Annotated in this window: 108 protein-coding genes, 9 pseudogenes and 2 riboswitches; of the genes and pseudogenes, 48 read left to right on the forward strand and 69 right to left on the reverse strand. The window is 59.3% G+C overall.

Annotation, left to right across the window (positions count from 1 at the left end; translation table 11 throughout):
* Positions 1-165: 165 nt before the first annotated feature.
* The gene (locus tag SD70_RS00005) at positions 166-3,033 is read right to left on the reverse strand and encodes a DNA polymerase III subunit alpha (RefSeq protein WP_041044842.1); all 2,868 of its coding nucleotides are present in this window, start codon (positions 3,031-3,033) and stop codon (positions 166-168) included.
* A gap of 127 nt (positions 3,034-3,160) precedes the next feature.
* Between SD70_RS00005 and SD70_RS00010 the strand changes: the two genes are divergently transcribed.
* The 4 genes from SD70_RS00010 to SD70_RS00025 all read left to right on the forward strand — a co-directional run bounded on the left by SD70_RS00010 (position 3,161) and on the right by SD70_RS00025 (position 5,417).
* Positions 3,161-3,493, forward strand: a complete 333-nt coding sequence (locus tag SD70_RS00010) for a YtrH family sporulation protein (RefSeq protein WP_041044690.1) — start codon at positions 3,161-3,163, stop codon at positions 3,491-3,493.
* Complete coding sequence (locus SD70_RS00015) at positions 3,490-4,020, forward strand: hypothetical protein (protein WP_041044691.1); 531 nt, start codon at positions 3,490-3,492, stop codon at positions 4,018-4,020. Before SD70_RS00010 ends, SD70_RS00015 begins: the two co-directional genes overlap by 4 nt.
* 113 nt (positions 4,021-4,133) lie before the next feature.
* Positions 4,134-4,358, forward strand: a complete 225-nt coding sequence (locus SD70_RS00020) for a hypothetical protein (RefSeq protein ID WP_041044692.1) — start codon at positions 4,134-4,136, stop codon at positions 4,356-4,358.
* 741 nt (positions 4,359-5,099) lie between these two features.
* On the forward strand, positions 5,100-5,417 hold the full coding sequence (locus tag SD70_RS00025; protein WP_041044693.1) for a YtpI family protein: 318 nt from the start codon (positions 5,100-5,102) through the stop codon (positions 5,415-5,417).
* Here SD70_RS00025 and SD70_RS00030 read toward each other — a convergent pair.
* Positions 5,414-6,739, reverse strand: coding sequence for a DRTGG domain-containing protein (locus SD70_RS00030; protein WP_052486922.1), 1,326 nt, complete (start codon positions 6,737-6,739; stop codon positions 5,414-5,416). The two genes, SD70_RS00025 and SD70_RS00030, sit on opposite strands and share 4 nt — an antisense overlap.
* A gap of 198 nt (positions 6,740-6,937) precedes the next feature.
* Here SD70_RS00030 and SD70_RS00035 point away from each other — a divergent pair, with 198 nt between their 5' ends.
* The 3 genes from SD70_RS00035 to SD70_RS00045 all read left to right on the forward strand — a co-directional run bounded on the left by SD70_RS00035 (position 6,938) and on the right by SD70_RS00045 (position 9,212).
* Positions 6,938-7,627, forward strand: coding sequence for a hypothetical protein (locus tag SD70_RS00035; RefSeq protein ID WP_041044694.1), 690 nt, complete (start codon positions 6,938-6,940; stop codon positions 7,625-7,627).
* Between the two features lie 246 nt (positions 7,628-7,873).
* Positions 7,874-8,122 carry a hypothetical protein gene (locus SD70_RS00040; protein WP_041044695.1) on the forward strand — a complete coding sequence of 83 codons (249 nt, stop codon included), beginning with the start codon at positions 7,874-7,876 and terminating at the stop codon, positions 8,120-8,122.
* Positions 8,094-9,212 carry a L,D-transpeptidase gene (locus SD70_RS00045; protein ID WP_156157809.1) on the forward strand — a complete coding sequence of 373 codons (1,119 nt, stop codon included), beginning with the start codon at positions 8,094-8,096 and terminating at the stop codon, positions 9,210-9,212. The genes SD70_RS00040 and SD70_RS00045 overlap by 29 nt, the downstream gene beginning before the upstream one ends.
* Positions 9,213-9,265: 53 nt before the next feature.
* Here the strand turns inward: SD70_RS00045 and SD70_RS00050 are convergent, their stop codons facing one another.
* The 3 genes and pseudogenes from SD70_RS00050 to SD70_RS00060 all read right to left on the reverse strand — a co-directional run bounded on the left by SD70_RS00050 (position 9,266) and on the right by SD70_RS00060 (position 12,128).
* A complete protein-coding gene (locus SD70_RS00050; RefSeq protein ID WP_041044697.1) occupies positions 9,266-9,544 on the reverse strand; it encodes a hypothetical protein in 279 nt (92 codons plus the stop codon).
* Positions 9,545-9,652: 108 nt separating this feature from the next.
* A complete protein-coding gene (locus tag SD70_RS00055) occupies positions 9,653-10,741 on the reverse strand; it encodes an acyltransferase (RefSeq protein ID WP_041044698.1) in 1,089 nt (362 codons plus the stop codon).
* 376 nt (positions 10,742-11,117) lie between these two features.
* Positions 11,118-12,128, reverse strand: a pseudogene (locus SD70_RS00060) (acrylyl-CoA reductase family protein).
* Between the two features lie 201 nt (positions 12,129-12,329).
* Here SD70_RS00060 and SD70_RS32585 point away from each other — a divergent pair.
* Entirely contained in the window at positions 12,330-13,295 is a 966-nt protein-coding gene (locus SD70_RS32585; protein WP_052486881.1) for a hypothetical protein, read from the forward strand.
* 889 nt (positions 13,296-14,184) lie between these two features.
* On the opposite strand, the gene SD70_RS32590 is transcribed toward SD70_RS32585, so the two are convergent.
* The 3 genes from SD70_RS32590 to SD70_RS35605 all read right to left on the reverse strand — a co-directional run bounded on the left by SD70_RS32590 (position 14,185) and on the right by SD70_RS35605 (position 16,422).
* Positions 14,185-15,171: a transglycosylase domain-containing protein gene (locus SD70_RS32590; RefSeq protein WP_052486882.1), complete on the reverse strand. Its 987-nt coding sequence runs from the start codon at positions 15,169-15,171 to the stop codon at positions 14,185-14,187.
* Between the two features lie 17 nt (positions 15,172-15,188).
* Positions 15,189-16,145 (reverse strand): transglycosylase domain-containing protein, encoded by a 957-nt coding sequence (locus SD70_RS32595; RefSeq protein WP_052486883.1) that lies wholly within the window; start codon positions 16,143-16,145, stop codon positions 15,189-15,191.
* Between the two features lie 103 nt (positions 16,146-16,248).
* Positions 16,249-16,422, reverse strand: a complete 174-nt coding sequence (locus SD70_RS35605) for a hypothetical protein (RefSeq protein WP_156157810.1) — start codon at positions 16,420-16,422, stop codon at positions 16,249-16,251.
* 274 nt (positions 16,423-16,696) lie between these two features.
* Positions 16,697-16,864, reverse strand: a riboswitch (cyclic di-AMP (ydaO/yuaA leader).
* Between the two features lie 355 nt (positions 16,865-17,219).
* Between SD70_RS35605 and SD70_RS00075 the strand changes: the two genes are divergently transcribed.
* The 6 genes from SD70_RS00075 (at position 17,220) to SD70_RS00095 (ending at position 23,676) form a co-directional block, all read left to right on the forward strand.
* A complete protein-coding gene (locus tag SD70_RS00075; RefSeq protein ID WP_041044699.1) occupies positions 17,220-18,596 on the forward strand; it encodes a YheC/YheD family endospore coat-associated protein in 1,377 nt (458 codons plus the stop codon).
* Between the two features lie 9 nt (positions 18,597-18,605).
* A complete protein-coding gene (locus SD70_RS32600; RefSeq protein ID WP_052486884.1) occupies positions 18,606-19,073 on the forward strand; it encodes a hypothetical protein in 468 nt (155 codons plus the stop codon).
* Complete coding sequence (locus tag SD70_RS32605) at positions 19,061-19,891, forward strand: YheC/YheD family protein (RefSeq protein WP_052486885.1); 831 nt, start codon at positions 19,061-19,063, stop codon at positions 19,889-19,891. The genes SD70_RS32600 and SD70_RS32605 overlap by 13 nt, the downstream gene beginning before the upstream one ends.
* A gap of 121 nt (positions 19,892-20,012) precedes the next feature.
* Positions 20,013-21,380: a YheC/YheD family endospore coat-associated protein gene (locus SD70_RS00085; protein ID WP_041044700.1), complete on the forward strand. Its 1,368-nt coding sequence runs from the start codon at positions 20,013-20,015 to the stop codon at positions 21,378-21,380.
* Positions 21,380-22,558 (forward strand): YheC/YheD family endospore coat-associated protein, encoded by a 1,179-nt coding sequence (locus SD70_RS00090; protein WP_082053007.1) that lies wholly within the window; start codon positions 21,380-21,382, stop codon positions 22,556-22,558. Before SD70_RS00085 ends, SD70_RS00090 begins: the two co-directional genes overlap by 1 nt.
* A 5-nt stretch (positions 22,559-22,563) precedes the next feature.
* A complete protein-coding gene (locus tag SD70_RS00095; protein WP_231570961.1) occupies positions 22,564-23,676 on the forward strand; it encodes a YheC/YheD family endospore coat-associated protein in 1,113 nt (370 codons plus the stop codon).
* A 25-nt stretch (positions 23,677-23,701) separates the two neighbouring features.
* Here the strand turns inward: SD70_RS00095 and SD70_RS36675 are convergent, their stop codons facing one another.
* A complete protein-coding gene (locus SD70_RS36675; RefSeq protein ID WP_041044701.1) occupies positions 23,702-23,977 on the reverse strand; it encodes a hypothetical protein in 276 nt (91 codons plus the stop codon).
* A 58-nt stretch (positions 23,978-24,035) separates the two neighbouring features.
* Between SD70_RS36675 and SD70_RS00105 the strand changes: the two genes are divergently transcribed.
* Positions 24,036-24,464, forward strand: coding sequence for a YmaF family protein (locus SD70_RS00105; protein ID WP_052486886.1), 429 nt, complete (start codon positions 24,036-24,038; stop codon positions 24,462-24,464).
* Between the two features lie 10 nt (positions 24,465-24,474).
* On the opposite strand, the gene SD70_RS00110 is transcribed toward SD70_RS00105, so the two are convergent.
* Complete coding sequence (locus SD70_RS00110; protein ID WP_041044702.1) at positions 24,475-25,155, reverse strand: HAD family hydrolase; 681 nt, start codon at positions 25,153-25,155, stop codon at positions 24,475-24,477.
* An 88-nt stretch (positions 25,156-25,243) separates the two neighbouring features.
* On the opposite strand from SD70_RS00110, the gene SD70_RS00115 reads away from it, so the two are divergent.
* Positions 25,244-26,011 (forward strand): YdcF family protein, encoded by a 768-nt coding sequence (locus tag SD70_RS00115; RefSeq protein WP_231570962.1) that lies wholly within the window; start codon positions 25,244-25,246, stop codon positions 26,009-26,011.
* Between the two features lie 713 nt (positions 26,012-26,724).
* Here SD70_RS00115 and SD70_RS00125 read toward each other — a convergent pair.
* The gene (locus SD70_RS00125; RefSeq protein ID WP_052486887.1) at positions 26,725-27,297 is read right to left on the reverse strand and encodes a C40 family peptidase; all 573 of its coding nucleotides are present in this window, start codon (positions 27,295-27,297) and stop codon (positions 26,725-26,727) included.
* 151 nt (positions 27,298-27,448) lie between these two features.
* Here SD70_RS00125 and SD70_RS00130 point away from each other — a divergent pair, with 151 nt between their 5' ends.
* Positions 27,449-28,558 (forward strand): polysaccharide deacetylase family protein, encoded by a 1,110-nt coding sequence (locus SD70_RS00130; protein WP_041044704.1) that lies wholly within the window; start codon positions 27,449-27,451, stop codon positions 28,556-28,558.
* A 51-nt stretch (positions 28,559-28,609) separates the two neighbouring features.
* Here SD70_RS00130 and SD70_RS39055 read toward each other — a convergent pair whose 3' ends face one another.
* From SD70_RS39055 to SD70_RS00175, 9 genes are all read right to left on the reverse strand, one after another.
* Positions 28,610-29,299, reverse strand: a complete 690-nt coding sequence (locus SD70_RS39055) for a 3D domain-containing protein (RefSeq protein ID WP_041044705.1) — start codon at positions 29,297-29,299, stop codon at positions 28,610-28,612.
* Positions 29,300-29,307: 8 nt separating this feature from the next.
* Positions 29,308-29,504: riboswitch (cyclic di-AMP (ydaO/yuaA leader) on the reverse strand.
* A gap of 55 nt (positions 29,505-29,559) precedes the next feature.
* A complete protein-coding gene (locus SD70_RS00140) occupies positions 29,560-30,747 on the reverse strand; it encodes an anhydro-N-acetylmuramic acid kinase (RefSeq protein ID WP_041044706.1) in 1,188 nt (395 codons plus the stop codon).
* Positions 30,737-32,377: a beta-N-acetylhexosaminidase gene (gene nagZ, locus SD70_RS00145; protein WP_041044707.1), complete on the reverse strand. Its 1,641-nt coding sequence runs from the start codon at positions 32,375-32,377 to the stop codon at positions 30,737-30,739. Before nagZ ends, SD70_RS00140 begins: the two co-directional genes overlap by 11 nt.
* Before the next feature lie 7 nt (positions 32,378-32,384).
* Complete coding sequence (locus SD70_RS00150; RefSeq protein ID WP_041044850.1) at positions 32,385-33,557, reverse strand: exo-beta-N-acetylmuramidase NamZ family protein; 1,173 nt, start codon at positions 33,555-33,557, stop codon at positions 32,385-32,387.
* A gap of 650 nt (positions 33,558-34,207) precedes the next feature.
* Positions 34,208-34,858 carry a hypothetical protein gene (locus SD70_RS00155; protein WP_052486923.1) on the reverse strand — a complete coding sequence of 217 codons (651 nt, stop codon included), beginning with the start codon at positions 34,856-34,858 and terminating at the stop codon, positions 34,208-34,210.
* A 280-nt stretch (positions 34,859-35,138) separates the two neighbouring features.
* On the reverse strand, positions 35,139-36,248 hold the full coding sequence (locus SD70_RS00160) for an ABC transporter ATP-binding protein (protein ID WP_041044708.1): 1,110 nt from the start codon (positions 36,246-36,248) through the stop codon (positions 35,139-35,141).
* A 19-nt stretch (positions 36,249-36,267) separates the two neighbouring features.
* Complete coding sequence (locus SD70_RS00165) at positions 36,268-37,101, reverse strand: carbohydrate ABC transporter permease (protein ID WP_041044709.1); 834 nt, start codon at positions 37,099-37,101, stop codon at positions 36,268-36,270.
* 12 nt (positions 37,102-37,113) lie between these two features.
* On the reverse strand, positions 37,114-38,034 hold the full coding sequence (locus tag SD70_RS00170; protein ID WP_041044710.1) for a carbohydrate ABC transporter permease: 921 nt from the start codon (positions 38,032-38,034) through the stop codon (positions 37,114-37,116).
* Positions 38,035-38,125: 91 nt separating this feature from the next.
* Positions 38,126-39,535, reverse strand: a complete 1,410-nt coding sequence (locus tag SD70_RS00175) for an ABC transporter substrate-binding protein (protein WP_041044711.1) — start codon at positions 39,533-39,535, stop codon at positions 38,126-38,128.
* A gap of 188 nt (positions 39,536-39,723) precedes the next feature.
* On the opposite strand from SD70_RS00175, the gene SD70_RS00180 reads away from it, so the two are divergent.
* The 5 genes from SD70_RS00180 to SD70_RS00200 all read left to right on the forward strand — a co-directional run bounded on the left by SD70_RS00180 (position 39,724) and on the right by SD70_RS00200 (position 43,802).
* Positions 39,724-40,677, forward strand: a complete 954-nt coding sequence (locus SD70_RS00180; protein ID WP_197080886.1) for a BadF/BadG/BcrA/BcrD ATPase family protein — start codon at positions 39,724-39,726, stop codon at positions 40,675-40,677.
* 22 nt (positions 40,678-40,699) lie between these two features.
* The gene (gene murQ, locus SD70_RS00185) at positions 40,700-41,611 is read left to right on the forward strand and encodes an N-acetylmuramic acid 6-phosphate etherase (RefSeq protein WP_041044713.1); all 912 of its coding nucleotides are present in this window, start codon (positions 40,700-40,702) and stop codon (positions 41,609-41,611) included.
* 336 nt (positions 41,612-41,947) lie between these two features.
* Positions 41,948-42,529: a TetR/AcrR family transcriptional regulator gene (locus tag SD70_RS00190; RefSeq protein ID WP_041044714.1), complete on the forward strand. Its 582-nt coding sequence runs from the start codon at positions 41,948-41,950 to the stop codon at positions 42,527-42,529.
* 50 nt (positions 42,530-42,579) lie between these two features.
* A complete protein-coding gene (locus SD70_RS00195; RefSeq protein ID WP_041044715.1) occupies positions 42,580-43,014 on the forward strand; it encodes a DUF6526 family protein in 435 nt (144 codons plus the stop codon).
* 23 nt (positions 43,015-43,037) lie between these two features.
* Positions 43,038-43,802: an SGNH/GDSL hydrolase family protein gene (locus SD70_RS00200; RefSeq protein WP_041044716.1), complete on the forward strand. Its 765-nt coding sequence runs from the start codon at positions 43,038-43,040 to the stop codon at positions 43,800-43,802.
* A gap of 80 nt (positions 43,803-43,882) precedes the next feature.
* Here SD70_RS00200 and SD70_RS00205 read toward each other — a convergent pair whose 3' ends face one another.
* From SD70_RS00205 to SD70_RS00215, 3 genes are all read right to left on the reverse strand, one after another.
* The gene (locus tag SD70_RS00205) at positions 43,883-44,452 is read right to left on the reverse strand and encodes a manganese catalase family protein (protein ID WP_041044717.1); all 570 of its coding nucleotides are present in this window, start codon (positions 44,450-44,452) and stop codon (positions 43,883-43,885) included.
* Between the two features lie 161 nt (positions 44,453-44,613).
* Entirely contained in the window at positions 44,614-44,877 is a 264-nt protein-coding gene (locus SD70_RS00210; protein ID WP_041044718.1) for a spore coat protein CotJB, read from the reverse strand.
* 38 nt (positions 44,878-44,915) lie between these two features.
* A complete protein-coding gene (locus tag SD70_RS00215) occupies positions 44,916-45,149 on the reverse strand; it encodes a spore coat associated protein CotJA (RefSeq protein ID WP_231570963.1) in 234 nt (77 codons plus the stop codon).
* Positions 45,150-45,476: 327 nt separating this feature from the next.
* Here SD70_RS00215 and SD70_RS36680 point away from each other — a divergent pair, with 327 nt between their 5' ends.
* Positions 45,477-46,178: a C40 family peptidase gene (locus SD70_RS36680; protein ID WP_041044719.1), complete on the forward strand. Its 702-nt coding sequence runs from the start codon at positions 45,477-45,479 to the stop codon at positions 46,176-46,178.
* Between the two features lie 195 nt (positions 46,179-46,373).
* Here SD70_RS36680 and SD70_RS40075 read toward each other — a convergent pair whose 3' ends face one another.
* The 10 genes and pseudogenes from SD70_RS40075 to SD70_RS37390 form a co-directional block, all read right to left on the reverse strand.
* Positions 46,374-48,089 carry a diflavin oxidoreductase gene (locus SD70_RS40075; RefSeq protein WP_394297925.1) on the reverse strand — a complete coding sequence of 572 codons (1,716 nt, stop codon included), beginning with the start codon at positions 48,087-48,089 and terminating at the stop codon, positions 46,374-46,376.
* On the reverse strand, positions 47,984-49,552 hold the full coding sequence (locus SD70_RS40080) for a cytochrome P450 (RefSeq protein ID WP_394297921.1): 1,569 nt from the start codon (positions 49,550-49,552) through the stop codon (positions 47,984-47,986). The genes SD70_RS40075 and SD70_RS40080 overlap by 106 nt, the downstream gene beginning before the upstream one ends.
* Before the next feature lie 113 nt (positions 49,553-49,665).
* A complete protein-coding gene (locus tag SD70_RS00230; RefSeq protein WP_197080887.1) occupies positions 49,666-50,244 on the reverse strand; it encodes a TetR/AcrR family transcriptional regulator in 579 nt (192 codons plus the stop codon).
* Between the two features lie 160 nt (positions 50,245-50,404).
* The gene (gene ytvI, locus SD70_RS00235; protein ID WP_041044720.1) at positions 50,405-51,451 is read right to left on the reverse strand and encodes a sporulation integral membrane protein YtvI; all 1,047 of its coding nucleotides are present in this window, start codon (positions 51,449-51,451) and stop codon (positions 50,405-50,407) included.
* Positions 51,452-51,571: 120 nt separating this feature from the next.
* Positions 51,572-52,937: pseudogene (locus SD70_RS00240) on the reverse strand (hemolysin family protein).
* 42 nt (positions 52,938-52,979) lie between these two features.
* Complete coding sequence (gene yfkAB, locus SD70_RS00245; RefSeq protein ID WP_082053013.1) at positions 52,980-54,122, reverse strand: radical SAM/CxCxxxxC motif protein YfkAB; 1,143 nt, start codon at positions 54,120-54,122, stop codon at positions 52,980-52,982.
* Between the two features lie 186 nt (positions 54,123-54,308).
* The gene (locus SD70_RS00250) at positions 54,309-55,409 is read right to left on the reverse strand and encodes an HD-GYP domain-containing protein (protein WP_041044721.1); all 1,101 of its coding nucleotides are present in this window, start codon (positions 55,407-55,409) and stop codon (positions 54,309-54,311) included.
* A 206-nt stretch (positions 55,410-55,615) separates the two neighbouring features.
* Positions 55,616-56,437 (reverse strand): undecaprenyl-diphosphate phosphatase, encoded by an 822-nt coding sequence (locus tag SD70_RS00255; protein ID WP_041044722.1) that lies wholly within the window; start codon positions 56,435-56,437, stop codon positions 55,616-55,618.
* Between the two features lie 159 nt (positions 56,438-56,596).
* The gene (locus tag SD70_RS37385; protein WP_231570973.1) at positions 56,597-57,139 is read right to left on the reverse strand and encodes a 5'-nucleotidase C-terminal domain-containing protein; all 543 of its coding nucleotides are present in this window, start codon (positions 57,137-57,139) and stop codon (positions 56,597-56,599) included.
* Positions 57,140-57,255: 116 nt separating this feature from the next.
* A complete protein-coding gene (locus tag SD70_RS37390) occupies positions 57,256-58,017 on the reverse strand; it encodes a metallophosphoesterase (RefSeq protein ID WP_231570964.1) in 762 nt (253 codons plus the stop codon).
* Between the two features lie 221 nt (positions 58,018-58,238).
* Here SD70_RS37390 and SD70_RS39060 point away from each other — a divergent pair, with 221 nt between their 5' ends.
* Entirely contained in the window at positions 58,239-58,976 is a 738-nt protein-coding gene (locus SD70_RS39060; RefSeq protein WP_041044723.1) for a molybdenum cofactor biosynthesis protein, read from the forward strand.
* Between the two features lie 113 nt (positions 58,977-59,089).
* A complete protein-coding gene (locus SD70_RS00270) occupies positions 59,090-60,121 on the forward strand; it encodes an HD-GYP domain-containing protein (protein WP_041044724.1) in 1,032 nt (343 codons plus the stop codon).
* Positions 60,122-60,260: 139 nt separating this feature from the next.
* Here the strand turns inward: SD70_RS00270 and SD70_RS32610 are convergent, their stop codons facing one another.
* The gene (locus SD70_RS32610; RefSeq protein ID WP_052486889.1) at positions 60,261-60,653 is read right to left on the reverse strand and encodes a C40 family peptidase; all 393 of its coding nucleotides are present in this window, start codon (positions 60,651-60,653) and stop codon (positions 60,261-60,263) included.
* Here SD70_RS32610 and SD70_RS32615 point away from each other — a divergent pair.
* Positions 60,652-60,843, forward strand: coding sequence for a hypothetical protein (locus tag SD70_RS32615; protein ID WP_052486890.1), 192 nt, complete (start codon positions 60,652-60,654; stop codon positions 60,841-60,843). The genes SD70_RS32610 and SD70_RS32615 overlap by 2 nt on opposite strands.
* A 27-nt stretch (positions 60,844-60,870) precedes the next feature.
* Here SD70_RS32615 and SD70_RS32620 read toward each other — a convergent pair whose 3' ends face one another.
* Positions 60,871-61,443 (reverse strand): copper amine oxidase N-terminal domain-containing protein, encoded by a 573-nt coding sequence (locus tag SD70_RS32620; RefSeq protein WP_052486891.1) that lies wholly within the window; start codon positions 61,441-61,443, stop codon positions 60,871-60,873.
* Between the two features lie 105 nt (positions 61,444-61,548).
* On the opposite strand from SD70_RS32620, the gene SD70_RS32625 reads away from it, so the two are divergent.
* Positions 61,549-61,905 (forward strand): DUF308 domain-containing protein, encoded by a 357-nt coding sequence (locus tag SD70_RS32625; RefSeq protein ID WP_156157814.1) that lies wholly within the window; start codon positions 61,549-61,551, stop codon positions 61,903-61,905.
* Positions 61,906-62,018: 113 nt separating this feature from the next.
* Here SD70_RS32625 and SD70_RS00285 read toward each other — a convergent pair whose 3' ends face one another.
* The 12 genes and pseudogenes from SD70_RS00285 to SD70_RS35620 all read right to left on the reverse strand — a co-directional run bounded on the left by SD70_RS00285 (position 62,019) and on the right by SD70_RS35620 (position 73,089).
* A complete protein-coding gene (locus tag SD70_RS00285; protein WP_041044725.1) occupies positions 62,019-63,653 on the reverse strand; it encodes a putative polysaccharide biosynthesis protein in 1,635 nt (544 codons plus the stop codon).
* A gap of 94 nt (positions 63,654-63,747) precedes the next feature.
* A complete protein-coding gene (locus tag SD70_RS00290; RefSeq protein ID WP_041044726.1) occupies positions 63,748-64,470 on the reverse strand; it encodes a ThuA domain-containing protein in 723 nt (240 codons plus the stop codon).
* Positions 64,471-64,508: 38 nt separating this feature from the next.
* Positions 64,509-64,873: pseudogene (locus tag SD70_RS00295) on the reverse strand (DUF456 domain-containing protein).
* A 421-nt stretch (positions 64,874-65,294) separates the two neighbouring features.
* Positions 65,295-66,113: a Cof-type HAD-IIB family hydrolase gene (locus SD70_RS00300; protein ID WP_082053014.1), complete on the reverse strand. Its 819-nt coding sequence runs from the start codon at positions 66,111-66,113 to the stop codon at positions 65,295-65,297.
* A gap of 27 nt (positions 66,114-66,140) precedes the next feature.
* Entirely contained in the window at positions 66,141-68,021 is a 1,881-nt protein-coding gene (asnB, locus tag SD70_RS00305; RefSeq protein WP_041044727.1) for an asparagine synthase (glutamine-hydrolyzing), read from the reverse strand.
* 220 nt (positions 68,022-68,241) lie between these two features.
* Positions 68,242-69,362 (reverse strand): annotated as a pseudogene (locus tag SD70_RS40085) (penicillin-binding transpeptidase domain-containing protein).
* A complete protein-coding gene (locus SD70_RS40090; protein ID WP_394297922.1) occupies positions 69,284-69,796 on the reverse strand; it encodes a hypothetical protein in 513 nt (170 codons plus the stop codon). The pseudogene SD70_RS40085 and the gene SD70_RS40090 overlap by 79 nt, the downstream one beginning before the upstream one ends.
* A 76-nt stretch (positions 69,797-69,872) precedes the next feature.
* Positions 69,873-70,343, reverse strand: a pseudogene (locus SD70_RS40095) (penicillin-binding protein 2); the annotation flags it as partial.
* Between the two features lie 108 nt (positions 70,344-70,451).
* Positions 70,452-71,180 carry an HAD-IA family hydrolase gene (locus SD70_RS00315; protein ID WP_041044856.1) on the reverse strand — a complete coding sequence of 243 codons (729 nt, stop codon included), beginning with the start codon at positions 71,178-71,180 and terminating at the stop codon, positions 70,452-70,454.
* A 72-nt stretch (positions 71,181-71,252) separates the two neighbouring features.
* Complete coding sequence (locus tag SD70_RS00320) at positions 71,253-72,392, reverse strand: transglutaminase domain-containing protein (RefSeq protein WP_041044728.1); 1,140 nt, start codon at positions 72,390-72,392, stop codon at positions 71,253-71,255.
* Positions 72,393-72,419: 27 nt separating this feature from the next.
* On the reverse strand, positions 72,420-72,851 hold the full coding sequence (locus SD70_RS00325) for a hypothetical protein (RefSeq protein WP_041044729.1): 432 nt from the start codon (positions 72,849-72,851) through the stop codon (positions 72,420-72,422).
* 82 nt (positions 72,852-72,933) lie between these two features.
* Positions 72,934-73,089: a hypothetical protein gene (locus tag SD70_RS35620; protein WP_156157815.1), complete on the reverse strand. Its 156-nt coding sequence runs from the start codon at positions 73,087-73,089 to the stop codon at positions 72,934-72,936.
* 324 nt (positions 73,090-73,413) lie between these two features.
* Between SD70_RS35620 and SD70_RS00330 the strand changes: the two are divergent.
* Together SD70_RS00330 and SD70_RS00335 are read left to right on the forward strand one after the other, a co-directional pair.
* Positions 73,414-74,609, forward strand: a pseudogene (locus SD70_RS00330) (MFS transporter).
* A 104-nt stretch (positions 74,610-74,713) separates the two neighbouring features.
* Positions 74,714-75,076: a toprim domain-containing protein gene (locus SD70_RS00335; RefSeq protein ID WP_041044730.1), complete on the forward strand. Its 363-nt coding sequence runs from the start codon at positions 74,714-74,716 to the stop codon at positions 75,074-75,076.
* Positions 75,077-75,079: 3 nt separating this feature from the next.
* On the opposite strand, the gene SD70_RS00340 is transcribed toward SD70_RS00335, so the two are convergent.
* Positions 75,080-75,706, reverse strand: a complete 627-nt coding sequence (locus SD70_RS00340; protein ID WP_041044731.1) for an SCO family protein — start codon at positions 75,704-75,706, stop codon at positions 75,080-75,082.
* Positions 75,707-75,778: 72 nt separating this feature from the next.
* A complete protein-coding gene (gene cyoE, locus SD70_RS00345; protein WP_041044732.1) occupies positions 75,779-76,723 on the reverse strand; it encodes a heme o synthase in 945 nt (314 codons plus the stop codon).
* A 329-nt stretch (positions 76,724-77,052) separates the two neighbouring features.
* Between cyoE and gerQ the strand changes: the two genes are divergently transcribed.
* Positions 77,053-77,514, forward strand: a complete 462-nt coding sequence (gene gerQ, locus SD70_RS00350; RefSeq protein ID WP_041044733.1) for a spore coat protein GerQ — start codon at positions 77,053-77,055, stop codon at positions 77,512-77,514.
* Positions 77,515-78,205: 691 nt separating this feature from the next.
* Here gerQ and SD70_RS00355 read toward each other — a convergent pair.
* A complete protein-coding gene (locus SD70_RS00355) occupies positions 78,206-78,499 on the reverse strand; it encodes a hypothetical protein (RefSeq protein ID WP_041044734.1) in 294 nt (97 codons plus the stop codon).
* 98 nt (positions 78,500-78,597) lie between these two features.
* Here SD70_RS00355 and SD70_RS00360 point away from each other — a divergent pair, with 98 nt between their 5' ends.
* Entirely contained in the window at positions 78,598-79,581 is a 984-nt protein-coding gene (locus SD70_RS00360; protein WP_041044735.1) for a metal-dependent hydrolase, read from the forward strand.
* Positions 79,582-79,760: 179 nt separating this feature from the next.
* Here SD70_RS00360 and SD70_RS00365 read toward each other — a convergent pair whose 3' ends face one another.
* Positions 79,761-79,985: an alpha/beta-type small acid-soluble spore protein gene (locus SD70_RS00365; protein ID WP_041044736.1), complete on the reverse strand. Its 225-nt coding sequence runs from the start codon at positions 79,983-79,985 to the stop codon at positions 79,761-79,763.
* Positions 79,986-80,140: 155 nt separating this feature from the next.
* On the opposite strand from SD70_RS00365, the gene SD70_RS35625 reads away from it, so the two are divergent.
* Together SD70_RS35625 and bshA are read left to right on the forward strand one after the other, a co-directional pair.
* Positions 80,141-80,314: a DUF5325 family protein gene (locus tag SD70_RS35625; protein WP_156157816.1), complete on the forward strand. Its 174-nt coding sequence runs from the start codon at positions 80,141-80,143 to the stop codon at positions 80,312-80,314.
* Between the two features lie 161 nt (positions 80,315-80,475).
* Positions 80,476-81,660: an N-acetyl-alpha-D-glucosaminyl L-malate synthase BshA gene (bshA, locus tag SD70_RS00370; protein ID WP_156157817.1), complete on the forward strand. Its 1,185-nt coding sequence runs from the start codon at positions 80,476-80,478 to the stop codon at positions 81,658-81,660.
* Between the two features lie 239 nt (positions 81,661-81,899).
* On the opposite strand, the gene trpS is transcribed toward bshA, so the two are convergent.
* Positions 81,900-82,883: a tryptophan--tRNA ligase gene (gene trpS / locus SD70_RS00375; protein ID WP_041044737.1), complete on the reverse strand. Its 984-nt coding sequence runs from the start codon at positions 82,881-82,883 to the stop codon at positions 81,900-81,902.
* 523 nt (positions 82,884-83,406) lie between these two features.
* On the opposite strand from trpS, the gene SD70_RS00380 reads away from it, so the two are divergent.
* Genes SD70_RS00380 through SD70_RS00390 form a run of 3 tightly spaced genes read left to right on the forward strand, consistent with a single transcriptional unit; the run spans position 83,407 to position 86,562 of the window.
* Positions 83,407-84,531 carry a permease gene (locus SD70_RS00380; protein WP_394297923.1) on the forward strand — a complete coding sequence of 375 codons (1,125 nt, stop codon included), beginning with the start codon at positions 83,407-83,409 and terminating at the stop codon, positions 84,529-84,531.
* A 31-nt stretch (positions 84,532-84,562) separates the two neighbouring features.
* Complete coding sequence (locus SD70_RS00385; protein WP_041044738.1) at positions 84,563-85,561, forward strand: TIGR03943 family putative permease subunit; 999 nt, start codon at positions 84,563-84,565, stop codon at positions 85,559-85,561.
* 50 nt (positions 85,562-85,611) lie between these two features.
* Positions 85,612-86,562: an aldose 1-epimerase gene (locus SD70_RS00390; RefSeq protein ID WP_041044739.1), complete on the forward strand. Its 951-nt coding sequence runs from the start codon at positions 85,612-85,614 to the stop codon at positions 86,560-86,562.
* Positions 86,563-86,634: 72 nt separating this feature from the next.
* On the opposite strand, the gene SD70_RS00395 is transcribed toward SD70_RS00390, so the two are convergent.
* The 7 genes from SD70_RS00395 to SD70_RS00425 all read right to left on the reverse strand — a co-directional run bounded on the left by SD70_RS00395 (position 86,635) and on the right by SD70_RS00425 (position 95,238).
* Positions 86,635-87,633 carry an ABC transporter permease gene (locus SD70_RS00395; RefSeq protein WP_041044740.1) on the reverse strand — a complete coding sequence of 333 codons (999 nt, stop codon included), beginning with the start codon at positions 87,631-87,633 and terminating at the stop codon, positions 86,635-86,637.
* Positions 87,620-89,149, reverse strand: a complete 1,530-nt coding sequence (locus SD70_RS00400; protein WP_041044741.1) for a sugar ABC transporter ATP-binding protein — start codon at positions 89,147-89,149, stop codon at positions 87,620-87,622. Before SD70_RS00400 ends, SD70_RS00395 begins: the two co-directional genes overlap by 14 nt.
* Positions 89,150-89,249: 100 nt before the next feature.
* On the reverse strand, positions 89,250-90,347 hold the full coding sequence (locus tag SD70_RS00405; RefSeq protein ID WP_041044742.1) for a sugar ABC transporter substrate-binding protein: 1,098 nt from the start codon (positions 90,345-90,347) through the stop codon (positions 89,250-89,252).
* A gap of 244 nt (positions 90,348-90,591) precedes the next feature.
* On the reverse strand, positions 90,592-91,227 hold the full coding sequence (gene rnhA / locus SD70_RS00410; protein WP_041044743.1) for a ribonuclease H: 636 nt from the start codon (positions 91,225-91,227) through the stop codon (positions 90,592-90,594).
* Positions 91,228-91,543: 316 nt separating this feature from the next.
* On the reverse strand, positions 91,544-92,542 hold the full coding sequence (locus tag SD70_RS00415) for a cation diffusion facilitator family transporter (protein ID WP_041044744.1): 999 nt from the start codon (positions 92,540-92,542) through the stop codon (positions 91,544-91,546).
* Between the two features lie 171 nt (positions 92,543-92,713).
* Entirely contained in the window at positions 92,714-94,066 is a 1,353-nt protein-coding gene (locus tag SD70_RS00420) for a hypothetical protein (RefSeq protein WP_052486896.1), read from the reverse strand.
* Positions 94,067-94,734: 668 nt separating this feature from the next.
* On the reverse strand, positions 94,735-95,238 hold the full coding sequence (locus SD70_RS00425) for a hypothetical protein (RefSeq protein ID WP_041044859.1): 504 nt from the start codon (positions 95,236-95,238) through the stop codon (positions 94,735-94,737).
* A 166-nt stretch (positions 95,239-95,404) separates the two neighbouring features.
* Here SD70_RS00425 and SD70_RS00430 point away from each other — a divergent pair, with 166 nt between their 5' ends.
* Positions 95,405-95,644 carry an alpha/beta-type small acid-soluble spore protein gene (locus tag SD70_RS00430; protein WP_041044745.1) on the forward strand — a complete coding sequence of 80 codons (240 nt, stop codon included), beginning with the start codon at positions 95,405-95,407 and terminating at the stop codon, positions 95,642-95,644.
* An 88-nt stretch (positions 95,645-95,732) separates the two neighbouring features.
* Here SD70_RS00430 and SD70_RS00435 read toward each other — a convergent pair whose 3' ends face one another.
* The 4 genes from SD70_RS00435 to SD70_RS00450 form a co-directional block, all read right to left on the reverse strand.
* Positions 95,733-96,101 carry a hypothetical protein gene (locus tag SD70_RS00435; protein ID WP_041044746.1) on the reverse strand — a complete coding sequence of 123 codons (369 nt, stop codon included), beginning with the start codon at positions 96,099-96,101 and terminating at the stop codon, positions 95,733-95,735.
* A gap of 484 nt (positions 96,102-96,585) precedes the next feature.
* Positions 96,586-96,975: a VOC family protein gene (locus SD70_RS00440; protein ID WP_041044747.1), complete on the reverse strand. Its 390-nt coding sequence runs from the start codon at positions 96,973-96,975 to the stop codon at positions 96,586-96,588.
* A 24-nt stretch (positions 96,976-96,999) separates the two neighbouring features.
* Positions 97,000-97,299, reverse strand: a complete 300-nt coding sequence (locus SD70_RS00445) for a 50S ribosomal protein L32 (RefSeq protein WP_269432388.1) — start codon at positions 97,297-97,299, stop codon at positions 97,000-97,002.
* 10 nt (positions 97,300-97,309) lie between these two features.
* A complete protein-coding gene (locus tag SD70_RS00450) occupies positions 97,310-99,115 on the reverse strand; it encodes a M3 family oligoendopeptidase (RefSeq protein ID WP_041044860.1) in 1,806 nt (601 codons plus the stop codon).
* Positions 99,116-99,305: 190 nt separating this feature from the next.
* Between SD70_RS00450 and SD70_RS00455 the strand changes: the two genes are divergently transcribed.
* The 3 genes and pseudogenes from SD70_RS00455 (at position 99,306) to SD70_RS00460 (ending at position 100,928) form a co-directional block, all read left to right on the forward strand.
* Complete coding sequence (locus SD70_RS00455; RefSeq protein WP_041044749.1) at positions 99,306-99,491, forward strand: YycC family protein; 186 nt, start codon at positions 99,306-99,308, stop codon at positions 99,489-99,491.
* Between the two features lie 7 nt (positions 99,492-99,498).
* A pseudogene (locus tag SD70_RS37405) lies at positions 99,499-99,736 on the forward strand (hypothetical protein).
* 49 nt (positions 99,737-99,785) lie between these two features.
* A complete protein-coding gene (locus tag SD70_RS00460; RefSeq protein WP_041044750.1) occupies positions 99,786-100,928 on the forward strand; it encodes a GGDEF domain-containing protein in 1,143 nt (380 codons plus the stop codon).
* Between the two features lie 58 nt (positions 100,929-100,986).
* Here SD70_RS00460 and SD70_RS00465 read toward each other — a convergent pair whose 3' ends face one another.
* Positions 100,987-101,688, reverse strand: a complete 702-nt coding sequence (locus SD70_RS00465; protein WP_041044861.1) for a DUF2225 domain-containing protein — start codon at positions 101,686-101,688, stop codon at positions 100,987-100,989.
* A gap of 392 nt (positions 101,689-102,080) precedes the next feature.
* Between SD70_RS00465 and ylbJ the strand changes: the two genes are divergently transcribed.
* Entirely contained in the window at positions 102,081-103,364 is a 1,284-nt protein-coding gene (gene ylbJ / locus SD70_RS00470; RefSeq protein WP_041044751.1) for a sporulation integral membrane protein YlbJ, read from the forward strand.
* A 163-nt stretch (positions 103,365-103,527) separates the two neighbouring features.
* The gene (locus tag SD70_RS00475; protein WP_041044752.1) at positions 103,528-104,334 is read left to right on the forward strand and encodes an NAD kinase; all 807 of its coding nucleotides are present in this window, start codon (positions 103,528-103,530) and stop codon (positions 104,332-104,334) included.
* Positions 104,335-104,619: 285 nt separating this feature from the next.
* Here the strand turns inward: SD70_RS00475 and SD70_RS34385 are convergent, their stop codons facing one another.
* From SD70_RS34385 to SD70_RS00490, 3 genes are all read right to left on the reverse strand, one after another.
* Positions 104,620-105,570: a YutD family protein gene (locus SD70_RS34385; RefSeq protein ID WP_082053016.1), complete on the reverse strand. Its 951-nt coding sequence runs from the start codon at positions 105,568-105,570 to the stop codon at positions 104,620-104,622.
* A 24-nt stretch (positions 105,571-105,594) separates the two neighbouring features.
* The gene (lipA, locus tag SD70_RS00485; RefSeq protein ID WP_041044753.1) at positions 105,595-106,479 is read right to left on the reverse strand and encodes a lipoyl synthase; all 885 of its coding nucleotides are present in this window, start codon (positions 106,477-106,479) and stop codon (positions 105,595-105,597) included.
* A 75-nt stretch (positions 106,480-106,554) separates the two neighbouring features.
* The gene (locus tag SD70_RS00490; RefSeq protein ID WP_052486897.1) at positions 106,555-107,442 is read right to left on the reverse strand and encodes a TolB family protein; all 888 of its coding nucleotides are present in this window, start codon (positions 107,440-107,442) and stop codon (positions 106,555-106,557) included.
* Positions 107,443-107,690: 248 nt separating this feature from the next.
* Between SD70_RS00490 and larE the strand changes: the two are divergent.
* The 5 genes and pseudogenes from larE (at position 107,691) to SD70_RS32645 (ending at position 111,463) form a co-directional block, all read left to right on the forward strand.
* A pseudogene (gene larE, locus SD70_RS00495) lies at positions 107,691-108,567 on the forward strand (ATP-dependent sacrificial sulfur transferase LarE).
* The gene (gene larB / locus SD70_RS00500; RefSeq protein ID WP_231570965.1) at positions 108,564-109,436 is read left to right on the forward strand and encodes a nickel pincer cofactor biosynthesis protein LarB; all 873 of its coding nucleotides are present in this window, start codon (positions 108,564-108,566) and stop codon (positions 109,434-109,436) included. The pseudogene larE and the gene larB overlap by 4 nt, the downstream one beginning before the upstream one ends.
* A gap of 12 nt (positions 109,437-109,448) precedes the next feature.
* Entirely contained in the window at positions 109,449-110,606 is a 1,158-nt protein-coding gene (locus SD70_RS32635) for a LarC family nickel insertion protein (protein WP_052486898.1), read from the forward strand.
* A 310-nt stretch (positions 110,607-110,916) separates the two neighbouring features.
* Entirely contained in the window at positions 110,917-111,225 is a 309-nt protein-coding gene (locus tag SD70_RS32640; RefSeq protein WP_052486899.1) for a hypothetical protein, read from the forward strand.
* Complete coding sequence (locus SD70_RS32645; RefSeq protein ID WP_052486900.1) at positions 111,209-111,463, forward strand: hypothetical protein; 255 nt, start codon at positions 111,209-111,211, stop codon at positions 111,461-111,463. The genes SD70_RS32640 and SD70_RS32645 overlap by 17 nt, the downstream gene beginning before the upstream one ends.
* Before the next feature lie 517 nt (positions 111,464-111,980).
* On the opposite strand, the gene larC is transcribed toward SD70_RS32645, so the two are convergent.
* On the reverse strand, positions 111,981-112,469 hold the full coding sequence (gene larC, locus SD70_RS00515; protein WP_041044754.1) for a nickel insertion protein: 489 nt from the start codon (positions 112,467-112,469) through the stop codon (positions 111,981-111,983).
* A 220-nt stretch (positions 112,470-112,689) separates the two neighbouring features.
* On the opposite strand from larC, the pseudogene SD70_RS00520 reads away from it, so the two are divergent.
* Positions 112,690-113,690 (forward strand): annotated as a pseudogene (locus tag SD70_RS00520) (M23 family metallopeptidase).
* A gap of 52 nt (positions 113,691-113,742) precedes the next feature.
* Here the strand turns inward: SD70_RS00520 and yunB are convergent.
* The gene (yunB, locus tag SD70_RS00525) at positions 113,743-114,546 is read right to left on the reverse strand and encodes a sporulation protein YunB (RefSeq protein WP_082053017.1); all 804 of its coding nucleotides are present in this window, start codon (positions 114,544-114,546) and stop codon (positions 113,743-113,745) included.
* Between the last annotated feature and the right edge of the window lie 142 nt (positions 114,547-114,688).

A 114,688-nucleotide genomic window follows, 5' to 3' on the forward strand; every position in this document is an offset into this window, starting at 1 on the left:
GGAAGGCGATGTCCCAGTTCGTCGTCTCCTCGAAGCCGAGCAGCGACAGCTGGAGCTCGTCGCGGTCTTTTTGCCACTTGACGGCAGTCTCTACCGCATTAGTCGAGAACGGCGATTTTTTTGCGCCCGGTTGCCCGGCCAGCCCGTCCATCGCCCCGCACCCGATCAAATATACAGGCCAAGCAGTTCTTTCTCCGCCTCCAGCTTCTGCCCCGGCGATATATCCGGCATGTCGGGGAAGGCGATGTCCCAGTTCGTCGTCTCCTCGAAGCCGAGCAGCGACAGCTGGAGCTCGTCGCGGTCTTTTTGCCACTTGACGGCAGTCTCTACCGCATAGTCGAGAACGGCGATTTTTTGCGCCCGGTTGCCCGGCAGCCCGTCCATCGCCCCGCACCCGATCAAAGACTCGATGACGCGCTTGTTGCACACCCGCAGGTCGATGCGCCGGCAAAAATCGAACAAGCTCTCGAACGGCCCGTTCTCGCGCTCGCGCATTATCGCCTCGATCGCCTGCGTGCCGACGTTTTTGACGGCGGCTAGCCCGATCCGGATCGTCTGCCCTTCCTCGCCGCCCACCGGCGTGAACGTCACGCCGCTCGTGCCGACGTCGGGAGCCAGCACCGCTATGCCCATGCGGCGGCATTCGTCGACGTATTCCGCCACCTTGCGCTGGCTGCCCATGACCGCCGTCAGCATCGATGCCATAAACTCGACGGGAAAGTGCGCCTTCAAATACGCCATGCGGAAAGCGAGCACCGCGTAGGCGGTCGCATGCGCGCGCGGGAAGCCGTAGTCGGCAAAACGCACGATCATGTCGTACACGCGGTGCGCGTCTTCCTCCGCGTAGCCTTGCCCGAGCGCACCGGCGACGAAATGCGCCCGCTGCTCGTCGAGCACTTCGCGTTTCTTTTTCGAAACTGCGCGCCGCAGCAAATCCGCTTCGCCGAGCCGGAAGCCGGCCATCGCCGAGGCGATCTGCATAATTTGCTCCTGGTACACGATGATGCCGTACGTATCCCGCAAAATCGGCTCCAGCGACGGATGCGGATACGACACCTCGATGTCCCCGTGCTTGGACTGAATGAACTGCGGAATAAAATCCATCGGCCCCGGCCGGTACAGCGCCACTACCGAAATAATGTCTTCGAAGCCGCTCGGCCGCAAATCGCGCAGGACACGCCTGCAGCCGGCCGACTCGAGCTGGAACACGCCCGTCGTATCGCCTCGGCCGAGCAGCGCGTACGTCGCTTCGTCGCGGTCCATATCGAGCTCCTGCAGCTTCGGCGCCATGCCATGCCGCTGCTCGATCCACCCCAAGGTACGCTCAATGATCGAGAGCGTGCGCAACCCCAGAAAATCCATTTTCAAAAGCCCGATCGCTTCGAGATGCTCCATCGTGTACTGCGTGAGCGCCGTCTTCTCGGCGCCTTCCTGCAGCGGCACGTATTCGGTCAGCGGCTCGCGCGAAATGACGACGCCGGCCGCGTGCGTCGAGGCGTGGCGCGGCATGCCTTCGACTTTGCGGGCCATGTCGAGCAGCTCCGCCGTCTTCGGCTGTTTTGCGGCCAGCGCCTTCAGCTCGGAACTAGTCTGCAGCGCCTCTTCCAGCGTGATGCCGAGGGCATGCGGGATGAGCTTCGCAGCCCGGTCCACCTCGGCGTACGGCACGTTCAGCGCGCGCCCGACGTCGCGCACGGCGGCCCGCGCCGCCATCGTACCGAACGTAATGATTTGCGCCACGTGCTCGCTGCCGTATTTGCGCACGACGTAGTCGATCACCTCGTCGCGGCGCTCGTCGCTGAAGTCGATATCGATATCCGGCATCGACACCCGCTCCGGATTGAGGAACCGCTCGAACAGAAGCCGGTACCGCAGCGGATCGACATCCGTAATATGGAGCACGTACGCAACCAGGCTGCCCGCCGACGAGCCCCGTCCCGGTCCCGTGGCGATGCCTTGCTCATGCGCGAACCGGATGAAATCCCAAACGATGAGAAAATAGTCCGCATACCCCATTCGCTCGATGACATCGAGCTCGTACGCCAGCCGTTCCTCCGCCTTGCGCCGGAACTCGCCGTCCAGCCAATCGCCGCTGCCCCCGTAACGCCTCGCCAGTCCTTCCCGGCACAGCCGGCGCAAATACTGCCCGGCCGTCAGCCCGGCCGGCAGCGGCCGAAACTCCGGCAAAATCGAACGGCCGAACTCCAGCTCCAACGCGCACTTTTCCGCTATGCGCACCGAGTTGTCGAGCGCTTCCGGGACGTGGGCGAACAGGCTGCGCATCGCCTCGGCGTTTTTCAAGTACAATTGGCTCGTCTGCGGCTTCAGCTTGCGCTCGGGGTCGTCGATCGTCGTGCCGGTGCCGATGCACAGCAGCACGTCCTGCACCGCGGCATCGTCCTCGTGCACGTAATGCACATCGTTCGTCGCCACGAGCGGAATGCCGGTCTCGCGGCTCAGCTCGATCATCGCCTTCATGACCTTTTTTTGCTCCATCAGGCCGTGGTCCTGCAGCTCCAAGTAGAAATCGTCGCCGAAAATGTCCCGGTAACGCAATGCCGCCGCCCGCGCCTCCTCCTTCCGGTCGTGCAGCAAATGCTGCGACACCTCGCCGCCCAGGCAGGCGCTAAGGGCCACGAGCCCCTCGGCATGCCGGGCCAAATGCTCGCGGTCGATGCGCGGCTTGTAATGGAACCCTTGCAAATGGCCGATGGACACGAGCTTCATCAAGTTGCGGTACCCGGTTTCGTTTTTGGCGAGCAAAATCAAATGGTAAATCGGCTGCTCCTGGCGCGTTCCCCTGTCTTTGATCGAGCCGCTCGTATAGTACGCCTCGCAGCCGATAATCGGCTTCAGCCCATGCTGCAGGCAAGCTTTATAAAACGCCACCGCCCCGTACATGACGCCGTGGTCGGTCAGCGCGAGCGACGTCATGCCGAGCTCGGCGGCGCGCTTCACAAGCGCCTCTACCCGCGCTGCGCCGTCCAGCAAACTGTATTCGCTATGCACGTGCAAATGGACGAACGAACTCACCGTTCACCGCTCCCGTCGTCATGTTTTGAACAAGCTTCTCATATGATTGTAACACAAGGCGAACAATTTGCGAACAGTATGCGAACAAAATCGCCGGGAGCCGCTTGCGAGGAAAGGATGAGGCGCCATGGCAGAGCTTGTCAGCAAGTTAATCATCAACTTTTGCGTCGCCTTCGGCGTCGTGCTCGGCGGCGCGATGCTGGGGGGCGTTGCCGCCGTTTTGACGCTGCAGCCGCCTACCGCGCAAATGACCACGCTCGCCGAGAAAATGAAAATTTGGGCTGTAGTCGCTTCCGTCGGCGGTTCGATCGATCCGATCCGCTATATTGAAACGCAGTTTGCCGAAGGGCAAATTTCGCTCGCCACGCAACAAATTTTGTTTATCATCAGCGCGTTCACCGGCGCCCAGCTCGGCAATTCGCTGATCCAGATGATCTGCAAAGGCGGGACTGCGCCGTGAGAGTGCCGGTGCTGGAAAAATACGCGCGATTTTACCAGGCGGTCGGCATTTTCATCGCCGGAGGCATCGTCGGCGCCGCGATTTATATGGGCATTCATCAGCATTTGTTCAATACGCTCTGGCTGGAAAATTACGCATACAAGGAAAAAATCAAAGATCTGGAAGAGGATATGCGGACGCTGCGCAAGCTGCGCGACTCCCAGGGCATCGTAGCCAAGGTGAACGTGCATGTCGACGCCGGCGAAGGGCGCCAGCCGCTCGACACGGTGACGCAAAAGGAGCTCGAAGCGAAAATCCGCGCCGACCTGAAATTTCTGATCGGCAAAAAAAGCGAGGACATCCAGGACAACCCCGACGTGTACAAAAAGCTGCTGGCGAGCAAAATGTACTTCGGCGTGCAGGGCAAAGACTACCGCGTCGACGTGCAGGCGCTGTTTATTAGCGGCACGCAGCTGACGTACTGGGTGACGGCCAAGGACACCGCCAGAGCGCCGACGCTTTCGGGCAGCGACCAGCGGCAGCGCTAACGCGCGGACCGGCAGCCGTGTGCGGCCGCAGCGGCGGTAACGCCGCAAGGCGCCGGTGTGCCGGTGCGTCAGCGGTTCGCGCCGACGCTTAACCTTCTCGGAGCTGCCGCCATTTGATGCGGGTATTTCTGTCGGGTAAGTCACTTCATAACAGGAAAATATACCGCAAGGCGACATTCTTTGGAATAGAGCAGGAAGATTTGCCGGAAAAGCTCCCGCTAAAATGGCGAATCCTCGTTGAAAGCCGGGAAAATGGCGCAATTAGCGGGAAGTTTTCCAGCAAAACAGCAATAATCAGGCGGAAGAGCAACATTAGCGGAAGTCTTTCCGGTTATTGATAATCCCTTGTCTTCGAACAGCTCGTTTTGGAACATGGTCTGCTTAACATCAGCAGCCGGAAAAGCTGCTTAGCTTGATAAGGGAACGTCCCATTGCCCCGGTTAGCGGAAAAATGTTCCGTTATCCGCGTATTTCCCGGGCATTTCCCAAAAATAGCGGAACAGGAGTTCGTTATCTCCGCATTTTGGGCGAAATCGCTCTTGCGGCGGCCCGATAACGGAACAGCGTTCCGTTAAGATTGATTCGGTACCCCTCTACTCGTGCAATAACGGAAAAGCGTTCCGTTAAGGCAGCAGGAATCAAACTTCTGTTAAACCCCCGTTCCGCTCTTTTCACCAACCGGAATGTCTCGGGCAGCCCGAGAAATGCGGAGCGGGGAAGGCACGCTCAAGGTCGGGGAATTGCCCGAACAGGCGGGAATGCGGGCCTTGGGAGTGCAAATTTTGCGCAGCAAAACTCGCAGCGTAAGCATCAGCCTGTGAACCCGTGTTCCCTGCGCGCAGCCATACTTTCTTTCGCAACCTGAAAGGCCCCGCTAAAATGGCGCTTCCTCATTCAAATCCGTGGAAGCGGCGCAATTAGCGAAGGAGCCTACCAGCAAAATAGCAAAATCGGGGCCATGAATTCCCCGACAAACCGGCAGCAGTAATGCCCGCCTGGCGGCTCCGCCGCACCCGGCATTGCATTTTGCGGCGGGAATCGCTACAGTGGAAGAAAACCGACAAAAAGGATGTCCCGCTATGCAAACGTTGCAACTGTTTCTGTTCTCGTTCATCGTGCTGACCGTCGCCATGTCCGTCGGCCTCAGCGTCCGCGCCCGCCGCGAGAAAGACCCGGCAAAGCGCGGCGTCTGGAGCGCCCGCCTCAACATCTGCATGGGGATTATGCTCATCAGCATCGCCGTATCGCAGCTTTTCTTTTTTAACGATTCCAACATCCGGCGCGTATTCGGCACCGTCTGCGTGCTGCTCGGCCTGTTCAACCTATTCGCCGGCATCCGCAATTACGGCGCGTATTCGCGCATGCTCGACAAGCAGCGGACGAACAAAGAAGCCTAAGCCTGATCGATCACCTGCGCAGTCAGCATCGCCTTCGATACGAGCGTTCCGGCGTGGTAGATGGCCACGTCGATTTTGCCGAATTTGCGGCTCACTTCGATGACGGTCGGGCGAATTTCGATTTCGCTGTCGATCTGCACCGGTTTGATGAAATAGGTGGACATATTGTCCATGACGAGATCGCCCTTCTTGTGCTCTTGCACGACGCGATAGGCGGCCTGCGTCATGAGCGTCGTCAGCACGCCTTCCGACACGGTGCCGAGATGATTCGTCATTTGCGGCGAAATAACGCCCCGGTAATAAAGCGCTCCTTTGTCGTCGCGCGCTTCCTCAAGCCCGCTCCAGATCAGCTCCTCGAACGTTTCGCCGTTCTGCGGCTGCTTCTGGATGTACTGCAGCGCCTTCAGCACATCGGCGCGGTCGACGACGCCGAGCAGCTTGCGGCTCCCGTCCACGATCGGCAGCAGCTCGAGCCCTTCCCATACCATCATGTGCGCCGCCGAAGCGACGGACGTATGCGGCGTAACGGTGAGCGGGCTGCGCGTCATCAGCTTGTCAACCGTCTGTCCGGGTTCCGCGCCGACCATATCTTTCGGCGTGACGATGCCGATCACGCGGTTCCATTCGTCAACGACCGGGAAGCGGCTGTGGCCGCTTTCGTCGAGCAGCTTTTTCCACTCGGTCCACGTGCTCGTCGCCTTCAGCAAGTAAACGCCCGACGCCGGCACCATAATGTCTTCGATCAGCATTATCTTCTTCTTGATGAGCCGGTCGTAGATCGCGCGGTTGATCATCGACGCTACGGTAAACGTATCGTACGAGGAAGAGATGATCGGCAGCTCCAGCTTGTCGGCCAGCGCCTTTACCTCGTCGGACGTGTCGAAGCCGCCTGTAATAAGCACGCTGGCTCCATGCTCGAGTGCGCCGAGGTGCGCCTTGTACCGGTTGCCGACGATGAGCAAGCTTCCCGGCTCGATATAGCGCATCATCGCGTCTTGCTGCATCGCGCCGATGACGAATTTGTGCAGCATTTTGTGCAGGCCGTTCGCGCCGCCCAGCACTTCGCCGTCCACCATGTTGACGACCTCGGCGAACGTCAGCTTGTCGATGTTTTGCCGCTGCTTGCGCTCGACGCGGACTGTGCCGATGCGCTCCTTCGTGCTGACGAGCCCTAGCGTCTCCGCTTCCTTGATCGCGCGGTAGGCGGTGCCTTCGCTGACGCCGAGCGTTTGCGCGATTTTGCGCACGGAAATTTTGCTGCCGAGCTTGACGCCTTCGATATATTTTAAAATTTGCTCGTGTTTGGTCGTCACTTCCGTCATCGTCGGTTCCACTGTTCCACCCCAAAACTAAAAACTGTATTATTCTGTATCATATCACGTTTAAAAAACTTTAGAAAGCTTTGATTCCTTTCGGCCGCGATTTCTTTTACAATGAACGTTATAGTGCGCTGCAGTTCAATCACATTCGCCTTGGCGGTCGCTGAATGACGTCATGCGTTAACGCTCGGAGGAACAGCGATGAATTGGAATTTTATCATTTGCAACGTCCTCGACCTGGTGCAATGGTTCGCCATGCTGACCTTGTCGCTGACGTTGTTCCGACTTAAACCGGCGGGGTGGTGGCGGCACAACGCTCTGCTCTCGGTGGCGCTCAAAACCGTCACTTTGGCGCTGACGGCGACGCCCCTTCACTCCCATTTGTCCATTGTCCAATTAGTGCTCATAACGCTCGCCTTCTATTGGTTTTACCGGATCCGCTTCGATTACGCCTGCGTGATCGCCGTTACCGGCGGCATTATCGTGTTCATCTCGGTGCTGGCGGTCAATTACGCGCTGGCGCTCGCCGGCGGCCAGAGGTTGGCTGACGTTATGTTCAACAAGCTCGGCCTTCCTTTGTATTTCGCCTCGGCAGCGCTGCTGACGTCCTGGATCGTGCTGCTCGCCTGGATGCTCAAACGTTTTCGCCTCGGCTTCTCCTTCGTCTCCACCTCGTACCGTCAGACGAAGCCGGGCAGGCGGCTGTTCGGCATACCGCTGACGATGTTTCTGGCCATTACCATCATGCTGCCGCCCAGCGAAAAGCTTACGAACTTGCCGCTGCTGGTCGCCGGAATATGCGTCTGCCTGCTTATGCTGCTTCTCGCTTCGCTGCGGACGGAGCTTGCCGACGATGCCGGCACGCGGTTCGGCCCCAAGACGGGGGATTGAAGCGGCGAAATTGAATATGAAAGATCGATCGGGGGGTGCCTTAGGCACCCCTTTTCGTTTTGTCCGCCGCTCCCTTTCCTTCCATGAATCCCGCCATTCGCTCGCTTTCCGCCGCCCTTTGCACATAAGCAAACAAAAGTGCGGGCAGTTTCAATTACAATATTTCCGCCATGATCAATTCCTCGATTCAGGCTCATATACATAATATCGGGAAAATGTCGTTCACAAGATGCGGAGGAGCGACTTATGGATGAAAGCGGTCTCCTGAATAAAATTGCAGTCAAGGTTAACTATAATCCGCGGGAAATCTTTTCCAAGGATGACCCCTTTTACCTGGAAAAGTGTGTCTTGAAGCATCCTCGCAATCACATCGGCCTGCACTTTTTAGCGCAAAAATACGAACAGGAAGCCATAAAACTTCTTCATAGGTTGAAACACGTTCAAGACCATAGAACAAAAATGCAGCTTGCAAAAAAAACTGGAAGATGCCGTTGAATTGTCCTATTTGCTTTATAACACCTCTTTACATAGAGGATACCGCGGAGCTGAAGAAGATATTTCCAGAGTCAAAAAAATCAAGGAAAGCTGGTTGAAAACCCGCCACGCCGCTGCCGAAACGCCTCGACTGTTTACTAAAAACAAGCTCATCGTCCTGTTATCTGTTTTGGTACTGGGTTTGCTATTGCTGCTATTGCTGCTATTGCTTTCGAATTTCGAGGATCGCAGCGCGCCGGTCGCCGCAGCGGGAAGCGATCGTTCGCCGCAGGCCAATTTGAAAACGCCCCCTCCAGCCTCATCCTACAACGTGGATCCCGATTTTTTACCGGTCAATATGTTAAGAAATGCCGTATTTCGATACTATGCTAGGGAAGGGAAATTTCCTTCAACCCTGGAAGATTTGACAAAGCCTTTTCCGAGCAATGTGCTGAGCGCTGTTCCTGTTGAATTTTACAGCAACGAAACAAAGGTTCGAAGCGCTTATGACGGCTCCGGCGGCTGGGTCTATTCGCCTCCTCCCCCCGCCTCCATGCCCGTTTCGGAACAAAATGCCGCCGACATCGCGGAGCAAAGCTTGTACCCGAATCATCCCCGAGGTTGCGCTGCAACTTGCAAGTTTGAGCCTTTTGCGATCCTCATCGATAAACAGACTCATCTGTTAAAACTGGTGTCGGGCGATTTCCTTCTCTTCCAATATCCCGTCGCTTTGGGCAAAAATAATTCAACTCCTGCAGGCGATTTTCTTATCGCCAAAAAAGTCGCGAACCCCAATAGCCATGTGACGGATAAGAGCGTTTTTGGCGCAAGAGGAATGGAATTGTCCAATCCCAAATACGCCATACACGGAACAATCGACGATCGTTCGATCGGAACGAATATTACAGCCGGATGCATCCGAATGCATAACGACGATATTGAACAATTATTCGATGCCGTTTCGCTGTCCACCCCGGTTCACGTCCTTCCGTCCATTCCGGAAGACCGAAATCTCCGGCCCATTCATTCGCCAAACGTTTATCGCTCCGATAAATCCTTCTATTTGCCGAAAGAGACAGACCGGCACACCGTGTATAATTGGGCTTTTTAATCGGCAAAAAGGAGCCGGCTCCGCGTTTGGAGCCGACTCCTTTCGGCATGCGATTATTTGCGGAATTGCAGCTGCTTGCTCTTTCCTTGCAGCGTTTTTTCCAGCTGCCATTTCTTCATTCGGCCGATGCGGCCGAGCTCCTCGCGCGTCTCTTCGTCGACGCCGAGAATGGCGTGCAGGTGCGCCGCTACGACGAGCAGCGCAAAGCATATCCAGACGACTCCGAATATCGCCGGGGCCGTCAGCCCTTGTCCCAAATCGAGCCGGGGCACGGCGTAAAACAGCATCCCAAGCGCAACGCTCATATAAATGACGTTTTTCAGGCCCTTCACTTCACGTACACTCCCTTCGTCCTGTATGCCGCTCTGAAGCCGCCTTCTGGGCAGCGCTGCAGGCTCGTACAGTACCAAGGTATGCGTGCGGAGCGCCGATTATGATAGTTACACCGGGGCGCCTTTCGGCTTCGGCTTGCCGCGCAGCAGCGACGCAGCACGCTTGTAAGCAAGCGTAGCCAGCCAAGGCAAGAGCAGCGACATCATGAACGCCGCCAAGTAATACATATTGAAGCCGAGCAGCGAGCCGGGTTCGGCGACGCGAGCTTTCCACGTCGACAAAATCCACGGATGCATCAGGTACACGCCGAACGAAGCGATACCGAGCGACGTCAGCAGCGCCGCGGCGCTCGTCCAGCGGCGCTGCAGCCATAAAGCGAGTCCGATCAGAGCGAACGCGGCAGCGCAGCTGTACAGCATCCATAGGAGCTTATACCATGTATTTTCAAAAGTCGCGATATTGTATTGGCTTATGATGTACAGGCTGGCGTGGGCGGCGCCGATCGCCGCTCCGAGCGGCAGCAGCCAGGCCATATGGCGCTCGCAAAACGGGCGCACCCGATCATAGTAAATGCCCATCCAGCCGCCGAGCGTGAAGAAAAGGAAGTACGTGACGCACAACTCGGCGCTGTACGACACAGGCTGAACCCAATGTCCGTAAGCGTAAAAACCGCCCTGCACGAGCAGCCCCCACAGCGGCAGCGTGCGGCGGAACCAGGAGAAGCTGCGCGCCAGCCAAAGCAAGGGCGGAAACAGGACGTAAAACTGGATGATGATGATCATGAAGTACAGATGGTATTTGGCGTCGGCCCACGGCAGCAGGCTGAAAAATTTCGGCCAGTCGACGGCGACGTGCTGCGGCTGAAACAGCCACTGGTCGTACACGTAATAAAAAAACGACCAGAGCACGTAGGGCACGATCACGGAGCGAACGCGCTTGACGTAAAACGAGCCGAGTTTTTTCGGGCTCCAGTTGTCGATATAGACGTAAAACAGCACAAGTCCGCTGACAAGGACGAACAGCGGAACGGCGAAAATCCCCATTAAATTTATGAAGTAATAGAGCAGCTGCGTATGGGAATAGCCCATTTTCACAATGTCGGTGCCTTCCGACGTCGAATGGATGACGACGACGGCCAAGATGGCGAGCGCGCGGACGATGTCGAGCTCGCCGATTTTCGCTTTCGGTTTTCCCATGGTGCCGATTTGAACCTGCCTCTCCAGGCGTCTGCCGGCTTGTCTGCGGCGCGCCTTCCGGTAATCGTAATGATTATAGGGCGTCCTGCCCCGGTCATGCAACCGGTATTTGCGCGGCCCGACTTAGGCCTGGCGGGGCGGGCGCGCTTGACCGGCGGTGGGGCGGTGGGGCCGCACCGCCGGCCAGCGGCGGCTTGAGCGGCAGTGACGCCGGCAAGGCGCAGCCCGGTTGGCCTGTGGCGGTTGGGCTGTCGGTTGCAGCCCGACCGCCCAGCGTTGGTGGGGTGGCGGGGTGGCGGGGCAGCCCGGACGGCCAGGGGAGGCTTGGGCGGTGGTACCGCCCGGCAAGGCGCAGCCTAGGGCCAGCCGCGCACCGTCAGTCGTCCCCGCTCAGCCGGAGGAGCATGCGTCCCCGCGCTTCGCCCTGCAGCAGCGACCGGAACGCCTGCGGCAGCTCGTCAAGGCCGAGCTCGCGGTCCAGCAGCAGCTCGGAGCGCTGCGGCTTCCAGTCCGCGGCGAGAAGCTGCCACAGCTCGCGGCGCAGCGGCTGCGGGCAATAGACGGAGTCGATGCCGAGCAGACTGACGCCGCGCAGGATAAACGGGAACACGGTGGCGGCGAACTCCGCCCCGCCCGTGAGCCCGCTCAGCGCGACCGCTCCGCCGTAGCGGAGCGAGCCAAGCAAGGCCGGCAGCGCGGCCCCGCCGACGGGGTCGATGGCGCCGGCCCACAGCTGCTTGCGGAGCGGCTTGCTGTCCCCGGCCGGGGACAGCTCGTCGCGCGCAAGGACGGTGCCGGCGCCGAGCTGGCGCAGCCACGCGTGCGCGGCGGCTTTGCCCGTAACGGCGGCAACGGCGTAGCCTTGCGCCGAGGCAATCGCGACGGCGGCGCTGCCGACGCCGCCCGTCGCGCCGGTGACGAGCACCGGCGCGTCGCCGTCCGGGCGCAGCCGTGCGCTTCGAGGCGGTGCAGCGACAGCGCCGCCGTGAAGCCGGCGGTGCCGAGCAGGGCCGCCTCGCGCAAGGATAGCCCGGCGGGCAGCTGCACGAGCCAGTCGCCCGGGAGGCGGGCCAGCTCGGCGAAGCGCCGTAATGGCCGGTGCCGAGCTCGTAGCCGGTCGCCAGCACGCGGTCGCCCGCGCGGAAGCGGGCATCCCGCGAGGCGACGACCGTGCCGGCCAAATCGATGCCCGGCACCATCGGGTACGAACGGACGACGCGCCCGTTCGGGCTGGCCGCAAGGGCGTCTTTATAATTGACGCCCGACCACGCCACCCGGACGTGACGTCCCCGTCCGGCAAATTTTCTTCGCGCAGCGCGCGTACGCCGCCCGTGACGGTGCCGTCCGCGCTCCGCTCCACTACGTACGCCCGAAACTCCGTTGCCATGCCGCATTCCTCCCGTTGCGGCCGCGCTTCGGCTCCACAATGTGCCGCCGAATGCCGTACGCCGCATGCTTGTTTTGATGACTGCTTTCCATTATAGCATTTGGCGGCGGCAAGCTCGAACCGGAACGGCCCGCAGCGCCGCGAGTGACCGCCCCAAAACCGCCTTCGCCCCCGAACGTTGTGGCAGAAGGAGGATTGACTATGAAATTGGCAATGACAAAACGAAAGATCATCATGCTCGTAAGCATCGTCAGCGCGGTGCTGCTGCTGTGCGGCTGGACCGCCTTCGCGGCGACGTCGTCAGGCACGGCGAGTTCTGCCTCGCTGACCGGCTCGTTCAAGTCGCTTTCTTCGGACGGCACACATTTGATAGCCACAACCGACAAAGGGGAGCAGACGCTGACGCTGGCCAAATCGGTATGGGTGTACCGCGACGGCCATAAGGCGCAGCTGTCGGACCTGAAGCCGGGAGACCGGATCGAAGTCATCGTCAACAGCAAAAATCAAGCGGCCTACATCAAAGCTGCCGCAGAGCAGCCGTCCGCACCGGCGCCGCAACCCGGAACGCAGTCGCCGCAGCAGACGGCAAATCCACAAGCGCCGGCTGCTGCCGTTCAGCCTGCTCCGCCGGCAACCGTCGCACCGTCTGCGACCGCGCCTTCCGCTACCGGACCGGCCGCAACGTCGCCGCAAGCGACAAAGCCGGTTGCCGGTTTGGACGGTTTGGAGCTGAAAATAGACGGCGAGCATTTCAAGCTGCAAATCCAGCCCAATCACGGTCCCGGCGGCACTCGCTACGAGCTGAATCTGAAGCCGGAAGGCGGCGCCCCCGTTCATCTTAAAGGCGATGAAGCCGCCGCCTGGATCAAAGATTTGCTCGGGTCCGTCGACATAAGCGCTGCCGATGCCCAGAAGCAGCTGCTGCAAGCGATCGCCGACCGGTTCGGCGTCAATGCCGGCAAGCTTCATATTCAGATGAACGGCGCCGTCATGCAACCTTCTGTTTCTGTGCCTGTACAGCCTCAGCAAGCCGCCGATGACGATCATGAAGATGATTACGACGACGATCACGACGGCGGGAAATCGGCCGACCACAGCAACCCAGCGATCCAGAAGCCGGAGTCGAAGCAAAAGCACGGCAATGGACACGACAAGAAGCACGATTAAGCGACTTATAGCAGCTAATGTAGCAAAGAAACAACGGCTTACGCCGTACTTAGGACAGGCGCGTTTCCCAATGAAATATAAGCAGGGTTATAGAGCACAGCTACATAACCTTGCTTATATTTGAACAAAAACGGCCGGCTGTCTGGCGCACCGCCAACCTGCAGTACCTCATTGCCAGTAAACCAAGTCTTTGCGGCCATAAGCTGGCTTAATTCTCCTCCGAATACAAGCCCTGATCCCGAACTGACGTCGCTGACTGAGGAAATAAAGCCCATGTTCTCTATAGAGAGACTTTACAGGCGCTGATGTTGAGCCAATATGAAAAAAACGGCCATTTATCGCCCCAGAAGTCGCTCCTTGCGAATTTTCGTCGCTATTGATGGAATATTCGGTCTTTGTACGTTCATTTCGTCAAATCTGAGTCTAACAGCGTCCCGCATGACGCTTTATAGAGAACCTATTCGTTAAAATGAGCAACACTGCTCCTGAATCAGTGCAACCCCATTCCTGAAACAGAAACAAATCCTGTTCCTGAAACAATGCTCCTGAAAAAGAACAGACCCTGTTCCAGAAACAGAGCAACACTGCTCCTGAACATAGCAACCCTACTCCTAATTCATAGCAACCTGCTCCTGAATCAGAGCAACCCCGCTCCAGAAACCGAGCAACCTGCTATGCCTCATTGCCGGCGAGCCCAGTTCTGCTGCAGACGAGCGGCCTCAAGCTTTCCGCAGCGGAACTCGGCCTCGCAAGCAACTAAGTTTATATCCACGAGCGAAACGTCATTTTACCTTCATAAATGAACAAGGTTAAACCTTTCCGCATACAGCAAAAATGCCTTCGGGATCACAACCGGATGACCCCGAAGGCATTTTTCCCCATACGCAGCTTACTTCCTCTTCCCTTTTCCCCGCCCATGGTCGTTCCCCGGCCTATCTGCCGGTGCCGCAGCTGCAGCCGTCGGCGCGTCTGCGGGGGCTTCCCCGACGGCCGGTGGGTCGAACGGCACGACCGGCTTTTGCGCCAGAGCGCGCGACATGATTTCCTTGAACAGCATCGCAGGAACGGCTCCGCCGGACGTCGTCAAATAATGGTCCCTGTCGGTACGGTCATAGCCTACCCAGATCGCCGCCGTCAGCTCGGGCGTGTAGCCGACGAACCAGGCATCTTTGGCGGCGTTTGTGTCCAGTCCTGCGAACTCCTTCGTGTCCGGCAGCTGGGTCGTGCCGGATTTCCCGGCAACCGGCCGGTTCATCGCCGCATTCCTGCCGGTGCCGCGCGCCACGGCATCCTGCAGCATCGACGTCATCGCATAAGCTGTACCGGGCTGCATCGCTTGCGTTCCTTGCCGGCTCGCTTCGATCAAGACGTGCCCGTCGCCGGTTTCGATTTTGGCGATCGTGTGCGCCTCGTGCAGCACCCCTCCCGCCGCGAAGGCGCTGAACGCCTGGGCCATCTGCAGCGGCGAGACGCCTTCCGACAAGCCGCCGAGCGCGATGCCGAGCTGCCGGTCCTGTTTCGGCAAGACGATGCCGAGCCGCCCCGCGAATTCGAGCCCGCGGTCGATGCCGATTTCGTGCAGCAGCCACACCGCCGGCACGTTCCAGGACGAGACGATCGCTTCCTGCATCGTGACTTGGCCCCGCGCCTGGTGGTCCCAATCGCGCGGCTCGTAGCCGTCGATATTGAGCTCGCCGTCGTAGAGGGCGGAAGCCGGAGTGTAGCCCGCCTCCAGCGCCGGACCGTAAACAACGATCGGCTTGAACGAGGAGCCGGGCTGCCGACGCAGCTGGGTCGCATGGCTGAAGCCGCGAAAAACGCTGCCGCCGCGTCCGCCAGCCACGGCGCGAACGCCGCCGTCGTGCTGATCCAGCACGACGGCTCCGCTTTGGATCAGCTGATCGGCTTGCTTGCCGGGAACAAGCTGTCGTCCTTATACACATCGTCAACCGCATTCTGCACCGCGGGATCCAGCTCCGTCGTAATGCGCAATCCGCCGGTAAGCAGCTGTTCCTCGGTGAAACCGTAACGGTCCGCCGCTTCGCTCATAACGGCGTCGACGTAAGCGGGGTAACGCCCCTTAAGGCCGTCGCCCTTGCCGCTTTTAACGACGCCAAGCGGCGCCGCCTTGGCCCGCTCGTACGCTTCGGCGGTAATTTTCCCCTGGTCGCGCATAAGCGCCAGCACCGTATTCCTTCGTTCGAGCGCCTGCGCCTCGTCCCGCAGCGGCGAGTACCGGCTCGGCGCCTTCGGCAGCGCAGCGAGCAGCGCGGCCTCAGGCAGCGTCAGGTCTTGCACGTTTTTGCCAAAATACGTTTTGGCCGCGCTCTGCACGCCATAGCTGCCTTCGCCTAAATAAATGCTGTTCAAGTACAGCTCGAGAATGTCGTCCTTGCCGTACGTCATGTCGATCTTCAGCGCGTAGGCGGCTTCGCGCAGCTTGCGGCCGAGCGTTTTGTCCGCGTTCAGAAACAGGTTCCGGGCGAGCTGCTGCGTAATCGTGCTCGCTCCTTCGGAATAGCCGCCCCGCAGCACGTCGCGCACAAGCGCGCGGACGACGGACTGCACGTCGACGCCGGGATGCTCGAAAAACCGTTTGTCCTCGACAGCCACCACGGCGTCGATAAGCGATTTCGGCATTTGCGGCAGCGGCACCGGTTCGATTCGGGACGCCGACAGCTGCGCCGCCGGTTTGCCGTCCCGGTCCAATATCAGCGTTGGCTCCGGCAGCGGCTCGGCGAGCTTCGACACGTCCAGGCCGCGAATGTATATATAACATGCCAGGAACGATCCCGCACCTGCCGCAAGAGCGGCTCCGGCGATGATCCAGGCTAAACGGCGTCTTCCCATCCGATTCTTCCTCCTTGCCCTGCTACAACATTCGCAAGTCGAAGGAAGAATGCGACCCCGCCGCTATCCCAAAATTTGCCGCACGATCGGTCCGGGTGCGGTTCTATTTGATCAAAAATGCCCCGATGAGCGTCGCAAACAGCAGCGCCTGCACGAAAGAAACGGAAAGCCTCTTGGCCCAAAGCGCGTTTCTGGCGGCACCCCGGCCAAAGTCGATAAACGACAAGAAAAGAAGCCCGATAATGAAAAAGCAGACGAACAAAAAGCCGATGACCACGCAGCTACCTCCTATCTGTTCAACATGCTTTTCAAGGCCAGCGTTCGTCTCCGGCGACGGCAATCGGTCGGTCGGAACAAAAAAAAGAAGCCGGCGGAAGAGGAACTCTCCGCGCGGCTTCTTCGGACACGGTAAAAAAGCTTCCTTTCGGAACCCTCTCCACGAAGGATGGCCTTGCGCAAGAGGTAGCTTTTCATGCCGAATCAGGAAGCTGTTCAAGAAAGATTACTACTTTCTGATTCGGTAAATAACCGTGACGGTCTGCACGATAGACGTTGCCTCTCTGAACGCTTACGAGGTTAGCTGTCGGATTCGGGCGTGAGAGTCGCCCTACCCGGCTGTCGCCAGGATTCACCCCATGAACGGAAAACGCCGCAAAAGACGCCCGCACGTTCGCTTCGGTTCCCCCGCCTCCTGTAACGGAATTCAGCGAATAAAACAATCGGTATCTCGTTATTTCAATTCATGAATCGTATCTTACGCCTGAGCCGGATTATTGTAAAGGAGGACGGGGGCGCCTGGTGCGAACTAAAACGCTGTATTGCACATAAGATAGCGCTTTCTCTCTACCGGCTCTTGGCGAACCTCGCGAATTCTCGCTAATGCTTATGTTTACGCAGCAACCGGCTCGCATAAACGCGTGCCGGCGACGCTCGCACGAACGGCGGAAAGCCGCTGGCGCCTCATTTTCCGGTCATCGGTCTGGCACCAAGGAAAATATGTCCTCATATGATGGAGTAGTTTACCCATGCATAAGGCGTGCGCGACTTCGGTGCCAGAAAGGAGACGATCCGCTCATGGCCAGAATAAAAGTGAAAATTACGGTCCAAAACCTCGACATTCCCTTGGACGAACGCACTATTTTCCTTGGCGATAGTTTCCTGAAAAAAGGGAAAATACCGGTCTCCCAGCCGCTTATTTTGCGCTTCGGCTCGAGCCGGAACGAGGTGCGGGTCGTTCCGGTCGCCCGCTCTATGACGCTGCGCATGCCTCCCTCGCTGGCCGCCAAGCTCGGCCTGCATAACGGCTCCGAACTTTGCATGCAGTACCGTGCGGGGCAGCGAACGCTCAGCCTGGGACCGCTGATCGGGGTTATGGTGCCGCGTGTATACCGCAAGCTGCCGGACCGCCCGTTCGGCTCGATTACGGCGTTTTGCCGCGAGCTGACCGACGCCTGCGCACAGTACGGGGCGCACGTCTTCTTTCTTACGCCGGAAGAGATGAGCGGAAATCCGGCTTCCGTTACCGGCTGGACATGGCGCGGCAGCTGGATTCGGCACGTATTCCCCGTGCCGGATGTCGTGTACAACCGGCTGACGTCGCGGCGATACGAGAATCGGCCGAACGTGCAGCAGTTCATGAAAGACGTGAAGGCGCGCCACGGAACGATCATTTTCAACGAAAAATATCTCGACAAAACCGAGGTGTTCGACGCTCTGCTCCGCGAAGAGCCGGTGCGCGCGGTGCTGCCCGAGTCGTATTTGCTCAAAAATTACCAAATGTTAAAATCGATGACCAGCCGTCACGGCACGCTGTTTCTGAAGCCGATCACCGGCAGCCTCGGCAAAGGCATCATCCGCCTTCGGCGTGAGCCGGGAGGGGCGTATACGTGCCAATACGCCGGTTTGTCGGGAACGCGCAAGCAGACGTTCGACAACCTCCCCGCTGTGTTCAAGTCGCTGGCTGGCAAACTGCGGGCGCAGCGCTACCAAATTCAACAAGGACTGCAGCTCATTCAGGTCGGCGAGCGCCCGGTCGACTTCCGCGCCCTCGTGCAGCGCGACGAAACCGGCAAATGGGCGATCACGTCCATCGTCGGCCGCATCGCAGGCGAGCAGCACTTCGTCTCCAATTTGGCCCGCGGCGGCACGCTCAGCACCGTAGCTACAGCCCTCGCCAAGTCGAATTTGAACCCGTCGCTGCGCGCTGCCACGCTAGCGAAGCTGCGGCACTGCGCGCTCGACATTGCGAAAGGGATCGAGGCGCAGATCGACGCCCATTTCGCCGAGCTTGGCATCGATCTCGCCGTCGATGTGAACGGCAAAGTGTGGCTGATCGAAGTGAATTCCAAACCGTCCAAGGACGACAATTCGCCGCTGACCGGCGAAAACCGCAAAATTCGCCCGTCCGTGAAGCGCATCGTTCAATACGCGCGCCACGCGGCGCGTTTCTAGGAGCGGCCGATGCGCAGCGGCGGCATTCTCGGTACGGTCGGCATTTTGACGGCGGCCCGGGCGGCGGCGCCCGGCTTCGCCGGCGAGACGTTTTGCCGCGAGCTGTGCGCGGCAGGAAAGCGGCTCGGACTCGACGTGTTCGCGTTCACGCCGGAAAGCGTCCGGCATGGGCCGGACGGAGTTTTCGTACAGGCGCTTCGGCCGGGGGAGGACGGCAGCGGCTGGCGCGCTGAAACGGCAAAAATGCCGGACGTCGTGTACGACCGGCATTTCGCCGCCTCCCGGGCGGAGCTGGCCCGCTACCGCGCCGCGCTGCAGCTGCTCGCCGCACAGGCGCCGGGCGGCGCACGGCTGCTCGGCGGCGGCTTGCCCGGCAAACGCGCCGTACAGCGCATGCTCGCGCGCGACCCGGAGCTCGCGCCGCATTTGCCGCCGACGGCGCGCTGCGTACGGCGAGCGGTCTGGTGGCAGCACTGAAGCGCAGCGGCGAGCTGTTCCTGAAGCCCGACGGCGGCAGCCAGGGACGCGGCGCGCTGCGCGTCAGCGCGGAGCCGGGCGGCTCCGTCGCCGTGCGCGGACGTTCGCCGCGCAACGAGCCGTACGCCCGGCGATTCGCGCGGGCGGACGATTTCGCCGCCTGGCTCATGGCGGCTATCGGTTCGCGGCCTTATTTGATTCAACCGTATCTTCCGCTCGTTGACCGAGAGGGGAACGCTTACGATATACGCTGCCTTATGCAGAAGGACGGCTCCGGCCGCTGGCAGACGACCGGCCTCGCCGCGCGGCGCGGCCGATCCGGCAGCGTCACGGCCAATCTGCATGGCGGCGGCGCGGCGGAGCCGGCGGCGGCCATGCTTGCGCGCGAGTTCGGCGCGGCCGAAGCCGGCCGCATCGAGCAAACGATGCGGCGGCTCGCCGCACGCATACCGCCGCTGCTGGAAGAGCAGCGCGGGCGGCTGTGCGAGCTCGGCATCGATTTCGGCGTCGCGAGCAGCGGCCGCGTCTGGCTCATCGAGGTCAATTCGAAGCCGGGCCGCGCCGCTTTCGGCCGCATCGGCGATCCGTCCTTGCGGCAAGCCGCCGTCCTGAACCCGCTGCGCTACGCCGCCGCTCTGCTTCGCCCCGCAGCGGGACGGCCGCAGCGCATTAGCGCCTCAGTTAAGGATAAACGGCTTACGCCGTCCTTTGCGACGAGCGCGTTTACCGCAGCGGAGTCAGCCCGGGTACAGGCGCGGCTTATACTTTCTGACGTAGCAAGAAAAGCTCCGGTGCGGAGCCTTTTCCACGATGAATGACTATGCGCAAAAGATAGCTTTCATGCTGAATCGGGAAGCAGCTCGAGGAACTTTACACTTTCTGATTCTGTTATCGAAGCCGGCCTGAGGCTTCGCAAATCATACAGGAGGAACAACCCCCATGAGTTTGACAACCTGCACGATTCACGCTACGCAGCGCCAGGAACGGGCGATATACGTCTCCGGGGAATTAGCGAGAACGTTGCGATTGAATGGAGTGAGAAACGTCAAGCTTCAGCTAGGCTCCAAGTCGGTTACCGCCCCGCTCAAGCTCGTGAAAAAAGCGGGGCAGCACTTATATTTGCCGCTCATTCTAGTGAACGCCGTCAAGCTGCCGCGCACCGGCGTTTGTTCGGTTTCCAGCCCGGAAAAAAGCGAAATCCGGGTCGGCCCGCTCGTCGGCATTATGACGAGCGTCTTCGGCAGCGGGACGCGGCCGTTCGGCACCCTGACGAGCTTCATGCGGCAAATCGTCCAAACCGGGTCGGAAACGACGATTCCGTTCGTCTTTAGCCCACGCGACGTCAACTGGCAGCAAGGGACGGTGTTCGGCTACTTTCTGCAGCCGACAGGCACATGGGTACGCAAAACCGTTCCGCTCCCGGACGTCATCTATAACCGGATGCCGAGCCGCCAGGCGGAGAAAGGCATTTCACTGAGCGCCATCAAGGAGCGGTTCGTGAAGCGGGGCATCCCGCTGTTCAACTGGAGCTTCTTCGACAAATGGGACGTTTACGATTTGCTGCGGGACGACGAAGCGTACGATTTCGTCCCCGAATCGCACATCAACCCTTCCTCCGAGCAGATCAAAAGCATGCTCGAAAAACACCGGTTCATTTACTTGAAGCCGACGGGAGGGAGTTTGGGCATCGGCATCTACCGGCTGACGTACACGCCGAAGCGCGGCTATTTCGCCCGCTACCGGAAAAACGGCAAAAACGTGCTCATCCGCTTCGACAAGTTCGACGGGCTCATGAACATGCTCGGCACGGGCCGCGGCGGGCTTCAAAACTACGTGGCGCAGCAAGGCATCCGGCTCATCGAAATCGACAACTGCCCGATCGATTTCCGTTTCCATATGACCAAGAACGGCAACAACCGCTGGGTCGTAGCCGCCATCGGCGCCAAAAAAGCGGGCAGAGGCAGCGTCACGACGCACATCCGCAGCGGCGGTCAGCTGATGACGCCCGAGCAGGTGCTGCGCCAAGTATACGGACCGCGCGGCGATCAAATTTTGGAGAAGGCCAAAGAAACGGCGATCAAGCTCGCCGAAGCGATCGAACGGCATCACCATCACCGGCTCGGCGAGCTCGGCTTCGATATCGGCATCGACCAGAGCGAGCAAGTATGGATGTTCGAAGCGAACGCCAAGCCGGGACGCTCGATATTCAAGCATCCGGCGCTTAAACTTGCGGACCGGGAGTCGCTGCAAAACATTTTCGATTATTGTTTATATGCAAGCCGGTTCCGGGCAAGGAGGGAGGCCTGATGCCTATCGCCGCCAAATCCGCCGCACGCAAAGCCGCGCTGCCCAAAACGGCAACGGAGTACCTGGGCGAGACTAGCCGGAGCAAGCCGATCGTGGCGATATTGACGATTGCCGACAATCAGCGCGTGTTTCGCGGCAACAAGCAAAATTTTATCGACATTATCAAGATCGGGGAAGAACTCGGCACGCTCGTTTACGTCGCGACAACCGCCGACCTGAAGCTGACCGGAGACGATTTTCCCGCATATTGCTACAACGTCCGGACGAAAAAATGGCAGCGCCGGCTCGTGCCGATGCCGCACGTCATTTACAATCGGGTCCCTTACCGCAAAATGGAAATGCAGCCCGATGTGCAGCAGACGATTCAGACGTGCCTCAAGAGCCGCAAAGTGCAGCTGTTCAATCCGGCGTTTTTCAACAAGTGGTCGCTGTTCGAATGGCTGAACCAGACCCCCGATACGCGGATATACATTCCGAAAACGCGGCAGCTCTCGGACGTCCGGCAGTTCGAGAGCTTTGTGCGAAGCCATGACATCGTCTACCTGAAGCCGGCGCGCGGGAAGGCCGGCCGGGGCATTATGCGCATCGAGCGTCTGCAGCCCGGCGTGGATAGTGCATACTTGCTGCGCGTTCAGGACGATACCGCCGCGCAGGACACCGAATACGCCAGCATCGCCGAGCTGTGGCCGCGCGTCAGAAGCGCAATCGGAACGAAAGAATACATTATGCAGCAAGGCATCCGGCTTGCCCGTTACAACAAGCGTCCGTTCGATTTGCGCACGCTCGTGCAAAAAACGGGCCGGGGCGCGTGGAACGTTACCGGAGTCGGGGCCCGCATCGCCGGCAAAGCGAGCATTACGACGCACGTCCCGCGCGGCGGGTCGATCAACGATCCGCAGCGGGTGCTCGTCTCGGCGTTCGGCGCGCAGGAGGCGGACCGCATCTTGAACCGCGTGAACACGGCGGCGCTGCGCATCGCCTCGCGCATTGAAAAGCAGTCCGGCCACAAATACGGCGAAATGTCGATGGACCTCGGCGTCGATACGTCCGGCCGCGTCTGGTTTTTCGAAGCGAACGCCAAGCCGATGAAATTCGACGAACCGCACATCCGCCGCAAATCGCTCGAGCGCATTATCCGCTACGCGGTATATTTGGCCAAAAAGAACAAAAGAAGGTGACCTCCTTGAGCCTTCCTCGTCTCGGCATTATGGCTGTGTATTTAAAACAGAACCAATTGGAGGAGCTTCCTTATTTCCGGCTGCTGTCGGAGCGGGGCCGCGCGCTCGGCCTCGATGTATTCGTGTTCGGGACCGAGGATGTGAAGCCGGAGAAGTCCGCTATCCTGGCGCTCCGATACGACGGCGCAAGCGGCAAGTGGGTGCGGCGCTGGGCGCGCGTGCCCGATCTTGTGTACGACCGCTGCCGCTATCAGGGACCGGTCAAGTATCACGACCTGAAAGCGTTCCGGACCCGATTCCCGAAGCTGCTCTATCTCGGCCGTCCGCTCGCCAACAAGTGGGCGATTTACAAGTCGATGCTTGGCAACGAGCAGCTGCTTCCGCATCTGCCCGAAACGCACAAATTTAGCGGCATTCCGGAAACCGTCAAGCTCGTGAAAAAGCATCGCCTTACGTACCTCAAGCCGCGCAACGGCACGGGCGGACGGGGCATTATTCGGGTCGAACGCACGTCCCCCGGCCATTACTTGCTGCAAGGTCGCAATCAGCAACGCGTTATTTTGCCGCCTCAGTACGTCCGCGAAAGCCAGCTCCCGTCCCGGCTGCGCGCGCTCGGATTGTCGGGGCAATATGTGGTGCAGCAAGGCATCGATTTGACGCTGCCAAGCGGCCGGGTGCACGATTTCCGGCTGCTCATTCAAAAAAACGGCCGCGGCGAATGGGACGTAACCGGCTGCGCCGGCCGCGTCGGCCCGCCCCGTTCGATCACCTCGAATTTGCACGGGGGCGGAACAGCGGTGCCTGCCGATCGTTTGCTCGCCCAGCGCTTCGCTTCCGCCGAGCAGGTCAGGGACATTAAGCAGACGATGGAGCGGATCGGCTTTCAGGCAGCCGAGCATTTGGAAAACAAATACGGCGCTCTTTGCGAGCTCGGCATCGATCTGGCCGTCGATCCGAAAGGCGGCGTTTGGCTGCTGGAAGTCAATCCGAAGCCGTCGCGCGAAGTGTTCCGCAAAATCGGGCAGCGGGCGACGTACCGGAGGGCGGTGTCTAGACCGCTGGAATACGCGCTCTGGCTTTACCGGCAACGCGAACGCGAACGGCAACAATCGGAATAAATCCGGCGCCGCCGCCCTCTGTCCTTCACAAAGTAATGATGATCGATACCGCAATACCCGCCAAAGCGATCCACAGCAGCGGATTGCGCAAAACGGCGAAAGGCTTATCGCTTTGCATGCTGCGGCGGACGTCCTCGGCGTGGTCTTGAAGCGCGTTCGGGTCTTGCGGCGCATCGGTTTTGTCCATTATCCGCCGCCACAGCAAAAGACGCTTCCATCCGTACCCGTGATAGATGAATACGATCATTAACAGGATGAGAGAAGCCATAAAGAGCTTGTTGGATATAGCCACGGCATTCACGGCGGTACCTCCGCTTCGAATTCGATACCATTCCGTCAGGAAGGCAGGTGTTTCTTTCTTGCTCCCGAACGCTCCTTGCGTCAAGCTGCCGGACGCTCGCTTGGCCCCGCCGCATACGCATTACCTTTACGCGGTGACGTCGACGCAGGAAGGCCATTGCCACCAGCTGGAAACGTTCGTATATGCCGCGAACGGCAACGCGTACGACAGTCACAGCCACTATTTTCAAGGCATTACCGAGAAAGCGGCGGGGCATTGGCACCGGTTTTACGACCAGACCGGGCCAGCCATTCCGTTGCCGGACGGCTCGCATTACCACACGTTCTCCGATGTGACTTATTACAATTACACGCGGCCGGTTCAAGTGCTGGTCGGAGCCGAGCCGCTCGAGGGCGGCGTCTATTACCAGGAGGGGCGGGAGCGCCACCGTCACTTTTATTCCGGCGCCACGAGCGTCAATCTGGGCGATCCGCCGCCGGGATGGTGACTTGTAAAGACTATTCAAGCGCCGCCAGCAGCTGCGGGAAAGCCCCGATGCGCACATCGTCGCCGTCCAGCTCACCCGCCGAGCGAAAGCCGGCGTAATCGCAGCCGATGACGGTCAGTCCGTTGCGGCGGCCTGCTTCGACGTCGGACGAGCGGTCGCCTACCATCCAGGCCGTTCTTATGCCGTGCCGGGAAAGCAGCAGCCGGACGAGGTCCACCTTCGATCTGGTGCCGTGCTCACCGGCGCTGTACAAGTCTTCAAAATAAGAAGCGACGCCAGTTGCGCGAATGACGCCTTTGACGTAGCCCTCGAGTCCGTTGCTGGCGACAAACAGGCGCACGCCGCGGCCGTGCAGCTCCCGCAGCGTGTCGGCGACGCCTTCGTACAACTTGCCTTGTCCTTGCTCCAGCAAATCAAGCTGGTTCTGAAGGAGCAGCTCGTCGGCACGGCGTCGCGTTTCCGGGGAAGAGCCGGGGAGGACACGCTCCCAAATATGTTCAAGCAGCATGCCGAGCGAACCGAGTATCCGCTCTTCGGGCGGCGTCGGGCCTTCGTGCAGCCCTTCTTCCCGCAGCCGGTCGAATGCGGCGTAATAAGCGGGCAGCAGCACTGTTTCGGTACGGAACAGCGTTCCGTCGAGATCGAACAACATCGCCTCGGGCTGCGGTAATTTGCCGGTTGTAGCAGGCATAAGCTATCTCCCTTGCATTTTTGTTTCTAGCATGGCAAAGTTGGAGGGAAGTGTCAAGATTGCCGGAAAAGGAGCGTGGCCGCACAACATGCTGCTCATGCTGATCAAGGCGATGTACTCGCTTGTGCTTCCTCCCGCCTGCTTCGCCCTGTTGTTCGCCGCAGCAGCGGTTTGGCTCTTCGTTCGTTCCCGCCGCGTGAAAACCGCGCTGGCGGTTGCCGCCGCCACCGTTCTCTTCTGGTTGTCCGGCACGCCTTTAGTCGGTTCGACGCTAATGCGTTCGCTGGAGCAGCGCTACGCGCCCCCCACCGGTACAACCGGCGCCGATTGTATCGTGCTGCTGACGGGCGGCGCCACGCTGGGCACGCCGAATATTGGCGGCGAACTCGGCCACGTCTCGAGCTCTACCGCCGGGCGGCTCGTCACCGCTGCCAGGCTGGCGCGGGACACCGGCCTGCCGCTCATCGTCAGCGGCGGGCAAGTGTTCGCGGCAAGCGCCAATGAAGCGGAAGCAGTGCGGCGCGAGCTGCTCGGCCTTGGCATCCCGGACCGGCAAATCCGGCTCGAGCGAACGAGCCGCAACACGGAGGAGAACGCGGCGAATACAGCTCGTTTGATGCGGGCGAACGGCTTTACCCGCCCGCTGCTCGTCACTTCCGCTTGGCACATGCCCCGGGCCTTAGCTTTGTTCAGCCGCGAAGGCGTTGCCGCTGTCCCCGTGCCGACCGATTATGCGGCCGATGGCTCTTTATCGCCCACGCCGCTGTTGTTCATGATGACGCCGTCCGGCATGGAGATGACCGGAACCGCGCTGAAAGAATATTTGGGGCTGCTGGTGATACAGTTGCGCCGATAATGCCGATCATGCGGAAGGGGCGCGGCTTAGAGCGTGATGAGCAGGTCTCGGCACGGCGTGAAGCCGGCCTCGGAATCTGTCGAGGCATTTACGATCATTCCGAATCTCAGTAAGTAGTTTAATTCTTAGATTGGCGTTAGCATCGTCTCTACTTGACAACGGGCTGGACAAGTTCTATTTTTGGGTCAATTCCTTTGCGCTAAAGCTGCAAGTGCAAGCAACGGACTCACAATCCGTTATTTGATCTATGGTTCCTCTGTTGGACGTTCTAACGGACCCAATTGCAGCTATATGGCGCGCGAACCGCTCGTTTGAACCGTTTCCTGCGAAATAACGTCTCGTCAGACCGTTATGTTTGAAAATATGCCGTTTGGACAAAAATAACGGCTTCCTGGTCCGTTTCGGGTGTTTCAGCCCTCCATGGGGATGGATCCGCCGCTGTTGCTCCAAAAGCACTTGCAGAGCGACGTTGCGCAAAAAAAGCCATCGTAGTTGCTTTATACGCAATTGCGGCAGCCCTTCTGCAGCAATCTCCCACTGAGCCCCGGGCAGTTGCTCCAAAAGCACTTGCAGAGCGCCGCTACGCAAAAAAGGCCGCCGCAATTTCGTTTTACGCAATTGCGGCAGCCTTTTTGTGCATCCCCCACGCTAACCCGTAACACGCAGCGGTGCACGTAAGCCCGGACGAAAACAGGGCCGAGCTCCGCCGCGGACTACAGTACCCGCTTCGCGCCGACGTACTTAGGTCCCCAGTAGGTGCTATTGAGGTTAGCGACATGTACGCCGTACGACGTCGTAGCCGAAATAAAGCGGTTGTCCCCCATATATATTCCGACATGGGAAGCGTTACGTCCCTCCGTCCGAAAAAAGACGAGGTCGCCCGGCTGCAGCTCGCGCACATCGTCGCCGACGGCGAACATTTCCCGTGACGTGCGCGGCAGCTCGACGCCGTGGCGGCGGTAAACGTATTGCACGAAGCCGGAGCAATCGAACCCTCCGGGCTTCGTTCCGCCCCAAACGTAAGGCGCCCCGACATAATCGCCGGCCGTCTCTACAATGAGCCTGGTCTGGGCCTCCGGCGGCTCGGGAACATTGGTCCCTCCTGCCAAACCGGACGAAGTATTGCCCACTTGAACGTTCGCGGCGAGCTGCGGCAGAGCCGCGGCCTCGGCAACTGCTCCTGCTGCGGCAAGCCGCAACATGGCAGCTTGCGGCAAAACGCCCTGCGCAAGGCCCAGCCAAGCGCACCCGAGCACCGCCACGACCGGTCTTATGAACCGTTGCAAAGCAATCGTCCCTCCTGAAAACGGGTATACATATCTTGGTTCATTTTGAACCAGTTGGATGCCGATCATGTAACCAATTTTTTCTAGCCGCCTCGGATAAAATGCCCCCTGACGAGCAAACTACAAGAAACAAACGCGGGGAGGAACATCGATGAGGAACCTCACAACCGTCGCGCTTGTCTGCGCACTGCTGTCCGCCGCATCTGCAGGCTGCTCCCTGAAGCCTGACAGCAGTTCGGCGCCAGGCGGAGCGGCGGCGCTTACGCTGCCTCCCGCAGCCCAGCTCGAATCTGCGCTGCAAGCGCCGCAGCCGACCCCAGCCCCGCCGGGCCCGGCTAGCGAACCTGCCCGCATTCCGCCACCCGGGCCGGCAAACGCGCCTGACCGCGCGCCGTCGTCCAAGCCAGCCGAGATCGGCGGCGGGAAAGCCGAACCCGCGCCGGTGCCGCCCCCGGTCCCTTCCCCTGCAGCTCCGGCCGCCGCTGACAGAAGCAGGCAGGCGCCACCCGCTTCGGCTGATCGAAAGCCGGCCGCAAAGCCGAAAAAGGAGCGGGGGGACAAAAAATCGATACCGGTGCAGCAGCAACGCGTCGCGCAAAAGGCGCTTTCGCTCGGCCAGCTGCGGCAAAAATATTCGTCCAGCTTCAAAGTATCCGGCTCCCCTGCCGAGAACAAAATCGCCCTCACGTTCGACGACGGCCCGGACGACAAGTTCACCGTTCAAGTGCTGGACACGCTCAAACAGTACAACGTCAAGGCAACGTTTTTCGTTATCGGCTTCCGCGCCAAACAGCATCCCGAGCTTATCGCCCGGATGGTGCGGGAAGGGCACGTTGTCGGCAACCATTCGTACAACCATGCGAATTTGCCGAAGCTGTCGGATCCGAGCTTCGAACAGCAGGTCGAACATACGCAGGCGGTGCTCAAAAGCTTGATCGGCTACGAGCCGAAGCTGTTCCGCCCGCCCTACGGCGCGGTTAACGAAAATCAAGTGAAATGGGCGGCCGAGCACCAATTTCTGATCGTCAACTGGAACGTCGATTCGTTGGATTGGAAAGGCTTGAGCGAGGAGCAGGTGACAAGAAACATTCTCTCCTCGACGCGGGCGGGCTCGATCGTTTTGCAGCATTGCGGCGGGGGCGGGACACAGGACTTATCGGGCACGGTCAAGGCGCTGCCCACCGTTATTAAGCAGCTTAAGAGCAAAGGATATCAATTCGTCACCGTCCCCGAGCTGCTGCACGTGCCGAAAAACAAATGAAAAAAGCTTCCGGCCGCCTGGAAGGGCGGCCGGAAGCTTTTGCCGGGAAAATTATTTCAATACGTACAAATTCACGTTCTGCATGCCGAAGTCCTCAGCTTTCCCGACCGAATGCGGCATGAAAATGTCGATGCGGCCGCCTTTGATCGCTCCGCCGACGTCCGAAGCGGTGGCGACGAAGCCATCCGGCATGCCGGCGAACTTATAGCCGGTCACATACACTTTCGAGCCGAGCGGAATCATATTCGGGTCGACGGCGATCGTACCGAACCTCAGCGCGTTGCCGAAGTAGTCGATGCCGCCCCAACCGCCGTTTTCTTCCGGGCTGCCCGTGTAGGCAGTGGCGACGGCGTTCAGCTGCTTGCTGTACGCCAGCTTCGAGCCGGATGCCGTAGCGACCGTCGGCTCTTGCGGCGCAGGAGCCGGAGCTGCTGCTTTCGTCTCGGCAGCCAGCACTTTCGGCGCGCCCGCCGCTGCATCGTGCACTGTACCCGGAAGCTTGAAAGTGATGCCCGCGTATACGTTCAGCGGATCGATGCCGCGGTTCGCGTCGAGCAGATCCTGAAGCGGGATGCCCAGCTTGCGGGAAACGACCCAGAACGTATCGTTGTCTTGCGTAATGTAAGTGCCGCTGGCGGCTACCGCCGCATGCGCCGGGGTTGCGGCAGCGAAGCTGAATCCGGCGATGGACAAGCCTAATACGAGGCCGGCCCAAGTTTTCTTCAATGGCGACATAGTCATTGGTGCAGTTCTCCTTTAGTGTATTGCCTACGAGGTTAGTTGTCGGGTTCGGACAAAGGATAGTCCCTACTCGGGTTCAAACCGAGATTCACCCCTAGCGTAACGGATGCCGGCTGCCCGCGTCGCCGCGTGCCGTATCGTATCGTTCGCCTTTAATGCGTCCCCCGCACCTCCCATAAGCGAGAGGTTTCGGCTCCAAAAAGGCTACCATATCGCGCCTGATTTGAAAACCCGCAAAACTTTCCAAGAGAAGGCCGGCCTTACGGCAGCGCCAGTTTGCCCATTACAGTCGCCATGCTGGCCCCCGTCGCCGACGGCAAGTTGTTCGGGATGCCGTGCACGAAATTGTTGCCAAGCAGCGCGAACGCGATCGCTTCTTTGGCATCGCCGCTTAGTCCGAACTCGTCCGAGGCGATGACCCGCTGCGCCGGCAGCAGCTCGGCCAGCATGCGCATCAGCGTCCCGTTGCGGGCTCCGCCCCCGGATACGATCACATCGTGGATTTCCATATGCGGAAACACGAACTGACGGTAGCTGTCCGCGATGGAATGGGCCGTGAACGCCGTCGCCGTGGCGACGATGTCGGCCGCGGCCGCTCCGGCCGCCTGCGCTTTGGCCATCCAGCCGGAAGCGAACGTTTTGCCGAACATTTCTCGGCCCGTCGTCTTCACGGGAGGAAGGGCAAAATACGGATGCGCCAGCAGCTCGGCCAGAAGATCGTCCCGCACTTTGCCTTGCGCCGCCCAGCGGCCGCCTTCGTCGTAGCTTTGCGTGCCGCCGCTCAGCTCATACACGGCCTGATCGATGATCATATTGCCCGGTCCCGTGTCGAACGCGATCGTTTGCTTCGGCCGGCCGGCTGCTGGAATGGCGGCGCAGTTGCCGATGCCGCCGACGTTTTGGGCGATGCGTCCTCTCGTCTCGTCGCGGAGCAGCAGGAAGTCCGCGTAAGGCGCCAGAGGCGCCCCTTGGCCGCCGACAGCCATATCCGCGGTTCGGAAATCGCCGACCGTGACGATACCGGTTTCTTTGGCAATGACGCTAATATCGCCGATCTGGAGCGTGGAACGCACCAAATATTTGTCGTCCGCGTCGGCGACCGGAATGTGCCACACCGTCTGGCCGTGGGAAGCGATCAGGTCGATGTCTTCCAGCCGGAGCCCCGCTTCGCGCACTGCCTGGCGCACGGCGGCGGCGAACCTGTGGCCGAGGTAGAAATTGAGGCCGCACACCTCCGGCGTGCTTGACTCGTCCGGCGTGCATACTGCCTTCAGCCGCTCCCTCAGCTCGTCCTCGTAAGGCAGCGCCGAGAAGGCGACGAGCTCCGCCTTGCTCCCGATTCCCGCCCCTGCGATGCGGACGATCGCGGCGTCGATGCCGTCCAGCGAAGTGCCGGACATCAGTCCGACGACAAGCTTTTCCCGTTTATTCAGCAGTTCAACGAGCATCTGTGGTAACCCCCCAGCCTATAGTATAATTTGCGCCTACCGACACGGGCAGCTTGCCGCGCGCCGCCGCGCGGCCGGCCAGCACTTGCGCCGCGCTGCGAAGCGCGAGCGGTCGGCTTTCGTACGTGCACACATAAGCCGGCACGTCGGGAAACGCGAGCAGGTCATACGGATTGCGCGTCGCCACGACGATCGGCCTTTTGCCGAGCGCGAGCAGATCGAGAACAAGCGCCTGCTGCTCGGCATCGAAATGGGCGTTATACGTCGTTACGACAATTTGCTCGTAACCGGCTGCCAGTTCGAGCGCCCGGGCACGCAGAACCGACGTCTGCGCCAGCGGAATCGCCAGCTCCTGCACGTCGCAGCCGAGCGCGGCAAGCGCCCCGCCCAGCGTATGACGTGCATCCAGTTCGTCGTCGACCATCGCCACGACAGCCGGCTCAACGGCGAGGACAAGCGTCGGCTGCGCGGCGAACGGGAGCAGGCTGCCGTCGTTTTTGACGACGGTGACGCCGGCAAGGCTGAGCGCCGCTGCCGCTTCCAGGTGCTCCGCCGCACCGACCGCCGCGAGACGCTCGTCCAGCGGCGCCGGCTTGCCGTTCTGCAGCAGGCCGCGCTTTTCCTTCAGCGCAAGCAGGCGCCGTACCGACGCATCGATTCGCTCCTCGCTTAACCGGCCGGAACGGACCGCAGCCGTAATAGCCTCGATCGCGCCGACCTGCAGCTCGTACGTATGGCTGATGAGCACAGCGTCCGCTCCGGCTTCAATCGCCATGACCGAAGCTTCTACCGTGCCGTAATGCTTCGATATCGCGTGCATCTCCATACAGTCGGTAACGATGACCCCGTCGTAGCCGAGCTCTTCCCGCAGCAGGCCGGTCAGCACGCTCGGCGACAGCGTAACGGGCAGCTTGCGCTCTTCAAACGCCGGGAAATAAATATGCGACGACATGATGCAATCGACACCCGCAGCGATAGCCGCCACGAACGGCTTCAGCTCGACGGCAAACATGCGCTCGCGCCCGTGCGGCACGACCGGCAAGTCGAGGTGCGAGTCGGTCTCAGTATCTCCATGGCCGGGAAAATGTTTCGCCGTCGCCGCCACCCCCGCGTCCTGCAAGCCGCGTACCGCCGCGGCTCCGAACGCCGCGACGGACTCCGCATTCTCGCCGAAAGAGCGCACGCCGATGACGGGATTGCGCGGATTGTTGTTAACGTCGAGCACCGGCGCGAAGTTAAGGTTGATGCCGAGCGCGCGCAGCTCCTCGCCGCAAATGCGCGCCGCCCGGTACGCCGCTTCCGGCACGCCGCCGGCAGCGAGCGCCATCGCGCCGGGCATGAGCGCGACGCCGTCCGTAATGCGCGCCACCATGCCCCCCTCCTGATCGATCGCGATCCAAAGCGGAAGCGTCCCGGCCTCGCGCGCCGCCTGCTGCAGCGAATCGCTCAGCTCCGCCACTTGGCGCACGTTCTGCACGTTGCGGGCAAAATAAATAATGCCGCCGACCCGATAGTCGCGCACGAGGCGAAGCGCCTCTGCGGACGGCGTCAGGCCGGCGAAACCGATCATGACGAGCTGGCCGATTTTTGTTCCAGGGTCAACTTGCGAATGTCCATGCCACCACGGCACCTCCGGTTCAGTTATACAGGCAATACGGGCGGCGCAGCTCGTTCCACAGCGCTTCATCCCGCTCCCAATCTTGCAGGATGCGGGACAATCCGCCCGGCTTGCCGAGGGTCGTCCGGACGGCGTCGCCGCCTGTCAGCAGATCGATAAACGGCCGTCCGCCCTCGCGATACGGCGGCAGCCAGGCGAAGCGGTCGGGGAACAGCGATTGTACGGCGTCAAGAAGATGCAAGCCTGTAAGGACAGGACGGTACGCTGCCGGCTCGGTGACGAACAGCCGCACGCCGCCGCACAGCTCGCCCTGATGCTTGGAGAACGTCGGGGTAAAATGCCACGGGAGCGCATGCACCCCCGGCAATCCCCGCCCGTTCAATTCGCGCGCCAGCCGCTCGCCGTTGACCCACGGCGCGCCGATCAGCTCGAACGGGCGCGTCGTGCCCCGGCCTTCGGACAAGTTCGTGCCTTCGAACAGGCATGTGCCGCCGTACACCCGCACCGTTTCCGGCGTCGGCATGTTCGGCGACGGCACCATCCAAGGCAGCCCCGTCCGCTCGTACGTCATGCTCCGGTCCCAGCCGGCGAGCGGGACGACGGTCAGTTCGCACTTCTGTGCCAGCAGCGAGTTCATGTAAAGCGCCGTCTCTCCAATCGTCAAGCCAGTGCAGATCGGCAGCCGCGCTGCGCCGACGAACGACTCGAAGCCGGGCGCGAGCAGTCCGCCTTCTCCTGCGCCGCTGCCGAACGGATTCGGCCGGTCGAGCACGACTAGCGGCTTGCCAGCCGCAGCGCACTCCTCAAGCAGCATCAGAAGCGTGGACAAATACGTGTAGAAACGCACCCCTACGTCTTGAATATCGAACACAACGGCGTCTATCGCCTCCAGCATGTGCGGCTGGAGCCGTTTTCCGGCGGCGCTGTAAAGGCTGAATACCGGGATGCCGAGCCGCTCGTCGCGTTCGTCTTCGAACAGCACGCCGGCTTGGCGGTCGCCGCGTATGCCGTGCTCGCAAGCGAGCAGCGCCGCCAGCTTGGCGCGCTTCGAGCCTGCGAGCAGCTCGATGGTCGATTCGAACCGCGCATTGATCCCGGTCGGATTCGTCAGCAGCCCGATTCTGGCGTCCGGGAGCCACGCCGCTTCGGCTTCGGCAAGCCGGTCCGCCCCTGTTTGTACGACAGCTTTCATGGCCAAAACCACTTCCTTCCGCATTTATGCCGCATGATAAGCTCCTGGCGGGCCTATTCGACGAGCTGCGTCCGCAAAGCTTCGCGCAGCGAAACCGGATCGTATGCCGGGAGCTTTTCCTGCCGTTATGAAAGATTTTTATTTCGCTTTGCCTGAAACATTCCGAATCGGTGAAAGGGAGCGAATGGCAGGCTGCCAGAGAAAGTAGGGCAGCCTGAACGCTCGGCTTAACGGAACAGGGTTCCGCTATTCAAAGGTTCGAGCTACAACAGCGGCGAGTTAACGGAACACCGTTCCGCTATCAACGATCGATTGCCGGGCAAGACCGCTAAATTTACGTTTTGAATGGCGAATAACGGATTCCTGTGCCGCTAATTCCGGGAAATAACGGGAAATACCCGGCTTAACGGAACAGCGTTCCGCTATTGCCTTGTGCACCTCAGTTGAATCGGCTGAGGCCGGGGCAGCTATGATGCCCGAGGGACGGAACAGCGTTCCGCTACTGCCTTCACCCCCCGGCTCAGCACCTTCAGTCCTTGCCGCAACCGGCTGAGGCCGGGGAAACCGGCGCCGAACTTCGAAAAAGAGGCATTCCCCTCCGCTCCTCAGAAACCAGGGTTCGTGCCTCTCTCTCCTGCCTCATTCTTGAGTCATGCCTTATCGTCCGCGGGCCTGATCACGTTCGCGGCGGCAGCGTTCCAGTACATAGCGAGCGCTCCTACATACAGCGCTGCATATCCGACGACCGTCACAAGCAGCAGCACGCCGATGGCCGCCGCCTGCAGGCATGCTCCGACCGTGTAGCCCGGGTGCTTGAAAAACAGCTTCACGCTTTGCCCCATCGCCGCGCCTATGCCGACGCCTTCCTGGACGACGAGCGGCAGCGTATAAAACTGCGAGACGAGCACCATCGCCACAAAGTACGTCTGAAACACGGCCAGCCCGAAGTACAGCGTGCCGCTGCGCGAGCCGTAATACCACCAGGACGAGACGAGGATAAGCGCGAACAAGCCGCACAGCAGGCCGAACAGCGCCGAGGCGCCGTAATGCTTCACCGTCCCGCGCAGCATCGATGCGGCGCGAATGCCGCCTTCGCGCGACGCTTGGTGCGCGGCATAGAGGGCGCCCGCCGCGAGCGGCACATACAGCAAACAGAGCACGAACGCCGCGGCGGGAACCGGCAGCATCAGCACGGCCGGGATCAATACAATCGAGCTGATGAGCGACAGCAGCACTACCGCCGTAATTTCCCGATACACCAAAACTCCGGACCGGACCAGCACTTCGCTCAGCTTTTTCATGCGCTCCACCTCCTTCCCGGGCGTGCCGCCCCCCGCTTGATATGCCGCAAACGCAAGCCAAGCCGCTTCCGCCAAATTCGCCCAACGCGCGCGGCAAAGCAGTCCCTCCGCCCGATTTCATGCGCAGCGCAACGGAGGGGCAGCCCGGCGTGCTGCGGGAGCCGCATGACGGCGTGATCGGCACGCAACTGCCCGCGCGGTATCGCCCCCGTGCAAAACGGCAGCCACCGCACCTTGCGCCTCAACGCGCAGCGTGAACTGCACACTCTGCAAACATCGATCAAAACACGATTCTCTGCTCCGTCTGCGGATCGAACCAATGCAGCTTCGCCGCATCGAGGACGAACGTCTGCCGCGCACCGAGCGCAACCGGCAGCTCCGGATGGACGCGCGCCGTCACCATGCGCTCCCCGACGCGGAAGTAGACGAGACTCTCGGCGCCGAGCTGCTCTACGACCTGCACGTGAGCCTCGAGCTTCGCGCTGCCCGCTCTGTCCGGGGCCATCGCTTCGCCGTAAATGTGCTCCGGCCGGACGCCGAGCACGATCGGCTTGCCTTCATACGCGCCAAGCGCGCGCGCCGCCGCCTCCGGCAGCGGGAACGCCGTGCCGCCCGCCAGCAGCGCTTGGCCGCCGCCAATGCGGGCGTCGATGAAGTTCATCGCCGGCGAGCCGATAAAGCCGGCCACGAACATATTGTTCGGCTTGTTGTACAGCTCCGTCGGCGAGGCGATCTGCTGGATCTCCCCTTCGTTCATGACGACGATGCGCTCGCCGAGCGTCATCGCCTCCACCTGATCGTGCGTCACGTACACGATCGTCGCCCCGAGCCGCTTGTGCAGCTCGGCCAGCTCGACGCGCATCTGAATGCGCAGCTTGGCGTCGAGGTTCGACAGCGGCTCGTCGAACAGGAACACCTGCGGATCGCGCACGATCGCGCGGCCGACGGCGACGCGCTGCCGCTGGCCGCCGCTCAGCTCGCGCGGCTTGCGGCTCAGCATGTCGCCCAGGCCGAGAATGCTCGAGGCCTCTTTCACCTTGCGCTCGATCTCGTCCTTCGGCCGCTTCAAATTGCGCAGGCCGAAGGAAAGATTTTCCGCGATCGTCATGTGCGGGTACAGCGCGTAGTCCTGGAACACCATCGCGATGTCGCGGTCTTTCGGATGCAAGTCGTTGACGACCCGCTCTCCGATCCTGATGTCCCCGCTCGTCTGCCGCTCCAGCCCGGCGATCATGCGCAGCGACGTCGTTTTGCCGCAGCCCGACGGCCCGACGAAGACGACGAATTCGCGGTCCTCGATGACGAAGCTCGACCCTTTCACCGCGGTGAACGAGCCTCTTTTTTCGTCTTCGTATACTTTCACAATGTTTTTAAATTCCACGCGTGCCATGCGGAAACCTCCCCCCCAATCACCCTTTGACGGCGCCTACCGTAATGCCTTGCAGGAAATAACGCTGCAGCGAGAAGAACAGAATGACCATCGGCAGCGCGCCGACGCTGGCTCCCGCCATAATGGCTCCGTAGTCAGTCGATTCCGCGAACACGAAGCTGGCGAGGCCGACCTGTATCGTGCGCATCTCGGAGCTCTTCGTCACGAGCAGCGGCCAAAAAAACTCGTTCCACTGCGCCACGAACGTAAAAATTGCCAGCACCGCAAGACCCGGCTTGGCCATCGGCAATATCACCTTGCGGTAAATGCCGAACTCGCTGCAGGCGTCGATGCGCGCCGCATGGATGAGCGATGTCGGCAGCGTCGACATATACTGCTTCATCAGGAAAACGTTGCCGACGGATACGACCGCCGGCAGCACGATCGCCGTGTACGTATCGCCGAGCTGAAAAATGTTGATCATGAGAATATAGAGCGGAATAAGCGTCACTTGCGCCGGGATCATCATCGTCGTCAAGAGAGCCCAAAAGATCGTCTTGCTGCCCGGAAATTTCAGCTTGGCGAAGGCGTAGCCGGCAAGCGAGGCGAAAAACACGTTCGTGACCGTCACCACGGAAGCGACGATGACCGAATTGACGATCCAGCGGACCGCCGCCGCTTTGTGGAAAAACCGCTCGTAAGGGGCGATCGACCATATTTCCGGAATCATTTGCGGCTTAAAGACGGCCGACGCCGCCGAGTCCTGGAACGATCCGATGAACATCCAGTACAGCGGTATGACGGTGACGAACGCCCAGACGATAAGGACGGCAAGGGCGACGGCAATCAGCGCGATTTTCGATTTGGATGTCATGCCCCGGCCCCCCTAGTACTCGATATCCGTCGAGAAAAATTTGAACTGCAGCACGGAGACAATGACGATAACCGCCGCCAGCACGAACGCCTGCGCCGAAGCGAGGCCGAACTGGTTGAAGTTGAACGCCGTCTGGTAAATCAAATAGGCGATCGTCGTCGTCGCGAAGTCCGGGCCGCCTTGCGTCATCAAGTAGACCGAAATGAATACCTGGAACGACGTAATGACGCCGGTGACGAGCAGGTACAGCGTCGTCGGCTTGAGCAGCGGCCACGTAATGCGCGAGAACTTTTTCCAGCCGCTCGCATGGTCGATGTCCGCCGCCTCGTACAGCGATTTCGGAATGCCGCCCATCGCCGCCAGGTACAAAATGATGCCGCTGCCGTGCGAGCCGAGCCAGCTCATCAGCATGAGCGAAAACAAGGCCGTGCTTTTTTGCCCGAGCCAGATGACGGGGTCGAGCCCGAGCTGGATGAGCAGACGGTTCAGCATCCCGCTCGGCGTCGGATCGAAAATCGCGATCCAGACGATCGACAGCGTAACGCCGGAGGCGACGGTCGGCAGGTACAGCACCGCCTTGAAAAACGTCTGCGCCCGCTGCTTCAGCTGGAAAATGAGAAACGCCAGCCCGAAGGAAATCAAGATGTTGACGGGAACGGTCCCGATCGTGAAAATGACGGTGTTCCGCATCGACTTCCAGAACACGTCGTCCTTGAACATGTACGTATAGTTGTCGAAACCGACCCATGTCGACTTCAAAATGCCGTACTTTTGAAAACTGATGACGAACGCCCAACCGACCGGGTAAAGCGTAAATACGAGAAAGAGCAGCACCGGCACGGCGATGAACGCGTACGCCCAGCCGTAGTTCCGCAAAAACTGGCGAAAGCGCGCGGCTCCGCTTCCGGCGGCATGCGAGGTAGTCGACCGCATAAAACCCTCCTTGCTGGCTAACGGACAGCTGCCGATTGTATAGAAAGAAAAGCCCCATATAATCTAGCTATACGGGGCTTCTTCCAATGGTTTACTGACCCAAAATTTGTTTGCCTTTGGATTTGAATTCGTCCGCCAGCTGATCAGGCGTCTTGGACCCGGTGAACAGCGCCTGCACGCCCGGCTTCACCACTTGCTCGTAGTACTGCTTCACTTTCGCCGACGTGTCGGCGCTGATCGTCAGATCGACCGGCATCGCCACGCTTTTTGCCATCGCTTCTGCGGCCGCCTTGTTGTACGGCTGCGCCAGGCCTTTGCCTTCGAACAGCTTCGCCTGCGACTGGCGGACGAACGGCAGGCACAGCTCGTTGGCGGAGTTGCCGGCTTTCGCGCCGCTCAAAGCTTCCATGACGAGGAACGTGTTTTTCGCGTGCTCTTCGCCTTTGTCGTTCTTCTGTTTGAAGGCGACATAGCCTTCGGCGCCGGACGTCGTTTTCGCCGGATACTTATCGTTGTGCGGCACGGGCAGCTGGATGTAGTCGATTTTCTCGCCCTTCACTTTGCCTGCGTCGATATCTTTGTTGCGGTTCGCGATCATAACGTCATAGTAAGGAATCGCTTTGGAAATAATCGCCGCCTGGCCGGCATAGAACATATCGGTCCGTTTTTGCGCTGCGAGCGCCGCCGTTTCTTTCGGCATAACGCCGCTCTTCATCAGGCCGTCGATAAATTTCAAGGAGTCGAGGATGCGGTCGTCGTTCCAGATGAACTTGCCGTCTTTGTCGACGACGTCGTCCAGGCCGGAGTTGCGCGTCACAAGCTGGATAAAGTCGTTGTTGGCGCCGTTGCCGTCGGTGACGAGACCGTACTGCATGCTGCCGTCCGGAAGCTTCTTCGTCAGCTTCTTGGCGATTTCCGCGAACTCGCTCCACGTCCAGCCTTGCTGCTGAATTTTTTTCCAGTCTACGCCGGCTTCCTCGAGGATGCGCTTGTTGCCGCCCCAGCCCCACTGGAATTGGTACAGCGGCAGGCCGTACTGCTTGCCCTGGATTTTCGCCAGGTCGAGCGTTCCCGGCAAGTAGTCGCCTTTAATTTCGGGGGTCAAGTATTGGTCGAGCTGCAGCGCGAGGCCTGTGCTCACATATTGGCCGCTTACGGCGTGGAAGTACAGGTCCGGCGGATCGCCCGCGTTGAGCGCGACGTCGAATTTCTTCGGACCTTCCGCCCATGACAGCATTTCGTATTCGACCTTGATGTTCGGGTATTTGGCGTTGAAATCTTTGATCAGATCTTTCAAATCGTCTTCATATTTCGCATGTACGGGATAAGTCCATACTTTAACGGTGTCCGGCTTGCCTTGCTGCTCGGTTTTGGGCGCGTCTTTGCCGCCCGTTCCCGTGCCTCCGCTTGCGCTCGGCGCCGGATCTTTTTTGCTGCATGCAGCCGTTACGAATACAAGCGCGAGCACAAGGCTCCATACTAACCATTTGCTTTTTCTCACGTTTGCGTGCCCCCCCTAACAGTAAATGGGAATGATATCGCTTCCATTCCAATGAGCCCATTATAGCTTGTGTGAAATAATATTTCAAGATGTTTTTTATTATCTGAAATTTTGTTTTACAAAGCGTGTTAACTATTTTATACTACAGGAAAAAGCTCACGTATCACGTAATATGCATAAAGAAGCGGGTGAAAACATTGCAATACACGATAGGGATAGACGGCGGCGGCACGAAAACGGAAGCCGTTGCCCTCGAGCTCGGCGGGGAGGCGCCTATAGCGGAAATGGTCGGCGGCGCCAGCAACGTGTTCGCCGTCGGCTTCGAGCAGGCAGTCAGCGCCGTCACCGATATTTTGGATCGGCTATGGACGTCCGGCACACTCTCGGCGTCGGATTGCGCCGGCATCTGTATCGGCCTAGCCGGAGCCGATCGCGACGAAGAGCGCCGCAAGTGGCGCGACGCTTTGCTTCGGTACGCCCGCCTGCGCGGCGTGCCGGAGCATATGCGGCTCCTTGTCGGCAACGACGCGGAGATCGCTCTGTACGGCACGACTCGGCAGCTGGCCGGTATGGTCGCGATCAGCGGCACCGGCTCGATCGTGTACGGCATTACCGCTGACGGGCGCAAGCTGCGCGCCGGCGGCTGGGGCCATCTGCTCGGCGACTGGGGCAGCGGCTACGCGATCGGTCTGCGCACGCTGCAAACTGTCATGGACAGCTTTGACGGCATTTTGCCGCCGACCCGGATGACGGAGATGGTGCTGGAGCGCATAGGGATCGCCTCGCCGCCGGAGCTGAAAGATTACGTATACGCGCCCGAGAGGAAAAAGCAGGACTTCGCCGGCTTCGCCCGAATTTGCATCGAAGCGGGCGCAGACGGCGATGAGGCGGCGCAAGCGGTGCTGCGCGAGGAAGCGCAGAAGCTGGCGGCGCAGACGGCGGCGCTCGTGCGCCGCCACCCGCCTTTTGCGAGCGGAGAGCTCGTGTTGGCGGGATCGATCTTCACCCGCTCGGCTTTGTTCCGCGCTGCGTACGAAGCCGAGCTGCGCCAAGTTTCTTCGCAGCTGCGGCCCGTGCCGATGAAACGCTCCGCTGCGCACGGAGCCGCGCTGCTGGCAGCCTCTCCCGCTGCGGAACGATAACGATCTTAAAGGAGCTTTCAACATGAGTAACTTGCTCAGCAAACTGACGACGGAACAAGTGAATGAACATACGCGAGGCATTGACCGGCTCAGCACGCTCGACATCGTGCGCCGCATCCATGAGGAAGACCGCAAGGTAACTGCGGCTGTCGAGGCGATTTTGCCGGATATTGCCGCCGCCACGGACCTCATCATCGCCGCCTTCAAGCGCGGCGGGCGAATGTTTTACGTCGGCGCCGGCACGAGCGGACGGCTCGGCATCCTCGATGCGTCGGAATGCCCGCCGACGTTCGGCACCGATCCGTCGATGGTGCAAGGCATTATCGCCGGCGGCGACAAAGCGATTCGCGACGCCGTCGAGGGGGCCGAGGACCACGCCGAGAACGGCGCCTCCGATCTCGACGAGCGCGGCGTAACGGCCAGCGACGTCGTCGTCGGCATCGCGGCAAGCGGCCGCACGCCGTACGTGCTCGGCGCGATGCGGCGGGCGAAAGAGCTCGGCGCTTCCGTCATCGGCCTGTGCAACAATTTGGATTCGCCGATGCGGGATTGCGCCGACCTGATGCTGGAAGCCGTCGTCGGCCCCGAAGTCGTGCTCGGCTCGACGCGCATGAAATCGGGCACCGCGCAAAAAATGATTTTGAACATGCTGACGACGACGGCGATGATCCGCATCGGCAAAGTGTACGACAACTTGATGGTCGATCTCGTTCCGACGAACGAGAAGCTGGTCTACCGCTCCAAGCGGATCATCCGGCTCGCGACCGGCGCGAACGACGACGATGTGAACGCCGTTACGTATGCGAGCGGCGGCCATGTCAAGACGGCCATCGTCATGCTGCTGGCCGGCGTCGACGCGGCCCGCGCGGGCGAGCTGCTGGCGCAGGGGGACGGCTTCGTGCGGCAAGCGGTCGAGCTTGCGGCGCAGCGCTGACGCTCGTCCCTTCGCGAAACGGCCCGGCGAACACGACAAAACCTCCTGAACTTCGCGGCTTTGCGCCAAGAGTTCAGGAGGTTTTGCGCGTTTTTAGATGTCGCGCCTCGCGATGCCCTCGACAGGCCGGCGATCGGATCGCCCTTGCCAAGCGGATCTGCCATGAGTGGAGGCTGCCCAGTCCAGGGAATGGGAAAATGAGCGCTCACTCATTCAAAGTAATAAAAAGTTATGATTTTATCTTATTTTTTTTGATTGACAATAAGTGAGCGCTCACTCATAATAAGCATAAATCCTTCCATACAATTCCAAACAGCGAAAAAGCGGGTGGTTTATTTGGACATCAAAGAAAGAATTTTGCACGCGGCGGAACAAGTGATTCGAGACAAAGGGCTGGCTCGGGCGACAACGAAAGAGATTGCCCGCATCGCCGGATGCTCGGAAGGGAGTTTGTACCTTTACTTTAAAGGCAAGGACGATATTTTTTTGCAAGTAACGAGAGGACAGCTGCTTCCGAACTTCAAAAAAACGCTAGTGTCCTTGCCGAAGCGCGTGGGTACTGGAACCGTGCAGGAAACCTTGACGGAGGTTGCGGAAGCGGCGCTAGCGTTCTATCTCCATTCGATGCCCATCTTGGCCTCCGTCTTCTCGGAACCGGAACTATTGACCGGCCACCGGGACGGGTTTCGGGAGCGCAACGAAGGTCCGCACAGGCCTAACGAAACGGTGGCCGCATATCTCCATGCCGAACAAACGAACGGACGCATCGCTCCCGGATTAAAACCGAGGATCGTTGCGGACTTGCTGCTCGGCGCCTGTTTTCAGCGGGCGTTTCAGCTGCAATTTCTGGGCGAAACCGAATCGAAGTCGGCTCAAAAAAACTATGCCGAGAATATCGTTCAAACGTTGTTCGGGTAAACATCATCGCTCGAAAACAAATGATAACTACACACAGGAGGCGTATCGACATGAAACAGCAAAGCTACAAAAATCATGTTCGGCTTCATCCGCTCTTTCATTTTTTGTTAGTTCCGCTTTCCGCCTTAACCGTCATCGGATCGCTTCTGCATATCTTCCCTAAATTCCGGGGAAGCATGGACCTGTGGTACGCGATTGTGCTGCTCATGGCTTCCGTTGCATTGGCGATCGCAGCCGTTCTGACACGCGAATATGCGAAAAAGGTGCAGGACAGAGTCATTCGATCCGAAGAAAATTTCCGGCACTACGTGCTCACGGGGCATCTGCTCGACCCGAGCCTGACACTGTCCCAGATTATTGCCCTGAGGTTTGCCTCGGACGAACAATTTCCGGAGTTATGCTCGCGAGCCGCACAGGATCATCTGAGTCCGGATGACATCAAGCGGTCGATCAAGACATGGAGACCGGATTACCTGCGGGTTTGACTGCGATGAGAGGAAGATGGGACATGGACAATCAACCTTTCGGAAAAACGGAAACGAAACGCGTCGTCTGCGCCGGATGCAGCATTACCCGAGGCCAGGTTAGCGTCGACTATGTAGAAATGCTCCGCCGCCGCTTCTCGGATCGTCCCATCGCTTTCGCGAACGCTGGAGTCAACTACGATGTTGCTTTTAACCTGCGGAATCGATTGAACGAAGTGATCGCCCAAAACCCGGACGTGGTCACCGTACTGATCGGAACGAACGACGCCAATTCGACGCTTAGTCCAAAGAACAGCCGGCTGCTCTGTTTCCTCAAAAAGCTTCCCGTTACCCCCTCCCCCGATTGGTACAGAGAGAACTTGAACGTCATCGTGAAGGAGCTGAAGGAAAGGACATCAGCTCATGTCGCCCTCCTGTCCCTGCCGGTCATCGGAGAGGATGTGGACTCCGCAGCGAATAGGCGAACCGGGGAATACAGCACAATCATAAGCGACGTCGCCAAAGCGCACGGCGTGACCTATTTGCCTTTGAACGAACATATGAAAGCGTACCTGCAATCGCACAACAAACCGTCACGTTTTCCGTACCGGCCGGGTTTGTACCAGTCGTCGACCGCTTCCATGCAGCATTTCATGTTGAGGCGCAATTTGGACGCCATCTCTGCCAAACGCGGCTTGCAATTGACGATCGACAATATTCACTTAAATAGCAAAGGCGCCGGAATGGTCGCCGATTTGATCGAATCTTTCATCAATGACACAAGCGGCTTGGACTATCAAGCGCGATAAGAGCCTTGCGGGATGAATGAGGAACGCACGAAAAAGACCGGGCGGCACCATGATCGCTCGGTCCTTTTTCATTCCGGCGGTTAGAACACCTTCTTCACGCCGTGCGATTCTTTAAGAATTTCCACCGCTTCGCGAAAGCGCAGCGAGTGGATGACTTCGCGCTCGCGGAGAAATTTGAGGCCGTCCTGCAGGTCGACGTCATCGGTCATGTCGATGAGCCACTGATACGTCGCCCGCGCCTTCTCCTCGGCGGCGATGTCCTCGTACAGGTCGGCGATCGGATCGCCCTTGGCCTGAATGTACGTCGCGGTCCATGGGACGCCGGAAGCATTTTGGTAAAACAGCGCTTTGTCGTGGTTCGCGTAATGGTCCCCAAGCCCGGCCGCCCGCAATTGCTCGGGCGTTGCATCCTTCGTCAGCTTATAGACCATTGTGGCAATCATTTCCAGGTGGGCGAATTCCTCCGTCCCGATGTCGGTAAGCAGGCCGATCACCTTGTCCGGGATCGTATACCGCTGGTTCAAGTAGCGCAGCGCTGCGGCTAGCTCCCCATCCGCCCCGCCGTATTGCTCCAGCAGCAGCTTCGCCATGTACGGGTCGCATTTGCTCACCTTGACGGGATATTGCAGCTTTTTCTCATAAATCCACATCGCTCGAGCCCTCCCGTTCGCTTTCGGTCACATTGTTCCTCCGCCGGCAATTCGGATTGCATATGGGATTGCGGCGCCGCCCGTCTTGTGCTCCATAAAGGAGCATTCGGGAGGAACGCGAGTCGGGCAGTCGTTCAACTCCCATATGCCATCCCGCGCCGTCACACTTGCCACGGCCACGGCGTTTCGTTCCACTGCCACGGCGCACGGGTGTAGCCTTGCCCGAAGTGCTTCAGCGGTCCGAATTCCTGCTCGAACTGCGCGCTCAGATGCTGCCTTGCCGAAGCGAACTGGTTGTATTGCTGCAGCGCAGCCATGTCGTGCGGATGCGTATCGAGATACAGCGTCAGCTCCACCAGCACGAAATCCATCGCCTGCAAATCGCGCAGCAGCTTGTAATAATGATCCGGCATCTTTCTAGTCATGAGGCGGCCCTCCTTTCCCGGCAACCGGGGGCGGTTGATTATTTCGGCGTCGTTTCGTAAGGGCTGTAATAAGCCGGCCACAGCGTGCCGAGCTTGAGCGCTTCATACGGGCTGAACTGCGGCAAACCGGGCGGCTGCCACGGCATCGTGACGTTCGGCGGTATGATGAACGTTTTTTCCGCAATGGGCGGACACGGGTCCAGCGGACTGACGAACGGATGCCAGACGCGCAGCTGATCGGCGGCGCCGGCGTGGGCTATGTACTCGTTCACGTGCCATCCTCCTTTACTCGGTTCAAGGTCATTACTACCACATATATGACCTGCGAGCGGCCGGATATGACTGCGTTTCGCTTCGGATGCCAGCTTTTGGAGGGTTGTCTCGGGCTGGCAAGCACCGTTAAAATAAGGGTACGGCAACCCAATTCGGAAGCCTCAGGCAGCTGTGGATCGAACTTCCACACCTCCGCAATGCCCCCTGGCACAACGAATGCGAAGCGGCAAGCTGCGCCGTTCTTGCGGACGAGCGCGTTAACTGCAGCGATTCAGCCGAAGAGGCGCAGCTTCTGCTTTCTGACGCACATCAAAGGAGGCCACAACATGAACAAGTCAACGAAGAGCTTTGCTGTCAAAACGCTGCGCACTTTGGCATTATCCGCCGCCATACTGGCAGCGGGCGCATCGGGCGCGGCCTTGTTTCCGACCGCCCGCGCGGAAGCCGCGACAACGTCGCTTGCGCAAGGCGCCAGCGGTGCCGACGTCTCAGCGCTGCAAACGAGCCTCAAAGCGCTCGGCTATTTTACATACCCAAGCGTCACCGGGTATTACGGCACATACACGATGCAAGCGGTTTCAAGCTTCCAAGCCGCTTACCGGCTGCCCGTCACCGGCGCCGCCGACACGGTAACGCAAACCGCAATCAGCCACGCTGTGGTGAAGCAAAATCTGATCGCGGACACTTCGACTTACAACGGCGTACCGTACGTATGGGGCGGAACGACGCCGTCCGGCTTCGACTGCTCCGGCTTCGTCTATTTCATGTTCAACAAGTTCGGTGTGGCGATGCCGCGTTCGACGTCCTCCGAGCTGTTCCAAACGGGCTTTGCCGTCGGCCGCAGCGCCCTGCAGCCGGGCGATCTCGTTTTCTTCAGCGACAATCAGGACGGCACCGTGTCGCATGTCGGCTTCTACGTCGGAGGCGGCAGCTTCATCTCCCCGACCCGGTCCGCCGGCGTCAAAATCCAATCGCTCGACAACAGCTATTGGGGGCCGCGCTATTTGGGCGCCAGACGGGTGTATTAAACGGAACGATCGGCAAAAAGCCAGGGGCGCTTTCGTCAGCGCACCTGGCTTTTTTGGCTATTGGCCGGATTTCTCCGCGCCCGGAGGGGCATCCCGCACTTGCTTCAAGCGTTTCTATAAAATGTACGGGGCCACCATTTCACACCTGCACGATCGGTTGGATGCGTCCTGCGTCCGGTCAGGCATCCATGCTCATCAATCGTTTCCGGCCCATACGTCCTTGGCGTAGCGGCCTTCGCTTTGCAGCTTTTCCAGCCAGCTTTGCACGGTCGCTTCCGTTGCGCCGCGAGCTTCGCGGTAGGCGTCCCGGAACGTCTCCTCCACTTCCGGAGCCATTTTGCTGCCGTCGCCGCATACATACAGCTTCGCCCCCCGGTCCAGCAAGTCGATCAGCTTGGCGGCATCGCGCCTGATCAAATGCTGCACATACGCCTTGGGCCCGGCCTCCGCCCGCGAGAAAGCCGTATGGAGACGAACCAGGCCGTCACGTTCGTATTGCTCCAGCTCCTCCCGGTACAAGTAATCGTGCTGCGGATGGCGGCAGCCGAAATACAGATGCGCCTCTCCGAGCGCCTTCCCTTCCTGGAGCAAGGCGCGCCGCGCCTGAAGAAATCCGCGAAAAGGCGCAACCCCGGTACCTGGCCCAACCATGATGATCGGCGTTTCCGCAAGCTCGGGAAGCTGAAATCCGGATTCGGGCGTTCGCACAAACATCGCGATCGCATCACCGGGCCGCCGATCGGCCAAGTAATTCGAGGCGACGCCGAGGTATTCGCCGAGTCCGCTTCTGGCTGGCCCGCGCACGACGCCGACCGTAATGCTGGCCCGGTCCCGGCGCATTTTGGGCGAGCTGGAAATGGAGTAATACCGCGGCTTGAGCGGCGGCAGCAGCTCGACAAACCGTTCGAACGGAAGCTCGCAGGCCGGATACTTCTCCAGCAGATCGAGCATCGTCAGCCGTTTGTCCAGCACTTTTTCCTTATAGGCGTCCTCCTGCAGCAGCGCCTCCAGCTCCTTTTTGTGCGGAGGGCATACGGTACAAGCAGCCAGTTCGCGAAGCTGCGCGCGAGTTGCCGCCTCCTGCAGCTCCACGCTGTGGCTGAGCAAATCCTGGACGCTGATCGGGCGATCGAGCGGGAGATGCGCGGCACTGCGTCCGGAGGCGCTGACCATCAAATGATCGCCGCCCTGCAAGCCGTATCGCCGAAGGACGCGATCCACAAGTTCCGGCGCATTTTTGGGAAGAATTCCGAGGTGATCTCCTTCCCGGTAAGCCGCCCCTTCCGGCAGAGCAATCTCCAAATGGCGGGTGTTCCGGCCGCTGCCTTCCCCTTGAAGCTCGCGGTTTTCTTCAACCGTAGCGGGAAGCGCACCGTACGTATCCGCAAGCGGCGTTCCGATCGGACCGCTGACGAACCGAATGCTGAGCGCGCTTCGTTCCTGCTGCGGCAAGCCGCTGCTTCTCAAGCCCAGCGCGTGCATCGCTTCCGGCCAAAGTCGGGCGCTCCATTCCTCGACCTGCTTCTCAAAGTCGCCGCCCGCATCCGCCTCCCCGCGCGAAACGAGCCGTATCGCCCCTTTGGCCGCAAGCTGCTCGTCGATGAAACGAGGAACCTGCTGATACGTGCTTGCCCAGTTGCGGTCGCCGCAGCCGAACACCGCATACCGGACACCTTCAAGCTCGCCGGGTTCCGTCGCCTCAAGCCATTGCACGAATTCGCGCGCATTGCTCGGCGGCTTCCCGTTGTAGGAGGCGGAGACGATAAAGACTGCGCCTTCCTTGGGCAGTTTGCCCGCGCGGTCGTTTAGCGGCGCCGCCTCGCTGCGAAATCCGTAATATCGGGCGGTATCGGCGAGCTCCCGGGCAATGCCTTCGGCCGTCCCCAGGTTGGACCCGTACAGTACGAGCAGCGGAGTATTGTGGCTTCCGCCGTTTGTAACGCCTCTCGCTTCGCCGGCGTGACGGACGGCGCCGAGCTCCCGCCAGCGGTAACGGCAAAGGCCGCCTGGCCGCGGGGGCGGACCCGCATCGTGAACCCTTCCGGCTTCAGGGTCAACGTTTCCTTCACTTTCAATTGATAATTCGTATGATCGATCAGTTCAAAATGCTTGAGAACCATCCCGAGCACGAGCGTCGCTTCCTGCAGGGCGAACTGCTGCCCGATGCACGCGCGCTGGCCGTTCCCGAACGGCTTGTAGGCATGTTGCGGAATCCGGCTCGGGTCTTCAAACCGTTCCGGGCAAAACTGATCCGCATCGTCCCCCCACACCGAAGCGTCCCTGTGCAGCTTAGGAATCAGAACGCTCACGCTCTCTCCTTTTTTCAACGGATATTTGCCGGCGAGCACCGTATTTTCTTTCGCATACAAGGAGAAAGCCGGGGCGGTAGGCCATAGGCGCAATGTCTCGTTTAAAATCATTCGGACATACTTCAGCTCGCGGACCTCGGAATAGGTCGGGACCGGTTCGGCCAAAACGCGGTCCACCTCTTCGTAAGCCTTTTGCAGCTTATCCGGGTGTTTCAGCAAAAAGTAGATGGCGAAAGACAGCAGTCCGCTTGTCGTTTCATGTCCGGCAATGAGGAACGTAATAATTTGGTATCGGATATTTTCGTCGTCCAGCGGTTCGCCGGTCTCCGGATCTTTGCCCGTAAGCATATGCGCGAGCAGATCTTCTCCGCCTTGCTGGCCATGCGCTTTGCGTTCGGCGATCATTTTATCCACCAGGGAGTACATCGCCTGAATATCTTGCTTGAATTGCCGTTTGGTCCATACCATCAGCTTATCCTGCAACCCGAGTCGCTGCAGCTGATTCATCGCCTCGTTCAAAGCCCGGACCATGCTGGTGATGAAAGGATGCGGCTGTTCCCGGTAAAAGCTGTTGAACCGGTAATTGAATCCGCACAGCCCGATCGTATCCAAGGTAAGGCGGGTCATATCATCCGGAACGTCCACGCTTTCGTCCGGGTTCAATCGAGCCCACTTTTGCACAAGCTGCAGCGCGAGATCCGCCATCATCGCATGATAGCCCTGCATCGCTCTTTGACTGAAGCTGGGCAGCAAGATGTTGTGCGCTTTTCGCCAATTCGGCTCCTCCGTCTCGCTGGTGAACAAGCCGTCGCCGGCAAAGGCGCGAACCTTTTGCAGCGGCGCCCATACTCTTTTGTCAAAGCGGGATTCGTCGCAAGCATCCGCAACCAGGTCGTGGCCGGAAATAAAAATTTCGCTCCTCCCCGGCAAATCCATGCGGAAAATCGGCCCGTGCTCGTAAGCGAGCTTCACCAGCGATTGGACGGGCGCATCCAGATCGAGCAGCGGCAAATTGCCGAGCGGGCCAAACGTTTTCGGCTGTGGAATGAGAGCGGAATCAGACATGTTCATCCATCCTTCCAAGAGGGTCTATTTAAGGGATTGGTAAAAGTTATGCCTTAATACGGAAAGGGTTCGGAATGAATATTCATTCCGTGTGCGGCAAAACAAAGCCGTCTTCAATCCGAATGGACTCTGACGGCGTCCCAGCAGCTTTCTTCGATTTGAGACAAAAGCTCCGGCGTCTCGGTTATTTTTCCGGCTCTGATCAAGGTGAACATTTTGGTAAACGCTCCGAACACGATGGCAATCAGCGCATCGGACGGCAGCGGCCTGATCAGCCCCTGCTCCTTGCCGGAATGCACAAAAGCATGAAGAAAATCCATCAATTGCTGAAACGTCTCGCGGCTTTTCGGATCCAAATAGCGGGCGCCGCTGTGAGTTTCGATGAAATGCAGCGCGTGAATATCGTCTTTGGCAAACCGGACCATGCCGCCGAATATATGGGTAAACTGTGCGCGAATGTTTGCCGCGTGCGGGTAGTTTCGCGACACCGAACCGATAAATCGCGTGACGCACTCCTGAAACAATACGTTCACCAGCACTTCTTTGCTTTCGAAGTACCGGTAAATCGTCCCCGCTCCAACCTCTGCCGTATCGGCGATCATCGGAACTGTCGTGCCGTCGTATCCCCGCTCCGCAAATAAGAGGAGTGCCGCGTCCAAAATTTTGTCGCGCTTGCTTACGGTCGCTTCCAAAACTTCACCTCCAAGCTGCTACCGGAATGAATGTTCATTCATTATTGCTTTATTATATAGCTATTGTTCGCCCCATGCAAACTTTCTGCGCCGCCCCTGCCAAAATGGCCCTGCGACCGAAATTACGGTCCCAGGGCCATTTTGCGCAAGCAGCCGTTCGTTACTCCAGCCTGATTTGAATGGTCAGCAGCCCGGCCCGGCGCATCGCCTGATAAATAATGACGAGCACCGGCCCGAGAAAAATGCCGACGATGCCGACGAGCTCAAACCCGACGTAAACGGAAACGAGCGCCGCGAGGGAAGAGATGCCGACCGAGTCGCTGAGAATTTTGGGCTCGACGATGCGGCGGAACAGCACGATGACGAGAAATAGGACGAGAATGGCGATGGCCAGCCCGGAGTTGCCGTTCAGGAACTGGTAGCCGGCCCACGGCAGGAAGATGAGCCCGGTGCCGACGATCGGAATAAATTCGCCGACGCTGACAAGCAGCGCGATCGCGAGCGGATATTGCACATGCAGAAATATAAGCCCGACGAAGCAGACAAGGTACGTCAAGATCGACAAAATGAGCTGCGCCCGGATGAAACCGAAAATCGCCAGCCGCAAATTGTCAAGCACGTCGGACACTTTGTCCCGCGAGCCGGCCTCGAACAGGGCGACGAACGAGGAGCGCAGCAGCGGCAAGCTGTACGCGTACAAATAGAGCGCAATGACATACACGACGAGGAAGATGAGAAAATTCGGAATCGACTTGGCCACGCCCAAAAAATACGACGATACGTCTTTGATCAGCCCGGTCAGCGAGTCCGTCAGCTTCGTCAGCCCGTTGTCGATGCCGCTTCGGATCAGGTCGGCCGTCTCCGGCGGCAGCGAATTGTAGAACAGCTCGGTCTGCGTCGAGGCGTTGTCGATGTACGCTTTGGCCTCGTTAATATAAGACGGCACGTCTTTCCAAAACTGCACCACTTCGGTCACGATTTTCGTGCCGAGCAAATAGGCCAGCAGCAGGCCGACAAGCGTAAACAGCGTGCACACGAGCGTCGCCGCGCCGAGCCGGCCAAAGCGGAGGCGCCGAATGAGCAGCTGATGGATCGGCTCGAGAAAAATCGCGGTCATAAGCGCCAGCAAGAACGGCAGCCCGACCGTAAACAGCCCGTACAAGACGAGCAAGGCGAGACCGAGAATGACTAACGTCCGCAGAGACATGTTCCGCTCCTTTCCCGGCTCCCGCCGATTCGTGCTAGGCGTTAATCCGGCTGTGAGACGTCTGGCACGTTGCTCGCCGTACACCTCCAGCTTAACGCCTAATGCGCCGGTCTGGACCCGTTACCGCTCCGGTGCTTCCTCGCCGGCATCCGGCTCCAGTTCCGGCTTGATAGCGCGGATGGCGACGCGCACGACGCGCAGCCGCTCCGCCTCCGCCACTTCGAATTCGTGCCGGCCGTGCACGATTTTTTTTGCCTTTGACGACGGCGCCTTCCAGATGCTTGAACAGCCAGCCTCCGATCGAGTCGACTTCGTCGTCCTCGATATCGAGCTGCATGGCGCTGTTCAAGTCTTCCAGCAGCATCCGCCCGTCCACAAACGTGACTTCGCCCTTCACTTCCATCTCCGGACGCTCGTGGATGTCGAACTCGTCCATCAGCTCGCCGACGATTTCTTCCAGGATGTCTTCGGTCGTCAGCAGCCCCGCCGTGCCGCCGTACTCGTCGACGACGATGGCAAGCTGCGAATGCCGCTTCTGCATCAGCTTCAGCACTCGCGAGATTTCCATCGACTCCGGCACGTTGAGAATCGGCCGAATAAACTGCTCCAGCTTACGCTCTTCGTCCGGATCGGCCGTCAGCAAATCCGTAATATGTACGAAACCGACGATTTGGTCTTTGTCTTCCTGGGCCACCGGATAGCGCGTATGCTTCGTGGCGTAGACGAGCTTCATGTTTTCCTCGAACGATTGCGTCAAATAGAGACAGTCCATATCGATGCGCGGCAGCATCACCTCGCGGGCGAGCCGGTCGGAGAACTCGAAAATGTTGTCAAAGAGCGCCATCTCGTCCTTGTCGATAATGCCGCTGCGAGCGCTTTGGTCCATCAGGATGCGAATCTCTTCCTCCGTATGCGCCTCCTGCGCTTCGCCCGCCGGCTCTACGCCGATCGTCCGCAATAAGCCGCCGGCCGTTTTGTTCAACACCCAGATGAACGGGCGAAACAGCTTGTAAAAAAACAGCAGCGGTGCCGCGAGCCACAGCGATGTCGCTTCCGGCTTCTGGATCGCCAGCGACTTCGGCGCCAGCTCGCCGAGCACGATATGCAGAAACGTAATGCTGGCGAACGAGATGACGAACGATACCGTATGGGCAAATATCGCATTTTCCAGATGGAATGCGGCCAAAATCGGCATGACGATCAGCTGCGCGACCGTCTGCTCCCCGACCCAGCCCAGCGCCAGCGAAGCGAGCGTAATGCCGAGCTGCGTCGCCGACAAATACGCATCGAGGTTGTGGCTGACGGACAGCGCGAATTTGGCGCGCGGATTGCCTTCCTCGGCCAGCTGCTGCAGGCGGGAGTGGCGGACGCGCACGAGCCCGAACTCCGCGGCGACGAACAAGCCGTTCAGCAGCACGAGCGCCAGCACGAGCAACAAATTGACGACGATTTGATCGGGATGGAAAGAGTACGAATCGTGTGGCAAGAACAATCGGTCTCCTTTGCCGGCTGGCTGCAAAGCGGCAGGTCACACAATCGCTTTGCGCTGGTGAAAATCGACGCCGCGGTAGTACGAGTCGGCGACGAGCAGGTTCGGACCGCAGCAGGCGGCTGCCGGACAATGGCAGTTCACCCGCGAGCGTAGCGGATGCCGCTCCCATTTGGCGAAAACGGCCTCGAGCGGCTCGCGCAGCACGTTGCCAAGCGGCGGCTCGTTGGCAAAATCGGTCACGTATACGTCGCCGCTGAACAGGTTCACGTTCAGCCGGTTGCGCCCGTCCGGGTCGCCCCGGACCGTCACGTTCGGCTCGGCGCGCAGCCGCTGCACGAGCTCGCGGTCGCTTTCCAACGGGCTGCAGGCGAAAAACGGCAGCGTCCCGAACAGCATCCACACGTTCGGATCGCGTGCGTCCAGCAAACCGTGAATCGCCGCCCGCAGCTCGTCAAGCGTCAGCAGCGGCAAGTCCGCAGCGAACGCGCTCGGATACATCGGATGCACTTCGTGGCGGCGGCAGCCCATCTCTACAATTAATCTATGGATGTCGGCCAGCTTCGTATGCGTGCGGAAATTGATCATCGTCTCGGCCGAGACGAACAGGCCGCCGCGCGAAAGCGAGACGGTGTTGTCGACCATGCGCCGGTACAGCTTGTCGGAAGCTTCCCTGCCGACGGGACGGCCGCTCCTCGCAAAGCCGACGCGGTGAAAATCGGCCGGATCCGTATAGTTGAACGAAATATGAAGCACATCGAGATAGGGCGCAATCGCCTCGTAGCGCTCCAGCTCAAGCGTCGCATTGGAGTTGATCTGCGACCGCACGCCGCGCTGTCTGGCGTAGCGAAGCAGCGGCAATATCGCGGTTCTGACCGTCTCTTCATGCAGCATCGGCTCCCCGCCGGTAATGCTGATCGTCTCCAGCCGTTCGATCTCGTCGAGCCGCTTCAACACCCGCTCGATCGGCAGCCGCGCGCCCTCCTTCACCAGCAGCGAATCGCCGACGGCGCAATGCTCGCAGCGCATATTGCATAAGTTCGTCACTGTGAATTCCACGCTCGTCAGCACGTGGCTGCCGTAAGCGTGCAGCGAGCGGAGCGGATCCCACGGGTCGTATTCGGGCGAGAGCGGCTGCAGTCCGGCAGCGGCGCCGGCCGCAGGCAGTATCGGATTCGTCACTTTTACCAGCACACCTTTGTTTTATCTTAGTCGTTTGGACGTTTATCCTTTATTGTAACTGAAACCCCGGGAAAAGAAAAACAGAGCGGAATCAGCCTGCCTATAGGCGCGGCCTGCACTCTGTGATGCAGCAACAAAAAAGAACCTGATGCCAGGTTCTGTTCGTTGCGATCGGTTACAGTATGCTCAATATTGTTCGATTTTCACCTGATTGACAGCCGCGATCATCACCGACAGCTTCTTGGACAGGTCGATCTCATAGGGCACGATTTCCTGCCCGTTCTCGTCCTCCAGCACGCGCACAACCGGACGGTGCGGGGCCGACGCGTTCAGATCGACGACAACTGCCGTCTCGCCGCTGTTCAAGGTGACCGTCACGCCGATCGGGTACAGCGCGATTTTGTCGCGGAACAGGGCGATTTTGTCCTGATCGTACAGCGTGCCCGCGCCGGTGAACAGCGTCTCCAGCGCCTGATGTGGCAGCATGGCGGTGCGGTAAACGCGCTGCGTCGTCATCGCGTCGTACGAATCGACGAGTCCGATCCAGCGTGCATATTCGTGGATATCGTCGCCGGCCAGGCCGCGCGGATAGCCGCTGCCGTTGATCCGTTCGTGATGCTGGAAGGCGCAATGGGCGGCGAGCAGCGGCATGTTCGGCTCGTCTTTCAGCATCGCGAAGCCGTATTCCGTATGCTTTTTAATTTCTTCGAATTCCTCGATCGTGAGCTTGCCCGGCTTGCGCAGCAGCTCCAGCGGCACTTTCGTTTTGCCGATATCGTGCAGCAGCGCGCCGAGGCCGAGCACCATGAGCTCTTCTTTGTTGTAGCCGTGCGCCAGCCCGAGCATTGTGGCGTAAATGCCCACGTTCAAGGAGTGCTGGAACAAATAATGATCGGCGACCGATATGTTGGTGAGCATGATCATCGCGTCGGGATGACGGCTGAGCTCGTCGATGACGTCCTCCATAAGCGGACGGAACGTTTTGCCGAGATGGTACGTGCTGACAAGCCGCTTTTTGCCGGCATCGTCCATCATTTTGATGAACGTGTGCCGAATTTCGCGGGTCGTCCGTACGCGTGTCTCCACGCTGAGGACATCTTCGATGACGATGTCGTCGGTGCGGGAGTCGTGAACGTATATATGGTCGATGCCATGGTGAGACAGGCGGGCCAAGAGCGGTTCGGTCAGTTCGACGCCGGTGGCCAGCAGCACGATCCCCTCCTCGTTGTATATATGTTTGGCTAACTTGACTCCGGGCGGGCAGGAGGAGATCGGCAGCAGACGCATGACATCACCCTCATTTCTTGTTAGCTTGTATGGCTTCGCACTGCCCGAGAAAGGAAGAGACCCACATTTCCGATCCGAGCTGAGCCATACTTTCTCGGGCAGACTTTATGACTTCCTCCTAAATGTAAAACATTCATTGGAAAAGAGCAATAAAAAAAACCGCGCCTTATGGCGTGGTTTTTCGAAAATTGTCAGGTGAACCTGCGTCAAAATACCCAAAAATATAGGACGAACAGCGCAGCTACGATGAACCGGTAATAAGCGAAGTACGTCAGCTTCAACCGCGAAACGAGCTTGATGAACGTCACGACGGCCAGCAGCGCCACGATGAACGAGACGATGAAGCCGACCGCGAAAAAGCCGATCACGTCCGGCGTGAACATGTCGTGCTTCTTGAGCAGCGACAGCGCCGTAGCGGCGAACATGAGCGGTATCGCCATAATGAACGTAAAGTCGGCGGAAGCGCCGCGCGATACGCCCGAGAGCATGCCGCCCGCAATCGTCGCCCCGGAGCGGGAAAATCCCGGCCAGACGACGGCCAATATTTGGTACAATCCGATGTAAAACGCTTGCCGATACGTAATGTCGTCCATAGTATCCGCCGTCCGGCGACCCGGCAGCTTCTCGGCAACGATCAGAAGCACACCGCCGACAACGAGGCTGAGCACGACCGTCACAGGCGAGAACAGCTTCGCTTCGATGGTCTTGTTGAACAGGAAACCGATCAAGCCGGCCGGTATGATGCCGATGAGAATGTGCAGCAAATTCAGCTTCCTTTTGCCTGCGGGAGCCGATCGGCCCGCCAATCCGAACAGCTGCAAAATCCGCTTCCAGTATACGACAACGACAGCCAGTATCGCGCCTAGCTGAATGACGACCTCGAACGTTTTCATGATTTCGTTGTCCTCCGGGATACGGAGCAGCGCCTGCGTTAAAATCATATGTCCGGTCGAAGAAACCGGCAAAAATTCCGTCAAGCCTTCTACAATACCGATAATGACCGCTACCCAATAGTGCAGCTCCAACATAACCTCCGCAGCCCCTCCTTGATCATGACCCTCGACGGGAGACTTGTCCCGAATCGATGCGGCCTGTCTCCCATCAAACATCCTCCATTGTAGCTCGCCGGACGGACGGAAAACAACTTAATATTTTATTAAGACGCTATCCGGCCGGTGCTGCCCCGCTTAGCGCGCGCCGCCGCGCACGTGCCAACGGGGCGCCGTGCTGTCACGGAGAGCCGCCGCGTCCCGCAGCTGCCCGGCCAGGACGTCGCGCAGGAGCTCGGGCACCATGTATTCCACATGCGTGCCGTGGCTGAGCGACAAATAGCCGGCGCCGAACGTAAACATATCGATCGTACCGACGACATACTCGCGTTCATCTTCCAGCTCCCCGCCGCCGACGGCCGCGCGCACGATGCGCTCGTACGCGGGGCGGTCCAGCTCGGCTTCGACCGTAATCCCGTCCAGAGCGAGCGTCCCGAGCACTTTGCCGCGGAAGCCGAAGCCGCGAATTTCCTTCCCGGTAAATTCCGGCAGCAGCGCTTCTTCGAGTGCGCGCCTGATATGTGCCCCGCGCAGCCGCATGCGGCACGGATTGATCGGGCCCGGGCACAGCTCCAGCAGCCTGGCCCGGGTGACGCGGCCCGCGGGCAAGCCGGCCGTCGCCTGGCCGGCGTTGACGAGCCCGATCTCGGCCGCGGTCCACGCGCGCAGCCCGCTCGCCATCAAGTTGGCGAGCGGCGATTCGCCGCTCCAGCTGAGCGGGAGCGGCTCCTCCAGCACGGCGACCGTCTCGGCGAGGACGGCCGCGCTCTCGCGCCGGCTCTCTGCGATGAGCCGGCTCACTTCCGGGTCGGCCGCGCAGCTGCCGACGTCCTCGACGCGGCCGGCGGCTTGGACGAGCCGCCGCCGCTGCGGGCAGTACGCGAGCTCGACGACGCCCGCGTACTCGCCGTATTGCCGGCGCCGCACACGGTAACGGCGCCGATCTGCCGCGGCTGCTCGAGCAAATGGTGCGTATGGCCGCCGAGAATGACGTCGATCCCCGGCACCTCCGCCGCCATTTGCTCGTCCAGCCGCAAGCCGAGATGCGAAAGCACGACAACGATATCCGCCTGTCCGCGCAGCTCTGCGGCGCGGGCGGCGACCGCCTGCAGCGGCTCGTCCGCAATCCAGCCGAGCAGCCTGTAATAGTCCGCGAAGGCGGCCGTCACGCCGATCAGGCCGATGCGCAGCTTGCCTTTGACAATGACATGCGTCGGCGTCATCCAGTCCGGGATGCGGCCGGTCGACGCTTCGCGCAAGTTCGCGCATACGACCGGGAACCGGGCGCGCCCGGCGAACGCGGCACGCAGCAGCTCCGGCGCGAGCGTCAGCCCTTCGTTGTTGCCGGGCACGAACGCCTCGATGCCGGTGGCGTTCAGCACATCGACGTTCGCCCGGCCGTCCGTCCCTTCCGTCTCGGGACTCATCCGATCGAGATGGTCGCCGATATCGAGCGCCAGCACCCGATCCGCGCCGAGCAGTTCGCGCTGCACGCGAATGAACGAGGCGATGCGCGGCATCGCCTCGAAATGGCTGTGCAAATCGTTCGTATGAATCAATGTGATCCGCTCCAGCTCATGCTGGCCCGTACCCGCCATCCGAACACGCCTCCTTGCCGCTTCGACTCATCGTATGCGGCCGCCGCCCGGCTTATGCAGGGCGGACCGCCGGCTGTTTTTCTACATTATACCTCTTGCCGTCCAAATGTGGTATGCTATTGCCGAATCGCGAAGCGCACGCGGGTGTACGCACTCGCGCCGACGGAAAGGAGCTCATTCCTATGGAATATCGCATACAGTTATTTGCCGGCTTAGCAGACACGATTGGCAGCCCCGCCGTGAGTCTCGCCGCCCCGGCCCCTTCCATGACGGTCGCCGCGCTGAAGGAGCTGCTGGCAGCCTCTTTCCCGCAAGCGGCCGGACAGCTGCAGCAAGCATTCATCGCAGTGAATCAGGCGTACGCTGCCGCTGCAGACGTCGTGACGGTTCACGACGAAATCGCCGTCATTCCCCCCGTCTCCGGCGGGGAACCGGGTCCGTCCGAAGCGGAGCGGCCCGATCCGGCGGAAGCCCGGGAGCTTTTTGGCCTGACGCGGCAAACGATCGATCCGAACGAGGTGCTTTCGCGCGTGCTCGATCCGAATCACGGCGCTTCGCTTCTGTTTGTCGGCACGACGCGGGAGTGGACGCACGGCCAGCGGACAGTTCGGCTCGATTATGAAGCCTACGAACCGATGGCGCTCAGGACGATGCGCCAGATCGGGGAAGAAATCGCCGCCCGCTGGCCGGGCACGAGAACGGCGATCACACACCGGCTTGGCGAAGTAGCCATCGGCGAAGCGAGCGTCGTCATCGCCGTTTCCGCGCCGCACCGCGCCGATTGCTACGAGGCGAGCCGCTACGCCATCGAGCGGCTTAAGCAAATCGTGCCGATCTGGAAAAAAGAGCTGTGGGAGGACGGCTACGAGTGGAAAGGCCATCAGCTCGGGCCCTGGGATCCGACACGCAGCCAAACCTGAACACTATTCGACATGATTGGGTAAAATTTGACAAATTATTTGCGCCCCTGCTACTATATTATGGAAGACTTATCTGCATCCCCATTCCAGATCGCTGCGAAAAGGTGGTTCCGATGAGAGTTTCCGTACATCAAGTAGACGTCGGCGACCGGCTCCTTTACGATGTTTTCAACGCCTACGGGCTGCCGTTGATTTCCGCCGGTACGCAATTGCATAAATCCGATATCGAAAAGCTGAACGCTCACAATGTCGATTACGTCGATATCGTGCCGCGCTCCGAAGACGACGATTGGCCGCCCCGGTATGACGAAGAGAAGCTGGAAGTATACCATTCGGCCATCGGCGGCGTCAAGCAGCTGTTTGAAAGCGTTCGCAAAGAAGGGCAGCTCAACGAAGAAGAAGTGAATCGCACCTTTGACCCGCTCGTCGATCGGTTTCACGAAGATAAAGACGTCGTGTCGATGCTGCTCGTGCTGAACTCCAAAGACGACTACACATATCAACACAGCGTCCAGGTCGGCATGCTCTCCTACTACATCGCCAAATGGTCCGGGCTCAGCGAAAAGCAAGCGGTGCACGCCGGCAAAGCCGGCTATTTGCACGACATCGGGAAAAGCATGATCGACAACGCCATCCTGCAGAAGCCGGGCAAACTGACGGACGAAGAGTACGACGAAATCAAAAAGCATACGATATACGGCCACGATATTTTACGCCGCTCGTTCGACGATCCGTCGCTTGCTCTCGTCGCTATGCAGCATCACGAACGGCTGGACGGACAAGGCTACCCGAACGGGCTGACGGGCGAGCAAATCCATCCCCTCGCGAAAATCGTCGCCATCGCCGACGTGTACAGCGCGATGATTTGCACGCGCGTGTACCAGAAAAAGCGCGACTTGCTCGCCGTGCTGCGCGAGCTGCACCGGATGAGCTTCGGCGAGCTTGATCCCGCCGCCGTGCAAGCTTTTGTCAAGCACATGATCCCGAATTTCATCCGCAAAAAAGTCGCTCTTACCGACGGACGCACGGGCACGATCGTTATGATGAATCCTCTGGATGTTTTCCGGCCCCTGATTCTCATTGACGGACACTTCATCGATTTAAGCTGCGAAACGGGGCTCGAGATCGAATTCATCTCCGTCTAGGCGTTAAGCTGTAGGTGCAACTCAGAGCATCGCGCAGGGCGTCGCACAGCCAGCTTAACGTCTAGGCGTTAAGCTGTAGGTTTAACGAAGCTCAACGGGCAGAACGTTCTACTGCCAGCTTGATGCCTCGCCCCGCCGGTCAGTAGGCTACCCGTTTGGCGAACAAAAACGTTTTCTTCCAATAAGGCGCATTGATATCGGACACTTGAACCCCGTCTTTCGGCTGCGGCGAGGAGTGCAGCATCCGGCCTCCGCCCATGTAAATGCCGACATGGGCGACAGCGCGGTTGCTCTTGAAAGCGCCCGGGGCATAGTAAAACAGCAAGTCGCCTTTGCGCAAGCTTTTGCGCGATACGGCTGTGCCCCGCTGCGCTTGCTGGCGGGCGAGCCGCGGCAGCGAAATGCCGTATTTGCCGAACACGTACTGGGTGAACGACGAGCAGTCGAACCGTCCCGACACCGGATACGGAGCCGCGCCGACCTGATACTTGACGCCCATATACTGCATTCCTTTGCGGACCAGGCTGTCCATGTTGATGCTTTTTGCAGCGGCGGGCACTGCCAATTCGATATCGAAGGCGGAGGCCGGAAGGTCCGGCTTCGCCTTCTCTTGCTGCGCAGCGGACGGCGAAGACTGTGCGCTGTCCGCTTCTTCGCTCGGTATCGGCTCTTTGAACGGATCGTTCGGGTCGTCGCCGAAATCGAGACCGTCGTCCGTCTGAACGGGACCGGGCGTTTCAGACGGATCGTCAGATACATTTCCGTACGACGGATGACACGAACAGCCGGTCTCCCTGTATGTCGTACGCCATTTCTGCGCGGAGCGTGTCGGCGACGGCCGACACCGGCAAATACAGTTCCCCGTCCGCGAGCACCGGCGCCGCCGGCAGCGTAACGGCGTCGCCGTCTTTTAGCGCGCGCGTCGAGCCCGCCGTAAACTCGTAAGGGAAATCGCGGTCTCCCATCCGCAGCGTCTGCGACTTGCCGTCCCAATCGGTGTTGAATTGCAGAACGCGCGCCAGCTCTCGCAGCGGCACGCCATTTTCGTTGCCGAGCCGTTTCAACGGAATAGCGGCGTCGCCTGCCGCCAGCGCCCGCGTACTGCTCGGGATTGAGCCCGATTGCATGACTTGGGCGTCCGTCGGCGTGCGTGCCAGCTCCGCGAGGCCCGGTCCGGCTTGTCCCTTGCTGTCCTTGATGGAGGCGGCCGACGCTCCCTGACCGCCTTTGGCGCTGCCGGGCATCGCGCAGCCCGGAGCTGCGGCAGCCATGCCGATGAGCAAACATAGTTTCATGAACGGTTGCTTGAGTCGTATTGCCATGCGCGCTGTTCTCCTTTTGGCGTGCAGCGCAAGCTGCAAAGATGCCTGACCTACGCATATTATGGTACAATCAGGAGCAACTGTATGCGCAAGGAGCTGCACGTTATGGACAATCGCGATTCCGCCAACGATATAACTCGCACAGAGCCTGTGCAGCCTGCAGAGCCGCCAGTACCGGCAGCAGAACCGCCGGCTCCCGCCGCCGCGCCGCCCGGCTCCGCCGCCGCGCTCGTCTCCATCATTTGCGGCATCGTTGCCTGCGCGCTCGACTTACTCGTCGTCACCGTTCCGTTAGGCGTGCTGTTCGCCATCGTCGGGTTCGGCTGCGGCTTCGCCGCCAGAAGGCGGGGCCACCGGGGGCTGGCTGGCCTCGTTCTGGCGTCGGTCTCGCTGTTTATTGTGATCATTTATGCCGCTAGCGTGCTCGTCCCTATGCTGGCCGACCCGACGTCCCGGCTCTAATCCGCCGCTTTTAGCCTATTGCTCTGATGCAGCGCCAAAAAACAAAAGGCTCCGCCAAGCCGCACGGCTGGTGGAGCCTTTTGTTTTTTGCGGCGGCCTTGCGCGCATGGCGGTCAGGCGCTGCCGGGCACCCGCCGGATTCGTCCGAGCAGCTTCTGCAGCGGACGGGGAAGCTTGCCGAGGTCATCCTTCGTGACGACGCGAAACAGCACGAGCAGCACGCCGTACAGCAGCACAGTCCAAGCGCTGACCGCTATAGCGCTGACCAGCTCGTTCCAGCGATAGTAGCCAAACAGATGGACGGCGCCGTGCAGCCACGCCTCAAGCGGCATCCCCGTCGCGCATATGACGGCAACGGCGAGCAGCAGGCTGATCCACCGTTTGCCGAGCACACGGAACGCGATTTCCCGGCGCAGCACGATCAGGTTGAACGCGGTCATGGCGATGAAGCACGCCCCGGTCGCGATGAGCAGGCCGTATACGCCGAGCTGTCCGGCCAAAGCGAAGTTGCCGGCCAGCTTGACGGCGATGCCGACGCCTACGCTGACCATGAGCGGCTTCATTTTGCCCATGCCCATCAGGACGGCGCCTGACGTCTGCATCATGATCTGGAACAGCGCGCTGGCGGTCAGCAGGCTGATCATGTAAGGCCCGTTGGCATACCCGAACGAGCTTGTCTCATAGCCGAAAATCGCGCCGTCGATCGGTCTGGCCGCGATCGCGATCAGCAGCACGGCCGGCAGCCCCGACAGCAGCGACAGCTGCAATACGCGCGACGTTTGCAGCTTTACCTGCTCCAGATTGCGGCTGGAATAGGCGGACGAAATAATCGGCACGACGGACTGGCTGAGGGCAATGGCGAGAATGATCGGAATGCCGGCTAGCGACTGCGCCCGGCCTGTCAATATGCCGAGCAGCTCGCGCCGCTGCTCGTAATCGAACTGGCCGCTGAGCAGCGGATGGATCGACGAAGAATCGATATTGTAAATGAGCGTAACCGTTATCGAGTAGATGACGATCGGCACCGACAGCCGCAGCAGCTTGCCGTAAATTTGTTTGTACGGCAGGCGGACCAATGCGTCGGCAGACGCCGTCACGGAAGGCCCCGCCGCCGTCCGGTCGCGCCGCCGCAGCTTGGCCATGTAGTACATCATAACGGCCAGCGCCGCCACGCCGCCGACGACACCGCCGAACGAGGCGCCGGCGATCGCTTCCACTTCGCCGACGTGCAGCAGCGCATAAGCGAGCCCGACGGCGACAACGAGCCGGAACACCTGCTCCACAATTTGCGAAATGCCGTTCGGCATCATATGCTGCCGCCCTTGGAAATAGCCGCGCATAACGGCGATCAGCGGGAACATCAGCAGAGCGGGAGCGATGGCCCGCGTCGCGGGAATCGCTTTCGGGTCGGCGGCGGCGTAAAACGGAGCGATGATATACAGCAGCACCGCCATCACCGCTCCGGCGCCGAGAGCGAACCAGACGGCGGCGCGGTATATTCTCTCCGCCTCGTTATGCCGGCCGAGTCCGGTATGCTCGGACACAAGCTTGCTCAAAGCGCTCGGAATGCCGGCGGTGGCGATGACGAGAAGATTTTGATACAGATTGAACGCCATCCCGTACGAGCCCATCCCCTTGTCCTCCAGCAAGTAGACGAGCGGAATGCGCTGGAACACGCCGAGAAACCGTGCCACAAGCGCGGCTACGGCGAGAATGACGGTGCCTTTGACGAGCGAATCTTTCGACAACGTGCGTTCCTTCTTCCTGTGATGATGATCGGATGATAGCTTTGCCGAGCAAAAAACCGCCCCGCCGTTCGCATTCGGCGGAGCGGTCCCCGGCTTACTTGGACTTGATTTCCTCCAGCGGCTTATGGTTGCCGTAATAGTGCTTGGCGCCGCGGCTTTGGGCGGCCCACTTCACGCCGTTGGCGATGACCTTCAGCACGTTCTCGTTATAGTACGTCGGGTGCGTTTCGTGGCCCGGGCGGAAGTAAAACACTTTGCCGTTGCCGCGATGGTACGTCACGCCGCTGCGGAACACTTCCCCGCCTTCGAACCACGAGATGAAGACGAGCTCGTCGGGAGCCGGAATGTCGAAGTGCTCGCCGTACATTTCCTCGTGCTCCAGCTCGAAATATTGGCCCAACCCTTCGGCAATCGGGTGCGCCGGATCGACGACCCAGATGCGCTCCTTCTCGTTCGCTTCGCGCCATTTCAGATCGCAGGAAGTGCCCATCAGCTTTTTGAAAATTTTGGAGAAATGGCCGGAGTGCAGCACGACGAGCCCCATGCCGTCCCACACGCGCTTCTGCACGCGCTCTACGATGGCGTCATCGACTTTGTCGTGGGCCATATGCCCCCACCAGATCAAGACGTCGGTGCTGTTCAGCACTTCCTCGGTCAAACCGTGCTCCGGTTGCTGAAGCGTGGCGGTGCGGATTTCAAAGTCCGGTTGGGCGATGCCTTTGGCAATCGCATTATGGATCCCTTCCGGATATACTGCTCGCACTGCCTCGTGTGTTTGCTCGTGGACGTTCTCGTTCCATACAGTGACTCTAATCATCCAATATCCATCTCCTTATTGATTTTTGATCTATGTGGTTAACCTGCTGCAACCCAAATAATAAATATGACGATCATCACCGTTTGTAGTAGCAGCTTCACTACGGCGCCGGAGAAAAAGCCGACGACAGCGCCTATACCGGCCCGGACCGCCTCGTTCCACGACGCCCCGGCAAGCAGCTCGCCGAGCAGTGCGCCGGCGAACGGACCGATGAGCAGTCCGAAGGCGGGAATGACGAACGGGCGGCGATGATGCCGATCGTGCTGCCGATGACGGAGGCGCGGCTGCCGCCGAACTTCTTTACGCCAATGGCGCTGACCGCGTAGTCGGCAACCAGCAGCGTGAGCGCGAGGGCCGCCTCGATGATCCAAAACCAGACGCCGAACGGAGCGAAGCTGACCATAAAGCCGTAGGCGAAAAAGGCGGCGACGATCGCCACCGCGCCCGGCAAAACCGGTACGACCGCCCCGGCCATGCCGACCGCGAACAAGGCGATAACGACGATCCAGGCGATGACCGTGAGAACCATAGGCGCTCCATCTCCTCGCTTCTCTAGTAGAACGCTTGCATACGCGGCATCCTTTCCGGTTTTACCGGAAAACCTCCTGCTATTTACGGCTCATTTACCCGGATTTTTTTATTTAACGGGAAAACCTCCCGATAAGTTGCCAGCTTCCCGGATTTTCGAGAGCAGACTTAAATATATATGGAGCTTTTCCCGCTAAACTTCCCGAGCCGCTGCAGTTCACGCAAATACCGTCGTTTTTTCCAGTTATTGCGGGAGCCGCGGTTTGACGAAATAACAGTTTTTGCAATTCGTTCCGCTAGTACTCCTTCGGCGCTGTGACGATATTGTTGCCCTGCGCGGGCCGATCGCCGTCATCGTGCTCGCCTGGCCATGCCCGGCCTTGCAATATGTATTCGCGAATCACTTTGGCGACCCCATGCTCGTCGTTGGTTACGGTGACAATGTCGGCCGCTGCCTTGACGCTCTCTTGCGCATTGCCCATCGCTACGCCGAGACCGGCTTCGCGAATCATGGACAGGTCGTTCTCGCTGTCGCCCATTGCAATCACTTCGTCCATCTCGATGCCGAGCATGTCGCATACGGCCCGTATGCCGCTTGCTTTGGAAATGCCCTTCGGATTGAGCTCCAGGTTGCATGGATGGGAGTTCGTTATTTCCAGCGTGCCCCAGCTTTCCAGCGTCTGCCGAATATGGGCCAGCTTCGCTTCCTCTTCCGTATAATACCCGAATTTGAGCCAGCGGATGTCGTCGACAGACTCCGTCCAGCCGTCCTTATTGAAAATGCCTTCGACCGCGTAAGCCCAATACCACGTATCGAGCTCGACCGCCATTTGATGCATCGCCTTCAGCTCGCTCGTCGGCAGCAGCACGCGCTGCAGCAGCTCCTTCGGGCTTTTCCACACTTCGCTGCCGTTCACGGCCACGATCGGCGTCGCAAGGCCCAGCTCCTCGATGTACGGGGAGGCGCTTTGCACGCCGCGCCCGGTCGAAACCATGACGGTCACCCCGGCGTCCAGCGCGGCGAATATCGCCGCCCGGTTTTCGGCGCTAATTTGTTTTTCTTCGTTCAGCAGCGTCCCGTCCATGTCGAGAGCAACCAGCTTGTACGTTGGCACGGATCGTTCCATCTCCTCTCTATCCGGTCATAAAGCAGTGGCGACGGCGGGCTGCGGCAGCTCCTGCATGTAGGTGCGGTGCCACAGCGCGAAAATGTACAGCGTCCACAGCCGGCGCGCATAGTCGCCTTGTCCGCTGCGGTGCGCCTGCGCCATCTGCTCGACCCGCTTCAGATCGACGTAAGGCTCGATGCCGCCGGATCGGATCGTCTCCAGCACATCGCCGCCGGCCGCGCCTTGCAGCCAATCCTTAAGCGGCACCGGGAAGCCGAGCTTGGGCCGGTTCAGAATGAAATCCGGAATGATGCCCTCCATCGCCTTGCGGAATATGTGCTTCGTCGTTCCGTCCGCAATCCGGTACTTGGCCGGAATGCGGCGCGCCACTTCGAACAGTTCTTTGTCGAGGAACGGCACGCGCAGCTCGAGCGAATGGGCCATCGTCATTTTGTCGGCTTTCATGAGAATGTCGCCCGGCAGCCACAAGTTCATGTCGATATACTGCATGCGCGTCACCGGATCGAGATGCTTCGTTCGCGCATAGTAGTCGCCGGCGATGGCGAACGGATTTTTGTACGAGCCGAGCGCCTCCCGGCCTGCTTTCACGAGCTCGGCCTTCATATCCTCGCTGAAAATTTTGGCGTTGCCGAGGAAACGCCGCTCCAGCGGCGTCGTACCGCGCAGCACGTAATTGCGTCCGGGGGTGCCGCCGGGGAGCATAAGCGCTAGCCGTCTCAGCACCGCCCGCAGCGGGTCGGGCAGCCGTTCGATCGGCCGCAGCGCGAGCGGTTCGCGGTAAATGCGGTAGCCGCCGAACAGCTCGTCCGCGCCTTCGCCGGAAAGAACGACGGTGACGTGCTCCGCCGCGAGGCCCGCGACATGGTACAGCGCGATCGCGGACGGATCGGCGACCGGCTCGTCCTGATGCCATACCGCAGTCTGCAGCGTAGCGAAGAAATCGCGCTGCGTAATGACTTTGGCGTAATGGTCCGTGCCGAGCGCCTCGGCGGTTTGGCGGGCGATGCCGGTTTCGTTGTTCGGCCCTTCGAAGCCGACAGAGAACGTGCGGATCGGCTCGATGTTCCGCATATGGGTAGCGATGGCGGTCGAGTCGATGCCGCTCGACAAGAAGCAGCCCCGCTGCACGTCGCTGACCATATGGTGAATGACGGAATCCTTCAGCGTTTCGCGGATTTGCTCGACGTATTCGGCGAACGGCCGGTCGACCGGCTCGAACATCGGATCCCAGTAGCGTCTAATGTCGACGGTGCCTTCTTCCGGATATACGGTGACCGTATGTGCCGGCGGCAGCTTGCGGATGCCCTCGAACATCGTATCCGGCTCCGGCACGTACTGGAACGTGAGATAGTTCAGCAAGCTTTCCGTGCGCAGCTTGCGCTCCACCCCGTCCGCCGCCAGTATGCTCTTGATTTCCGAGCCGTAAATGAACGATTCGGGCGTATGCCGGTAATAGAACGGCTTGATGCCAAAATGGTCCCGCGCCCCGAACAGCTTGCGCTTGCGGCGGTCCCAGATGACGAAGCCGAACATGCCGCGCAGCTGCTTGACGCAATCTTCTCCGTACTCCTCGTACAGGTGCACGATCACTTCGGTATCGCTGTGCGTGCGGAACTGGTGCCCGCGCTCGATCAAGGTGGCGCGAAGCGCTTTGTAATTGTAAATTTCCCCGTTGAACGTGATCCAGACCGACTCGTCCTCGTTGGCGAGCGGCTGATGCCCTTCCGCGATGTCGATGATCGACAGCCGGCGGAAGCCGAGGCCGACGTGCGGCTCGCGCAAAAAACCGGAGTCGTTCGGCCCCCTATGTACGATGACGTCGGTCATTCGCTGCAAAAGCTCCTGCGACGGTTCTTTCGGTTCGAAGTAAATGAGGCCGGTAATGCCGCACATGCTGCCTTTCCTCCCTATGCCATGCGAAACGGGCTTAACTTCGTTAACTTTGACAATTAAGTATACCACAACCCGCTGCGTTACTAAAAATGCAAAAAAGGCGCCTGCGGTTGACGCCTGCGGCTGTTTGCGGCGGTCTGCGGCCTTTGGCGCACTTGCAGCGGACTTTTTGCGGCAACAGAAAAGAGGAGCCTGCCACAGCGCTCCTCTTTTCGCCTCCTCATTGCGCGGCCTTCGCCGTGCCGTCTCCTCCTGACGCCGGTACGGCCGCCTGCTTGCCGGCCGCTGCCGGAGCGCCTTTCGGGACGCCGTCGAGACCGATGTACTGGTCGTATGCATCGAAAATTTTGCGCGCGATCGGACCTGCGCCCCAAGCTCCGAAGCCGCCTTCGGGCACGACGACAGCGACGGCCAGCGTCGGCTTTTCCAGCGGCGCGAAGGCGACGAATACAGCGTTGTCGACCGTGCCGCCGCTGACTTGCTGCGTCGATGTGCCGGTTTTCTGGCCACATTGTACGGGAAGCCGTCGAACCCTTCCACGTGCACCTGCGCCATTCCTTTGTATATCGCCTGCCAATACTCGTCGGGGAACTTCGTCTCGTCGAGCACGACCGGATCGGGCTTTTTCAGCAGCGTGCCGTCGTACGTCGTAATTTTGTCGACGAACAGCGGCTTCATCCGTTTGCCCTTGGTCGCCAGCGCTGTGGCATACTGCGCCAGCTGCAGTGTCGTGGCCTTCTCGTTCTGTCCCCACGACGCATAAATAAGCGCCGACTGCGGGCTATCCTTCTTGGCGTTGGCGTAAAACTCCAGCTGCTTGTCGTCCGCATACTCGCGCGGCAAGCCGCTGCCGGTCGATACCCCGATGCCGAATTTGCGCAAATACCCGGCGAGAATATCCATGCCGTTCTTTTTGTTAAAGTACAGCGGATTGCCGATCATGGCCGACATGAACGTGTTGGACGAATGCTCGATCGCCGTCGAAGCGTTCAGCGGGCCGTACGCGGCGCGATCCGAGTTGGTGATCTGAGCCTGGCTTCCTTCCTTGCCGAACTTGAACACGCCGGTGTCGTAATACGTGTCCCGCAGCGTAAACAGCCCTTCGTTCAAACCTACGAGCACGGACAGCGGCTTGATCGTCGAACCCATATATACGATGGAGAACGGATGCTTCCGCATCTCATCCGCCGAATATTCCGGATACGCCGTGGAAATCGTTCCGTTGTTGACCCGGTATTGGAGCGTCTTCCACTGGTCCTCGGTTACGCCTCCCGTCCAAACGTTCGTGTCGTAGTCCGGATAGCTGGCCATCGCCACAACGCGTCCCGTATTGACTTCCATCGCCACTGCGTATCCTGTCTTGGCGTTGGCGCCGTATTTGGCATACGGATTGTTCCGCGCCTCGGACGAATGCAGCCAGTTGATCTGATCGGCGATAGCTGCTGGGTGGCAAGCTGGACGTCCTTCTGGATGGTCAAGTACAGGTTGTTGCCTTTTTGCGGCGGCGTTACCGTCACCCGGCCGGTAATTTTGCCCAGCACGTTGACCGGGTACGTTTTTTTGCCGTTTTTGCCGCGCAGCTCGGTCTGGTACATCTCCTCGATGCCGTCAAAGCCGACGTATTCCGAATCCAAATACTCCGCCGTGTTCTCCTTGCTCTTGTAGAAGTCCAGTCCCTGCGGTCCCCGCGCCGTTGCGTACGGACGCAAGTAGCCGACGAGCTGGGAGGCGATAATCGGGTCGCTTGAGTATTTGCGGATGCTTTCCTCCGTCACTTCGAGCCAGCGCAGCTTCGTCGCGGTGTTCGAGAATGTAGGCGACCTCTTTGTCCGTCAGAGGCGTCTTGATGCGCCGCGGCACGTTGTAATAGCTCGGGTCGCGGGCCTTGTTCTTGTTCAGATCGTAGCCGACGTCCATAAGCGAAATGATGTCTTGCGCCGTCGGCTGCTTCTGCGTCTTGTCCCCGTACGTTTGGAAAATGTCGGCCAGCCGCTTCGCCAGCGCGATGACTTCGTCCTGCGACTGGTTAACCTCGACGCGGAAGTAGAGCGATTGCACCGGCTTCGTGTATGCGATCGGATAGCCGTTCAAATCGTAAATGTTGCCGCGGATCGGGGCGATCGGGGTGGACTGCGTAATGCCCGACGTCTCCTTGTCTTTCAGCTGCTTCCCTTCCACGAATTGCAAAATGGCCAGCTTGACGATCAGCACGGAAAATAACAAAAAAATACAAAAGAAAAAGCCGTTGATCCGAAATGAAAAATGCCCTCGGTTTTCCCCTTCCCGCTTATGCGGATCGCCCGTTATCGTTCCCTTGCTCACGGGCCGCCCTCCTCCTTTCCTACTACATCAGAACGTATAAGCTGCGCCTATACTTAGGCTGATTCCGCTACGGTAAACGCGCACGTCCCAATGGACGGCGTAAGCCGTTTATCCTTGCCCGATCAGCTCGCCGAGCGACCGTATCCCTTCTCCGCTATGAAAGTCGTAGCGAATGATTTTGAGCGCGTCGATGCCGGCCTGCGCCGGAGCCCAAATATCGTTGCGGTCGTGGTCTCCGATGTAAAGAATGTCGTCCGCGCGCAGCCCGGAACGTTCCAGCGCCAGCCGGAAAATGGCCGGATCCGGCTTCTCCAGCCCGACTTCCGTCGACACGATCACCGGATCGAAATAATGCAAAATGCCTTTCGCCTGCAAAATGCCGCGCAGCGTCGGCGCGAAGTTGGACACAACGCCTAGGCGGAAGCCGCGCGCCTGAAGCTCCTGCAAGCACGGCTGCACATCCGCAAACAGCTCGTAGCTGTCCGCTGCCGTGAAAATGTCGTACAGCTCGTGGCAGCAACGGTGCACGTCATCCGCAGACAGCTCCCGGTGCAGCTCGAGACTTCGCAGGATATGATCGTATACCCGAACCCAGAAAGCCCTGTCGGACTCGGGCGTCACTTTGTCCACGCGCTCGGCTGGACGGTCGTAATAAAACAGGCGGAACGAGCTCGTAAACTGCCGCTCCAGCTGCTCCGGATCGCGCCGGAGCGAGCGCGCGAGCAAGTAGTCGTGCAGGATGATCCGCGCCGCCGGAATCGTCATCAGCGTATCGCCGACGTCGAAGCAGATCATTTTATAGTCGTGCAGCGGTTTCTTCAGCAAGTCGTGCAGCATGTGTTCGCGCTCTCCCCGATATCCGTTCTCTCTTTCGTTCATTGTACCATACAAGCGGCCGGCATTCCTCCGCTACGCTTCCCGCACGTGCGTCTCCGCGAATTTCGGCGGATTGAACCAATTGCCTCCGCTCGAGTACCATGTCGGGTCAAGCGGCACCCAGGCGCTTTTCTCGCGCAAGTACACCTCGTTCCAGGCATGCGGCCCATAGCCGCCCTGCCCGTCATAGCCGAGCCCGGTGACGACCTTCGCGTCGAGTCCGGCGGCTTTGGCCATTACGTAGTAGAGGCGGGCGTAATCGATGCACACTCCTTTGCGGGTGTGGAACGTATCCTCCGGAGTTTGCTCGTGCCAGACGCCTCTTTCCTCGTAGTCGCGCACTTTGTTCCAGTCGTAGCTGATCCGGCTGCCGACCCATTTGTACAGCAGCTTCGCCTTCTCCTCGTCCGTCTTGCCCGGCGCCGTCACTTCTTTGGCCGCTTCGGCGACGTCCGTCGGGACGGCGGCATCGATCACCTCGTACTTGCGCTGCATGATGTTGCCGATTTCCCGTTCGACAGCGCGCGTAAATACAGGCAGCTGGCTGGCGATCAGGTCGCCGGTGAAGGGCTCGATCACTTGCTTGGCGCCTTTCTGGTACAGCTGCGAGCCTTGAATGTACCCGGAAAGCGGCGTATGCGGGAACAGCGTGACGAAGATGAACAGCCCCGCGACAAGCAGGAGCGCCCGGCCGAAGCCGGTAACCGCGCCGATCGCCCCGCCCGCCAGCGCGCTGGACAAGGACGGCCTCCGCTCGTCCGCCCGGTGGAACCGGGCCGGCAGCGCAATGCGCAGCAGCGGATCGGCGATCAGGTACAGCACGTGCTTCAGCACCACATACCCGATCAGGAACAGGGCGCCGAAGCGCAGCAGCGGGAAATCGCGAAACGCCGTTACGAACGTATAGTACAGCTGTTTGAAGAAGCCCATCGCTTCCGTCGGGATTTGAATGCTGCGCTCGGCAAGCCACGTTTGCAGCTGCGGCGACAGCAGCTTGGCGCCTTGCCAGGCGAAGTACAAGCTGGCGACCGTAACCGCCCCTTCGGTCACGATAAACAGCAAATGGCGGGCCGAGCCGGTCGCTCCGCGGGCGATGCCCTGCAGCACGGAGACGGCAATGACGACCGCGAGCAGAGCGGATATGAAATTGAACATTGTCCATACGGCCGGCATCGGCTGAAATCCCCCTTCTTGTTGGCTTTATTTCGAGTTCGCTTTCGCCTGCTCGATAAATGCTTTCACTGTGTCGCTCCCGCTTAAATGGAACGTTTGCCCCATGAACGTAACCGTCACGTCGTCGGAGCCCGGTTTGCCGGCTACTTGCAAGCTCTTGGACGTAATCGTAAACGTTCCGTCCGCGTTCGTGCGGAATTTGGCGTCTTTGGCCTCGTCCTTAAGCGCTTTGAGCGCCTGATCGCTCACCTCGCTCGCCACCTTCTGGCCGACCGAGGCGCCGATCGATTTCAGCTGATCTTTGTAGTTGGCGCCATAAATAGCCAGCACGACAAGCAGGGCAGCGATAATGACCCACTTGACTACGGTTTTCACGACGCGTACGACCAACAGCAGCACGACGAGCGCGCCTACAAGCAAATACCAGCGATCCTGTGCGAAAGCAAGCCACTGCTCCATTGCCATTCATTCCCCCATGAGCATTGTTAAATGGATTCAACGTTCGGCATCCAAGCCTTTCCATATCTTACTACGGCCAGCCTTACTCTTCATCTCTTTTTTTCCGCAGCTCTTCGAGCTTGCGCCGGATCGCATCGCCCTTGTTACGATTCATTGTCGACCTGCGATACGTAAAGCGCAAGCGGTAAATGGCGGTAACGGCGATAACCGCCAGCACCAGCAGCGCGAATGCGTCCATCGTGCAGCCTTCCTTTCATCATATCCAATTCGGGTCAGTACGGCGGTTTGTGTCTTTTGCCGGGACTCGTACTATCCGGCAGACAAGCGGCGTACATTGAGGATAGAGCTTCAGGCTGCCCGAGAAAGTATGGCTGCGCTGCGGACTTAAGAATGTGGGTCTCCGGCTCCCTTGAACTCGTGTTCCCTTGAATTGGAAAATCATGGTGGGAACACGAGTTCAAAAGCGCACGCTTCGCTCTCCGCCCCACATTCCCATCCTCCGCTCCGCCTTTCTCGGGCAGCCTGAGAGCTTGCAGAACATCAGCGGAAAGGAAGTGGGCCGGTGAGAACGGCGGTCTGGTTATATTTGTTTATGTTTGTGGCGATTTTCGATCTGCATGCGCAGTATCCGATCCTTTCTCCGTTCGCTCTGTCTCTCGGCGCTGCGCCCTCGTTCATCGGACTTATTCTGGGCGTGTATTCGATCACCCATTTGCCGGGCAACCTGCTTGCCGGCTACGGCGTGGACAAATACGGAAGCAAAGTGTTCATCATCTGCAGCCTGATTGTAGCAGGGATCGTGCTGATCTTTCAATCGCGCGTCACCGGCCCCTGGCACCTGCTCATCATCCGTTCCATCAGCGGCTTTGTGCTCGCCTTTTTGTCGCCGGCCTGCCTGTCGCTGCTGGCCAGAATCGCCAAAGACCGAATTCAGCAAAGCAAGCTGATGGCCGGCAACGGCATGGTGCATACGCTCGCTTCCGTCGTTTCGCCGGCCGCCGGCGCCTACCTTGTGGCCAAGCTCGGCTTCACGACCGCCTTTACCGTACTCGGGTGGGGACTCGTCATCACCGGCACGCTGGCAATATTCGGCGTCAAGGAGCACCGCAGCCCGGCCGCCGGCGCAGCGGGGGGATCTCATGGATGCGCCGTCCGCTGCAGGCGACCGGCTGCCGGTGCGGGCGAGCCGGACGGCGGCCTGCTGCCGTCGGGCGCTGGCGCCCCCGTCATCCCGTGGCTGTTTTTTCCATTGCCGCTCCGCTTTATCGTGCTCGCAAAGGCATTTTGTTTTTTGAGCTGCCTCTGCTGACGCCAATCGATGAGCTCGATTCTGACGTCGGGCATCTTGTTCTCGCTCGTGAGCCTCGGCGCGCTGGTGACGTTAAGCCTCATGTTCCTGAACCGGGTATCCCCGTATATTCGCACCGTGTTCGGCAGCCTGGCGCTTGCCTCATTTTTTTCAGCATGGCCGTGGACTGGCCGATCCCGCTGTACGCCTCTTTATTTCTGATCGGCATGACCAAGGGGGTCATCTACCCGGCGATCGCCTCGCTGCTCGCGGCTATTACGAGCGCGAACAGGTACGGCCGGGTGTTTTCCCTGCTCTCGATTTCATATTCGATCGGCGCCTTTTTCGGCCCGATTGTCGCCGGCCATAGCCGGCATCTCGTCTCGCCGTATTTTATCGCCTTCTTCGTGCTTATGCTGGCGCTCGTCGTGCTGCCGCTGCGATCGTTCCGGACGCCCGAGCCAGCTTGACCGAGGCTTTTATCGATATTATTGACGAGCCAGCCAGGGGAAAAGTTACTAGCGGCCCAGCGATGCGGTATACTAAAGCTACAACATCGAACGGGGCTGATGTCATGTCGCTAGTCGTCATCGTCGAGGGCAAGAACGACAGGAGCCGGCTGCGCCGCGTCCTGTCCGAAGAAGTGGATATTTTGTGCACGTACGGAACGCCGAACAGCGCTACAATCGAGCAGCTCAAAAAGCAAGCGGACGGCCGCGAGGTGTTCCTGTTTACGGACAACGACCCGTCCGGCAAAAAAATTCGCGCCTTGCTGCGCGACGCGTTCCCGGACGCCGAGCAAATTTATACGCGCAAAGGCTATGCCGGAGTGGAAGGGACGCCCGAGGAATACTTGATCCAACAATTGGAAAAAGCAGGGCTGGAGGAGTTCATCGTGCATCCCGCTCCCGACCCTGCTTATCCTTATGAAGAATAGCGTTTATTTTTCTTTGGCCAGCGTCTTCACATCTTTGACGATCTGCTCTGCCGTCGTTTGCACGTCGACGGTGTAGTACGAGCGCAGGTCGCCTTTCTTATCGACGAGCAAAATCGCGTTCGAGTGCGTGAACGTTCCGTCCTTCTCTTTGACGACCATGATGCCGAACTTTTCGGCCAAATCCGCCGTCTGCTTCTCCTCGCCGCGCAAAAACTTCCAGCCGCTCGGGTCGTTATGGAACTGGGCGCCGAACTGCGTCAGCTTCTGCGGCGTATCGACCGTAGGATCGATCGTGACGGAGTAAATTTGCGCTTTCGAATCGAACAGCCCTTCCTTCTTCAGCTGGTCCTGCACTTGCGACAGCAAGAACGAGGTCGGCTGGCACACGTCCGGGCACGAAGAATAGAAGAAGTAAAACAGCCGCACCTTGCCGTTCGTATCCGCTTTCGTCACCGGATTGCCGTTCAGATCGTGCAAGGCAAAGTCCGGAGCCGCTTTGATTTTATCGAGGCTGTGTCCCGCTGGCGAAGCGCCGCCGAACCAGAGCTTGTAGGCGAACGAAGCGATCATCGCCAGCAAAATGACGGACACCGCCAGCGTAAACCAGTTTTTGCGCAAAAATGCATTCATGGACCGAAATCCCCCTCCGAATGAAAAATCCCATGCAAGCATGGGATTCGTGACTCTCCGTAACTAACGTCCTCAATGTACCGTATTGGCGATCATCAGAACGATCATAATCGTCAAATAGTTGATCGAATATACGAACATCCGCTTCGCCCACTTGTTCTCGTCCTCGGCGCGGAAGCCGGCGATGCTCATAAACGCCCAAATGAGACCGAGCGCGGCGGCGGCGATCATGTATACTTCACCGACATAACCGTACAAGTACAGCAGCATCGACACCGGGACGAGCAGCACGACGTAGCGCACGATGCTGATCTTCGTCACGTACGAGCCTCTCACGACCGGAAGAAGCGGAAAACCGGCAGCCCGGTATTCTTCCATGCGGCGGATACCGAGCGCCCAAAAATGCGGCGGCTGCCACAAAAACAAAATGAGGAATAAAATCCACGCGCCCGCGTCCATCGTCTGCGTCACCGCGACATAGCCGATGACCGGCGGCACTGCGCCCGAGAAGGAGCCGACGAACGTGCTCCATACCGACGTGCGCTTGAACCACATCGTGTAAACCCAGACGTACAGGAACAAGCCGATGAGCCCGAGCAGCGCCGCCAAAGGGTTGACAAGCACGCCGAGGACAAACGTGCCCAGCACGCCGAGAGTAATGCCGTAGCCGAGCACGAACCGCGGGCTCATCTTGCCGGTGACGAGCGCGCGGCTTTGCGTGCGCGCCATTTTGGCGTCGAGTTCGCGGTCGAGATAGTTGTTGAGCGTGCATCCCGAGGCGACGATCAGCGCCGTGCCGACCGTCATCGTCAGCAGCAGCAGCCAGTCCACGTGCCAGCGGGAAGCGACCCAGAAGCCGGCAATCGCGGCGATAAGATTATGAAAAACGATGCCGGGCTTCATCAAATTGACGAATTCCCGCATCGACAGTGACTTTTTCGCTGCAGCCGAATCAGCTGCCTGTACGGCTTCCGCCGCCGGCTCGCCGGCCGCATCCAGACTAATGGGATTATTCATTCCGAACCGCCGTACCCCCTAACCTTCTTGATTTCAGCCGTTTCATTCACTTTTCCATCATACCAACCTGCCCCGCGTTTTACAATCGATCGCGGCCAGTTGTCAATAATTTGTCGTAACTAGTATGGTCGCTTAACGGAATAAAAATCAGTCATGATACACAGGCGTCCCCCATAAATATATGGGGTAAAGGCCTGCAGGCGCTCCTGCCTCACCCGGGGGGATAGCGGCAACCGGCATTTGGCGCGCCGCATCCGCCGCCGACGTCCGCAGCTAGCCGAGGCGAACCTTAGCGCGTATTCCATTCGTAAAGGAGGATGCAGTCAAGCATGTATTCGAATTCCTACAAAATGCCGGGTGTGCCCGGTTACGGCTATCAGACCGGCGCGTACCCCGCTTATCCGGGCATGCAGGCAGGGCCGGCAGGAGCCGTCCCGAGCGGCGCTTTCCCGCCCGTCGGCGCGAAACCGTCCGTATCCGGGGTCGGTGTCAACGTTCCGGGCCAGCTGCCTATCGAAGAGTCGTATATTGAAAACATTTTGCGCCTGAATCTCGGCAAAGTCGCTACCATCTATATGACTTTCGAGAACAACACGCAGTGGAACGCCAAAGTGTTCAGAGGCCGACTCGAAGCCGCCGGCCGCGACCACATCATCATCAGCGATCCGCAAACGGGCATGCGCTACTTGCTGCTCATGGTCAATTTGGATTACATCACCTTTGAAGAAGAACTCAACTACTATTATCCTTACGCCGCCGGCCCCACGGGAGCGCCGCCGGCTGGCCGGTAACACGCAGGAAATGGCAAAACGACGGCATCCGCTCATGCGGAAGCCGTCGTTTTGCATGATTGCCGAACGGGCGCATACGTTTCATCAGCATTTTGCCTACGCGGACTGATATAGAGCAACATGAAACGCCCGCTCTGCGGCCCGCCGGTCGGGGCGCGGCGGTTTGGCATAAACATGGCGAAACCGCCATAGCTGCAACGGACTCAGTTACCGTTATTTGATCTGATTTCTTTTGTTTGACGGTTTTACGGACCCAGATTCTCCAAAAGCATACTTGCAATAAATCTTTATAATCTTCAATAAAAGCCCTTACGCATGGAAGCGCAACATCAGGAAAATGCATATGCGTCCAAAATAAGATGTTGGCAATATCGACTCTGGGATCCCCCAAACCGGCGAGTTCCCAATCAATCAACCTGGGGCTTCTTACGTTGCACTTTCTCCAATCGAATTTCCAGAATATGGACCATTTCAAGGCTAACATTGGAATTTTTGCAATAGAATTAGTCCAGAGTGCTCGGCAACAGGCAGCTTTGCCGCAGAAGGCTGTACGTTTTCCAATGAAAGCTCGTTCGCCAGAATACAGATGTCTACCCATTGTACAAATTCCAATCCGCATAGCTGCATCTCGGGAACAATTTCTCCAAGATAATTCCGAATGGCTCGGCACCACCCACTTTAAGAGGTGCTTTTACTTCAATACTGCGCTAAAATGCCACACGTGCACTTTGCCAAGTCCGCCGCGCACCCAATCGCCCAGCTTCCCCCAGTCGGGATCTTCCGGGTCGGAGCGCCTGTGCTTGAACTCCTCGTAAGCGGCATAGGCCACGCCCGGCCAAACTTCAACAAACAAACCCGGCTGGTCGGTGCCTTCGTACCATTCGAACCGCATTCCGCCGCTCCGTTTCTCCGCCATGAACGCCCTATAAGCGTCCAGCGCCTCTTCCGCAATGGCATATTCTACAAAAACTTTTTCCGTCTCCATCTGGGCCCCCGCTGATTTATTTTTGTCGAGATCATGGTAAACTAGGTACAGGACTCTGTGCAACATGGCCACATACCCGATACAGGAGGACTACACCTTTGGATACCGGAACGCATCTTGTCATCGGCCTTGGCTTAGCCGGGCTGGCGCACGTCGATCCGTACGTCGCCCACGACCCGTCGCTTGCCGCCGCCGTATTGATCGGCACCGTCATCGGATCGCAAATTCCGGACGCAGATTCAATCGTGCGTCTAAAAGGCAACGCCGCTTACATCCGCCATCACCGCGGACTGTCGCACGGCCTCCCGGCGCTTGTGCTGTGGACGCTGCTGATTACGATGGCGCTCGGGCTCATTTTCCCGGGAGCGTCCGTAGGCCATATCGCGCTATGGACCGGCATCGCGGCAGCCTTTCACGTCTTTACGGACTTGTTCAACACGTACGGAACGCAAGCTTTGCGGCCTTTCTCCGAACGGTGGGTCGGCTGGAACATCATCCATATTTTCGACCCGTTTTTATTTTTCAGCCATCTGGTCGCGATTCTGATGTGGTCGCTCCATTTGGCCCGGCCGGAAGTGCTGTTCCCGCTTCTGTATGCGATCGTCGCCGTCTACTATGTATGGAGGACGATCGACCATGCGGTGCTGGAGCGCGGGCTGAAGCACAAAGATCGGGAATACCGCGAAGGGGACCGCTACACGCTGATCCCAACCGTCCATTTTTCCAACTGGAACGTTGTCAAGCGGCACCAAGACGGCACTTACGCGCTCGGCGAACTGCGCTCGGGCGAGCTGCGCTGGGTCGATGAAGTCGCCTGCGCCAACCATCCCGCCGTTGAGGCGTCAAAATCGAACCCCGATGCGGCTGCGCTGCTGTACTACTCGTCGTACGCCTGCGCCGAGGTGCGGGAACATAAGTGGGGCTACGAGGTGCGCTGGGCGGACGTGCGGTACCGGCATCGCAAACAGTATCCGTTCGTAGCCGTCGTGCATTTGGACAAAGAGCTGAACGAGCTCGATTCGTATGTCGGCTGGGTTAGCGAATCCAAGCTGGGGAAAAAGCTTCGCGTCGACTTATATTGAAGGAGGAGGCCAATCCGCAGCGCAGCTCTTTCTTTCTCGACCGTCCGAGGCCGCCCAAAGCGGCCTTCGTTTTTTTGCCTTGGCTTGCCTTTCCCCCATTGCCCGCTGCGCGAAACAGGAAAAAGCCCAAGGGACAAGCCCTTGAGCTTTTCGCCAGGTATGGATAGCTTGCAGTTCAATTAACGGAATTGGCCTGCAAGGGATTGCTCAGCGATTTGCACCAGGCGGCGGGTAATGTGTCCCCCGATTGCACCGGTGTCGCGAGTAGCCATGTAGCCGTAGTAGCCGTCTTGCGGGATTTGAATGCCGAGCTCTTGCGCCACTTCGTACTTCAGTTGATCCAATGCCTGATTAGCTTGAGGCACTACAAGTTGATTGCTGCTGCGGGATTGTCCTGCACCCATATTCAGCACTCCTTTCAGTCGGCTCTTTTGATGTTTTGCAAGCTTGCAATGCTAGTATGCAACGGCCGCGAAATTCTATTCGCATAATTAGAAAAAGGGTTACAATAAGTCACGTAAGGCAGTACATACATGAATCGAGAAAGCAGGTTACGCGTATGAAACGGTCTCTCGCTTTGTTTTTCGCCATCGGCGGCGTTATTTTGCTCGCGTGCGTCAGCTATTTTATTTCGGCCGGCGCGCCGTGGCGGGCACTCCTGTCGGGGGCCCTCGCCATCCTGTTCATCGGTACCGGCTTCGCCGTCAAGGCGCGGCAGCGCAAACGGAACTGAGCCCGGTTCGCCCCGCTTGACACGGACAATCCGGGCCCGCTATACTCTAAATACTTCCAGCCCGAGACGCTGTTATGACAAAAAAAAGTAGCCGCCACCGCTCTACTTTTTTTTGTTTTGGCAATATTACCGTTTTCGTAATATTTCATAATGGAAATGTGGTGAAGCGTATGCTCAAAATCGGCATTGCTTGTTATCCGACGCTGGGCGGTTCCGGCGTAGTCGCGACCGAGCTCGGCAAGCTTCTTGCGGAGCGCGGGCATCAGATTCATTTTATTACGGAAAGCGTTCCGTTCCGGCTCGGGAAGTTCCACAAAAACATTTTTTTCCACGAAGTCGAAGTCATCGATTACCACGTGTTCCGTTACCCGCCGTACGACTTGGCGCTGGCGAACAAGCTGGCGCAAGTGGCGAAGCTGGAAGAGCTCGATTTGCTCCATGTCCATTACGCGGTGCCGCACGCCATTTGCGCTTATTTGGCCAAGCAAATGGTCGGCGGCCATCTCAAGGTCGTGACGACGCTGCACGGCACCGATATTACGATACTCGGCAACGACCCGTCGCTGCGCGACTTGATCCGGCTGGCGATCCATCAGAGCGATGCCGTGACGGCCGTCTCCAAAGATTTGCTGCTGGAGACGATCGCCGTGCTCGGGGTGGAGAAGCCGATCGACCTCGTCTACAATTTCGTGGACCCGGACGGCTACCGCGAAAGCGGCTGCCCGGTGCTGCGCAGCCATTACGCCGCGCCGGACGAGAAGCTGCTCATCCATATGTCCAACTTCCGCCCGGTGAAGCGCGTGCTCGACGTCGTCGACATTTTTGCCCGCGTTCACGCCGAGATGCCGGCGAAGCTGATGTTCGTCGGCGAAGGCCCGGACCTGGCCAAGGCGTCGGCGCGGGTGCACGAGCTGGGGCTGCACGATCGCGTCTTTTTCCTCGGCAAGCAGGAAAATGTTTCCGACATTTTGCGCATCGCCGATCTCATGCTGCTGCCGTCCGAGAAAGAAAGCTTCGGCCTCGTCGCCCTCGAGGCGATGGCCGCCGGCGTGCCGACAATCGGCTCCGACGCCGGCGGCATTCCCGAGGTCGTCGCCAACGGCGAGACCGGTTTTCTCGCCCCGGTCGGGCATACCCGGCAGATGGCCGAGTACGCTCTGGCGCTGCTGCAGAGCCCGGCCTTATACAGCCGTCACTCCGAGGCGGCGGCCGACCGGGCGCGGCGGCTGTTTTCCGCAGATGCCATCGTTCAGCAGTACGAGGACATCTACTACCGCGTCACTGGGGCGTCCAGGCGGAGCGAGCCGGCATGCGCCGCGGACGGATGCAATTATAAAATCGGTTAAAACGGAAAAATGCCGCTGTAGCTGCTTTTCAGGCAACTACAGCGGCATTTTTGCGCTGGATTCCTTCCGTATGTGCGCTGACGCCAACTGGAGAGGCTCCCGAAGCTGTTGTCAAGCAAAGACGGTGCTGCAAGTGCTGTCTTTGCAATTGCAAAAGTGGATGCCGACAAATCTTCTGCGGCAATTGTGCTGACGGCAATTGGAGAGGCAAGCCAGGGCATGCCGTAAACGGCGTTCGTTTACAGCACCAGGAAGCCCATTCGCTCCTTCACATCGCGCACGGTAGCGTCGGCAATTGCGGCGGCGCGCTCGGCGCCGTCTTTCAGCACGCGGCTCAGTTCGCCCGATTCGCGGATGTCCTTGTACCTGCGCTGAATGGGCTCGAGAGCGGCCACGACGACTTCCGCCAAATCCTTCTTGAAAGCCCCGTACCCTTGGCCTTCGTATTTCGCTTCGATCTCGGCGATGCCCATGTCCGCGCAATGCGAATAGATGCTCATCAGGTTGCTGACTTCCGGCTTCTCGTTCGGATCGTATTTTACTTCGCGGCCGGAATCGGTCACCGCGCGGCTGATCTTTTTGCGGATCACGTCCGGTTCGTCGAGCATGGCGATGTAGGAGCCGGGGTTCGGATTGCTTTTGCTCATTTTTTTGGAGGCGTCGTCCAGCGACATAATTCTCGCTCCCACTTCCGGAATGTACGGCTCCGGCACGTGGAAATAGTCGCCGAACCGTCCGTTAAAGCGCGCGGCCAAATCCCGCGTCAGCTCAAGGTGCTGCTTCTGGTCTTCCCCGACGGGCACCAGATCGGCGTTGTACAGCAAAATGTCGGCGGCCATAAGCGACGGATACGTGAACAGCCCAACGCCTACCGACTCCTTGCCGGCCGATTTGTCTTTGAACTGGGTCATGCGCTCCAGCTCGCCCATATAGCTGAGCGTCGTCAGCATCCAGCCGAGCTCGGCGTGAGCGTGGACGGACGACTGCAGAAATACGGCCGATTTCGCCGGATCGATGCCGCAGGCCAGGTACAGGGCCGATACCATTTCCGTCTGTTCGCGCAGCGCGGCAGGCTCCTGGGGAACGGTGATGGCGTGCAAATCGACGATCATAAAGAAGCATTCGTACGAATGCTGCAGCTTGACGAAATTGCGGAGCGCGCCGATATAGTTGCCGATGGTGAGCTTGCCGCTCGGTTGAATGCCGGACAATACTCGTTTCATTGAACATTACCTCCGATATGTGTTGGTGACCGAACTTCTCAGTACGCAAAAAAGGCCTTCCGCCGCAAGGGACGAAAGACCGTGGTACCACCCTTCTTCGCTGCATGCCGGACACGGGTCGCTAGCAGACCGTGCGGGCATTAGCCTCGAAAGCTCCTGTAACGGGGAGCGAACCGCTTGGGATAATCGGCGACGAGCAGTATGCCGGCTCGCGCGCTGCGCCTTTCCCCCGTCAAGCTCCAGGATCCATTCGGCTCGCATCCTCCGCACCGGTTCGCACCGACCACCGGCTCTCTGAGCGTACGACTGCGGCTTACTTGTTCCTGTCATTGCCTTGGCATGTAGGTTTGTTAGCTATTATACGTCGTTTTTGCCAAATGTCAACCGCACCATTTTCTTCCTCCGCTTCATGTGCGATGCCCGTTGCCGCAGCCTTCCTTGTCCTATATCGCTGCAGGCGGGCATAAGGTATAATGGAGAAAACCGGCTGCCCGCAGACAGCCCGGCGAGGAGAGATACCCGCATGCCAACTGCTCTGTACCGGATTGCGATGAACGTCGTCATTGCGGCATGTCTCGTGCTGCTGTTTCTTATCGTCACCTCGAAATCGCCGCCGGACTTCAGCTTCTTGACCGGGGACGCGATGCAAAATTTCAAAACGCTGTTCCTCAGCATCATTCTCGAGGCGCTGCCGTTCGTGCTGCTCGGCGTCGCCGTCTCCGCCGTGCTGCAAAGCTTCGTTTCGGAGCGGACGATCCAGCGGCTCATTCCCCGCAGCCCGATACTCGGCGTGCTGTTCGCATGCCTCATGGGCATCATTTTCCCGCTGTGCGAATGCGGCATGATCCCTGTCGTGCGCCGCCTGATGCGCAAAGGGATGCCGGTGTATATCGCCGTCGTCTTCATTCTCGTCGGTCCGATCCTGAACCCTGTCGTCTACGCCTCGACGTACATGGCTTTCCGCACGCGGCCGGAAATGGCCTATGCCCGCATGGGGCTCGCTTTCGCCATCGCGTTAATCGTCGGCCTCCTGCTCGCCCGCGTTCTGCGCGGCGCCGGCGTCGTCCGCGGCGGAGCGCTGCCGGCACACGCCGACAGCCACGGACATGGCGCAGAGCATGTGCATACGCACGGACATGACCATGGCGGCGCGCAAGCTCACCATCATCGCAGCGTTCACGAACATGAGCATGCCCATCCGCACGAGCACGAGCACGCCCACGGCCACGATCACGACCATGACCATGCGCACGGCGGCAAGCTGTCGTCTTTGCTCAGCCATGCGTCGGAAGAATTTTTCGAGATGGGCAAATACTTGATCTTCGGCGCCATGCTCACCGCGCTGATCCAGACTTTCGTCGCCCGCGAGGCGCTTGTTTCGATAGGCCAGGGACCGGTGGTGTCCAACCTGTTTATGATGGGCTTCGCCTATGTGCTGTCGCTGTGCTCGACGTCCGACGCGTTCGTCGCCTCGTCGTTCGCAACGACGTTTTCGGCCGGATCGCTGCTCGCGTTCCTCGTATTCGGGCCGATGTTTGACATCAAAAGCACGCTGATGCTGCTATCCGTCTCAAAGCGCGCTTCGTCGCCATGCTGGCCGTGCTTGCGGCCGTGCTCGTTTTGGCCGGATCGCTGCTTGCCGGACTGACCGTGCTGCACTAACAAAGGGAGGGGAGCCCGTGAGCGCCAAAACTTTATCGCTGCACCATGCCGTCAAAGCCGCTATCGTGCTCGGCTTCGCCATGCTGATCGTCTACCTCGTCAAATCCGACAACTTGACGCTGTACATCGCTCCGCGCATGGCCGGCTACGTGAAATGGTCCGCTGTCGGCTTGTACGCTGTCGGCATCTACGAGCTGTATTTGGCCGTATCGACCCGGTGGGGCCGTGTCTCTGCATGCGATTGCGACCATCCGCCGTCCCGTTCCGCTCTGAAAAATACAACCGTGTACGGCCTTTTCGTACTCCCGCTTCTGCTCGGCTTTCTGCTCCCGAACACTACGCTCGGCAGCTCGATGGCAGCAAAAAAAGGGATGAACCTGAACGCATCCGCCTCGATTCGCAAAGAACCGGCAGCCCCTGCGCCGTCGCCCGCCTCGAACGCTGCGGCGCAAAGTTCCGATCGGGCCGGCTCCGCCTCGCCGAGCGGCGGCAGCCCAGGCAACGCTGGCGGCGCCGGCAGCTCTGCCGCCCCAACCGGCTCCGCCACAGCTTCCGACGATTCGAAGCTGAACGAGCTGTTTAAAGCCGATAAATTTACGCAAGCCTACGCCGACTACGGCAAAAAGCTCTACGCAATGCCAACGATCGACGTGCAGGAAAGCTGGTACCTGGAGACGTTAAATACCGTGGACCTTTACATCGACAATTTCGTCGGCCACCGCATGGACATGAGCGGCTTCGTGTACCGCCAGGACGGGATGAAAGACAACCAGTTCGTCGTCGGCCGCTTCGCCATCTCCTGCTGTTCGGCCGACGCCGCGCCGTACGGCGTGCTGGTCGAGTACGACAGGGCCAAGTCGTGGGCCAACGACACATGGGTGCGCGTCTCCGGCACGCTGCAGAAGACGACGTACGATGGCGACGAGGTCATGATGCTGAAAGTGGACAAAGTGACGAAGCTGGAAACGCCGAAGGATAAACAGTATGTTTATCCAAATCCCGACTTTGGGTTATAATGTAAAAATACGCAGCACTCATTCGCCCGTACGGAAGGAGCCGTGAGCCGATGATCAAGCAGGATTCTTGGCAAGGACAAACGATCTATCTACTGGAAAATAACCGACTCGCCGTTTCGCTCGTGCCGTCCATCAACAACAACGTATACCAAATCTACGATAAAACGCTGCAGCGCGAAGTGCTCAGCGTGCCGGAAAGCCCGGAGCAGCTGCTCGAACGGCCGGTGCATTTCGGCACGCCGATCCTGATGCCCCCGAACCGGATCCGTAACGGACGCTTTACGTTCGACGGCCGCGAGTACCAGTTCGACGTCAAGCCCGAAACCGGCCACCATAGCCATGGCGTGCTGCGCGCCTTGCCGTGGAAAGCGGTGCACGTCTCAAGCTGCGAAGGCATCGACGCGATCACGTCGCTGTTCAATACCGCCGATCACCCTGACGTCATGCGCCAGTATCCGCACGATCTGACGCTCGAGGTCATCTACGAGCTGGCCGGCTCGTCGCTCATCCACAAGCTGCGCGTCGCCAACCACGGCACGACCACAGCTCCGTTCGGCTACGGACTGCACACCTGGTTTCAGCTGGACCACGCCCCGGACAAATGGACGCTCCAGCTGCCTGTCGACGGAGTGTGGGAGCTTGACGAAGGGCTGATGCCGACCGAGCGCATCTTGCCGCTCGGCGACGAATACGCCGGGCTGGCGGAAGGCATCAATCTGAAAGGCCGCAACCTGGACACCGTATTCCGCATCGGCGACCGCGAAGCGATCGCCGAGCTGCTTGGCCCCGGCTGCAACATCAAGTATTCCGGCTCGAAGCAGTTCAAGCATTGGGTCATTTACACCAAGGGCGAAGCGGACAACGACATCTGCCTCGAGCCTTACACATGGGTCACGAATGCGCCCAACCTGAGCCTCGATCCGGAGCTGACCGGACTGATCGGCATCAAGCCGGGAGAACAGCTCACGCTGCAAGTCGTTCTGGACATCACTTACCCGTAATAAGCAAAAAGCTGCCGAACCGCACGTACAGCGGTTTCGGCAGCTTTTTGCATCGGCAAGGGCTCGAACGGGCTATGTCTTGCGCCGCGCCAGGTGGACGAATGTCGTCGCCAGCGCGAATACGAGCACGGCTCCTTTGACGATGTCGAACGCGTAATACGGCAGGTTCAGCATCGTCAGCCCGTTAATGAGCACGCCGATCAGCACCGCTCCGAAAAACGTGCCGATGACGTTCGGCTTGCCCGCCCCGAAGACGGAGTAGCCGACAAATACGGCCGCAACCGCCTCCATGAGCAGCCCGGCCCCGGCGTCGACTTGGCCCGAGCCGATGCGGGCCGCGTACAAAATGCCGCCGATGGCGGCGAACAGCCCGGACAGCACATAGGCAGCAAGGCGCACGCGGTTGACGGAAATGCCCGAAAGGCGCGCCGCTTCGCGGTTGCCGCCGGTAATGTACAGCTGCCGTCCCCAGCGGGTGTAGGTCAGGAAGATGTGGACAAGGGCAACGGCTACGATCATCAGGATGACGGGAATCGGCACGCCAAGCAGTTTGCCTTGGCCGATCCAGAGGAAATCCGGCAAAAACTTCCCGGGGGCTTTCGTTCCGTCCGTCATTTGCATATTGTTGTAAATCGAATAGCCTTTCGTATACGTCTTATGGACGCCGGCGATCACGTACATGACCGCGAGGGTAGCCAGCAAATCCGGTATCCGGACGCGGACGATCAGAAGCGCGTTCAGCAGGCCGATCAGCACGCCGATAACGAGCGGCACGACAATGACGACGACAAGCGGCTGCTGATACCATACCATCAGCGTCGCCGTCACTACCGTCGTCAGCGAAACGGTCGAGCCGACCGACAGGTCGAAGCCGTCGACGATTTGCGACAGCGTGACGCCGATAGCGACGAACATCGTAATCGAAATCGCGCGCAAAATGTCGGCGATGTTGTCGTACGTCAAAAACACCGGATTCACGATCGAGAACACGACAAAAACTAACGCGATGACGAGCAGCGCGCCGTATTTGAACGAAAAATCGAGAAACGAGCGGCGGTTATTCGGTTGCACTGCGGTCAGCCTCCCCTGCGCTGGCATAATACAAAATGTTTTCCTGTGTCGCTTCTCCGCGCGACAGTTCTTTGACGATCCGCCCGTAGCTCATAATAACAATGCGGTCGGCGATGCCAAGCACTTCGGCCAGCTCGCACGAGAAATAGACGATTCCTTTGCCCTGGGCGGCAAGCTCTCCGATGAGGCGGAACATGTCGCTCTTGGCGCCTACGTCAACGCCTTTCGTCGGTTCGTCGAATAAATAGACGTCGGCGTCCGTAGGCAGCCACTTGCCTACCGCCACTTTTTGCTGGTTGCCCCCGCTCAGCAGCTTCACTTGCTGCTGCGGGCGCGGCGGCACGATGCCGAGCCCGGCGACGATGCTCTCCGCATGCCGACGTTCCTGCACGGCGCGGATGAAGCCGAGCGGCGAGCTCAGCGCTCGCAAGCTCGGCAGCGACAAGTTGGTGCGCACCGTCTCCTCCACGAGCACCCCCTGCTTGCGCCGCTCCTCCGGCACGAGCACGATGCCGGCGCGAATTGCGTCGCGCGGCTCGGACAGGCTGAGGCGCCGGCCATGCAGCACGATCTCGCCGCCGTCCGCCCGGTCCGCTCCGGCGATCAGCCGCGACAGCTCCGTTTTGCCGGCGCCGACGAGGCCGGCTACGGCCACGATCTCGCCGCGCCGCACCGTCAAGTCGACGCCGCGCACCTTGGTGCCGCGGCGAATGCCCCGCACCTCCAGCAGCGTTTCGCCGATTTCGACCTGCGCTTTCGGAAACTCCTCCTCGAACGGCTTGCCGAGCATCGCTTCTATGACGCGCTGCGGGTTTGTCTCCGCCGCACGGACCGTTTCCACGCGCGCGCCGTCGCGCATCACCGTAATCCGGTCGCACAGCTCGAACACTTCGCCTAGCCGGTGCGAGATGAAAATGCAGGCAACGCCCTCGTCCCTCAGCCGGCGCATGACGGCGAACAGGCGATTCGCCTCTTCGAGGCTGAGCGGCGCCGTCGGCTCGTCGAAAATGAGCACTTTCGCCTGCTGCGCCGCCGCACGGGCGATGAGCACGAGCTGCTTTTGGGCGATGCTGAGCTCGTCCGCCTTACGGCGGACGGAGATGCCGGCGGCACCGATTCCTTCCAGAATGCGCTCCGCTTCGCGATGAAGCTCGCTCCAGCGCACGGCTCCTTTGCCGCGCACGATGCGGTCCAGCATCACGTTCTCCGTCACGGTGAGCTCCGGGACAAGAGCCGTATCGACTTCCTGATAGACGCAGGCGATGCCTTGGTCCATCGCGTCGCGCGGGGTGCGGATCGCGAGCGCCGCACCGCCGATGGCGATTTCGCCGGCGTCGGCCGTATACGCGCCCGATAAAATTTTCATAAGTGTGCTCTTGCCCGCCCCGTTCGCCCCGAGCAGCGCGTGTATTTCCCCGCCGCGCACGGCGAAATCGACGCCTCGCAAAGCCGCAACGCCGGCGAAGCTTTTGACGATGCCGCGCATCGTCAGCTCGAGCCGTCCGTCCGTTGTCATCAAGTCCCCCTCCTTGTTCTCATGCTTGTCCGATACGTCCGTCCGGGAAACCAAAGTCCCATCGCCTGTTATCATACGATGGGACTTTCGGTCCGAGCAATTATTTTTTTGCCGTCTCCATTTGTTTCAGCCAGTCGGTGTAGCCTTGCTGGCTGCCGCCCCAACCTTTGACGTATTGCGCCAGCTGGTCAGTGGACACCTGCTTGTCCTTCGGCAGCGAGTCGCGCGAAACGAATACCGGATCGAGCACGACCGTGTCCGGCGTCTGGTCGCCGTGCAGCTTCTGATACAAGTAGCGCACCTGGATGCGGCCGATATCTTTCGGATCGACGGCGGCGGAAGCGACCCAAGGGCTTTTCGGATCCTGGATCATTTGCAAATCCTCGTCGCTCATATCGATGCCGTATACTTTGATTTCGGTGCGGCCGGCTTGCTGAATGGCCCGGGTTGCGCCTTTGGCGAACTCGTCCCAAGCTGCCCATACGGCCGTAATGTCGCCTTTGTTCGGGTATTTTTTCAAAATCGCTTCCATTTGCGCCTGCGTGTCGAGCGCCGTATTGTTCGTTGCCGCGCCGAACGCCGCGATTTCTTTCATGTCTTTGTTTTTGTCCTGAAACGCTTTGTAGGCGATTTGGCGGCGCTCCATCGGCGCGAAGCCGGCCACCCAAATTTTCACGATGTTGCCTTTGCCGCCGGCGTCTTTCGCCAGCTGGTCCAGCGTCAGCTCGGCCATTTTCTGGTCGCCCTGCTCGAGGCTCGTTACGCCCGGCACTGTCAGCGTCGCGTCGAAAGCGACAACCGGAATTTTTTTGTCGAGCGCCTTCTTCACGCCGGCTTCGAGCGCTTCGGCCGTGCCGTGGTCGATCAGAATGCCGTCGAACTTCTGGTTTACGGCCGCGTCGAGGTTCGACGACATTTTGGCAAGGTCGTTCTCGGAGTTGAATACGGTGAGCTTGCCGCCCAGCTTCTCCGTTTGTTCCTTCACGCCGTCTATGTACTGGGCGGAGAACGTACCGATGTTAAGCTGCGTCACGAGTGCGATTTTTTTGCCTGCCAGCGACGGTGCCGCTGCCGCTTGTCCGTTGCCTCCGCTGGAAGCCTGGTTTTGGCCGCCCGATGCCGTCTCTGTTTTGCCGCAGCCGGCCAGCAGACTGCCCGCCAGAGCGAGCGATAATACGCCGAATGCCAATTTCTTCATAAGGTTAAAGCTCCTCCCCCACACTGCAAATTCTGGTAAATCCAAGTTACCAACTTGGAATTAAACGTATCATACCACCGCTCGACAACGATCGTCAATACTTTCCACGCAAAAAACGGCTGGGCCCCGCGACGCGGAAGGCGCCCCCGCAGTTGCTCGCAAAGCAAGTACAGTTGCGGTTTTGCTGGAGGGCCACCTGCGCAGCCGGCCCCCCCCCTCACCGGAGGGCAACGCCTTACCGGCCCTATTTTCGCCCGAAATCGGCTTTGATCTCGCCCCAGCGCTTCGTATCCCATTTCACAATCGGGTTCGCGTATGTATTCGTACGCAGCCATTGCAGCGCCCGATCGACGAGCGTCCATATTTCCTCCGTCGATTTGTCGCGCGGCAAGTTGGTGGCCACTTCTTTTTTGCGGATCCAGCTGAGCGCCGTCATCGAATCGGTGTAGATCGTCTTGTTCGAGCCGCGCTTTTTCAAATAAGCGAGCGCATGCACGATGGCGAGAAACTCGCCGAGGTTGTTCGTTCCTTTGGCAATCGGTCCGACGTAGAACAGCACTTCGCCTGTTTGCGTATCGACGCCTTTGTATTCGACGACGCCGGGATTGCCGCTGCAGCCGACGTCCACGGACAAGCTGTCGGGGTTAAACTGCGCTTCGCCCCCGCCCGCCGCCGCCTTCGCTTTGGCTTTAGCCGCAAAACGGAGCGATTTTTCCCAGCCAGCCTCATACGCTTTCTCCGCCTCTTGCAGCGTTTCGTACGACTTATATTTGGCGTCCGGCACGCCCTTCGTCTGCTCCTGGCAATCCGGCCACGTCCTATAAATGCCCGGCTGCCTGCCGACCCAGACGACGTAATATTTCGATTTCGCTTGCGCCATTGCTGGTGAACATCCCCTATCCCGATAAGCTGGCTTTTTTAGTCTAGCACATTCGGGGATAAGTTCGCACGCCGCAACCGAAACGGGCTTCACTTCGTCAAACGCAGCAAAGAGAAGGGAGATGCCCCGTTTCAGCCAGGGCGATAACGGAGTGCCTTTTCCGTTCCCGCAAAATTTGCAGCAAAAAAAAGCACCTCGAAGATAACGGTTGCAACCGTCATCTCCGGATGCTTTTCGATGCGATCATGTTTTATTGCTGGCTGGCCGAATGCCCCCGGCCCGCTTGAACAGCATGCGGCCGTGAGGCATTTTTCCGTTAGCTCGTCAATTCATTCAACTTCTCCGGCGTCCAGTCGGTGATGCCGTTATCTTCGATAATGCCAAGGGAAACGTCGGTAATGTCGGGGTCCGACATCAGTTTATGCTGAACGCGGAACTTGATATCGTCGGCTTCGGCGAGCGACAAGCCCTTCCGCAGCTCGATCAATCCATCCACGTGATAATAGCGGCCTTCTTGCGTAATCCGCAATTCGTTGATGTCCGTAACGTCCCTGTCGCTCAAAATGAGCATCGCCACTTTTTCCTCAACGTCGCGCGGAGCGGCTACGCCGATAAGGCCGACCATGTTGTCGTAGCCAACGCGGAATGCGACGCCGACCATAAGCAAGCCGATGATCATGGTGACGACGCCGTCAATGGCGTCCATGTCGGTAAATGCGGTAATCACGACGGCGAGCAGAGCCAGGCTTCCGCCTAGCGTGGCGACCAAATCCTCGTAAAACACGAGCCGGGTCGGCGGAGCGGCGCGCCGTACGTGGCGGAATGCGGCAAACAGCGTGTTTGCGCCATCCTCCACCCGCGCCTCTTTTACAATCCCTTTCATTGCCTTGAAGAGCACGAAGCCGTCCAATCCGATCGAGACAACGAGCGCGGCCAAATTGAGCCAAAATCCTTGCGCCTCGGATGCCGCGGCCGGATGATGAAGCAAATGCCAACCCTCGCGGATCGTCTCGTACGCCATAACGGTGACAACGATAACCGCGATCATGCAGAACAGGTTAATGACGCGGCCAAAGCCGGTCGGAAAGCGGCGGGTCGGCCTTTTCTCGGCCAGGATGCTGCCGGTAAAAACGAAGCCTTGGTTGACGGAATCCGCGATCGAATGCATCGTCGAAGCGAACATCGCGCCGTTGCCGCTCAGCGCCGCCGCCACTCCTTTCAGGATCGCGATCGCGGTATTGCCGAGCATGGCGTAAGCGGATGATTTGTTGCCTTTCTTAAGCAACGCTAACAACGGTTCGGGTTCGGGGTCCATAATTCCTCCAATAAAATGTAATAATAAATTCTTTCATTATTACGTATTCGCGAGCCTTTAGGTTTCATTCCATCTTCCTTCGATCGATCGAACGGCCGCAAAAAAAGTCCGCCCCGGCCGACAACGATACGGTTCGGCTGTGGCGGAGCTTACTATTGTTCACTGCACATCTTACCGGGCGGCGAGCGGCACCTCGTCTTTCCCGCGCCTTACCGCAATCGCTGCGACGAGAAGCTCGCACGCGGTGCCGAGCGACTGCGCCAATGCGCCGACGATCCCGTTCCATCCCGGAGCCGCCAAAATGAGTATGACGAGCGTCAGCACCGTCGCAGTCACGTTCGCCGCTTGCGAGCCCATCATAATGCGCGTCTGGCGGCGCAGCATCAGCATGCCGTTGCAGTAATCGAGCCACGGGAACACGATGGTGAGGATCATAAACACGCGCAGCGTGCGCAAGCTTTCCGCCATAAGGCTTTCGTTCGCACCAATGACATGCGTCATAAGCCAAGGTCCGGCCGGCGTATAGGACAAAATGCCGATCAGCAGTGTCGGAATGAGCCCCATGGAGATCACAAACCGCAGTACGCGCCCGGAATCGAGCCGGTAAAAGTTGAGCACGATCTGATGAATATAAGAAAAAAAGCTCTGCACCAAGTTCGTAACGCTGGCAGCGATAGCGAAGGCGGCGATGGCCGTCTCGGCATGGCTCGTTTTGCCCAGCATCCCGTTCAGCGCAGGTCCGATGATCACCGCCAAAAACGACGACAGCAGCAGCGGCCGGTAAAACGTAAAAATGCCGGAAGGCCGCAGCGATGGCGCATGCTCGGACTGCTCGGGGATGCGTTTTTTCAGCAGCATCGTTCCTTCCCATACGGCAACCCCGCACTCGATCGCCATCCCGACGAGAAAAATAATGGCGCCGACGTTGCTGCTCGTCACCCGGTGCGTAACAATGAAATATTGCGACAGCACGTACATGCCGAGCAGGCGGACGAGCATCCCGATCGTCAGCCACAGCGTGCGCCGGTTGGAGATAATAAGCCCGTGATACAAGCAGCGCAGCCCGGAAAAAATGCTGACGAACATCAAAATGCGGTATACGTTCATAACGTTGGTCAGCTGCCCGCCGGATACGCCGAACAAAAATCCGAACAACCACCGCCCCGGCGGCAAGTACGAAATCGTGAGCCCTACTGCCATAATGGCCGCGAATACGTAGAGCGCCACGAGCCGCATCGCGCGGAACGACCGGCGGTCGCGGACAAGCGTCGAACACGTCTGCCGCAACAGCACGGCGGGGCGCTCCGTAATGCCCATAAGGCTCATAGCGATCGCATAGCCGGCAATAATGCGCTCCGGCTCGGCGGAACGGGCAAGCGTGCCGTTAATGATGACATGCGACAGCGTGACGAGGCTGGCGGATACGCCAAGCGGCACAAAAAACGAAAGCAACCGCCAAAAAGTAACCTGCTCCCTGCCTTCGCCGACCGTCTCCGCCGTCTTCGCCACTGGCGCTGTCCCCATTACGCCATCCGCTCCCTCCGCCGCTAGTTACGTTAGAGCATACTCCCGCTCGGCTGTATCGTCAAGACGTTTTTGCAAACGTGTGCAAAAAGGCAGCCGCCACCTGATGCACAGTGACGGCCGCCTATGTTGTGGGCGTTGAGACATCGCTGCTGCGCAGTGAATGTCGCCCCGGTCACAGTTGCTTGAGCGTTGCCTTTTGCTAGGGGATTGCCGCCTCGGCTGCTGATGTTTTAGCCTTGCCTTTGCAAGGCGGATGGAGGTTTGAACAGATTGTGTCCGGATTTGGGAACGCTGCTGGCGGGAAAAGCATGAGCTCCATACTAGCAAGTCGCAGAGCAACTTCGTTGGAAGCCTTAAAGGAACTCCGTTCCGTTATTTCACCGATGGAGGGGCACCGGGTCAATCTTAACGGAACGTAGTTCCGCTATCGAACCGGAACAAAAGCGACTCTCGCCTGAAATAAGGAAATAACGTACTCCCGTTCCGCTAATTCCGGGAAATACCCGGGGAATTGGCAAATAACGGAACAAATTTCCGCTAAGCCTGAATGAAGGGGCGAGTGCAAGCAAATCTTGTCCGGAAAGCGCCTTTGTCCGAGAATAAAACCCCTTCCCAACCGCGCCTTATTTTTCCCAGGTGAATGTCGTATCAAATTTAACAATGGACTAGGCGTGATCTCCGTCCCCCAATTTCGCCCTGCGCAGCGCGTCGCGCACCAGTTCCGGCGCGGCGCTGAGCAGCGGCCGGTAATCGAGCGGCTCGACGAACCGCAAGTAGTCCTCCGCAATGCGCTCGACCGCCTCGCGCAGCTCGGCCAGCGGCAGCTCGGCTTCCGCAAGCAGGCGCGGCTCGCGGCCGGGCCGCTCTTCCAGCTGGCTAATCCGGACGCGGCCTCCCGGCAAATGCCGCACCGCGAACGAAAGCCCGCGGCACTCGGGATCGCCGCAGCCGCATACGAGAAACGGCATCGCCCGCCAATCGCGGACCGGATCGGCGAACCGGTTCGGTTCCGTATTGTCCGTCAAGCTCGCCGCGAGCGCCGGCAGCCCTACGTCGATGCACAGCGGCTCCTCCGCCCACACGTCGCCGTTCCAGGCGATGCGCACGTCGGCATGAACGATTTGCAGGTCAGCGTCAAACGAATAATTGCGGTAAGTCCATTCCAGCAACGCCGTCGCCCCCGTTCTTGTCATGATATAGAACATTATATCGGCGGCGCGCCGCTTCGACAATGCGGCGACATTCGCCGCGATTTGTTTGGCTTACATTTCCAATTTTTAAGACGTGTATAATTTTCATTTTGGTTCATACTACCTATCACAGGAGGTGATAACGATGGGTGCAGGACAATCCCGCAGCAGCAACCAGCTTGTAGTGCCTCAAGCGAACCAGGCTCTGGACCAACTGAAGTATGAAGTGGCTCAAGAGCTCGGCATCCAAATCCCGCAGGACGGCTATTACGGCTATATGGCAACCCGTGACACCGGTGCGATCGGTGGTCACATCACTCGCAGACTTGTACAAATCGCCGAGCAGCAGCTCGCTGGCGCAGCTGGCGCAAGATTTTCCCGATAAGGCAACGATCGTTACAATACTTACTGAAGCAGGCCAAAAAACCTCTACTTTTCGCCGACCGGCGAGCGGTAGAGGTTTTCCATTTGGACTAGGAGCCGAAGCGCAGCGGCAAGCTGGCCAAATTGTAATTCGACTCGAACGATACGCTGGCGGAAAGCTGCCCGCCCCGTAAAGCGAAATCGTACAAAATTTCTCCGTGCGTCCACCGCTTCAGCTTCAGCGACTCTACCGCCATGTGGCGGAACGCTTGGATTTGCGTTTCCGTCAGGCCTGTCCCGCTCTGTTGAATCGTCCCCTCTTCCAGTTCCAAAGGATTATGCCGGATGCCGAACTTGCCGACGACATTGTTGCGGATTTGGATAAACACCGTCCCCGAGGGCAAATAGGCAAGTTCCTCCTTCATCGTGCGAAACACGAGTTCGACTTGCTTTTGCAGTGGCAGCTGCTCCAAATGCATGACAATGCTCCTTTCTATTATCATAATTGTAATATTATGTATTTTCTCATAGAGTGTAGCCCCATTATACTAAGCCAATGTAACCGTTTCAACATATTTTTACAAATATTCCCGATTATTTTTGTGAAATTTGAGGCGGATAGACTGAACCACCGATTATAGTTAGCTTCATCGAGGCTAGTACAAGACGCTCCAGCAGATTTTGGTATTACAGGCACGTTTACAGCCCAACTTGGGGTATGGCGCTTTCCTCGAAAGGAGGTGGCGCCTATGGATACTTTCCAAATATTCGTCGTCCTCTTTGCGTTTGGTCATTTCTTGCGGGCGCTTCTGACGTTCACGAATAAACGAAAGTAACCCGCCCTCTGGTTGGTCGCCGAGGCGGGTTACTCCATTGCGTATTCGGAAAGTGCCTTCCAAGTCTGTATACCGGGGGCGGTGTTGGCGCACCGTCTCAAGCGTCAAAATTGGTCGCTGTAAAGCTTCATGTATCCGGGTCGCTCGCGTTCAGCTCGATCACGTTCCGGTCCGGGTCGAGCACGTAAATTTGCGGAAACCCGGCGGTCGGCCTCGGTCTGGCTTCGTACGGGACGCCGCATTGCTCCAGCCAAGCGACCGTCTGGCGATAGCTATGCACGCGCAGCGCGAGATGGCCGTCGCGGGTATCCAGACTGCCGCTGCGCAGCGTTTCCCCGTTGTGAACGATCAGATGGAGCTGCTGTCCGGTGTCGCCGATGCGATACCAAGCCCCGTCGAACGGAAAGTTCGGGCGGGGCATCTCCTGCAGTCCGAGCACCTTGCCGTAGAAATCTTTAGCCCGCCCCAAATCCGTGACGACGAGCGCCACGTGGTGAAGCTGTTCATATTGAATCATCGGACCAGCCTTTCCGGACGGACGTTACGTGTACGCCTGCTCCCGCTGCTCCCGCTGATAATCGAGCAGCTTGCCGAGCGGAATGCCCGTACCGCGATGAACGTCCAAAATGGTTGCCTTCGGATGGGTTTCCAGGAAGCCGCGAATCGTGATCGATAGTTTGGTGCGCTTCTGCAAGCAGTCCGCACAGTACTCCCGCGACCACGACTCCTTGAGCTGTAGCTTGCCGCAATCTTTGCAGTTGACAAGGGACATGGGAACCACCGCTTTCCACGAGTATTGGCGCGAATTACGTTTGTCCCCATTATATCCCTGCCTTCGCACGGAGCCTATGCTACGCGCGAACCATCTTTTCCGTCAGTCCCAGGAACGTCTGAACGTCGTTTGCCGCCATGCGCACGGCCCCCTGCCAAAAGTCCCGTTTCGTCAAATCGACGCCAAGATGCTTCTGCGCCAATTCCTCGACCGTCATGCTGCCCGTATCGCGCAGGAGCGCATTGTAGCGGTCCTCGAACGCCGGCCCTTCCTGCTTGGCGCGGGCGTAAATCCCGGCGCTGAACAAAAAGCCGAACGTGTACGGGAAGTTGTAAAACGGCACATCCGTCGCGTAAAAATGCAGCTTTGCCGCCCAAAAATGCGGGTGGTACTCGCTCAGCGCATCCCGGAACGCCTGGCGCTGCGCGCTCACCATCAGCTCGTTCAGCCGTTCGACGCTAACCAGGCCGTGCCGCCGCTCGGCATAAAAGTTCGTCTCGAAAATGAAGCGGGCGTGAATGTTCATGAACATGACGACTGCGCGCTGGATTTTGTCTTCGAGCAGCGTCACCCGCTCTTCATCCGTTGCGGCGATGTCCACAAGCGCATCGGCTACGACGAGCTCGGCGAACGTAGATGCCGTCTCGGCGACGTTCATGGCGTATTCCTGAGCGAGCGGAGGCATGTCGTTCATCACATGCTGATGGTACCCGTGGCCCAGTTCGTGCGCCAGCGTAGATACGTTGTTTGTCGTACCCCCGAACGTCATAAAGATCCGGGTCTGCCCGGCGAGCGGGAACGACGTGCAGAATCCGCCCGGACGCTTGCCGGGGCGGTCCTCCGCTTCGATCCAGCGCTTGCTCAGCGCCATCTCCGCGAAATCGGCCAGCTGCGGGCTGAGCGTACGGAACTTGTCAACGATCAAGCGGGCGGCGTCATCATAGGAAATATGGCTTGCCGCTCCGCCGAGAGGCGCTTCGACATCGACCCATGCCAGCTGCTCAAGTCCGAGCAGCTGCGCTTTGCGCTGCAAATAGAGGGCGAATTCCGCTTTGGCCTCGTCGATAGCCCCCCACATCGCGTCCAGCGTCTCTTTCGTCATCCGGTTGATGGCTAGCGGCTCTTTGTGCACGGAGTCCCAGCCCCGATGCTTATACATCGTCAGCCGAAAGCCGGCCAAATGGTTGAGCGCCTCGGCGCAAAAATCCGCCTTTTCGGCCCACGTCCGCTCCCACTGTGCAAAAAGCTCCTTGCGCCGCGCCGTGTCCGGCGTATGCAGCTTGTTGAACGCCTGCCCGACAGACAGCATAGCCGTCTTGCCGTCTTCTTCGACCGGCATCCGGAACTGCGCCACCGTCGTATCGTACAGATCGCCCCAGCCGTGGTAGCCGTCGACGGCGAGGTCGGCCAGCAGCGCTTCCTGCTCCGGCGGGAGCTTCTCCCGCGCCAGCTCGCGCCGCTCGCTGAGCGCGAAACGCACGCCGCGCAGCGGCTCCCGTCCGAGCAGCGCTTCCCAGACGTCCGCCGGCACTTTCGTGAGCAGCTCGTCAAACCTCGTCAGCGAGCCGTGGTATGCGGCCGCAAGCGTTTTGACCTGCCCGCTTAGCTGCAGCGCCTTTTTGTCGTTCTGATTTTCCGCCGTCAAGCAACCTATGAACGACTCGGCTTCGCGCAGACGGGCGAGCAGCTGCTGCATACGCTCCACGATAGCTGCGAATGCCGCGCCGTCTTCCTCGCTCTGCGGCGGTTTGGCAGCAGCAAGCTGGGCGCGGAACTCCTCAATACCGGTCTGGAGCTCGCCGAGGAACGCAGCGAATGCGGCAGAGCCGCTGCCGCCGGGGAAAATCGAGTCCAGATCCCAAGTTTGCCGCAAAGGCATTTGCATCGTCATCACCTTTTTCAATATGTACATATATGTTTTGCGTTTGCCGTCAATTCCCATTAAAACATAATTTGCCCGATGCCGCCAATGAGCATCCAAAATTAGTCTTCGCTCATTGCTTCTGCATACGTTTTGTGATTCAATAAGAAGGTAGTCTGAATTACCTAGTTTTTCAAAGGGGGCCTCAAGCACCATGAAACCTCTGCAAATTTCCCCGGAAACGGCCCAGAAGCTGGCCGCCAAGCTGGGCGTACCGCTGGAGCATCTCATGCATATGCCGCAGCATATTTTGCTGCAGAAGCTGGCTGACCTCGCCAAAGAGGAAGCGGCTTCCGGCGGCAAGAGCGGACCTTCGTCCGCGGACCGGGATCAGGGCTAGGGCGAACATGTTTCCTTTCGACCACACTTGGCCTTACGAACGATATAGAAATGATTTGTACGTACAGAAGTGTCCGTTTTGCGGCAGCGAAAACGTCTTGCTTCCGATCAAGGCCGGCGAGCTGGCGACGATTCAGGGGGGCAGGGAAACGGCTGCTCGTGTTTCCGTGCTGTCATTATAAAGTGACGGTGCTTGACGCCGATCGCGATTATTTGCTCACGGATCAGCCTCTACGTCGGCATTGACGGAGGCTTTTTTTCGCTTGCCGGATCATAGCGGGAAGGAGACGAATGGATGCAGGACTGGTTTTTGCCGATTAGCAACGTGTGTACGCTCGTGACTTTAAATTACATCGCGATCAAGCTGCGCACCAAAGTGGCGATCGAGCCTTATGAAATCTTTGCAGTACCTTTGCTGACAGGGCTCGCCTGCATCGTGATGATGCTGCAGCCGCTTCCGCCAGCGCTCGGCATCGTCGATCTTCGCTTCGCGCCGCTCGTTATGGCCGGCCTCAGCTCCGGCTTGCCGATCGCGCTCTTGTCGCTGCTGCTGCCGGCGGCTTACAGCTATTTCGCTGGCGGGCAGCCTATGATGAATTTGCTGCAAGATATGATTGCGCCGGCCGTTCTAAGCTCGCTGTTTCATAACCGCGATTACCGCTCCGGCATCGTGCCGATTCGGCTGTCGGACGGTTTAAAAACGATAGCGCTTTTCTTCATCGTCCACGTGCTCGCCGGTTTTTATATGAAGCAGCAGCGGGTGGACGCGGACATGCTGATGTCCAGGCTATACATGCTCGCTTTGTGCGTAGTGGCGATCGTCGTGCTGATCCGGATGTATAACGACGAGAGCAAAACGTGGCTGCTGCAGCGGCGCCTCGAGCTGCAGGCCAATCAGGACGGCCTGACGCGGCTCGCCAACTTGCGCAGCTTCATAAAGCTTGCCGAAGATACGCTGGCGCGGCGGCGCATCGCCATCTTCATGATCGACATCGACAACTTTAAGCAATACAACGACCGGTTCGGCCATCTGGCTGGCGACGATCTGCTCAGGGAAGTCGGGCGTCTGCTGCGCAACGCGATCGGGGCGCAAGATTACGTTGCCCGTTACGGCGGCGAGGAGTTCATTCTCATGTCGCACCATACCGACCTCGCTACGCTCGACTCCTACGCCAGCCTGCTATGCGACACGGTCGCGTCCCAAGCATACAGCGAGCTTCAGCAAGTGAACGCGGACGGGTACGACGCCGATGCAAACAGCATCCAGAGCATCACGATTTCGATCGGCATTTCCGTCGCGGCGCGGCCCGGAGATTCGCTGCAGCGGCTAATCGACGAAGCGGACCAAGCGCTTTACGCCTCGAAGCGGGGCGGCAAAAACCGCTACACGTTCCATACGCCAATCCCCTACACGGCGGGGAAACAAAACAACGCTTGACCGGACAGGAACTTGGGTGTTCCCATATGCGGCAAGCGTTGTCGTCGTTTAGGCGCCCTTATTTAATTTGCGATTCCGGCGGGATTTCCAGCTTCTCCGCCTGCATATCTTCGCGCGTTGCGGTCCACATTTCGCGGCTGGCGCGGATCATGGCGGCATCCATAATTTTTTTGTCGTTCACGATGCGGGAAAACCATTTCACCGCTTCAAAATAATTTTTGAGCCGCCGATTCAAATCGCCGATCAGGAACATAAGCCTGGCGTTATTGAGATCGAGGCCCTCCTTCTCATACACGCTGATATAAGCCTCTAACGCGTATCCGAGAAAACGCTGTTCGTTCGCCTGATCTTCCTGAAGCCGGTACAGCCAGGCAATATGGTGCAGCAGGCCGGCGATGACGCGATCTTTCTCGCCTACCGTCTGCCCCGTCAAAAGCGCGAGCTTGTAGGTCGTCATCGCTTTCTGCCAGTCGCGCTCGCCGCCGTAATCTTGCACCTGCCAATAATTTGAAATTTTGTTTTTGAACGCTTCCTTCTGCCTGTTCGTAATTTGCTTCGCGAAATTTTCCGTCGAGGCGTAGCCGCAATACGGGCAAACCCGCACTACATAATAATCGGGGTTATGCTCTTTATAGTGCGTGCAAAAATCGCTGTCTGTCTTTACCGCCTTCTTAAAACTGGGCCGGACGCGCGAGGTGCTGAATTTGTTGTCGCAATTCGGGCACGTCACAGTCGTTTTATATAATGGCTCCACTGCCATGGCCATGGCGATTTTCTCCTCTTCTCCTCGGCAGGTTTCACGGCAACGGCCGCTACCACTGTTCCAGATCTTCTTCCGCGCCCGTCATTTTAGCCGCTCGAATGACGTAGACGCACAAACAAACCAAAATTCCGGCAATTACACCTGCCATTGCCATCCCTCCGGTATTTTATTGACCCCGCCCTCTATGCGATCATGAAGCGTTGTATCGGGCTTCATGTCGAATTTGGTACCATTGTACCATAGTTTTATACGCCATCGGAACCCCGGGCCCCAATAATCGTGGAAAATGTTAGGCTGCACGCAAAATGTTCGGCCGGATCCAGGCATGTACGCCACTACCCGCTCATAAGCTTGTACGAGAGTAAAAGGTTACCAGAGGAGTGGAGTGCATGCGCCTATCGAACGTGCGGGCGGCTGTCGGCGTTGCGGCCGTTCTGGCCGCCGTTGCCGCGCTGCTGCTCGCTTATCCGCAGCACAGTTTGACGGCCGCCCTGCGCGGCATATCCATATGGTGGGACGTGCTGTTTCCGGCGCTGCTGCCTTTCTTCATCATTTCCGAAGTGCTGCTCGGCTTCGGCATCGTCCATTTCTTCGGCACGATGCTCGATCCGCTCATGCGGCCGCTGTTCCGCATACCGGGCATCGGCGGCTTCGCCATGGCGCTCGGCTTCGCCTCCGGCTATCCGGTCGGCGCGCGGCTCACCTCGCAGCTGTGGGAGCAAAAGCTGATCAGCCGCGTCGAAGGAGAGCGGCTCGTCGCCTTCATCACGACGTCGGATCCGATTTTTCTGATCGGCGCCGTGTCCGTCGGATTTTTCCGCGATGCCGGCCTCGCCGTCATTCTCGGCGTTGCCCATTACGGCAGTGCGCTGCTCATCGGACTCGGCATGCGCTTTTACGGGCGGGAGGAGGAGCGTGCCGAACAGGCTGCCCTCAGACCGGCGGAAGCGGCTCCGCAGTCTTGGAGCGCCGTGTACGCACACCGCTCGCCGCGGCCGGTTCTGATGCGAGCCTTTCAGGCGATGCACGGCGCCCGCGTCAAGGACGGCCGGCCGATCGGCGTGCTGCTGAGCGGAGCAGTCAAAAGCGCTATACAAATGAACTTCGTCGTCGGAGGACTCGTCGTGTTTTTTTCCGTCGTGCTCGAAGTGCTCACTTCGGCCGGCGTCATGAGCGCGCTGCACGCCGGCATCGGCTCGCTGCTGCAGCTGTTCGGGCTGCCGCAGGCCCTTTCGCAAGCGGTCGTAAGCGGTTTGTTCGAAGTGACGCTCGGCGCCAAAGCGTCGGCGGCAGACGCCGCCTTGCCGCTTGCCGGCAAAGCCGCCGTCGCCGCCTTCGTGCTGTCTTGGGCGGGACTGTCCGTTCACGCCCAAATCGTGTCGCTGCTCAGCGGCACCCCGCTCCGCTATGCTCCGTTTGCTGTCGCCAGACTCGCCCACGGCTTGCTTGCGGCGCTTGCCGTCACCGTGCTGTGGGGGCCGCTTCAGCCGCTGCGCGCCGCAGCCGGTCAAACGGCTGCAGCTTTTATGTCGAGCTCGCCGGCGCATGACGCCTGGACGTACGCGCTGCCGGGCGGGCTGGCGCTGCTCGCGCTGGCGCTGGCGCTGCTCGCGCTGGCGGCCGCCGCCGTACGGCTGCTGCAGCGCTTGCTGCAGCGCGGCTTCGCCGAGTAGCGGCCGCACGCTTTGGACAATGCCGTTCCCGGCACCGGGAGCGGCATTGTTTTATTGCTGCGAAACGATTATGATGTTGGGAGAAGATACGAGGGGGGCCGTTCATACGTGTTGGGGTCCGGCGGCCGCATCATTTCATCAGCAGGAGCAGGGGGTTCATTCTTTGAGATACACGGTCGTAGAGCGCGACGATGACTTATCCCGCAGCCTTACTGAACAATTCCATCGTCTCGTGCAAGGACATGGTCTGATCGCAGACGAACACGAGCCCGACATCGTGCTTTCCATCGGGGGAGACGGCACGATGCTGCAAGCGTTCCAACAATATGCCAAGCAGCTCAATCGCATCGCCTTCGTCGGCATTCACACCGGACATCTCGGCTTTTTTGCCGACTGGAAGCCGGACGAAATCGAGCGGCTCGCCGAAATGATGCGGCTGCAAGCCGCCGGCGGGGAAATCCCGGTCGTCATGTACCCTGTGCTGGAAATTCAAATCGTGACCGAAGCCGGCATGGAAACGAACCTCGCTTTGAACGAATTCACGCTCAAGGGCGTTGAGCATACGCTGGTCGCGCAGCTGAACATCAACGACGAAATGTTCGAAATGTTCCGCGGCGACGGCATTTGCATTTCGACCCCGATGGGCAGCACAGCATATAACAAAAGCCTCGGCGGAGCGATGGTGCACCCGTCTCTGGAAGCGATCCAGGTGGCCGAAATCGCCTCGATCAACAATCGCGTGTACCGGACGCTCGGCTCGTCGGTCATTTTGCCGAAGCACCATCATTGCGACATATACCCGCGCACGAAGCAGCACATGCTGCTGTCGCTCGATCACCTGTACGTACAGCGCGGCGACGTCGTCTCGATCCGCTGCCGGGTCGCGCCCGACATCAAGGTGCGGTTCGCGCGTTTCCGGCCGTTCCCGTTCTGGAGCCGCGTGCGCGAGGCGTTCATCGCCACCAATTGATCCATCACGGATAAGCGGTTTACGCCGTCCATTTGAACGTGCTCGTTTAGCGGCGTTAAGCTGGCTGTGAAAGCCCCTGCATGCTGCTCAACGTCACACTTCCAGCTTACCGCCTGGCAGCGGAATCAGCCTGAGTATAGGCGCATTTCTGATTTAGCGACAAAAGAGCTCTTCCGCTTCGCTTAGCGGAAGAGCTCTTTGTTGTTTGTCCGTCGGTGCGCTAGGCGTTAAGCCGGCTGTGAGACGCCCTGCACGTTGCTCGCCGTTACTCCTGCAGCTTCACGCCTAGCCGTCGCGGCTGGGCGATTGAGGCGCGGCAGGCTGCTTATGGCCCTGGTAGCCGCTGCCGCCGCGCTGCTGGCCTTGGCCGCCTTGCCCGTGCGGACGCCCGTGCCGGCCGCCTTGGCTGCCGTATTGCCGCTGCGCCTGTCCTTGGCTTTGCCCCGGCTGCTGAACATTCGCTTGCCCTTGGGCCTGGCCCTGCGCCGATATATTCGCGCGCGGAGCTTGCTGCTGGTGCTGTCCGCCCTGCCCGCGGCCCGCCTGGTGCTGCTGGCCTTGCCGGCCGCCTTGCTGATACTGGTTTGTCGGACGCCCGCCTTGCCCGCTCTGCTGATTTTGGCCTTGCGGACGGCCGGCTTGCCCGCTTTGCTGCTGGCGCTGTCCGCCTTGGCTCTGCGGGCCCGAATAACCGCCTTGCCGCTGCGGCTTGGCACCCTGCTGCCCTTGCGGCGGCTGGGTTGCCGCAGCGCCGGCGCCGAGCTGGCCTCCCGCTGCCGCAGACGGCTGGCCTTGCTTGTCGCTCTGGCCTCCGGCCGGGCTATGCTGCGGCCGGCCGCCGCGTTCCTGGGGCGGCTGCGAGCGGATCGTATAGCGCGGCATATCTTCCTGCGCCGCCGTCGTCTCTTCGCGCAGCGAAGCTTCGTCGGCGAAAGCGCCGCCTTCTCCGGGCTCCGCATTTTTGCTTGGCACGCGTTCCAATACAAAGTAAGCGCAGCCGAAATTGCAATACTCGTTCAGATAGTCCTGCAGGCACGTGATCGCGCTGTCTTTCGTCGCTCGCGGGTTCGTTTCCTTAAAAAATCCGCGCAGCCGCATCTGGCTGTAGCCCCAATCCCCGACGACGTAATCGTAGCGGTCGAGCACTTCGCTGTAGCGTTCGCGGAACACTTCCTGATTCCAACCGTTCTTATGGTCCGTAATAAGCTCGTAAGCTTTGCCGCCAATCAAAATCATAGTTGCCGGGTGCCTCCTTCTGCGTCAGCCGATCGGCGCCTGGGCGGCCGATTGCACTTGCTCGTGGGCATGATAAGAGCTGCGCACGAGAGGGCCGGACTCCACGTGGCGGAAGCCGCGCTTCATTCCCTCTTCCTTCAGCTGCGCGAACTGCTCCGGGGTGTAATAAGCGAGAACGGGCAAATGCTGCTTCGTCGGCTGCAAATATTGGCCGATCGTCATAATGTTGCAGTCCGCAGCGCGCAAATCGTCCATCGTCCGCAAAATTTCGTCCCACGTCTCGCCGACTCCGACCATGATGCTCGATTTCGTCGGAATATCGGGCGCGATCTCCTTCGACCGCCGCAGCAGCTCGAGCGACCGGGCGTACTTCGCCTTGGAGCGCACCCGGTCGGAAAGGCGCTCGACCGTCTCCACGTTGTGGTTCAAAATGTCCGGTTTCGCCGCCAGCACCGTTTCCAGCGATTCGCGCCGGCCGAGGAAGTCGGGAATGAGCACTTCCACGCTGCAAAGCGGAAGCCGCTGCCGGATGGCGCGGATCGTCGCGGCAAAAATCGAGGCGCCGCCGTCCTCGAGATCGTCGCGGGCAACTGACGTGACGACGCAGTGGCGGAGTCCCATCTGCTCCGCCGCTTCCGCGACCCGCTCCGGCTCCTGCAAATCAAGCTCCGTCGGCAGCCCTGTCGTTACGGCGCAAAACCGGCACGCCCGGGTGCAAATGTTGCCGAGAATCATGAACGTCGCCGTCCGGTTCGCCCAGCATTCGTGCAGATTCGGACATTTCGCCTCCTCGCATACGGTGTGGAGCGTCTTGCTGCGCATCATCTGCTTTAACTCTTTATAGTGATCGTTCGGATTGAGCTGGATTTTGAGCCATTCCGGCTTGCGCAAATAGGTCTTGGTCGCCATAATCGTGAAGTCCGCCTTTTGTGACGTGAATTTTCATTATTATACCACGATTCCATGGCAATGCCCACTCGGCGGTCAGTTTTGCTCCTTCAGCCGATAGCTCACAAAAGCGAGCCGCTTGCTGTCGGGCGACCAGGAATTGACGTTGATCGTGCCCTGCCCCCCGAAAAGCTTGACCAATGTGCGGCTTTCGCCGCCTGCGCTGGGCATGAGCCGAATTTCCACGTTCTTGTTAGCCGGATGGTCGCCCGGGGCGACATCCCCTTTGCGGTAGGCGAGAAACGCTACGGATTCGCCATCGGGAGACACGTGCGGAAACCAGTTATTGCTTTCGTCGAATGTCATCTGCGTCTGTTCGCTTCCGTCGGCCTTCATGCGCCATACCTGCATAAGGCCCGTGCGCACCGAGTTGAACCAAATATATCGGCCGTCCGGCGAATATTCGGGACCGTCGTCCAGGCCCGGCAGATCGGTCAACTGCGTTTCCACCCCGCCGCTGACGGGGATCGTGTAAATATCGTATTGGCCGTTCCGCTCCCCGCAGTAGGCCAATTGACCGCCGTCCGGCGACCAGCCGTGCAAATAACTGGGCGCCATAGAGGTGATGAGGACCGGAACTCCTCCGCTTATGGGTAGAATATAAATGCGCGACTGTCCGTCCTCCTGCGTGTGATGGCTTACCGCGATGAGCTTATTGTCGGGAGATAGCACATGGTCGTTATTGCAATGTACGGCATACCCCGAGTCGATCACGGTGCTCTCCCGCGAGCTGATGTCGAAAGAATAAATGCGGCCAAGACTGTTGTAAATGAGGCGCGCGCCGTCGCGAGTCCAGTTCGGCGCTTCGACGAGATAGTCGAACTCGGCCAGCACTGTGCGCTCGCCGCTTTCAACATCTACGGTTTCCAGGACACTGCTGACGTTGCGGCCAGCAGGCTTGCCAGGTTCCTTCAAAGTTTTCATCGGAAATCCTCCCTTCTACTATAAAGCAGGCAAATCGTTCTGCCACCATTAATTTCCATATTACCGGAAGCGATTGGCGGAGTAAACGCTTAATCCAGACTGCGTCCGAATTTCCGTATGGACGGGGGGCGCCTCTCCGGACAGCCGCCAGTCCGCCGCATTTCCTTTTCGCCCCCTCATGCAACGCCGGGCTATTTGTGATACACTGGGAAATAAACTGGGGGAAGCAGATCTGGAGGGACTTGGACATGGAAACGATAACTGCCGATGTGCGCGAGAAAGACCGCCGTCTCGGGGACATTTTGCGGGGAATGGGGCGCGTGCTTGTCGCTTTCTCCGGAGGCGTGGACAGCACGTTCGTGCTGAAGCGGGCGCAGCAGGAGCTGGGCGACGGCGTGCTGGCGGTAACGGCGGCGTCCGAGACGTTCCCGACGCGAGAGTTTGACGCGGCTGTCAAGCTTGCCGAAGATTTCGGCGTGAAGCTGCATCAAACCGAAGTAAAAGAGCTCGAGAACGCCAATTTCGTCGCCAACAATCCGGACCGCTGCTACCATTGCAAAACCGGTCTATATACGCACCTGCGGGCTATTGCCGCCGAGCTCGCTACCGTTCATTTTGGACGGCTCGAACGTGGACGATCTTGGCGATTACCGGCCGGGACTGCAGGCCAAAAACGAACAAGGCGTACGCAGCGTGCTTCAGGAAGCTGGCCTTACGAAAAACGAAATACGCGCGCTGTCGAAGGAGCTCGGTTTGCCGACGTGGAACAAACCGTCGTTCGCATGCCTCTCGTCGCGCATCCCGTACGGCACCAAGATTGAACGGTGGAAGATCGACCAGCTCGACGAGGGCGAGGCGTTCCTCGCGGATCTCGGCTTCTACCAAGTGCGGGTGCGCCACCACGATAAAATTGCGCGCATCGAAGTGATGCCGGACGAAATGATGAAGATCGTCGAGCTGAGCGAGGCCATTCATGAGAAATTCAAGTCGCTCGGGTTCCAATATGTGACCTTGGACTTGCAAGGCTACCGGACGGGAAGCATGAACGAAGTTCTGTCCGCAGCGACGAAAGCTGCTGGGACGGGGGCTGCAGCGTCCGCGGCCGCAGGGAAGGCGACGGTATGAGCGGTGAAATGAACGGCTCTGCGGAGCTGGAGCGAATTTTGCTGGACGTCCGGGGCGGTGCATTGGACGTTGCCGACGCGCAGCGGCGCATCGCTTCGCTGCTGCACAGCGGAAATGCGGACGCTCCCGCCGTCCATGCGGCTGGGGGCGACGGGCGGCACGAGGACGGCGATGTTGCCGGAGCGCTGCTTGAGCAGCGCGTCGCCGATCTCGGCTTCGCCCAGCTCGACCTGGACCGCCAGCAGCGGACAGGCTTTCCCGAAGTCATATTCGGCGAAGGGAAAACCGTGGAGCAGATTACGGCAATTTTCCGGCGGCTTGCCGAAAACGCCGACCGGGTGCTGGCCACGCGCGTTTCCCCGGACAAGGCCGAGGCGATACTGGCGGCGGTGCCGGGTGCCATTTATCATGAGACGGCGCGCTGTGTTACGTGGTTTAAGCGGCCGATTTTGGCCGTGCATGACGGCTACATCGCCGTCGTCTGCGCCGGCACGTCGGACTTGCCAGTAGCTGAAGAAGCGGCCGTCACCGCCGAATGCATGGGCTCCCACGTCGAGAAAGTATACGACGTCGGCGTGGCAGGCATACATCGGCTGCTGCGGAGACTGCCCGTCATTCGCGAAGCGAACGTCATTGTCGTTGTCGCCGGGATGGAGGGCGCGCTCGCCAGCGTCGTCGGCGGGCTGGTGGCGAAGCCTGTAGTGGCCGTACCGACGAGTGTCGGCTACGGCGCTTCTTTCGGCGGCTTGTCCGCGCTGCTGACGATGCTGAATTCGTGCGCTACCGGCGTATCCGTCGTCAACATCGACAACGGCTTCGGCGCCGGCTACTTTGCCGGGCTTATCAACCAAAATCGAACGAAGAGGTAGGGTATCGGCTGTATGCGGATCATCTATTTGGATTGCTTCTCGGGAATTAGCGGCGATATGACTCTCGCCGCGCTCGTCGATGCCGGCGCGGACGCTTCCTACGTCGAGCAAGAGCTGGCGAAGCTGGGTGCGGAGCCATTCTCTCTGGAGTGGAAGCGGGTCGTAAAACGCGGCATCTCCGCCTTGAAAGTGGACGTACATCCCGACCCGAACCATCCGCCGACGCATCATCGCCATTACGCCGACATCGTGCGCATGATCGAGGCCGCCGGGCTGAGCGCGCGGGCGACGGCATTGGCGCTCGCTATCTTTGAGAAAATCGGAGTTGCCGAGGGCAAGATCCACGGCATTCCGCTCGATCGGGTCCATTTTCACGAGGTAGGGGCTATCGATTCCATCGCCGACGTCGTCGGAGTCGCGCTCGCTCTCGACTCGCTGGACGTCGAGCGGGTGTACGCCTCGCCGGTGCCGCTCGGGTCCGGTACGGTCCACTGCGACCACGGCATTTACCCTGTACCTGCGCCGGCTACGCTGGAGATGATGAAAGGGCTGCCGATCGCGCCGACGCCATATCAGATGGAAATGACGACGCCGACGGGAGCGGGCATTATCGCGGGAATGGTGAACGAATTTTCCAAAGGGCTGCCGCCGATGATCGTCGAGTCCATCGGCTACGGCGCCGGAACGCGCGACTTGCCGAACCAGCCGAACGTGCTGCGGGCCGTCATCGGCCGCTCGGAGCCGTATATGGCCAAGTGGCAGCTGCATCATGACCATGCGCTGGAGGCGCACAGCCATCATCACCACAACCATGAAGATCACCATCATGACGATCACCACCATCACGGGGAGCACGGTCATGAGCACCAGCGTGAAGGCGGGCATGGTCATTCGCATGGTCATTCGCATGGTCATTCGCACGGGGTCGAGCATGGGCATAAGCATGTTCGCGGGGACGACCATAGTCACGGACACAGCCATGCGCACAGCCACGATCATGGCGATACGCATGGCGACGGACACGGGCACTCGCACGGACACGCACATGAGCATAGCCATGACCACGGTCAAGGACATTCACATGGGCATGGACACACACACGAGCACGGACAAGTACATTCGCATGGATACTCACATGAACATGGGCATACGCAAGACCACAAACATTAACACTCCCGTAAACGCCATACAGCCATAGCCATAGCCACGATCACGGCCAAAGCGGGCATGTTCACGACCACAAACATTAGCTCTCGCATGTACACCTTTACTGCCATAAGCCAGATCATGACGATGTGCAACGTCACCTTCAAGCTGACAGCCATGGTCAACAGCACAGCTAAAAGGATGGACTTGCGCCTCCGGCATGAGCGGTATATACTGTCATTACCTAAATAATCCAAGGCTGCAAAGCATGCGCCGCATCTCGGGGATACCCGGGAGGCGGCGTTTCATGTTTTCGGGAAAGTGAGGATGTTTGATGTTTGAGAAGACGCACCGGGAATGGCTGGAGCATCATATCCGCAATAGGTCCGGCGAGCGCCGACGGCGGCTTGAGAATGGCCATCAGCATGCGGAACGGGAAATGCTGCGCCATGTCTGGTGGCCAGCGTTCGGCCATTTCGATTGTTTGCATCCGGAATATGAAGTAACCGACTTCGGCGAAGGGGCTCGTTTTATCGATTTCGCTTATATTCGGTCCGGTATCAAGGTCGCGATCGAAGTAGACGGTTACGTCGCGACGTCAGTTTTGCGACCAATGGGTGCGGCAAATGCATTTGCTCAATGACGGTTGGATCGTGGTGCGGATCGGTTATGATGATGTCCGCGAACGTCCGCGGCTATGGCAACAGTTGCTGCAGCAAATGATGGGCCGCCTGTTCGGGGACGGGCAGAAACCGATGAAGGAAGCCGAATGCGGGAAAAAGAAATCGTCAAACTGGCGCTTCGCTTGGGACGCCCTCTTAAGCTTCAGGACGTGCGAGAGCTATTTGGCTGCGGTTACCGCTATGCTAGAACTCGCTTAGGGCGGCTAACTGATGCAGGATGGCTGATTCCGGAAGGCAAGGGGAAGGAGCGTACCCATTCCTGGACGGTAAATGCGAATCACAAACATTGGAACTAAGTTCGACAATTGCATTTGCCAAGCATTATCACAGCCAGTTAAAGGTTTGACTTTAGTTGCCGAAAACGCAATTGCAGATACACATTCCGCACTATCCCATGCTGCAATTACCTGAACAGCAATTGCAGCGGCCACCGAGCCGCCCTACTGCCTAAACCGTAACTCTAGTTGCCGAAAAAGCAATTGCAGATGCATTTTCCACTCAACCCCATGCTGCAATTACCCAAACAGCAATTGCAGCGGCCACCGAGCCGCCTCCCCTACAGTCGAACCGTGCCACTAGTTACGGGAAACGCTATTGCGGAGGCCGCCGTTCGGTCGCCTGCGCGATAACGTGGCACCATCGACCCTCAAACTCACTCCTTGCAACTAAAGATCCCGTACGGCTCGTCCCCCAGCGCAGCAGCCCAAAAGCCCCTTCAGTGCTCGTCCCGCATGTTCAGAAAACGCCGCCGCACCTCGTCATACACTGCTTTTAGAGGCACGCCGTGCTCCCTGGCGACGCGTTCGCAATCGGCGAATTCGGGGGCGAACTGGCTCAGGCGGCCTTCGTGGTAGCCGGCTTTGACGCTCACGACGCCCCACGGCGTGTCGACCGGGACGAAGCGGCGCGATAGCCGATGGCAGGTGACCTGCATGTAGCGCAGCCCGATCGTCGTCGTCTCGGCGAATACGACCTGCTCCACCGCCTCCAGCCGGTCTTCCGCCACCAGTACGTTCAGCATGACGCCGGGACGACCTTTCTTCATAATGATCGGAATCCAGAATACGTCGTTTGCGCCTGCGTCGAATAACCGGTCCCCTATGTATGAACACCATTCCGGATTCATGTCGTCGATATTGGCTTGAAGCACGAGCATACCGGGGTCTACGTGCTCGTCCGGATGATGAAAGCGGCTGCCGCTCATCCTATTCGCCCTCCTTAGGTTCAATGGCGCCGCCAACGGCTACAGATTCCCCGCGCGGCTCCGGCCTCACTTTCTTTTCCTGTAGTGTAACACGCCCGCCAATTGTTGAAAACGTGCCCGCCATTGGATAAAACAAGCCGCGCCGGTTCATGCTAACGTTACTCATTGCAGGAAGGAATGAGGGCATGTGAAGGTGATACGCAACATTGCGGCAGTCGGCATCGCAGCAGCGATCGGCTTCTGTGCGCCATGTTTGACCGCAGTTCGTTCCGCGAGCGCTGCCGGGCAGCCGGCGGCGACCGAACAGAAGCAAACGTATACGGAACGGATGCGATGGTACGAGCAGGCCGGCTGGCTCACCGGCATTCCTTGGTACGAGCTCGCCGCCGTCGACCAATACGAGCGGACGATGGCTAAAGTCAGAAAACTGCCGCCGCCGAAAGGCATTTTAACTATCCATTTTTCCGATAAAGCTTGGGCCGGCGCGCTCAACCCGAGTCCGGCCGACACCGATCCAGCGACGATTGCCTTTTACGGAGGGCTCGGTCTGGACGCGACGGCGACGGGGCGGCGGATCGGACGAACGACGCCGACCTGATGGCGTCGCTCGCCGCCATGATGCGCAAACGAGGCCCGAGCGAGGACGATCGCCGCCGCGCTTTGTGGGATTATTACCAGAACAGCCGCGCCGTGGAGCGCATCGGACAGTTCGCCAAACTGTACCGCACGTTCGGCCGGCTCGATTTGCACAAGCATTCGTTCGTCGTGCCGCTCGGTTCCCATTATACGTACGCAAGCACGTGGGGTGCCTCCCGCAACTGGCACGGCGCGCGTATCCACGAGGGCACCGACATTTTCGGCTCCTACGGCATTCCGGTGCGCAGCGCGTGCTACGGCATTATCGAAATGAAAGGCTGGAACCTTTACGGCGGCTGGCGCATCGGCATCCGCGACCTGAACAACGTCTATTATTATTACGCCCATCTGTCCGGCTACAGCAAAAATTTGCGAGTCGGAGACGCCGTCACCCCCGGGCAGACGCTCGGCTGGATGGGCAGCTCCGGCTACGGCAGGCCGGGGACGTCCGGCAAGTTCCCGCCGCACCTGCATTTCGGCATGTACCGCGACAGCGGGCTGAGCGACTGGTCGTTCGACCCGTACCCGCATTTGCGCAAGTGGGAACGTGAAGAGCGGCAGCAACGCCGGACGAAAGACTCATAAACGGATTCAAAACGCCCCCGCGACCGCAACCGTCGCGGGGGCGTATTAGTGATCAGGAGCTTGTGTGGGCCGCGGCGCCGCCCGGTCCCCCTGCGCCGCTGCCGGGATTGAGCGGAGCGGCGCTTCCGGCCCCGCCGCCGGAGTTCGGCAGTGTCGGAATCGACAGCGTTGGCGGCGGCAGCTCGTTTCCGACCGGCTTGCCGTTGTTGTCGAAGTAATACATCGGCACGTCGCCGACGACGAGCGAATACGAGACAGGCAGCTCCGTCTCCACGATCTCGGGCTCGGTATCGAACGGGATGATGACGTTGACCTCGGCAACGATATGAATGTACACCTCGACGAGAATCGTATTGATGCCGGCGTTCTGGTAACGGGTGTTCAAATCGACTTTGGCCACGCCGACAGGCGTCAGCCTGATCGGAACGTTCGGCCCGAAGGAGGCCAGTATGGCGCTGCCCATCGCTTGCCCGAGCGGGATATGCTCGGGAATTGCCTTCATGTTGTCCAGCAGCCCCTGCACCGTCTTCGTCGTATCGGAGGCGATGCGCATATGCTCCGCATAGTTCAGCATGAAGCCGGTAATTTTGCCGTTCTTATCCGATTTCCACTCGATCAGCTTCTCGAAGTCGACGTTTTGCGAAATGCGGTTTGCGATCGCCGTATTGATCGCTTCCGTCGCCAGTTGACGGACCCGCACCTTCGCCAGGCTCATTAGCGGCGGCTTCATATTGCGCTCAATATAAATAAACGTTTGCATCATAAACAAGACCGCGATGACCAGCGCGATCAGCCACTTGGTTTTGCGGCCATTCCTGCCCGTCTTCCGGCTTCTCCAGCCCCGTTTCCGCAGCATCGCGATCCCCCCGTGTTGCGGCTTGCTTGCCAGCCCTGTCTCCTTACAGCGTATGCGCCGCCGACGCAAAAAAGAAGAAGGCGCAGCAGGACGCCTTCTTCAGCGGCGAAAATCCGCATATAACGTTTGACCGTCCAAGCTT

This window comes from Gordoniibacillus kamchatkensis, from assembly GCF_000829455.1.
GTDB lineage: Bacteria > Bacillota > Bacilli > Paenibacillales > NBRC-103111 > Gordoniibacillus > Gordoniibacillus kamchatkensis.

Coding starts and splice junctions, on each gene's coding strand:
- SD70_RS00250 (WP_041044721.1), bottom strand. CDS start 55,409: ATGCGTCTGCTGCCGATCTCCTCCTGCCCGCCCGGAGTCAAGTTAGCC.
- SD70_RS00420 (WP_052486896.1), bottom strand. CDS start 94,066: ATGGGGACAGCGCCAGTGGCGAAGACGGCGGAGACGGTCGGCGAAGGC.
- SD70_RS36680 (WP_041044719.1), top strand. CDS start 45,477: ATGAACAAGTCAACGAAGAGCTTTGCTGTCAAAACGCTGCGCACTTTG.
- SD70_RS00435 (WP_041044746.1), bottom strand. CDS start 96,101: ATGCATTTGGAGCAGCTGCCACTGCAAAAGCAAGTCGAACTCGTGTTT.
- SD70_RS00170 (WP_041044710.1), bottom strand. CDS start 38,034: ATGCGGTCGACTACCTCGCATGCCGCCGGAAGCGGAGCCGCGCGCTTT.
- SD70_RS00075 (WP_041044699.1), top strand. CDS start 17,220: ATGGCCAGAATAAAAGTGAAAATTACGGTCCAAAACCTCGACATTCCC.
- SD70_RS00030 (WP_052486922.1), bottom strand. CDS start 6,739: ATGACGGAAGTGACGACCAAACACGAGCAAATTTTAAAATATATCGAA.
- gerQ (WP_041044733.1), top strand. CDS start 77,053: ATGTATTCGAATTCCTACAAAATGCCGGGTGTGCCCGGTTACGGCTAT.
- SD70_RS00355 (WP_041044734.1), bottom strand. CDS start 78,499: ATGGAGACGGAAAAAGTTTTTGTAGAATATGCCATTGCGGAAGAGGCG.
- SD70_RS00040 (WP_041044695.1), top strand. CDS start 7,874: ATGGATGAAAGCGGTCTCCTGAATAAAATTGCAGTCAAGGTTAACTAT.
- SD70_RS00035 (WP_041044694.1), top strand. CDS start 6,938: ATGAATTGGAATTTTATCATTTGCAACGTCCTCGACCTGGTGCAATGG.
- SD70_RS00380 (WP_394297923.1), top strand. CDS start 83,407: ATGCCAACTGCTCTGTACCGGATTGCGATGAACGTCGTCATTGCGGCA.
- rnhA (WP_041044743.1), bottom strand. CDS start 91,227: ATGGCGCAAGCGAAATCGAAATATTACGTCGTCTGGGTCGGCAGGCAG.
- cyoE (WP_041044732.1), bottom strand. CDS start 76,723: ATGAATAATCCCATTAGTCTGGATGCGGCCGGCGAGCCGGCGGCGGAA.
- SD70_RS00325 (WP_041044729.1), bottom strand. CDS start 72,851: ATGGAGCAGTGGCTTGCTTTCGCACAGGATCGCTGGTATTTGCTTGTA.
- SD70_RS00290 (WP_041044726.1), bottom strand. CDS start 64,470: ATGATTAGAGTCACTGTATGGAACGAGAACGTCCACGAGCAAACACAC.
- SD70_RS00460 (WP_041044750.1), top strand. CDS start 99,786: ATGCAGGACTGGTTTTTGCCGATTAGCAACGTGTGTACGCTCGTGACT.
- SD70_RS00110 (WP_041044702.1), bottom strand. CDS start 25,155: ATGCCTGCTACAACCGGCAAATTACCGCAGCCCGAGGCGATGTTGTTC.
- SD70_RS32610 (WP_052486889.1), bottom strand. CDS start 60,653: ATGGACAGCCTGGTCCGCAAAGGAATGCAGTATATGGGCGTCAAGTAT.
- ylbJ (WP_041044751.1), top strand. CDS start 102,081: ATGCGCCTATCGAACGTGCGGGCGGCTGTCGGCGTTGCGGCCGTTCTG.
- asnB (WP_041044727.1), bottom strand. CDS start 68,021: ATGTGCGGCATTACCGGCCTCATTTACTTCGAACCGAAAGAACCGTCG.
- SD70_RS00340 (WP_041044731.1), bottom strand. CDS start 75,706: ATGAATGCATTTTTGCGCAAAAACTGGTTTACGCTGGCGGTGTCCGTC.
- SD70_RS00415 (WP_041044744.1), bottom strand. CDS start 92,542: ATGGACCCCGAACCCGAACCGTTGTTAGCGTTGCTTAAGAAAGGCAAC.
- larB (WP_231570965.1), top strand. CDS start 108,564: ATGAGCGGTGAAATGAACGGCTCTGCGGAGCTGGAGCGAATTTTGCTG.
- SD70_RS32595 (WP_052486883.1), bottom strand. CDS start 16,145: ATGGGAAGACGCCGTTTAGCCTGGATCATCGCCGGAGCCGCTCTTGCG.
- SD70_RS32635 (WP_052486898.1), top strand. CDS start 109,449: ATGCGGATCATCTATTTGGATTGCTTCTCGGGAATTAGCGGCGATATG.
- SD70_RS00440 (WP_041044747.1), bottom strand. CDS start 96,975: ATGATTCAATATGAACAGCTTCACCACGTGGCGCTCGTCGTCACGGAT.
- larC (WP_041044754.1), bottom strand. CDS start 112,469: ATGAGCGGCAGCCGCTTTCATCATCCGGACGAGCACGTAGACCCCGGT.
- SD70_RS00055 (WP_041044698.1), bottom strand. CDS start 10,741: ATGGGAAAACCGAAAGCGAAAATCGGCGAGCTCGACATCGTCCGCGCG.
- SD70_RS00315 (WP_041044856.1), bottom strand. CDS start 71,180: ATGCTGCACGACTTGCTGAAGAAACCGCTGCACGACTATAAAATGATC.
- SD70_RS35620 (WP_156157815.1), bottom strand. CDS start 73,089: ATGGACGCATTCGCGCTGCTGGTGCTGGCGGTTATCGCCGTTACCGCC.
- SD70_RS00115 (WP_231570962.1), top strand. CDS start 25,244: ATGCTGCTCATGCTGATCAAGGCGATGTACTCGCTTGTGCTTCCTCCC.
- SD70_RS32600 (WP_052486884.1), top strand. CDS start 18,606: ATGCGCAGCGGCGGCATTCTCGGTACGGTCGGCATTTTGACGGCGGCC.
- SD70_RS00010 (WP_041044690.1), top strand. CDS start 3,161: ATGGCAGAGCTTGTCAGCAAGTTAATCATCAACTTTTGCGTCGCCTTC.
- ytvI (WP_041044720.1), bottom strand. CDS start 51,451: ATGTCTCTGCGGACGTTAGTCATTCTCGGTCTCGCCTTGCTCGTCTTG.
- SD70_RS40080 (WP_394297921.1), bottom strand. CDS start 49,552: ATGTCTGATTCCGCTCTCATTCCACAGCCGAAAACGTTTGGCCCGCTC.
- murQ (WP_041044713.1), top strand. CDS start 40,700: ATGAGTAACTTGCTCAGCAAACTGACGACGGAACAAGTGAATGAACAT.
- SD70_RS00210 (WP_041044718.1), bottom strand. CDS start 44,877: ATGACTAGAAAGATGCCGGATCATTATTACAAGCTGCTGCGCGATTTG.
- SD70_RS00490 (WP_052486897.1), bottom strand. CDS start 107,442: ATGAAAACTTTGAAGGAACCTGGCAAGCCTGCTGGCCGCAACGTCAGC.
- SD70_RS00140 (WP_041044706.1), bottom strand. CDS start 30,747: ATGCTCGTTGAACTGCTGAATAAACGGGAAAAGCTTGTCGTCGGACTG.
- SD70_RS32640 (WP_052486899.1), top strand. CDS start 110,917: ATGTTTGAGAAGACGCACCGGGAATGGCTGGAGCATCATATCCGCAAT.
- SD70_RS00465 (WP_041044861.1), bottom strand. CDS start 101,688: ATGGCAGTGGAGCCATTATATAAAACGACTGTGACGTGCCCGAATTGC.
- SD70_RS00150 (WP_041044850.1), bottom strand. CDS start 33,557: ATGAAAGCTGTCGTACAAACAGGGGCGGACCGGCTTGCCGAAGCCGAA.
- lipA (WP_041044753.1), bottom strand. CDS start 106,479: ATGGCGACCAAGACCTATTTGCGCAAGCCGGAATGGCTCAAAATCCAG.
- SD70_RS00365 (WP_041044736.1), bottom strand. CDS start 79,985: ATGGGTGCAGGACAATCCCGCAGCAGCAATCAACTTGTAGTGCCTCAA.
- SD70_RS00205 (WP_041044717.1), bottom strand. CDS start 44,452: ATGTGGATTTATGAGAAAAAGCTGCAATATCCCGTCAAGGTGAGCAAA.
- SD70_RS00270 (WP_041044724.1), top strand. CDS start 59,090: ATGAGAGTTTCCGTACATCAAGTAGACGTCGGCGACCGGCTCCTTTAC.
- SD70_RS00195 (WP_041044715.1), top strand. CDS start 42,580: ATGAAACAGCAAAGCTACAAAAATCATGTTCGGCTTCATCCGCTCTTT.
- SD70_RS00400 (WP_041044741.1), bottom strand. CDS start 89,149: ATGACAACGGACGGACGGCTCGAGCTGACGATGCGCGGCATCGTCAAA.
- SD70_RS00455 (WP_041044749.1), top strand. CDS start 99,306: ATGAAACCTCTGCAAATTTCCCCGGAAACGGCCCAGAAGCTGGCCGCC.
- SD70_RS00430 (WP_041044745.1), top strand. CDS start 95,405: ATGGGTGCAGGACAATCCCGCAGCAGCAACCAGCTTGTAGTGCCTCAA.
- SD70_RS00405 (WP_041044742.1), bottom strand. CDS start 90,347: ATGAAGAAATTGGCATTCGGCGTATTATCGCTCGCTCTGGCGGGCAGT.
- SD70_RS00450 (WP_041044860.1), bottom strand. CDS start 99,115: ATGCAAATGCCTTTGCGGCAAACTTGGGATCTGGACTCGATTTTCCCC.
- SD70_RS00160 (WP_041044708.1), bottom strand. CDS start 36,248: ATGGCACGCGTGGAATTTAAAAACATTGTGAAAGTATACGAAGACGAA.
- SD70_RS00165 (WP_041044709.1), bottom strand. CDS start 37,101: ATGACATCCAAATCGAAAATCGCGCTGATTGCCGTCGCCCTTGCCGTC.
- yunB (WP_082053017.1), bottom strand. CDS start 114,546: ATGCTGCGGAAACGGGGCTGGAGAAGCCGGAAGACGGGCAGGAATGGC.
- SD70_RS00085 (WP_041044700.1), top strand. CDS start 20,013: ATGAGTTTGACAACCTGCACGATTCACGCTACGCAGCGCCAGGAACGG.
- SD70_RS00335 (WP_041044730.1), top strand. CDS start 74,714: ATGTCGCTAGTCGTCATCGTCGAGGGCAAGAACGACAGGAGCCGGCTG.
- SD70_RS32615 (WP_052486890.1), top strand. CDS start 60,652: ATGTTGATGCTTTTTGCAGCGGCGGGCACTGCCAATTCGATATCGAAG.
- SD70_RS35625 (WP_156157816.1), top strand. CDS start 80,141: ATGAAACGGTCTCTCGCTTTGTTTTTCGCCATCGGCGGCGTTATTTTG.
- SD70_RS00255 (WP_041044722.1), bottom strand. CDS start 56,437: ATGTTGGAGCTGCACTATTGGGTAGCGGTCATTATCGGTATTGTAGAA.
- SD70_RS00155 (WP_052486923.1), bottom strand. CDS start 34,858: ATGAAAAAGCTGAGCGAAGTGCTGGTCCGGTCCGGAGTTTTGGTGTAT.
- SD70_RS34385 (WP_082053016.1), bottom strand. CDS start 105,570: ATGATTTTGATTGGCGGCAAAGCTTACGAGCTTATTACGGACCATAAG.
- SD70_RS00130 (WP_041044704.1), top strand. CDS start 27,449: ATGAGGAACCTCACAACCGTCGCGCTTGTCTGCGCACTGCTGTCCGCC.
- SD70_RS37385 (WP_231570973.1), bottom strand. CDS start 57,139: ATGGCGAGCGGGCTGCGCGCGTGGACCGCGGCCGAGATCGGGCTCGTC.
- SD70_RS00090 (WP_082053007.1), top strand. CDS start 21,380: ATGCCTATCGCCGCCAAATCCGCCGCACGCAAAGCCGCGCTGCCCAAA.
- SD70_RS39060 (WP_041044723.1), top strand. CDS start 58,239: ATGGAATATCGCATACAGTTATTTGCCGGCTTAGCAGACACGATTGGC.
- SD70_RS32585 (WP_052486881.1), top strand. CDS start 12,330: ATGAAATTGGCAATGACAAAACGAAAGATCATCATGCTCGTAAGCATC.
- SD70_RS32620 (WP_052486891.1), bottom strand. CDS start 61,443: ATGGCAATACGACTCAAGCAACCGTTCATGAAACTATGTTTGCTCATC.
- SD70_RS00200 (WP_041044716.1), top strand. CDS start 43,038: ATGGACAATCAACCTTTCGGAAAAACGGAAACGAAACGCGTCGTCTGC.
- SD70_RS00390 (WP_041044739.1), top strand. CDS start 85,612: ATGATCAAGCAGGATTCTTGGCAAGGACAAACGATCTATCTACTGGAA.
- SD70_RS00025 (WP_041044693.1), top strand. CDS start 5,100: ATGCAAACGTTGCAACTGTTTCTGTTCTCGTTCATCGTGCTGACCGTC.
- SD70_RS39055 (WP_041044705.1), bottom strand. CDS start 29,299: ATGACTATGTCGCCATTGAAGAAAACTTGGGCCGGCCTCGTATTAGGC.
- SD70_RS32645 (WP_052486900.1), top strand. CDS start 111,209: ATGCATTTGCTCAATGACGGTTGGATCGTGGTGCGGATCGGTTATGAT.
- SD70_RS32625 (WP_156157814.1), top strand. CDS start 61,549: ATGGACAATCGCGATTCCGCCAACGATATAACTCGCACAGAGCCTGTG.
- SD70_RS00320 (WP_041044728.1), bottom strand. CDS start 72,392: ATGCCGGCCGTATGGACAATGTTCAATTTCATATCCGCTCTGCTCGCG.
- trpS (WP_041044737.1), bottom strand. CDS start 82,883: ATGAAACGAGTATTGTCCGGCATTCAACCGAGCGGCAAGCTCACCATC.